The 115343-nt window shown below is 37.5% G+C and carries 92 protein-coding genes, 1 tRNA gene and 1 pseudogene (1 of these 94 running past the window's edge); 40 read left to right on the forward strand and 54 right to left on the reverse strand.

Going from position 1 to position 115343, the window contains the following annotated elements:
- Positions 1–230: 230 nt before the first annotated feature.
- Both bshB1 and BFL47_RS02475 read right to left on the reverse strand, forming a co-directional pair.
- Positions 231–950 (reverse strand): bacillithiol biosynthesis deacetylase BshB1, encoded by a 720-nt coding sequence (gene bshB1 / locus BFL47_RS02470; RefSeq protein WP_069658220.1) that lies wholly within the window; start codon positions 948–950, stop codon positions 231–233.
- 126 nt (positions 951–1076) lie between these two features.
- Positions 1077–1700 carry a DUF4294 domain-containing protein gene (locus BFL47_RS02475; RefSeq protein WP_069658221.1) on the reverse strand — a complete coding sequence of 208 codons (624 nt, stop codon included), beginning with the start codon at positions 1698–1700 and terminating at the stop codon, positions 1077–1079.
- Between the two features lie 119 nt (positions 1701–1819).
- On the opposite strand from BFL47_RS02475, the gene BFL47_RS02480 reads away from it, so the two are divergent.
- Genes BFL47_RS02480 through BFL47_RS02495 form a run of 4 tightly spaced genes read left to right on the forward strand, consistent with a single transcriptional unit; the run spans position 1820 to position 7156 of the window.
- Positions 1820–4051, forward strand: coding sequence for a RelA/SpoT family protein (locus BFL47_RS02480; protein ID WP_069658222.1), 2232 nt, complete (start codon positions 1820–1822; stop codon positions 4049–4051).
- A gap of 59 nt (positions 4052–4110) precedes the next feature.
- A complete protein-coding gene (locus BFL47_RS02485) occupies positions 4111–4584 on the forward strand; it encodes a Fur family transcriptional regulator (protein WP_069658223.1) in 474 nt (157 codons plus the stop codon).
- A gap of 17 nt (positions 4585–4601) precedes the next feature.
- Complete coding sequence (locus BFL47_RS02490; protein WP_069658224.1) at positions 4602–5876, forward strand: adenylosuccinate synthase; 1275 nt, start codon at positions 4602–4604, stop codon at positions 5874–5876.
- Positions 5877–5890: 14 nt separating this feature from the next.
- A complete protein-coding gene (locus BFL47_RS02495; protein WP_069658225.1) occupies positions 5891–7156 on the forward strand; it encodes an anthranilate synthase component I family protein in 1266 nt (421 codons plus the stop codon).
- A gap of 6 nt (positions 7157–7162) precedes the next feature.
- Here BFL47_RS02495 and BFL47_RS02500 read toward each other — a convergent pair whose 3' ends face one another.
- Genes BFL47_RS02500 through nadC form a run of 3 tightly spaced genes read right to left on the reverse strand, consistent with a single transcriptional unit; the run spans position 7163 to position 9541 of the window.
- Complete coding sequence (locus BFL47_RS02500) at positions 7163–7948, reverse strand: M48 family metallopeptidase (protein WP_069658226.1); 786 nt, start codon at positions 7946–7948, stop codon at positions 7163–7165.
- A 33-nt stretch (positions 7949–7981) separates the two neighbouring features.
- The gene (gene plsY, locus BFL47_RS02505; RefSeq protein ID WP_069658227.1) at positions 7982–8632 is read right to left on the reverse strand and encodes a glycerol-3-phosphate 1-O-acyltransferase PlsY; all 651 of its coding nucleotides are present in this window, start codon (positions 8630–8632) and stop codon (positions 7982–7984) included.
- Positions 8633–8677: 45 nt separating this feature from the next.
- Positions 8678–9541 carry a carboxylating nicotinate-nucleotide diphosphorylase gene (nadC, locus tag BFL47_RS02510; RefSeq protein ID WP_069658343.1) on the reverse strand — a complete coding sequence of 288 codons (864 nt, stop codon included), beginning with the start codon at positions 9539–9541 and terminating at the stop codon, positions 8678–8680.
- Between the two features lie 112 nt (positions 9542–9653).
- Here nadC and gpmI point away from each other — a divergent pair, with 112 nt between their 5' ends.
- Both gpmI and BFL47_RS02520 read left to right on the forward strand, forming a co-directional pair.
- A complete protein-coding gene (gene gpmI, locus BFL47_RS02515; protein WP_069658228.1) occupies positions 9654–11174 on the forward strand; it encodes a 2,3-bisphosphoglycerate-independent phosphoglycerate mutase in 1521 nt (506 codons plus the stop codon).
- Between the two features lie 145 nt (positions 11175–11319).
- Complete coding sequence (locus BFL47_RS02520) at positions 11320–11703, forward strand: hypothetical protein (protein WP_170827250.1); 384 nt, start codon at positions 11320–11322, stop codon at positions 11701–11703.
- Positions 11704–11724: 21 nt separating this feature from the next.
- Here the strand turns inward: BFL47_RS02520 and BFL47_RS02525 are convergent, their stop codons facing one another.
- Positions 11725–12366: a tetratricopeptide repeat protein gene (locus tag BFL47_RS02525; protein ID WP_069658230.1), complete on the reverse strand. Its 642-nt coding sequence runs from the start codon at positions 12364–12366 to the stop codon at positions 11725–11727.
- 380 nt (positions 12367–12746) lie between these two features.
- On the opposite strand from BFL47_RS02525, the gene lon reads away from it, so the two are divergent.
- The 3 genes from lon to cmk all read left to right on the forward strand — a co-directional run bounded on the left by lon (position 12747) and on the right by cmk (position 17117).
- Positions 12747–15212, forward strand: coding sequence for an endopeptidase La (gene lon / locus BFL47_RS02530; protein WP_069658231.1), 2466 nt, complete (start codon positions 12747–12749; stop codon positions 15210–15212).
- Between the two features lie 119 nt (positions 15213–15331).
- On the forward strand, positions 15332–16288 hold the full coding sequence (locus tag BFL47_RS02535) for a lipid A deacylase LpxR family protein (protein ID WP_069658232.1): 957 nt from the start codon (positions 15332–15334) through the stop codon (positions 16286–16288).
- Between the two features lie 151 nt (positions 16289–16439).
- Positions 16440–17117: a (d)CMP kinase gene (gene cmk / locus BFL47_RS02540; protein WP_069658233.1), complete on the forward strand. Its 678-nt coding sequence runs from the start codon at positions 16440–16442 to the stop codon at positions 17115–17117.
- On the opposite strand, the gene BFL47_RS02545 is transcribed toward cmk, so the two are convergent.
- Complete coding sequence (locus BFL47_RS02545) at positions 17114–17320, reverse strand: hypothetical protein (protein WP_069658234.1); 207 nt, start codon at positions 17318–17320, stop codon at positions 17114–17116. The genes cmk and BFL47_RS02545 overlap by 4 nt on opposite strands.
- A 169-nt stretch (positions 17321–17489) precedes the next feature.
- Here BFL47_RS02545 and rpsA point away from each other — a divergent pair, with 169 nt between their 5' ends.
- The 10 genes from rpsA to BFL47_RS02595 all read left to right on the forward strand — a co-directional run bounded on the left by rpsA (position 17490) and on the right by BFL47_RS02595 (position 30489).
- On the forward strand, positions 17490–19604 hold the full coding sequence (rpsA, locus tag BFL47_RS02550; RefSeq protein ID WP_069658235.1) for a 30S ribosomal protein S1: 2115 nt from the start codon (positions 17490–17492) through the stop codon (positions 19602–19604).
- 100 nt (positions 19605–19704) lie between these two features.
- Entirely contained in the window at positions 19705–20250 is a 546-nt protein-coding gene (gene pyrR, locus BFL47_RS02555; protein WP_069658236.1) for a bifunctional pyr operon transcriptional regulator/uracil phosphoribosyltransferase PyrR, read from the forward strand.
- 47 nt (positions 20251–20297) lie between these two features.
- Positions 20298–21236: an aspartate carbamoyltransferase catalytic subunit gene (locus BFL47_RS02560; RefSeq protein ID WP_069658237.1), complete on the forward strand. Its 939-nt coding sequence runs from the start codon at positions 20298–20300 to the stop codon at positions 21234–21236.
- 164 nt (positions 21237–21400) lie between these two features.
- Positions 21401–24424 carry a tetratricopeptide repeat protein gene (locus BFL47_RS02565; RefSeq protein ID WP_069658238.1) on the forward strand — a complete coding sequence of 1008 codons (3024 nt, stop codon included), beginning with the start codon at positions 21401–21403 and terminating at the stop codon, positions 24422–24424.
- A 6-nt stretch (positions 24425–24430) separates the two neighbouring features.
- A complete protein-coding gene (locus BFL47_RS02570) occupies positions 24431–26092 on the forward strand; it encodes a TonB-dependent receptor (RefSeq protein WP_069658239.1) in 1662 nt (553 codons plus the stop codon).
- A 41-nt stretch (positions 26093–26133) separates the two neighbouring features.
- The gene (locus BFL47_RS02575; RefSeq protein WP_069658240.1) at positions 26134–27177 is read left to right on the forward strand and encodes an SPOR domain-containing protein; all 1044 of its coding nucleotides are present in this window, start codon (positions 26134–26136) and stop codon (positions 27175–27177) included.
- Between the two features lie 5 nt (positions 27178–27182).
- A complete protein-coding gene (locus BFL47_RS02580; RefSeq protein WP_069658241.1) occupies positions 27183–27887 on the forward strand; it encodes a MotA/TolQ/ExbB proton channel family protein in 705 nt (234 codons plus the stop codon).
- A gap of 6 nt (positions 27888–27893) precedes the next feature.
- Complete coding sequence (locus tag BFL47_RS02585; protein ID WP_016193472.1) at positions 27894–28289, forward strand: ExbD/TolR family protein; 396 nt, start codon at positions 27894–27896, stop codon at positions 28287–28289.
- Between the two features lie 4 nt (positions 28290–28293).
- Complete coding sequence (locus BFL47_RS02590; RefSeq protein ID WP_069658242.1) at positions 28294–29115, forward strand: energy transducer TonB; 822 nt, start codon at positions 28294–28296, stop codon at positions 29113–29115.
- 27 nt (positions 29116–29142) lie between these two features.
- Positions 29143–30489 (forward strand): bifunctional folylpolyglutamate synthase/dihydrofolate synthase, encoded by a 1347-nt coding sequence (locus tag BFL47_RS02595; protein ID WP_069658243.1) that lies wholly within the window; start codon positions 29143–29145, stop codon positions 30487–30489.
- A gap of 7 nt (positions 30490–30496) precedes the next feature.
- On the opposite strand, the gene BFL47_RS02600 is transcribed toward BFL47_RS02595, so the two are convergent.
- From BFL47_RS02600 to serC, 4 genes are all read right to left on the reverse strand, one after another.
- Positions 30497–31156 (reverse strand): hypothetical protein, encoded by a 660-nt coding sequence (locus BFL47_RS02600; RefSeq protein WP_069658244.1) that lies wholly within the window; start codon positions 31154–31156, stop codon positions 30497–30499.
- 132 nt (positions 31157–31288) lie between these two features.
- Entirely contained in the window at positions 31289–32215 is a 927-nt protein-coding gene (locus tag BFL47_RS02605; protein ID WP_069658245.1) for an L-lactate dehydrogenase, read from the reverse strand.
- A gap of 144 nt (positions 32216–32359) precedes the next feature.
- A complete protein-coding gene (locus tag BFL47_RS02610) occupies positions 32360–33310 on the reverse strand; it encodes a D-2-hydroxyacid dehydrogenase (protein WP_170827251.1) in 951 nt (316 codons plus the stop codon).
- 19 nt (positions 33311–33329) lie between these two features.
- Entirely contained in the window at positions 33330–34397 is a 1068-nt protein-coding gene (gene serC, locus BFL47_RS02615) for a 3-phosphoserine/phosphohydroxythreonine transaminase (RefSeq protein ID WP_069658246.1), read from the reverse strand.
- Between the two features lie 168 nt (positions 34398–34565).
- Between serC and BFL47_RS02625 the strand changes: the two genes are divergently transcribed.
- Entirely contained in the window at positions 34566–35030 is a 465-nt protein-coding gene (locus BFL47_RS02625; protein WP_139125741.1) for a hypothetical protein, read from the forward strand.
- Between the two features lie 28 nt (positions 35031–35058).
- Positions 35059–35754 carry a class I SAM-dependent methyltransferase gene (locus tag BFL47_RS02630; protein ID WP_069658249.1) on the forward strand — a complete coding sequence of 232 codons (696 nt, stop codon included), beginning with the start codon at positions 35059–35061 and terminating at the stop codon, positions 35752–35754.
- Between the two features lie 5 nt (positions 35755–35759).
- Here the strand turns inward: BFL47_RS02630 and BFL47_RS02635 are convergent, their stop codons facing one another.
- Entirely contained in the window at positions 35760–36362 is a 603-nt protein-coding gene (locus BFL47_RS02635; RefSeq protein WP_069658250.1) for a hypothetical protein, read from the reverse strand.
- A 206-nt stretch (positions 36363–36568) separates the two neighbouring features.
- Between BFL47_RS02635 and BFL47_RS02640 the strand changes: the two genes are divergently transcribed.
- Entirely contained in the window at positions 36569–37207 is a 639-nt protein-coding gene (locus BFL47_RS02640) for a fasciclin domain-containing protein (RefSeq protein ID WP_083256958.1), read from the forward strand.
- Between the two features lie 52 nt (positions 37208–37259).
- On the opposite strand, the gene BFL47_RS02645 is transcribed toward BFL47_RS02640, so the two are convergent.
- Positions 37260–39935, reverse strand: a complete 2676-nt coding sequence (locus tag BFL47_RS02645) for a TonB-dependent receptor (RefSeq protein ID WP_069658251.1) — start codon at positions 39933–39935, stop codon at positions 37260–37262.
- Between the two features lie 321 nt (positions 39936–40256).
- Positions 40257–40586 carry an RNA recognition motif domain-containing protein gene (locus BFL47_RS02650; protein ID WP_069658252.1) on the reverse strand — a complete coding sequence of 110 codons (330 nt, stop codon included), beginning with the start codon at positions 40584–40586 and terminating at the stop codon, positions 40257–40259.
- Between the two features lie 435 nt (positions 40587–41021).
- On the opposite strand from BFL47_RS02650, the gene BFL47_RS02655 reads away from it, so the two are divergent.
- A tRNA-Ser gene (locus BFL47_RS02655) sits at positions 41022–41108 on the forward strand.
- A gap of 163 nt (positions 41109–41271) precedes the next feature.
- On the opposite strand, the gene BFL47_RS02660 is transcribed toward BFL47_RS02655, so the two are convergent.
- Positions 41272–42021 (reverse strand): DeoR/GlpR family DNA-binding transcription regulator, encoded by a 750-nt coding sequence (locus tag BFL47_RS02660; protein WP_069658253.1) that lies wholly within the window; start codon positions 42019–42021, stop codon positions 41272–41274.
- Positions 42015–43211: an MFS transporter gene (locus BFL47_RS02665; protein WP_069658254.1), complete on the reverse strand. Its 1197-nt coding sequence runs from the start codon at positions 43209–43211 to the stop codon at positions 42015–42017. The genes BFL47_RS02660 and BFL47_RS02665 overlap by 7 nt, the downstream gene beginning before the upstream one ends.
- 341 nt (positions 43212–43552) lie before the next feature.
- Between BFL47_RS02665 and BFL47_RS02670 the strand changes: the two genes are divergently transcribed.
- Positions 43553–44599 carry an NAD(P)-dependent alcohol dehydrogenase gene (locus tag BFL47_RS02670; protein WP_069658255.1) on the forward strand — a complete coding sequence of 349 codons (1047 nt, stop codon included), beginning with the start codon at positions 43553–43555 and terminating at the stop codon, positions 44597–44599.
- 77 nt (positions 44600–44676) lie between these two features.
- On the opposite strand, the gene BFL47_RS02675 is transcribed toward BFL47_RS02670, so the two are convergent.
- A complete protein-coding gene (locus BFL47_RS02675; RefSeq protein WP_069658256.1) occupies positions 44677–45834 on the reverse strand; it encodes an MFS transporter in 1158 nt (385 codons plus the stop codon).
- Positions 45835–46204: 370 nt separating this feature from the next.
- On the opposite strand from BFL47_RS02675, the gene BFL47_RS02680 reads away from it, so the two are divergent.
- On the forward strand, positions 46205–47071 hold the full coding sequence (locus BFL47_RS02680; protein ID WP_069658257.1) for a PfkB family carbohydrate kinase: 867 nt from the start codon (positions 46205–46207) through the stop codon (positions 47069–47071).
- 14 nt (positions 47072–47085) lie between these two features.
- Here BFL47_RS02680 and BFL47_RS02685 read toward each other — a convergent pair whose 3' ends face one another.
- Both BFL47_RS02685 and BFL47_RS02690 read right to left on the reverse strand, forming a co-directional pair.
- Positions 47086–47469 carry a DUF3037 domain-containing protein gene (locus BFL47_RS02685; protein WP_069658258.1) on the reverse strand — a complete coding sequence of 128 codons (384 nt, stop codon included), beginning with the start codon at positions 47467–47469 and terminating at the stop codon, positions 47086–47088.
- Positions 47447–48241, reverse strand: a complete 795-nt coding sequence (locus BFL47_RS02690; RefSeq protein WP_069658259.1) for a HipA family kinase — start codon at positions 48239–48241, stop codon at positions 47447–47449. Before BFL47_RS02690 ends, BFL47_RS02685 begins: the two co-directional genes overlap by 23 nt.
- A gap of 106 nt (positions 48242–48347) precedes the next feature.
- Between BFL47_RS02690 and BFL47_RS02695 the strand changes: the two genes are divergently transcribed.
- Positions 48348–48725, forward strand: a complete 378-nt coding sequence (locus BFL47_RS02695; RefSeq protein ID WP_069658260.1) for a response regulator transcription factor — start codon at positions 48348–48350, stop codon at positions 48723–48725.
- Positions 48726–48733: 8 nt separating this feature from the next.
- On the opposite strand, the gene BFL47_RS19690 is transcribed toward BFL47_RS02695, so the two are convergent.
- Together BFL47_RS19690 and BFL47_RS02700 are read right to left on the reverse strand one after the other, a co-directional pair.
- A complete protein-coding gene (locus BFL47_RS19690; RefSeq protein ID WP_170827252.1) occupies positions 48734–48904 on the reverse strand; it encodes a hypothetical protein in 171 nt (56 codons plus the stop codon).
- Positions 48905–48971: 67 nt separating this feature from the next.
- Positions 48972–49433, reverse strand: coding sequence for a MaoC family dehydratase (locus BFL47_RS02700; RefSeq protein ID WP_069658261.1), 462 nt, complete (start codon positions 49431–49433; stop codon positions 48972–48974).
- A 177-nt stretch (positions 49434–49610) separates the two neighbouring features.
- Here BFL47_RS02700 and BFL47_RS02705 point away from each other — a divergent pair, with 177 nt between their 5' ends.
- Positions 49611–49814, forward strand: a complete 204-nt coding sequence (locus BFL47_RS02705; protein ID WP_069658262.1) for a YtxH domain-containing protein — start codon at positions 49611–49613, stop codon at positions 49812–49814.
- A 105-nt stretch (positions 49815–49919) separates the two neighbouring features.
- Here BFL47_RS02705 and BFL47_RS02710 read toward each other — a convergent pair whose 3' ends face one another.
- Positions 49920–50369, reverse strand: coding sequence for a hypothetical protein (locus BFL47_RS02710; protein ID WP_069658263.1), 450 nt, complete (start codon positions 50367–50369; stop codon positions 49920–49922).
- 59 nt (positions 50370–50428) lie between these two features.
- Positions 50429–50701 carry a hypothetical protein gene (locus tag BFL47_RS02715; protein ID WP_069658264.1) on the reverse strand — a complete coding sequence of 91 codons (273 nt, stop codon included), beginning with the start codon at positions 50699–50701 and terminating at the stop codon, positions 50429–50431.
- A 64-nt stretch (positions 50702–50765) separates the two neighbouring features.
- Here BFL47_RS02715 and BFL47_RS19695 point away from each other — a divergent pair, with 64 nt between their 5' ends.
- Together BFL47_RS19695 and BFL47_RS02720 are read left to right on the forward strand one after the other, a co-directional pair.
- Positions 50766–50909 (forward strand): hypothetical protein, encoded by a 144-nt coding sequence (locus BFL47_RS19695; protein ID WP_170827253.1) that lies wholly within the window; start codon positions 50766–50768, stop codon positions 50907–50909.
- A 66-nt stretch (positions 50910–50975) separates the two neighbouring features.
- Positions 50976–51317 (forward strand): hypothetical protein, encoded by a 342-nt coding sequence (locus tag BFL47_RS02720; protein ID WP_069658265.1) that lies wholly within the window; start codon positions 50976–50978, stop codon positions 51315–51317.
- 313 nt (positions 51318–51630) lie between these two features.
- On the opposite strand, the gene BFL47_RS02725 is transcribed toward BFL47_RS02720, so the two are convergent.
- Positions 51631–52461, reverse strand: coding sequence for a DUF4249 domain-containing protein (locus BFL47_RS02725; protein ID WP_069658266.1), 831 nt, complete (start codon positions 52459–52461; stop codon positions 51631–51633).
- A gap of 1 nt (position 52462) precedes the next feature.
- Entirely contained in the window at positions 52463–54820 is a 2358-nt protein-coding gene (locus BFL47_RS02730) for a TonB-dependent receptor (protein ID WP_083256959.1), read from the reverse strand.
- Between the two features lie 160 nt (positions 54821–54980).
- On the opposite strand from BFL47_RS02730, the gene BFL47_RS02735 reads away from it, so the two are divergent.
- Positions 54981–55397 carry a GreA/GreB family elongation factor gene (locus BFL47_RS02735; RefSeq protein ID WP_245681283.1) on the forward strand — a complete coding sequence of 139 codons (417 nt, stop codon included), beginning with the start codon at positions 54981–54983 and terminating at the stop codon, positions 55395–55397.
- Positions 55398–55407: 10 nt separating this feature from the next.
- On the opposite strand, the gene BFL47_RS02740 is transcribed toward BFL47_RS02735, so the two are convergent.
- The 3 genes from BFL47_RS02740 to BFL47_RS02750 form a co-directional block, all read right to left on the reverse strand.
- A complete protein-coding gene (locus BFL47_RS02740) occupies positions 55408–55992 on the reverse strand; it encodes a DUF4202 domain-containing protein (RefSeq protein WP_069658268.1) in 585 nt (194 codons plus the stop codon).
- A gap of 4 nt (positions 55993–55996) precedes the next feature.
- A complete protein-coding gene (locus BFL47_RS02745) occupies positions 55997–56845 on the reverse strand; it encodes an alpha/beta hydrolase (protein ID WP_069658269.1) in 849 nt (282 codons plus the stop codon).
- Between the two features lie 82 nt (positions 56846–56927).
- Positions 56928–58133 carry a hypothetical protein gene (locus BFL47_RS02750; protein ID WP_317042923.1) on the reverse strand — a complete coding sequence of 402 codons (1206 nt, stop codon included), beginning with the start codon at positions 58131–58133 and terminating at the stop codon, positions 56928–56930.
- 377 nt (positions 58134–58510) lie between these two features.
- Between BFL47_RS02750 and BFL47_RS02755 the strand changes: the two genes are divergently transcribed.
- The 3 genes from BFL47_RS02755 to istB are packed head-to-tail and all read left to right on the forward strand — an operon-like array spanning position 58511 to position 60852.
- Positions 58511–59068: a hypothetical protein gene (locus BFL47_RS02755; RefSeq protein ID WP_139125742.1), complete on the forward strand. Its 558-nt coding sequence runs from the start codon at positions 58511–58513 to the stop codon at positions 59066–59068.
- A complete protein-coding gene (locus BFL47_RS02760; protein WP_083256960.1) occupies positions 58959–60101 on the forward strand; it encodes a DDE-type integrase/transposase/recombinase in 1143 nt (380 codons plus the stop codon). The genes BFL47_RS02755 and BFL47_RS02760 overlap by 110 nt, the downstream gene beginning before the upstream one ends.
- A 1-nt stretch (position 60102) precedes the next feature.
- Complete coding sequence (gene istB / locus BFL47_RS02765; protein ID WP_069658272.1) at positions 60103–60852, forward strand: IS21-like element helper ATPase IstB; 750 nt, start codon at positions 60103–60105, stop codon at positions 60850–60852.
- A gap of 280 nt (positions 60853–61132) precedes the next feature.
- On the opposite strand, the pseudogene BFL47_RS20150 reads toward istB, so the two are convergent.
- Together BFL47_RS20150 and BFL47_RS02775 are read right to left on the reverse strand one after the other, a co-directional pair.
- A pseudogene (locus tag BFL47_RS20150) lies at positions 61133–61276 on the reverse strand (SDR family NAD(P)-dependent oxidoreductase); the annotation flags it as partial.
- Between the two features lie 255 nt (positions 61277–61531).
- Entirely contained in the window at positions 61532–62194 is a 663-nt protein-coding gene (locus BFL47_RS02775; protein WP_069658274.1) for a PAS domain-containing protein, read from the reverse strand.
- 635 nt (positions 62195–62829) lie between these two features.
- On the opposite strand from BFL47_RS02775, the gene BFL47_RS02780 reads away from it, so the two are divergent.
- Both BFL47_RS02780 and BFL47_RS02785 read left to right on the forward strand, forming a co-directional pair.
- Complete coding sequence (locus tag BFL47_RS02780; RefSeq protein ID WP_069658275.1) at positions 62830–64017, forward strand: glycoside hydrolase family 1 protein; 1188 nt, start codon at positions 62830–62832, stop codon at positions 64015–64017.
- Between the two features lies 1 nt (position 64018).
- Positions 64019–65293 carry a glycosyltransferase family 4 protein gene (locus tag BFL47_RS02785; protein ID WP_069658276.1) on the forward strand — a complete coding sequence of 425 codons (1275 nt, stop codon included), beginning with the start codon at positions 64019–64021 and terminating at the stop codon, positions 65291–65293.
- A gap of 417 nt (positions 65294–65710) precedes the next feature.
- Here BFL47_RS02785 and BFL47_RS02790 read toward each other — a convergent pair whose 3' ends face one another.
- The 18 genes from BFL47_RS02790 to BFL47_RS02870 form a co-directional block, all read right to left on the reverse strand.
- Positions 65711–66367: a response regulator gene (locus tag BFL47_RS02790; RefSeq protein WP_069658277.1), complete on the reverse strand. Its 657-nt coding sequence runs from the start codon at positions 66365–66367 to the stop codon at positions 65711–65713.
- A 37-nt stretch (positions 66368–66404) separates the two neighbouring features.
- Positions 66405–67421, reverse strand: a complete 1017-nt coding sequence (locus BFL47_RS02795; RefSeq protein WP_069658278.1) for a chemotaxis protein CheB — start codon at positions 67419–67421, stop codon at positions 66405–66407.
- Positions 67422–67433: 12 nt separating this feature from the next.
- Positions 67434–69041, reverse strand: coding sequence for a sensor histidine kinase (locus tag BFL47_RS02800; protein WP_069658279.1), 1608 nt, complete (start codon positions 69039–69041; stop codon positions 67434–67436).
- Complete coding sequence (locus tag BFL47_RS02805; RefSeq protein WP_069658280.1) at positions 69007–72006, reverse strand: CheR family methyltransferase; 3000 nt, start codon at positions 72004–72006, stop codon at positions 69007–69009. The genes BFL47_RS02800 and BFL47_RS02805 overlap by 35 nt, the downstream gene beginning before the upstream one ends.
- A 113-nt stretch (positions 72007–72119) precedes the next feature.
- Positions 72120–72611 (reverse strand): glycosyltransferase, encoded by a 492-nt coding sequence (locus tag BFL47_RS19985; protein WP_211480916.1) that lies wholly within the window; start codon positions 72609–72611, stop codon positions 72120–72122.
- Positions 72550–73269, reverse strand: a complete 720-nt coding sequence (locus BFL47_RS19990) for a glycosyltransferase family protein (RefSeq protein ID WP_211480917.1) — start codon at positions 73267–73269, stop codon at positions 72550–72552. Before BFL47_RS19990 ends, BFL47_RS19985 begins: the two co-directional genes overlap by 62 nt.
- 163 nt (positions 73270–73432) lie before the next feature.
- The gene (locus BFL47_RS02815) at positions 73433–73636 is read right to left on the reverse strand and encodes a hypothetical protein (RefSeq protein WP_069658348.1); all 204 of its coding nucleotides are present in this window, start codon (positions 73634–73636) and stop codon (positions 73433–73435) included.
- 251 nt (positions 73637–73887) lie between these two features.
- Positions 73888–77082 (reverse strand): glycosyltransferase family 117 protein, encoded by a 3195-nt coding sequence (locus BFL47_RS02820; protein ID WP_083256961.1) that lies wholly within the window; start codon positions 77080–77082, stop codon positions 73888–73890.
- On the reverse strand, positions 77079–77420 hold the full coding sequence (locus BFL47_RS02825; RefSeq protein WP_069658281.1) for a PadR family transcriptional regulator: 342 nt from the start codon (positions 77418–77420) through the stop codon (positions 77079–77081). The genes BFL47_RS02820 and BFL47_RS02825 overlap by 4 nt, the downstream gene beginning before the upstream one ends.
- A gap of 74 nt (positions 77421–77494) precedes the next feature.
- Positions 77495–79882: a glycoside hydrolase family 31 protein gene (locus tag BFL47_RS02830; protein WP_069658282.1), complete on the reverse strand. Its 2388-nt coding sequence runs from the start codon at positions 79880–79882 to the stop codon at positions 77495–77497.
- A gap of 84 nt (positions 79883–79966) precedes the next feature.
- Positions 79967–81604, reverse strand: coding sequence for a RagB/SusD family nutrient uptake outer membrane protein (locus tag BFL47_RS02835; protein WP_069658350.1), 1638 nt, complete (start codon positions 81602–81604; stop codon positions 79967–79969).
- A gap of 17 nt (positions 81605–81621) precedes the next feature.
- A complete protein-coding gene (locus tag BFL47_RS02840; protein WP_069658283.1) occupies positions 81622–84951 on the reverse strand; it encodes a SusC/RagA family TonB-linked outer membrane protein in 3330 nt (1109 codons plus the stop codon).
- 155 nt (positions 84952–85106) lie between these two features.
- Positions 85107–86075: a FecR family protein gene (locus BFL47_RS02845; RefSeq protein WP_069658284.1), complete on the reverse strand. Its 969-nt coding sequence runs from the start codon at positions 86073–86075 to the stop codon at positions 85107–85109.
- Between the two features lie 109 nt (positions 86076–86184).
- The gene (locus BFL47_RS02850) at positions 86185–86793 is read right to left on the reverse strand and encodes an RNA polymerase sigma factor (protein WP_069658285.1); all 609 of its coding nucleotides are present in this window, start codon (positions 86791–86793) and stop codon (positions 86185–86187) included.
- A 214-nt stretch (positions 86794–87007) separates the two neighbouring features.
- Positions 87008–88123: a Gfo/Idh/MocA family protein gene (locus BFL47_RS02855; protein ID WP_069658286.1), complete on the reverse strand. Its 1116-nt coding sequence runs from the start codon at positions 88121–88123 to the stop codon at positions 87008–87010.
- Between the two features lie 147 nt (positions 88124–88270).
- Positions 88271–89182: a PorP/SprF family type IX secretion system membrane protein gene (locus tag BFL47_RS02860; protein ID WP_069658287.1), complete on the reverse strand. Its 912-nt coding sequence runs from the start codon at positions 89180–89182 to the stop codon at positions 88271–88273.
- A 34-nt stretch (positions 89183–89216) separates the two neighbouring features.
- Entirely contained in the window at positions 89217–101075 is an 11859-nt protein-coding gene (locus BFL47_RS19500) for a Calx-beta domain-containing protein (RefSeq protein ID WP_069658288.1), read from the reverse strand.
- Positions 101076–101306: 231 nt separating this feature from the next.
- Entirely contained in the window at positions 101307–102299 is a 993-nt protein-coding gene (locus BFL47_RS02870; protein ID WP_069658289.1) for a hypothetical protein, read from the reverse strand.
- Between the two features lie 633 nt (positions 102300–102932).
- Here BFL47_RS02870 and BFL47_RS02875 point away from each other — a divergent pair.
- Positions 102933–104570, forward strand: coding sequence for a carboxylesterase/lipase family protein (locus tag BFL47_RS02875; RefSeq protein WP_069658290.1), 1638 nt, complete (start codon positions 102933–102935; stop codon positions 104568–104570).
- Between the two features lie 9 nt (positions 104571–104579).
- Here the strand turns inward: BFL47_RS02875 and BFL47_RS02880 are convergent, their stop codons facing one another.
- Positions 104580–105809: an MFS transporter gene (locus tag BFL47_RS02880; RefSeq protein WP_139125743.1), complete on the reverse strand. Its 1230-nt coding sequence runs from the start codon at positions 105807–105809 to the stop codon at positions 104580–104582.
- Positions 105810–105889: 80 nt separating this feature from the next.
- Here BFL47_RS02880 and BFL47_RS02885 point away from each other — a divergent pair, with 80 nt between their 5' ends.
- The 4 genes from BFL47_RS02885 to BFL47_RS02900 all read left to right on the forward strand — a co-directional run bounded on the left by BFL47_RS02885 (position 105890) and on the right by BFL47_RS02900 (position 109264).
- Positions 105890–106312 (forward strand): secondary thiamine-phosphate synthase enzyme YjbQ, encoded by a 423-nt coding sequence (locus BFL47_RS02885; RefSeq protein WP_069658351.1) that lies wholly within the window; start codon positions 105890–105892, stop codon positions 106310–106312.
- 45 nt (positions 106313–106357) lie between these two features.
- Complete coding sequence (gene rluF / locus BFL47_RS02890) at positions 106358–107431, forward strand: 23S rRNA pseudouridine(2604) synthase RluF (RefSeq protein WP_069658292.1); 1074 nt, start codon at positions 106358–106360, stop codon at positions 107429–107431.
- A gap of 330 nt (positions 107432–107761) precedes the next feature.
- Positions 107762–108499: an SDR family oxidoreductase gene (locus tag BFL47_RS02895; RefSeq protein ID WP_069658293.1), complete on the forward strand. Its 738-nt coding sequence runs from the start codon at positions 107762–107764 to the stop codon at positions 108497–108499.
- Between the two features lie 156 nt (positions 108500–108655).
- A complete protein-coding gene (locus BFL47_RS02900; RefSeq protein ID WP_069658294.1) occupies positions 108656–109264 on the forward strand; it encodes a DJ-1/PfpI family protein in 609 nt (202 codons plus the stop codon).
- 191 nt (positions 109265–109455) lie between these two features.
- Here the strand turns inward: BFL47_RS02900 and BFL47_RS20155 are convergent, their stop codons facing one another.
- From BFL47_RS20155 to BFL47_RS02920, 5 genes are all read right to left on the reverse strand, one after another.
- Positions 109456–109785 (reverse strand): OST-HTH/LOTUS domain-containing protein, encoded by a 330-nt coding sequence (locus BFL47_RS20155; protein ID WP_245681285.1) that lies wholly within the window; start codon positions 109783–109785, stop codon positions 109456–109458.
- Positions 109782–110219, reverse strand: coding sequence for an NYN domain-containing protein (locus BFL47_RS20160; protein WP_245681286.1), 438 nt, complete (start codon positions 110217–110219; stop codon positions 109782–109784). Before BFL47_RS20160 ends, BFL47_RS20155 begins: the two co-directional genes overlap by 4 nt.
- 36 nt (positions 110220–110255) lie before the next feature.
- A complete protein-coding gene (gene rhuM / locus BFL47_RS02910; RefSeq protein ID WP_069658295.1) occupies positions 110256–111272 on the reverse strand; it encodes a RhuM family protein in 1017 nt (338 codons plus the stop codon).
- Between the two features lie 79 nt (positions 111273–111351).
- Positions 111352–112209 (reverse strand): DUF7281 domain-containing protein, encoded by an 858-nt coding sequence (locus BFL47_RS02915; protein ID WP_069658296.1) that lies wholly within the window; start codon positions 112207–112209, stop codon positions 111352–111354.
- A protein-coding gene (locus tag BFL47_RS02920; protein WP_069658297.1) for an ATP-binding protein crosses the window boundary here: on the reverse strand, positions 112196–115343 show its 3' portion. 530 nt of this gene lie beyond the right edge of the window; 3148 of the gene's 3678 nt are visible here — the last part of the coding sequence; the start codon falls outside the window, past its right edge; its stop codon occupies positions 112196–112198. Before BFL47_RS02920 ends, BFL47_RS02915 begins: the two co-directional genes overlap by 14 nt.

Here is a 115343-nt window from a genome sequence, read left to right on the forward strand (position 1 = left end):
GTGTATAGCTATATTAGGACGAGACATCATGTTTAAAACAAGTAGGACTAAGCTTCGTTGCTTCTCCCTTGCTTGTTCGCTGCTTGCGGCTTGCAGCTTCGCTAAAACAGGTGATTAGACGGAGCACAAAGCTACATAGTAGGTGCATGATAGGGATCATGTACGTCCTTACCTCCATCTGGGGATCTACTTGACTCCTACCTGTTATGAATCTGTTGGCAATTAAATCCCTATATTAGGTTAAACAAACTATCCACGCCTACTAATTTTGCTGAAGTAAATCCTTCAGCAAATGTGGCACCAATGCTTTTACCAAATTCCCGGGCCCTGCCTTCTATAGTCTTAGTGAATTCAGGGTTGGAAATATACGTTTGGTTTTCCTCATCATAATCCGGGGTATAAAATTGAGTTTTATATGCCAGCATAGATGCTATTTTCCTATCCCAGAAAGGGGTAACATCCAAAATAATATCGGGTTTCACATAAGTATCCTGAATAAAATTTAAATGAAGGCGAGGACGCCATGGTGATTGTGGTACACCGTTAAGCTCAGTTTTGATTTTTATTAATCCCGAAAGAAACACCGCATCATTAATTAATCCGGATGCCCTTTTATGATCGGGATGACGGTCCAGAATGGCATTGCCAATAAGGATTTCTGGTTCGTACTGTCTGATTTTTTGAATAATTTGCAAGAGGTGTTCTTCATCATTTTTAAAAAATGCATCCCGCATTCCCAGGTTCTCTCTTACATCAAGGCCTAAAATTTTTGCAGAATCTTTAGCTTCCTCATTGCGTGTTTCAGCAGTCCCCCTGCTTCCCAACTCCCCACGGGTAAGGTCAATGATCCCTACCTTTTTCCCTTCAGCTTTATATTTTAAAATGGTTCCGGCACAACTTAATTCTGCATCATCAGGATGCACGGCAATAACAAGAATATCTAATTTCATGAATATTTAATCTCTAGTCAGGCGAAAACACCGACGTATTTGGACAAAAGTAAACTTTGGAAAAGAAATACAGGATTTTTACTGGTCAAATAAAATAAACCTGACGAAGGTATGATAGGAATAAAATTAATTAAATAGGTAATTGCCGTAATAGCCATAGCGGACAATCACGTTTTCGATATCCCGATCCTCCTGAGGATCGTATTTTTGTTTTAGGTTATGACCAAAAACACGAGCTACCGATTGGTAACAAAAAGCGGTAAAGCCACCTTTTAATTCCTTTACCAGCTCATAACTACTATTTCCTGTTTCTCTATCGATCAATTTAATTAAAATTTCCCCTTGGGTAATAGTCATGTTCTTAATCTCTTTATTGAACATATCCTTAATTTCTTTTTCACAGACTTTAACGAGTTTTCTTTGCTCTCTTTTGTTGGTCGTTTGGGCTAATTGTTCATTCAGGCGACTGTAGCGGTTCCTTGCAAATTTGGCATAAGGGAGCACCTTCAAAACATTATAACGTAAACGGTTGAACATTGACCTGGCTTGGGGAGTAAGGAAGATCCTGGTATTATTTACATAGGCATCCATTAGTGGAATCCAAGGGATCATATTGCCATAATCATCACGGGTTACAGCAACTCTTATTGTATCATTAATCCCTTTCTCCTGAATAGTATCTTTTACCTGACTGTATGAAAAGCTGATCACTATCAAACTTAATACTATCAAAATAGATATTTTTTTCATATCTTAGTTAACACAAACATACACCTAATTTCGTATATACCTTTAATTACAACTAAACGGTAAAAGTAACCCTAAAGTTGCAATTAAATTTACTATTTCGAAATCCTGAGCAATTGAAGATGAATGAATTGGTGATTGATATAGATGCGGAGAAAACCGAAATTCTAAAGCGCTACCGAGCCCTATTAAGAGCTTGTAAGCCTACTATGCAAAAGGGCGACAAGAAATTAATACGGCAGGCATTCGATATGGCACTTGATAGCCATAAAGATATGAGGCGAAAATCTGGTGAACCTTATATATACCACCCTATTGCAGTAGCACAGATTGCTGCACAGGAAATTGGTCTTGGAACAACCTCTATTGTATGCGCACTTTTACACGATGTAGTGGAGGATACTGCTATTACCCTGGACGATATAGAACGCGAATTCGGGAAAAAAGTAGCAAAGATCATTGATGGCTTAACAAAGATATCAGGCGTATTCGACTATAATAGTTCGCTGCAGGCGGAAAATTTCCGCAAGATGCTGCTTACGCTGGCTGACGATGTGCGGGTTATTCTGATTAAACTGGCTGACCGCTTGCACAACATGCGCACGATGGATCATATGCCGCGTGACAAGCAGTTGAAAATATCCTCCGAAACGATTTACCTCTATGCGCCTCTGGCTCACAGACTAGGCCTTTACGCTATCAAATCGGAGTTGGAAGATCTTTCTATGAAATACACAGAAAGTGAAACCTATAAGTTCGTAGCAAGGAAGCTGAATGAGAAAAAAGCCGAACGGGAAGAGTATGTTAATGCTTTTGTAGGTCCGATAAAAGATATCCTGGCCGCACAGGGTTTACACGCCGAAGTATACGGAAGACCTAAGTCGATTCATTCGATATGGAATAAAATGCGAAAAAAGGGAATTCCTTTTGAGGAGGTATATGACCTATTCGCCATCCGGATCGTGCTGGAAAGTGAACCTGAAACAGAAAAAGCAGATGCATGGAAAGCGTATTCCATTGTTACGGATCTGTATATACCCAATCCGGACAGGCTCCGTGACTGGGTATCTTCTCCGAAAGCAAATGGGTATGAATCCTTGCATACTACCGTTATGGGCCCCAAGGGACAGTGGGTAGAAGTTCAGATCCGGTCACAGCGCATGAATGAGATAGCTGAAAAGGGATTTGCTGCACATTGGAAGTATAAGGAGTCTTCTTCAGATAGTGGACTGGACTTGTGGATTCAAAAAGTAAGGGAGTTATTGAAGAATCCAGATTCTAATGCGTTGGATTTTCTGGATGATTTCAAGATGAACCTCTTTTCAGATGAGATCTTTATTTTTACGCCAAAAGGTGCGCTCATGCAGTTACCACTGGATGCAACCGCATTGGATTTTGCATTTGAAATCCATTCAGATCTGGGTATTCGATGTATTGGCGCCAAGGTGAACCATAAACTGGTACCGTTGGCGCACAAGTTACAAAATGGCGACCAGGTGGAAATTATCACCTCAAGCAAACAGGTACCGAAGGAAGATTGGCTGAATATTGTTGTTACAGCAAAGGCTAAGGCTAAAATTAAATCAGCATTAAAAGAAGAGAAAAGACGGGTTGCCGAAGAAGGTAAAGAACTTTTGGAAAGAAAGTTAAAATCTTTAAAAATCACGTACAACACTGAAAATATACATAAGATCGCTTTTTATTTTAAGTTTAACAATACGCTTGACCTGTTTTATACCATTGCTAAAGGTGGGATAGACCTTAAAAACCTGAAAGAATTCCAGGCATCGGAAAAGGTTGTAGAAAACCGGACACCGGAGCGTATTGCGGCCTCTCAACTGGAAGGCATTATGAACAAGGTGAAGGCAAAAGATAGTGACACACTTCTAATCGGTGAAGATTTACAAAAATTCGATTACAAGCTTTCCACCTGTTGTAACCCTATCCCAGGAGATGATGTTTTCGGGTTCATTACCGTTAATGATGGGATTAAGATTCATCGCACGAACTGTCCAAATGCCACTAAACTGATGGCCAATTATGGTTACCGGGTAGTAAAAGCAAAATGGACTTCTCAAAAAGAATTAGCCTTTTTAACAGGCTTACGCATTACAGGTATTGATGAAGTAGGCTTAATCAATAAATTGACAACGGTTATTTCAAATGACTTTAAAGTCAACATGAGATCCATTACTGTGGACAGTAACGAAGGCATTTTTGAAGGATCCATCATGGTTTATGTAAACGACACCATTCATTTAGAGAATTTAATCCGCAAGTTAAAACAGGTGAAAGGAGTTACAGCAGTCACACGTTTTGATTCAGAACCACGTAACATTAACAAAGCTTCATAAAGAAATTTAAGATTTGTTATTTTTTTAGATAAATTTGAACGTTGAGTCTAACAAAAAATATGCCCTTACAAGAAACGATAGCAATGGTTAAAAAAATTTTCGAGGCTTACCTTGAAAATAAAAGTTTAAGGAAAACGCCTGAGCGTTTCGCCATTCTTGAAGAAATTTATTCCCGTAGTGACCACTTCGATGTGGAGTCCCTTTACATCCATATGAAGAACAAGAAATACAGGGTAAGCCGTGCAACGGTTTATAATACGCTGGAATTGCTTGTTTCATGTGATCTTGTAACCAAACATCAGTTTGGAAAGAACATGGCTCAGTTCGAAAAGTCGTATGGCTACAAGCAACACGACCATATCATCTGTATTGATTGTGGAAAAGTTGTGGAGTTCTGTGACCCACGCATTGGACAGATCCAAAGCATGATGGGCGATTTGCTGAAGTTCGAAATAAAACACCATTCACTTAACCTTTACGGCAATTGTGAAAAGCTGAAAGAAGGTTTCTGTGACTCATATACTAAAAATTAACAATACTACAATCATTCATGGCAGTTGATGTACTTTTAGGCCTCCAATGGGGCGATGAAGGCAAGGGAAAAATCGTTGATGTCCTTAGTCAAAATTATGATCTGATCGCAAGATTTCAAGGCGGACCAAATGCAGGCCATACCCTGGAGTTTGATAATCAGAAATATGTTTTAAATACTATTCCATCAGGAATCTTCAATGCTAAAACCATGAACCTCATTGGTAATGGAGTAGTTATTGATCCCATTATTTTGAAACGTGAGCTTGATAATTTAAAAACAAGCGGATTTGATCCTGTTGCAGCGAAAAAATTGGTCATTGCCCGTAAGGCACATCTAATTCTTCCTACCCATCAGCTTTTGGATGCTGCATCCGAAAGTAAGATGGGTGACGAAAAGATCGGATCAACGCTGAAAGGTATCGGTCCAACGTATATGGATAAAACGGGACGTAATGGTCTTCGTGTGGGTGATATTGAGTTAGCCGATTTCAAAGAGAAGTATGATAAACTGGTTAACAAGCATAAGTCTATCCTCTCCCATTACGGTGAAATTCCTGATTTTTCGGAAAAAGAAAAGACTTTCTTTGCAGCGATAGAATTCCTTAAAACCATTGAACTGGTAGATAGTGAACATTTTGTAAACCAATATTTGCGCGAAGGAAAGACTATTCTTGCTGAAGGTGCTCAGGGAGCTATGCTGGATGTGGACTTCGGTTCTTATCCATTTGTTACTTCATCAAACACGACAACTGCAGGAGCTTGTACCGGTCTGGGTATTGCACCTCAAAAGATCGGTTCTGTAATTGGTATTTTCAAAGCCTATTGCACACGTGTGGGTAGCGGCCCCTTCCCTACTGAATTATTTGATGAGACAGGCGAGAAACTTCGTCAGATCGGACATGAATTTGGTGCTACTACCGGAAGGCCAAGAAGATGCGGATGGATTGATCTTCCTGCATTGAAATATGCGGTGATGCTGAATGGAGTTACTGAATTGGTGATGACGAAAGCAGATGTATTAAGCGGTTTCGACAAAATATACGCCTGTACACATTACAATCATGGTGGCGAAAAGATTGATTACATGCCTTATGATATCTGCAGTGTGAAAGCTATTCCTGTTCTGGAAGAAATTGAAGGATGGAATGAAGATCTGACCGGTATTAAAACTGTGGAGGAAATTCCTGAGAAATTATACGCTTATGTACGGTATATTGAAGAACATATCGGCGTACCAGTAAGATATCTTTCTGTAGGCCCCGATCGGGTTCAAACATTGATCTTAAACTAAAGACGATTCCGGCTATGCAACCGTATGATTGTATTATAGCTGATATTTCAAAATTTAAGCGTCAAGCTTTACAATGGGCCGCATCATTCGATGTGGCCTGTTTTTTAGATTCCAACCAGTATTCAAATCCCTATTCAAGTTATACCACTGTGATTGCAGCTGGCGTTTCGAAAGAAATATGCTCAAATTCAGGTAATGCTTTAGGAGAACTTTCTAATTTTCTGAATAACAATAAGTTATTTATACCAGGTTTTTTTTCTTATGACCTAAAGAACGAGATAGAACAGCTGCATTCGAATAATCAGGATGGTTTGGAATTTCTGGATCTTTATTTTTTTGTTCCAAGACATTTATTGCTTATCAAAGGCAACGAGGTCAGGATCATTACAGACAAGCCTAATTTACTCGAAGAAATCAATGCTCAGGTTCTACCAGATCAAGAAGTTCATTTCGATGGCACTATTCATTCGACCTTAACGAAAGAAGCCTATATTGACAAAGTCAATCAAATTAAAGAACACATAAAAAAGGGAGATATTTATGAAATGACCTTTTGCCAGCAGTTCTTTTCTGTATGTAAATCCTTTAATCCTCTGGCAGCTTACCTACAGCTTAATTCCATATCCCCAGCACCATTTTCAACTTTCTTTAAAATCAGGGATAAATATATCATCTCCTCTTCACCCGAACGCTTTTTAAAAAAAGAAGGATTGATGGTTATATCCCAACCTATAAAAGGTACGGCAGCACGAAGTGCTGATCTTATTGAAGATAATCGGCTTAAAGAGGATTTAAGAAGCAATTTAAAGGAACAGGCCGAGAATATTATGATCGTTGACCTGGTCAGGAATGACCTGACAAGGACAGCTGTTCCGGGTTCTGTTGAAGTAAAGGAATTGTGTGGAATCTATTCATTTGAACAGGTCCATCAAATGATATCTACGATTACTGCCCGGGTTTCGGCTACGACAAAGAATATAGATATTATTAAGAATGCCTTTCCAATGGGATCGATGACCGGTGCTCCTAAAATAAAAGCAATGGAGCTTATCGAATTGTATGAAGAAACAAAGAGGGGAATTTATTCAGGGTCGGTAGGCTATTTTGATTCAAACGGAAACTTCGATTTCAATGTAATTATCAGAAGTCTTATTTATAATAAAAGTAAAAAATATTTGTCCTTTCAAGTAGGAAGTGCAATAACCTTTGCTTCAGATCCAGAACTGGAATATCAGGAATGTATGCTGAAAGCAAAGGCTATGTTAAAAGTTTTAAGCTAATAAGATCTATTTATTATAATATTTCATTGCTTCAGGTAAGCGCTTTTGAATAGCAGCTATACGCGTTGCATCGCTAGGGTGAGTGCTTAAAAATTCGGGTGACGCACCGTTACTCTGCTTTGCAGTTGCCATTCTTTGCCAGAAAAATACTGCTTCACTTGGGTTATATCCGGCCATAGCCATAAATGTTAGTCCCAAGCGGTCGGCTTCAGACTCCTGACTTCTTCCATACTTCAACAAAGCCAGCTGTCCGCCTAATCCATATAGTTGCGCAATACTTTGAGATCCAGTTGCAGATCCGATTACCCCACCGATAGCCTGAGCACCAAGAGTCTGAGAGTACCTTTCTTCAGCATGTTTGGCTATAGCATGAGCAATTTCATGCCCCATAACAGTAGCTAAACCGGCCTCTGTACGGGTTACAGGCAGTATTCCAGTATAAACGGCTACCTTACCACCAGGCATACACCAGGCATTGATATCCGCACTTTTTACCAGATTAAATTCCCAGGTAAAATTATATTGGTTGGCATAGCCATTTGTTTTTAAATAACGATCTATAGCACTTGCAATGCGGAGACCAACTTTTTTAACCAGTTGCGCATCGGCACCGGAGCTGACAACGACATTTTTAGGATCCTTTAGAAAAACCCGGTAAGCTTGAACTGATTGTGTTTGTATTTCCTGAGAATTGGCTAAATTTAATTGTCTTCTTCCTGTTAGAGGAACAGTTGAACATGCCGCCAAAAAGGCTATTAATAAACAGGTACATGTAGTCTTTAAGTATGTCATTTCTTTTTTGTGTATATTGAAGCAACAAAAAAACTATACAGCTGTTTTCTTCTTGAACATATTTATCTTGGATTCCTTGCCTTTAAGCAGCCTTTCGATATTTTTTTGATGCGTAATCAGGATGAGCACACAAATACACATCCCATACAAAACCACCGCTCTTAAGGGAGAATGAAACACAAATATAATGCTCAGCGGAAAGGCAAAACCCGCCAGTATAGAGCTTAAGGATACATACTTGGAGACCATGAGTACCAGAATAAATACTCCTACGCAGAATAAAGCTGCATCAAAATGAACGGCTAGCACCATTCCAAATAAGGTTGCAATACCTTTGCCTCCACGAAAGCCTGCAAAGACGGGAAATAAATGTCCCATAACAGCAGTAATGCCTAAGGCAAGCTGATAATTCACAAATTGAATGGAATCCTGGGGACCTGTAATGGACAATCCTATGAAGTATGCGAGATTAGTAGCGGTATATCCTTTGAGGATATCTAAAGTCATAACGGTAATACCAGCTTTTGTACCTAAAACGCGTAACGTATTTGTCGCACCGGCATTCCCGCTTCCGTATTCGCGAACATCAATTCCATAGAAAGCCTGTCCTATCCAGACGGCACTAGGAATCGATCCAAAAAGGTAAGCAACCAACACAGCTGTAATAGAAAATATGGATATCATTAAGTATGCAATTATACTAAAAAAGCATTGTTTATGTACTTTATGTTAATTTATGTCCTGATTTATAGCTTTAAGACTCATATCCAGACTCTTTACGGAATGAGTAAGTGCACCCATTGAGATATAATCTACTCCACATTGCGCATACTCCAACACATTTTCTTCCGATATTCCGCCGGATGCTTCAGTAGGGAACCTCCCACTGATTAAATTCACTGCAGATTTTAAATTTACAAAACTAAAGTTATCAAGAAGAATGCGATCTGCACCCCCAGCTTCAATAACTTCTTCCAGTTCAGAAATCGTACGAACTTCAATTTCTATCTCAAGTGTCAATTTCTTATCCGTTATATATGCTTTTGCTGCCAGTAAGGCGTTTTTAATCCCCCCCGCATAATCCACGTGATTGTCTTTAATCAGGATCATATCATATAGACCAATGCGGTGATTTACCCCACCACCAATAACTACAGCTTGCTTTTCAAGAAATCTTAAGTTTGGAGTAGTCTTCCTGGTATCCAGGACACGGCTATTAGTATCCTTAAGTTTAGCAACTATACGGGCGGTAGTCGATGCTATTCCACTCATTCTTTGCATGGTATTCAGAACCAATCTTTCAGCGATGAGGATAGAGGAGATGTTTCCTTCCACGGTAAGGGCAATATCGCCATACTCCACTTTTGCCCCATCATGAAGAAGCACATGAACGAGAAGATCAGCATCCACTTGTTTAAAAATAGCAAGAGCTACATCCACTCCCGCAAGTACACCTTTATCCTTAATGATCAATTTAGCTGCCCCTTTCTTATTAGCCGGAATCGTGGATAAAGAAGTATGATCGCCGGAACCAAGGTCTTCGGCAAGTGCATTTGCAATAAATTGAGTAAGTAACTCTTTGTAGTCTTTCATATACATTGCTAAAATAACAATAACATTAAATTAAACAATTAGTAACATCGAAAATTTATAAAAATGACCTTTGTCACTTTGGATACTAATAATACAAGTCTATATTTGTTGTGTGGAAAATAAAAAAGTAGCACTTATAATTCTTGATGGCTGGGGCTACGGCAAAGCCGACGCATCCAACGCTATACTGGCAGCAAACACTCCTTTCTTTGATCACCTCATAGCAACATATCCTAACTCCAAGCTTGAAGCTTCCGGAGTTGCAGTAGGTCTTCCTGCAGGGCAAATGGGAAATTCTGAAGTAGGACACATGAATCTGGGAGCAGGCCGTGTGGTATACCAGGAATTGGGAAGAATACACAAAGCAGTGGATGATGGTGAATTACTGGAACATCCTATTCTTCAGTATGCCTTTAAATATGCTATCGCTGAAAACAAAAATGTACATTTTATCGGTCTGGTATCCGATGGAGGTGTTCATTCTCATATTAAACATATTAAAGGTCTGTTTGATGCAGCAAAAGCGGCAGCAGTACCGAATGTATTTCTTCATGCATTTATGGATGGCCGCGATACGGATCCGAATGCAGGAAAAGCTTACATCAAGGATTTACTTGATTATAGTAAAGACTCCACTATTCAAATAGCTTCTTTAATAGGACGTTATTATGCAATGGACCGCGATAATCGTTGGGAAAGAGTTAAACAGGCATATGACTTATTAGTAAACGCTATCGGAACACCTTCCAATGACCTGGTTGCATCACTTGAAAACTCGTATAGTGAAGGTATTACAGATGAGTTTATTAAACCGGTAGTTAAGGTTGACGATAACGGAAATCCCATTACCCATATTCAAACTGGTGATGTGGTAATCTGCTTTAACTTTAGAACAGACCGCGGACGCGAAATTACTACTGCCTTAACTCAAAAAGCATTTCCTGATTATCAGATGGCGCCGCTTGATTTAAGATATATCACCATGACTACCTATGATGAAACATTCAAAGGTGTGGAAGTACTTTTCAAAAAGGATGACCTGATTGATACGCTTGGTGAAGTACTGGAACGTTTTAATAAAACTCAGGTTCGGATAGCGGAAACTGAAAAATACCCTCATGTAACATTTTTCTTCTCCGGTGGAAAAGAAAAACCATTTGACGGAGAAAAAAGACTGTTAGTGCCATCACCTAAAGTGGCTACATATGACTTGCAACCAGAAATGAGCGCCAGAGGAATCAGAGATGCAATCTGCGAAGAGATTCCAGAAAACAAACCTGACTTCATCTGTTTAAATTTTGCAAATGCGGATATGGTAGGACATACAGGTGTATTTTCAGCAGTTGTTAAAGCTGTTGAAACAGCAGACGAATGTCTGAAAGATGTAGTGGCTTGTGGTCTGGAAAATGGCTATTCATTTATTATCATTGCTGATCACGGAAATGCAGATTACATGATCAATGCTGATGGATCAGTAAATACTGCTCATACAACTAATCTTGTTCCCTGTATCTTAATAGATAAGGATTACAATCATGTTAAGGATGGAAAACTTGGAGATATTGCTCCTACAGTTCTAACTATACTAAATGTACCTATTCCTGAGAAAATGACTGGTAATGTGCTTGTATAAAACACACACTTTACGTTTTTTAATTCTTCTGTGTGCGATTAGTTCGTGTACAGAAGATAAAAAAACCCCTGATACCAAAAATAAGTATTTTGATATCAGGGGTTTTTTCAATAAAGAGATTTTGCGATTAAGTGCAGCCAACCCCATGGTACAGAAAACGGTTATTCACAATGGGGTAAGAGAAGAAAAACAAGTAAAAATTTCAAATTGGAAAAATGAACTGGATGTATTTTCAAAATCTGACCTCAATAAACCTTCCTGGAGGGATAGCTATAACATCAAAATAAATGATGATGGACTTGTTTATACTGCCTTGGATAGTTCTTTGAAAATTAAAACGATCCGGATTAATAAGTCTGGAGATCAGATAACTTCGATCGATATAGAGAGCCAGGTTAGTAACGAAATATATAATTCAACTGAACTATTAAATTATTATCCGGATTCCTTGTATAAGATCAAAAGAACGCAGCAAGTAAAATTGATAGGAACAAACATCTATCAGATAAATGGAAAAATTAAACCCTGATGTGCACCAGGGTTTAATATATTATCTACTTAAGTTTGCCATGTAAACTTTGGCTTTCTTCATTTCCTCTGTAATGTCCTTCCTACCAGGAGTGGCATCAAGCACTTTCTGCAAATCTTCGATACAAGATTTGAAAGAGTTTTCAGCTACTTCCTTGTTATAAAATTTACGAATTTTCTGTCCCTTAAGGATTCCATAATCACGGTAAGCCATTGCACGGTTCTGGTACAAGACCTGATCTGCTGAATTTAATTCGATGGCCTTAGTGTAATCATTTATGGAAGCTAAAAGGAGCTTTTCTCGCTCTGTAACAGACAAAGGAGAATTCATTTGAGTTCCAAGTACATTTCGGGCTTTACCACGGTAGTAATAAGCGGAAACATTACTAGGTTTTAGTGCGATTACCTGTCCAAAGGTGCTAATTGATTTCTGATAGCTTCCTGAATGATAATAAGAATATCCTAACATGTACAACACATCAGGGTTTGATCCTTCAGTTGGTATTGCTTTTTCCAGATGAGTAACCGCCTCTTTAAAGTCGCCATCCATGAGGGCCTTCTGCCCTAACTTTACATTGCTATTTTTAATTTCCTGATTCTGCTGTGCATAAGTGATTCCACTAGATAAAAACACAAAAGATAATATTGATGCAATTAATTTCATTTTTAAATACTTAAGTTCTACTCGTCTTATAACGATTGAGGTGTAATATTATTTCTAATTTTTGAATTTACAAAATGAGAAGCTTTTCGAATATACACATCATATATTACACTCATTAATAACTTTAAGCTAAATTTGTTTTTAAGAAGATAAATTTGAAGTGAAAAGCTTTAATTGGTATGAGGCAAAATTGCTGTGAAAGCCTGACTTTATTGCAGTATCAAAATTAATATGTGAATAAGTTCTTCATTAATCCTCTCATATTTGCTTTTCCTATCGATTTATTGCTTTTGGCATACGCCTTGCAGCAGTATAATTATTATTAATAAAAAATATTTCACTCTAATTCACTGTCAGAATGACGTTAAGAAAGGATTTAAATGAATAACCTCCTTGATTTTAATCACTCGTTACCCCTTATAAATGAAGATACAGAATTCTTTCCTTTAATGTCTCAAGAAGACGAAGAAGAAATGAATAATGAACAAACGCCTGATATACTGCCTATTCTACCTTTAAGGAATACTGTTTTATTTCCAGGTGTTGTTATTCCTATAACGGTAGGACGAGATAAATCTATTAAACTTATAAAGGATGCCTATAAAGGAAACCGTACTATTGGGGTAGTTTCTCAAAAGGATGTAGCAGTAGAAGATCCAACATTTGAACAACTAAATGAGGTTGGTACAGTGGCACTTATCATAAAGATGCTTCAAATGCCTGATGGCAGTACCACTGTAATCATACAGGGAAAACAACGATTCCGCCTAAATGAAGAGGTTCAGAAAGATCCGTATATTAAGGCTACCGTTAAAAAATTTGAAGAAATCCGTCCCAAGACTGACAAACAGTTCAAGGCTATGGTCGGATCAATCAAAGATATGGCTATGCAAATTATACATCTTTCGCCCAATTTACCCAGTGAGGCAGGCATTGCTATAAAAAATATCGAAAGCCCTTCTTTTCTGATCAACTTCATCTCTTCTAATATGAATGCAGATGTTGCTGTAAAACAAAGTATGCTTGAGGTAGCGAATCTGCATGAAAGAGCCATTTTAGTGCTTGAACAGCTTACTATTGATCTGCAAATGCTTGAACTGAAAAATCAAATTCAGTCTAAAGTTCGTGTAGACCTGGATAAGCAACAGCGCGATTACTTTCTGAACCAACAGTTAAAAACCATACAAGAGGAACTTGGTGGTAATACACCTGACCTGGAACTGGAAAACCTACGTTTGAGAGCCTCAAAGAAGAAATGGTCGAAGGAAATTAACGGATTCTTTTCGAAAGAGCTGGATAAGCTTGGAAGGATGAATCCTGCTGCGGCTGATTATTCAGTACAGGTTAATTATCTTGAGCTTGTGCTTGATCTTCCATGGAATGATTTCACTAAAGATAATTTCGATCTTAAAAGAGCGGAACGCATTCTGGATAAAGACCACTATGGTCTGGAAAAAGTAAAGCGTAGAATTATTGAGTATCTGGCTGTTTTAAAATTGAAACAGAATATGAAAGCTCCTATTCTATGCCTTGCAGGCCCTCCAGGGGTAGGAAAAACCTCACTTGGGAAATCTATTGCCCGCGCATTGGGGAGAAAATACGTGAGAATAGCTTTAGGTGGCATACGTGATGAAGCAGAAATAAGGGGACACCGAAAAACTTACATCGGTGCAATGCCAGGACGAATTATTCAGTCACTTAAGAAAGCAGGAACATCAAATCCAGTATTTGTATTAGATGAAATCGATAAAGTTGCAAATGATTCTCATGGAGACCCTTCTTCTGCTTTGCTAGAAGTATTGGATCCGGAACAGAACAGCGCTTTTTATGATCACTATGTGGAGCTGGATTATGATTTATCAAATGTTATGTTCATTGCTACGGCCAACTCTTTAAGCTCCATACAGCCTGCTTTGCTTGACAGGATGGAAGTAATTGAAGTAAATGGATACACTATTGAAGAGAAAATTGAAATTGCTAAGCAGCATTTACTCGCTAAGCAACTTGAACAGCATGGTTTGTCTAAGAAACATATTATACTAAAACCTGCAATAATTGAAAAAATAATTGAAGAGTATACACGGGAATCCGGAGTACGTGGTTTAGAGAAAAAGATAGGATCTGTTGTGAGGGGTATTGCCACAAAAATTGCCATGGAGGAAGAATATACTCCTGCAGTTAATAAAACAGATATTGAAACGATTCTTGGGCCTCCTATTTTTGACAAGGACATGTATGAAGGCAATGATGTAGCGGGAGTGGTAACAGGTTTAGCCTGGACCCAGGTTGGCGGTGACATCCTTTTTATAGAGGCTAGCCTCAGTCCAGGTAAAGGCAAGTTATCAATGACTGGTAATTTAGGTGATGTAATGAAAGAGTCGGCTACATTGGCTATGGCCTATCTACGTGCACATGCTAAGAAGTTCAATATAAATCATCAGTTATTTGACCTATGGGACGTTCATGTTCATGTTCCTGCCGGAGCCACACCAAAGGACGGTCCATCAGCAGGTATTACCATGTTAACAGCACTTACTTCTGCATTTACACAACGTAAAGTAAAATCTGATCTGGCTATGACAGGCGAAATTACACTTAGAGGAAAGGTATTACCCGTTGGCGGAATAAAGGAAAAGATTCTTGCTGCTAAACGGGCAAACATCAAACAAATCATTCTTTCCAAGTCTAATGAAAAGGATATTCTGGAAATAAAAGAAAGTTATATCAAGGATCTTAAGTTCCATTATGTTACTGAAATGAAACAGGTAATAGATCTTGCTCTTTCAGAGGACAAGGTGAAGGATCCAATAGATCTGACAATTAAAGCGAAGGAAACTTTTCTTTAGTTGAGGGGCAGATTAAGTAAAAAAGAGGGAATTTCGATTGAAATCCCTCTTTTTTTGTGCTCATATTTTAATTTGTACAGCATAAATTTATTCACATATTTGTTTTTTCAGGACAGCAAATGATTAAGATCAACTTCATTCTTTTACTACTTTTTTTTTGTTCTATTTCTCTATTCGCTCAAACCAGCAATTATAAAAACATGATTGGGTTTAAAAGCGAGAACGACGCTTATTTAGGTTCGGGTTCTGACCGCTATTATACAAACGGGCTTTTTTTAAACTTTCGTCATGCTTTAAATCAAAAAAACACAACGGGTAGAGTCGAAAAAATAATAGGAGAAGCTGAAATTGGGCAATACATTTACAATGCGCAATCCGGTTCTGTACCAGATATTAAATATGTGGACCGGCCTTTTGCAGGTTATCTTTATGGTGCAGCAAAAGTAAGCTGGTACTTAAAAGATGAGCAAATAATAAGTGCCGGTTTGAATATTGGAACCATAGGACCTAATTCATTAGCCAAAGATGCACAGGAATTGCTTCATCGCGTGGTGGGATTTTATGAAATCAATGGCTGGCAATATCAGGTAAAGAATGAGATAGGCGTTAATGCATTATTTGAATATAAAAGGATGTTGATTCGCCCTTCAGAAAATGCAGATTTTAGTTTGGCCACACAAGCTATTGCAGGTAATACCAATACGAGGGCCAGTGTAGGTGTACTATTCAGGGCTGGAAGTATAAATAAACTAACTCAATCGGCAAGCACAAATAGCCGTATTTCGAACACTGATGGGGCAGCACTTCCAAAGAAGGAGTTTTTCTTTTACACCCAACCTGCTCTAAATATAATTGTTTATGATGCAACGATTCAGGGTGGCTTGTTTAGAGATGATAAAGGAGCTGTAACCTATAGTCCAAATCGTTTGGTTTATGCACAAGAAGTTGGCGTGATGTATGCACAAAACAGGTGGACAGCGAGCTTTTCTGCTATATTTAAAACGAAAGAGCTGAAGTCGCAAGTTCGCTCTCAACAATATGGATCAGCTAGTTTGTCTTATAGCTTTGGCCATTAAAACATTCATCAGACAAACTCTGGAATTTCAGATACAGAGATTAACAAATTGGCTATTAGTTACTAAAGGTTTCTCTTAGCAATTTCATTTATCAGACCTCTATTAATGAATATTTATTTAATGATATATCATTAAATAATAACTTTGCGGTATGACTGAGAATATTGTAATTGCTATTGATGGATATTCGTCTTGTGGAAAAAGTACTCTGGCAAAAGCCCTGGCAAAAAAGCTTCACTACATATATATTGATACAGGCGCCATGTACAGGGCGGTAACGTTATACTTAAAACGGAATAATATTGATTTAGCTGACGAAAGTCAAATCAAGGAATCACTTAAAAATATTCATTTAAATTTTCATTCACGCGATTATCAAACACATATCATCTTAAATGATGAGGAAGTGTCAGATGAAATACGAAAAATGGAAGTTTCACAGCTGGTAAGTGAAGTGAGTACGATAAAAGCTGTTAGAAAAGAGCTTGTGAAGCAACAACAAAGGATGGGCAAATCGAAAAATATCGTGATGGATGGACGGGATATTGGTACCATCGTCTTTCCGCATGCCCCGATCAAGATTTTCATGACAGCCGATCCGAAAATAAGGGCTGAGCGTCGTTATAAAGAATTGATGGAAAAAGGGGAAGATATAACGCTGGAAGAGGTATTTGAAAACATTGCTCACCGTGACTTCATTGACACAACAAGGCTTGAGAGTCCGCTTACCCGCGCTCACGATGCTATAATATTAGACAATACGGACCTAAATGAGGAAGAGCAACTTCAGTTTGTACTAAATAGAGTTGAGCAACACATTACTAATTAGTCAGGCACCTTATCATCAGGAGTTTCCTTGTCTTCCTCGTTAGTTTGTTGCTCATCTGCAGGCTGTTCCCAACTTAAACGATGCTCTTTATTTGAAGACTTAAAAGAATCATCATTATGTTTCTCAGTTGATTTGGCTTCAGAGTTATCGACTGAAGGTTTATTTTCTTTTATTTTATTTTCGGGCTTATCATTGATTTCCATTGTGTCAGATATTTGATGTAAAAATTCAACAGTAAGCTGCTTGCATTGTTTGCTATTTAATTACGAGAATGAAGTATCTAAAAATCAGTAAAATAAAATTTATTATTAAATATCAATTTTATACCTTTGCGATTCCGATTAAATCGGGAAAAAGGAGATAAATTAATTAATGGCCAAAAAACAAGAAGCAGAAAAGGAGCTAGAAGCTACAACAGCAGAACTCCATGATGAAGAAACCAACACGGTTAAAGAAAGCATTGAATCAGAGGCTGATTCTTTGTCAATTGAAGACATTAAGTCTAAAACACTAATTACGCCAACCGGCGATTTCGACTGGGATGCAGATGAAAAAGGTTTTGGTAACTACAGCGACGAAGAACGCACCAGACTGGAAGACATGTATGCCGGAACATTTAATTCGATCAGCAAGGGTGAGATCATCGCAGGTATTGTTGTATCAATTAACAACAAAGACGTTGTATTAAACATTGGATTTAAATCTGATGGAATGGTATCCTTATCAGAATTCCGCGATACACCGGATTTGAAGGTAGGTGATTCAGTTGACGTATTTGTAGAATCACAGGAAGATGCTAATGGTCAATTGGTTCTTTCACGTAAACGTGCTAAGACTCAGAGATCATGGGAGCTTATCAATGAAGCTTTGGAAAATGACACAATCATTAACGGTTACGTTAAGAGTCGTACTAAAGGTGGTCTTATTGTGGATATCATGGGAGTTGAAGCATTCCTTCCAGGATCACAGATTGATATTAAACCAATCCGTGATTACGATATTTACGTGGGCAAAACAATGGAATTCAAGGTGGTTAAAATCAATCATGAGTTTAAAAACGTGGTTGTTTCACATAAGGTTCTTATTGAGGATGATCTTGAGAATCAAAAAACAGAGATTGTTGCTAAACTAGAAAAAGGACAGGTTCTTGAAGGAACTGTTAAAAACATCACTGATTTCGGTGTGTTTATTGATCTAGGTGGAGTTGACGGTTTATTGCACATTACAGATATTTCCTGGGGTCGTATCGAGCATCCAAAAGAAGTATTAGCGCTTGATCAGAAGATCAATGTGGTTGTACTTGATTTTGATGATGAGAAGAAACGTATCGCATTAGGTTTAAAACAACTTACTCCTCATCCTTGGGCATCTTTGGATACTACCATTGAAATTGGTTCAAGAGTTAAGGGTAAAATTGTTACTGTTGCTGATTACGGTGCTTTCCTTGAAATCACTCCAGGTGTAGAAGGATTAATCCACGTATCAGAAATGTCATGGTCTCAAAACCTACGTAATCCTCAGGAATTCCTGAAGGTAGGTGATGAAGTTGAAGCGCAGGTATTAACATTGGATCGCGATGAGCGTAAAATGAGCCTGGGTATCAAACAATTGACACCAGACCCTTGGCAGAATATCGCTGCCAGATATCCTATCGGAAGCAAACATACTGCTATAGTTAAGAACATGACTAACTTCGGTGTATTTGTTGAAATTGAAGAAGGTATCGACGGTTTAATTCACATCTCTGACCTTTCATGGTCTAAAAAGATCAACCATCCAAATGAGTTTACTAAGGTAAGCGAAGTTTTAAATGTTGTTGTTTTGGAATTAGATGAGGATAACCGTAAATTAAGCCTTGGTCATAAGCAATTAGAAGAAAATCCTTGGGATACTTTTGAAACTATTTTTACTGTGGATTCTATACATGAAGGTACTGTTTTAAAGGTAACTGAAAAGGGAGCTATCGTTGCTTTACCTTATGGTGTTGAAGGATTCTCTCCAAGCAAACATTCGATCAAAGAAGATGGAAAAGCGCTTAAGGCTGAGGAAACTGCTGAATTCAAAATTATTGAATTCAGTAAGGATTCTAAACGTATCGTAGTTTCTCATTCACGTATTTGGGAAGATGCACGTTCTGATGCAAGATCTGCTGAGGTTACTCAAAAGAAAAATGATCAGAAAGCAACTGTCAATGCAGTGAAGAAGGTGAAAGATTCAGTTGAAAAATCTACATTAGGTGATCTTAGTGTATTAGCTCAATTGAAACAACAGATGGAAGGTGCTGAAAGTCAGGCCCGCAAATCAAAGACTGCTGCTGAACCAGCTGCGGTTGCTGAGCCTGTTGTTGCTCCAGCTGAGGTTGCTGCTGTTGAACCAGCTGCAGATGAAACTGAAGCTCTTACTGAAGCAGAAGTTCCTGCTCCTGTTGAGCCTGCTGCAACTGTTGAACCTGCTGCAGATGATGAAACCAAGGAAGAAGCTAAATAAATTCTTTCTTTATTAAGAAAAAGCCCTGTCGTAATTTAATACGGCAGGGCTTTTTTTATTAAAATGATTTATTTTTTTATAATTTTGCCCAAACCATAAAATGCAAAACTTAACTCTGCTTGACGGTCAAAAATTTCAGATTACTATAATGAGGCTGTGTCATCAGCTGATTGAGAATCATGATGATTTTTCTAATTCAGTGATTCTGGGCATCCAACCCAGAGGAATATATCTGGCCAACAGAATAGCTTACGAACTACAGCAAATTTTACCTGATGCTAAAATCTTGAATGGAAACCTGGATATTACCTTTTTCAGGGATGATTTTAGACGAAGGGAAAGTCAATTGCTTCCGAATACCACGAAGATTGACTTTATTATTGAGGGGAAAAAAGTAATTTTGGTAGATGATGTATTATGGACAGGCCGTACTATTCGATCTGCAATGGATGCAATGCTTGCTTTTGGTCGTCCACAGAAAGTGGAGTTATTAGTTTTAGTAGACAGGCGATTTTCCAGACACCTTCCTATTGAACCTGACTATATTGGGATCCAGGTAGATTCGATCAACTCACAAAAAGTACTTGTATCCTGGAAAGAAACAGATCAGGAAGATAAGGTGATTCTATTGTCAGAAAAAGATTAAATAATTTATTTTATACATTAATTTCAGTTTACAAACGCTACATATTCATGGCAGACTACAGCAAGGGCCTAAGTACAAAACATCTTTTAGGAATTAAAGATCTGAATGAAAGAGATATTCAATTGATTTTTGAAACTGCCGATACTTTTAAAGATGTTTTAAACCGGCCTATTAAAAAAGTTCCATCCCTCCGCGATGTAACTATAGCCAATGTTTTCTTTGAAAATTCAACGAGAACCAGATTGTCTTTTGAACTGGCACAGAAAAGGCTATCGGCAGATACCATCAATTTCACTGCCTCCTCTTCTTCTGTGAGTAAGGGTGAAACCTTAATTGATACGGTCAATAATATTTTGGCTATGAAAGTGGATATGATTGTCATTCGTCATCCCTATCCTGGAGCTGGGATCTTTTTAAGTAAAAAGGTAAACGCCCAGATTATTAATGCTGGAGACGGGGCACATGAACATCCTACTCAAGCATTATTGGATGCTTTTTCAATCAGGGAGAAATTCGGTGATGTCGCAGGAAAAAAAATCGCTATAGTCGGCGACATTTTACATTCCAGGGTTGCTTTATCTAATATATTGTGCTTACAGAAATTAGGTGCGGAAGTGATGGTATGCGGACCAACTACCCTGATTCCTAAATATATTGGCAGTTTGGGTGTTAAAGTAGAGTTCGATTTATTGAAAGCTTTGAACTGGTGTGATGTAGCAAACATGCTTCGCATTCAATTGGAAAGACAAGATATTAAGTATTTCCCTTCGCTTAGGGAATATACGATGATGTATGGTTTGAACAAGCAAATTCTTGATTCTTTAGATAAAGAGATTCTTATTATGCATCCTGGTCCAATTAACCGTGGTGTGGAAATAACGAGTGACGTAGCGGATAGTAAACAATCTATTATTCTGGATCAGGTAGAAAATGGGGTTGCAATAAGGATGGCAGTGTTATATTTATTGGCGGGTCAAAAACCTTAGAATGAATTAGTTAATTAAATTTTAATAATTTTGAGAAAATACTTTTCTCAAATACATACTAGTTTTTAATGCTGAAACGTTAATTTTGGCAGGTTTCCACATTTGTTAGCATCCATTGTGTGCATTGTGTTCTATTAATGTTATTTAGCGATTTATAATCAGACATGCTTAAAAAATATATACTTGCTACATCATTTGTATGCTTATTTCAATTGGTTCAGGCCCAGCAAACAGAATGGTTCAGCATCAACCAAGCCTATAAAAGTGGTATAGAACTATTTGAAAAGAGAAAATACGTTGCTGCAAGTGAGCAATTTAGCCGGGTAGAACAATCAAGAATTGCACCTTCATCTCAGGCACTGACTGAAAACAAGCAGATTTCACTGTTAAAGGAAAACGCTCAATTTTATCAGGCAGTTTGTGCATTAGAACTTGGCAATGATAATGCAGAGAGTCTTTTTCTTTCTTTTATAAAAGAAAATCCTTCTAGCGCAAATACTAAATCAGCCTACTTTCAAATTGGTAAATCATATTTTGATAAAAAAAATTATGACAAGGCCATTGAGTGGTTTAAGAAAACAGAAGCAGGAAATCTGACTGGTAAAGAAAGTGATGAATATCGTTTCAAACTGGGTTATTCTTACTTTGTTGCTAAAAATTTTAATGAAGCGGAACCTTTATTTGCAAAGTTAAAAGATGGTAAAAGTGAATATGCCGAATCTTCTATTTACTACTATGCCTATTTAAACTATTTAAGTGCTGACTACACGACTGCTTTAAGGGAGTTTGAACGATTGAAGAACTCGACAAGATATAAAGCAAGTTATCCATATTATATTTCGGCGCTTTATTTCCTTGATAAACGGTATGATGATGTATTAGCATATACCATACCTGCGATAGCAGATATAGATGCGCAGTATAAACCTGAGATGTATCGAATTGTTGCGGCTACGTATTTTGCCCGTTCTGACTATAAAACAGCAATCAATTACTACCTGAAGTTTCAGGATCTGGATAAAGGGAAGACACAGAATAATCAGGATAACTATCAAATAGGATATAGTTATGTTAAATTGGATCAACCTCAAAAGGCCATAAAGGAGTTGGAGAAGATGGGTTCTCCTGATGTTCATTACCAGAATGGGATGATAGTTCTGGGAAATGCATTGATTAAAACGGGGAACAAGCAAAGTGCAAGAAATGCATTCTTTAGAGCCTCACGCCTGGATTTTGATCCTAAGCTAAAAGAAGAAGGGTTGTTGAATTATGCTAAACTATCTCAGGAGCTTGAATTTCACACCGTTGCACTGGATGCCGTTCACGAATTCATTAAAACATATCCCAAAAGTACCCGCATTAATGAAGCAAAGACTTTATTAGGAGATGTATTACTATCCACCAAAAACTTTAAGGAAGCGGTTAATATATTAGAGACTATTCAGAATAAGAATGAAGAGACTCAGATCGTTTACCAGAGAGTCACTTACTTCAGAGGACTTGAGTTTTATAATGAACGTGCTTTTGAAAACAGTATTTCGATGTTTATGCGTTCTCAAAGTAATGGGTTAAATGAAGAAATTGCTGCCCTTGCTACTTATTGGCTGGCTGAAGCCATGTTTGAAGTAAGGAAATATGGTGAATCTGTTAATCAGTTTGAAAAGTTTCTTGCTATGCCTGCTGCTAAAAAGACTGATGTTTATAATTATTCAAATTATGCATTAGGTTACTCTGCCTTTCAATTTGAAGGTTATAGTAAAGCGGCAACTTACTTTGAACGTTTTTTAAAGGGGGACGATAAAGATAAAAATACCATTGTCGATGCCACATTAAGATTGGCAGATTCCTATTTTGTACTGAAAAGTTACGAAGCTGCCATGCAGCAATATAATAAGATCATTGCATGGAACAGTCCCGGTGAAGATTACGCATTGTTTCAAAGAGGTATGATTCAAGGTCTGCAAAATTTAAATGATGCTAAAATTGCTACTCATGAATTATTGCTTCAACAGTTTCCTAGTTCCAACTATGCAGATGATGCAGGATTTGAAATTGCCTATACTTATTTTATAAAGGGTGACAATGAAAAATCAAAAACAGACTTGCTTGCACTGATTGAGAAGTATCCAAGAAGCAGTTACGTACCACGTGCTTTAGTTACTGTGGGTCTTGTAGATTACAATCAGGATAAGAATGACGAAGCTCTAGCTACTTTCCAACGCGTAGTGAAAGACTACTCTACTACTGACGAAGCAAAGATTGCACTGGAATCTATCAAAAATATTTATCTGGATAAAGCCGATGCAGAGGGTTTCTTAACTTATGCCAATACGACCAGCATTGGTAACTTTAGTACTTCGGAACAGGATAACATTACCTTCCAGGCGACTAATAACCTATTCTTAAGAGGTAATTACCAGGGTGCTTTCGACGCGGTGAATGCTTACTTCGACAAATTCCCGAAAGCTATATATGAGAAGCATGCTAAATTCATACGTGCAGAAAGTCTGGTTAAGCTAAACCGAGCGGAAGAAGCAATTCCTGATTACACCTTTATTTTAAATGATTGGACCAGTGAATATACGGAACGCGCCTTAATCAGTATTTCAAAGCTTTTCCTGCAACAGAAAAAGTATAATGAGGCTGTTGTTTATTTGAAGAAATTGGAGACCACCTCTGAGTATAAAGCAAATTATAGCTTTGCCGTTAACAACCTGATGGAAGCCTACAGCAATATGGATATGCCGGATGATGTGTTAAAATATGTAAACCTGGTTAAATTATTTGATCGATCTTCAAATGACGATAAATCCAAAGCTGGTTTATATGCAGGTAAGGCCTATTTATTGAAGGGTGATACCACAACAGCTAGTAAAGAATTAACAGAAGTTGCAAAGACAAATACAACAGTTACCGGTGCTCAAGCTCTTTACACTTTAGCTCATGTTGAATATTTGAAGAAAGATTACAAGGCATCTCAAAAAAGTATCCTTGACCTTGTTAAAAGAATGGAGTCGCAGGACTACTGGGTTGCTAAAGCTTACATCTTGTTAGCTGACAATTATATAGCGGTTAAAGACACTTTTCAGGCGAAAGCTACATTACAAAGTATTATAGATAATTATGAAGGTAATGATGATGTACTTCCTACTGCAAAGTCAAAGCTTGAACAAATTAATAAGAAATAGGCTAGAATGAAACTGAACAATATTAAATATACACTCGCAATTTGTGCTCTACTACTAACCTCGGTTTCTTATGCGCAAGATCCTACTGATCCCAAAAAGGTAACACCACCTTCTGGTACGTTAACAGAAGAAATTGTCGTAGAAAGACCTTACAAACCAGTTTTGGCTGATGCAGCTAAAATTAGAAGAAGTCCGGATTTGAACAGTAACAGCGTTTTTAAAAGAGCGCTGACTTATTCGATGTTTGACAAGAAATTAGAATTAAACAGTGATATCCGTCAGCTACAGGCTCAAGAAGTAATAAATAGTGAACGCCCCCCCCTCTTAAATAATTATGCCAAGTTTGGAATGGGGAACTTCAGCACTGGTCTTGCTGAACTATATGTAAATACAGGTTCGGATGAAGCATTACAGGCTGGTTTCTTTATAAAACACTTGAATCAAAAAGGTGATATCACTGGTCAAAAACTATCTCGTCAGAATGCAGGTATTTTTGGTAAAAGTATTCTGCATAAAGTAACTTTAAATGGAGAATTAGGCTTTGACAGATTCTCTACCTTTTTGTATGGAGTTGATCCATCTACTAATTTAACTTTTAACAGTGATCCTCAAAAGCAACGGTACAGCACAATAAGCCTTAAAGGCGAGATGTTAAAAAATTATATAGCTGAAGATGAACTTGATTATGCTGTAAAAGCAGATGCTTACTTTTTATCAGATAAGTTTGATGCCAAGGAAAACGCTGTTGCATTAAGTGGTTTTGTAAACAAGGTATGGAAGGATTTCAATATCGGTGTTAACAGTTCACTTGATTTTACACAAACAAAAGATTCATTAAATATCGGTAATCATATTTTCAGAGCCAATCCATACATTAAACTACAGGGAAAATCATATAAATTATCCCTTGGTGTTAATTTGGTTCAAGAATTTGGCACGAATTCAGGCTTTAACCTCTTCCCTACAGTAACAGCAGAGATGCCTATTATTCCCGAATTTGCCACCTTATTTGCTGGTTATACAGGTGATGTAACCAAATCTACATTAAGGGATTTCTCTAATGAGAATCCTTATTTAAATCAAAATCTACAGATTTTAAACACACAAGAAACTGCTAATTTATACGGCGGGATTAAAGGGAATGCAGGGGCAGGATTTGGATATAAAGCCACACTGTTTTATAAGAAATTAGATAATATGCCTTTGTTTGTCAATAATGCATTGAATCCTGAGCGCTTTGATGTCATATATGACAATGCAAAAGTCACCGGATTAGAAGGTGAGATTAATGTTAAGGTATCTGATGCATTCAGCTGGTTAGGAAAGGTGACGGTTAATAATTACAGCATGGATGTGCAGGAAAAAGCTTGGTTAAAACCTGAATTTAAGATATCATCCAGCGCCCGGTTATCTGTTACTAAAGAAATAACAATTGATGGTGAGCTTGTTTTGAATGATGCATCATCCGCATTGGTCTACTTACCTACTCCAAGCGTTGTTAAAGTAAAGGGTTATGCCGATGTTAGTGCCGGTGCTGAGTATGTTCATAAGCAAAAAGTAGGCATATTTCTGAGAGTAAATAACATGCTGAATAACGATTATCAACGTCTTTTATATTATCCTCAACTGGGCTTGAATGTAATAGGTGGTGTTAATTATTCATTTTAATCACCTTTGTTAAATTAACATTTTAGATTAATTTTACAGGAATGAACATTTCGCTCTATATTTCGGAATTACTTAAGGATTATGATGAAATAAGTCTTTCAGATGTAGGGACATTTTACAAAGAAAGAACATCTGCCTTTTTCAATGAAAGTACGGGTCTGTTCCATGCCCCATCAGAAAGGATTTGCTTTAAGACTACCTTCAATGGTCAGGATGATACTTTGGTGCATTATATTAGCCAGGTAAAGAAAATTTCTGAAGCTTCTTCCCGTTATTTTATAAACAAGTTCATTACACAGATTCAACAATCTTTATCTTCTTTTAACGAGGTTGAAATACAACCAATTGGTTTACTTAAAAACAGTCCATCGGGACTAGTGCTTGCGCAGACAACTGATTCTATAACTAATTATGGATTAACGGAATTAAAAGAATTCCCCTTCAAAGTTTTTATACCGCTTGATAAGGAGGTATTCGAAGCACAACCCAGCGATCAGGATAGTGATCATACAATTTCAAAAACATGGAAAGTCGTATTTATTATTTTAGTCCTGTTGATCATTTCTGGTAGCTATTTTTATATCATCAATCCGTCCATATTTAACCTGACATCTGATAAACCGATACCTGAACAGAACGCGCAGTCCCAAATTAAAAAGCAAGAGACTCCAGCAGTAATACAAAATGCTGATTCATCGATGAAAGATGCTGATTCGCTTAAACAAAACACTACCGATGTTCAAGATTCTTCGTCAGCAGCTTTAAAGACACAGCTTAAGCCAGAGAATGGAAAAAACAACATTTCAGTAAGTACCATTAATAAAGTCCCTACTTTAAAATCGAAAGAATTCTATGTAATCGGAGCTTCTTTTGGACTACCCTTAGAAGCTAAAAACTACATAAAAACATTGCAAAAGAGAGGAATAAAGGCGACAATTGTAGAAGATACCCGCAGACCTAAGTATAAAATAAGCCTTGGCTCATTCCATACTTACGAAGAAGCAAACATTGAAAAAAGACAAGTACAAAGTAATTTTAATAAAGAAGCCTGGATTTTAAATTTAAACGATAAAGCTAAAAAATAACACACATGTTTTTATTACAGATTGATTCATTTAATACCGTTACCCCTGATACTGTGGCTACTGCTGCAGTCGAAGCCGCTCAGAAAGCACAGGAACTGCGCTTTTTTGACCTACTGCTAAAGGGTGGATGGGTAATGTTGCCTTTAGCCATCCTTTTCTTTTTAGGATTAGTTATTTTTATTGAAAGATATATTACAATCCGGAAAGCATCAAGTAAAGGTTCTGACTTGATGTCTCAGGTTAAGCAAAGCATATTAACAGGTCATCTTGATTCCGCAATCGCAGTTTGCAGAAACAGCAATTCACCATTAGGAAGAATGTTACAAAAAGGATTGCTTAGAATTGGCCGTCCGATCAAAGAAATTGAAGGAGCCATAGAAAATCTTGGAAAACTGGAAGTATCCAAGTTGGAAAAGAACATCAGTATCCTTGGTATTGTAGCTGGTATAGCTCCGATGCTTGGTTTCGTGGGTACTATTCTAGGAGTTATTAAGATATTTTATAACATCTCTCTTGCCGATAATATCAGTATAGGTATCATTGCCGGTGGTCTTTATGAAAAAATGATTACTTCTGCAACAGGTTTAGGGATTGGTATTTTAGCTTATATAGGATATCATATTTTAAACATCATGGTGGATAGAGTGATATTAAGAATGGAAACAGACGCGATAGAATTCATTGATCTATTAGACGAACCTGGTAGATAAAACAGCATGAATTTAAGAAAGAAAAATAAACCAACAGTTGAAGTGAATGCTTCGGCTATGAGTGACATTATGTTCTTCCTGATGCTGTTCTTTTTAATTGCATCGACTGTAACAAATCCAAACATCATCAAGTTGATGCTTCCGAAATCAGATACAGGACAATCTGTTTCCAAGAAAACCGTTACCATATCAGTGACGAAGGATTTGGAGTATTTCATGGACAAACAACAAGTTCAATTAGATGAAATACAAGGAAGACTGCTAGCCATGTCCACAAAGGCTGATGCGTTAACCATCATATTATACGTTGATCGCACGGTAGCCATTCAGGACGTTGTTCAAATTATGGATATTGCGAACAGATTGTCTATTAAACTTGTATTAGCTACAGAACCAAAATAAACGCATGCAGTACCAGGAAGATAATAATTATCCAAAGGCATTTATGATCGCAGGGGCATTTATGATTGCAATGCTAGTGCTTTGCTACATCATACGCTTTGGAATGAATCCGCCTCAAGAAATTGGAACAGGTGGGATTGTTGTAAACTATGGAACCGCTGAAGTAGGAATGGGAGACGATTTCATGAGCATTGAGGAACCTTCCGTTGATCCAAATGCAAATAACACTCCTCCGGATAAAGTGATAGAAAATTCGGAACCTCAGCCAACAGCGCCATCTTCAGAAAATAGTGATAAAGCAGTAGTCACTCAGGAATCGGAAGACGCTCCTGTAGTGAAAACTTCAACCAAGAAAAGCACTTCAACAACTCCATCAACCACTACTCAAGCAAAAGAAAGCAAACCTGTAGTCAATCAAAATGCCCTATATAAAGGTAAGAAAAGCACAGGCTCAGGAGGCGGAGACGGAACAGGAACTACTCCAGGAAATCAAGGTGACGTGGATGGAGACCCTCTTGCTGCTAACTATGGTAGTGGTGGATCAGGTTTCGGCAATGTTAAGCTTACTTTAGCGAATCGTAGGTTTGTAAATCTACCTAAGATCAACGATCAAGGACAGCTATCCGGTCGTATTTACGTAGAGATTAGGGTAGGTAAATCAGGAGAAGTTATTTTTGCCAGAGCTGGAGTTAAGGGTACAACCCTATCTGATCAGGGTTTATGGAGAAAATGTGAACAAGCGGTATTGGGTGCTAATTTAAATCGCTTAGAATCTGCTCCTGATGTTCAGATTGGAGTAGTCGTTTTTAACTTTAAGGTGAATTAGCTTAATTACAATCAGACATTTCACCAAATGAACTACAAAGAGACAGTTGATTATCTATATTCCAGGTTACCTATGTTTTCCAAGCAAGGCTCCTCAGCAATAAAGAAGGATCTTGCTAACACTATTATATTGTGTAATAGCTTAAATAATCCTCAGGAACGCTTTAAGAGCATCCACATTGCAGGAACCAATGGAAAAGGATCCGTGTCTCATATGCTGGCCTCTGTGCTCCAGGTAGCCGGATACAAGACAGGCCTATATACCTCTCCCCATCTGCGTGATTTCAGAGAAAGGATACGCATAAATGGTCAGATGATTGCTGAAGCAGATATTATTGACTTTGTTCATAAACAAAGGGATCTGATCGAAACCATTAGTCCCTCTTTTTTCGAGGTTACAGTGGCAATGGCTTTTGATTATTTTGCAGCTCAGGAGGTAGATCTCGCAGTTATTGAAGTGGGATTAGGGGGGCGTCTTGATTCAACCAATATTATTAATCCCATCCTCTCTGTCATCACCAATATCAGTTTCGACCATGTATCCATCCTAGGGAATTCCCTGAAAGAAATTGCAACAGAGAAAGCTGGAATAATAAAAGAGGGTATACCTGTAGTTATAGGAGAAGCATCTGATGAAGTGGTAAAAAAGGTGTTTGATGATAAAGCACAGCAGCAGCATTCCCCTTTAACCCTTGCATCTGAACGTTGGTTGATAGAAAATAATAAAGCCTCCAAAGAGGCTGAGCTGAATCTTAAAGTTAGTAAACCCTCGAATACAAATCTTCAGGAAGAGGCAGTAATTCAAGTAACACCTCCTCTATTCGGTGGTGTCGAATTTCTAAACATATCTCTGGATTTAACTGGTACTTACCAGCTTAAGAATCTTAAAACAGTGCTAAGCGCGATTGAACAATTACGGTTATCCGGATTTTCTATCAGCAATCAACAAATACAATCCGGATTAAGTCAGGTGACTAAGCTGACTGGCCTAATGGGAAGATGGCAAATTCTGAACCATAATCCATTGACTATATGCGATACAGGACATAATGAAGATGGAATTCAGGAAGTAATTAAAAATATTGCCCGTGTTTCTTACCATACTCTGCACATGGTTATTGGAATGGTGAAAGATAAAGATATTACTAAAGTACTATCCTTATTACCCAAAGAAGCCAGGTATTACTTTTGTAATCCCGCCATAGAACGTGCTAAGCCAGCCGTAGATTTAGCCAAAGAAGCTCAAGCTGCTGGACTTTCAGGAGAGCCTTACTCTTCGGTACACGAAGCCTTATTAGCAGCCAAAGCCAACGCAGACATTAATGACTTCATCTTCATAGGCGGTAGTACCTATGTTGTAGCCGAAATTATTTAATGCGCTTTTACAAATAAGTTAACCCGCCTATGGTATAACTAATTCCAATACTAATAGTTTGATAAAGATCGTTATGTGATCCAGGACTAATGCTGCCGTCTATTTTATCGCCAAGCAAAAAATTCATTTGATAGTTCAGATTCAATAATAACCTTGACTCAGCTCCCATATACATATCTATTCCGCCTAAAGCAGGTATAAACAATTCTTTATTATTGTAGGATTCAGATGAATTTGTGCCATTCATGATAGTAAAGATTCCACCTCCTGAACCCAAATAAATTCCCTTTAATAACTTATCACCTACTGATTCCCGAGAGACAACATACCTTTGAGGCTTCTTGATAAATTCACCAGCGTGCACTTTTCCCTTAATAGTTAAGGATTTAAAATCTCCCTGAAAGTTTGATATAATCTGATCACCATGACCAGCTATAGAACCGCCCTGTACTTCAATCCCAATATTTAGATAAGGACTAAAATAATAATCAACTTCAGCATACCCGAATAACCTACGCTCAGAATGTAAGAAATCGGTAAAAGTAGATGCCTGACCAGCACCAATGCCAATAGAAAAATGCCTGAATGTGTTCTGTGCTAAGCTGCTACTCAGCGAGACGAATGAAAAAAACAATATCCCCAGTATGCTTTTAAAATAAGATACCATTATATGATGTATTTAAAAATTTTCTAAGTTTAATCCACACAATCCTAAACCCTTGTTGAGCTATATTTAGTATCATAAAAAAGAATAACCACACTTACTTTAATATCCTATTTCTTGGAAATTTAAAAGAGTTTACATAGCCACGGAACTAATAATATCTTTAAGTTTTTGAGCAGATTGATTTAATTGCTTCTTTTCCAATTCATTAATATCTAAAGGCAGCACTTCTCTAACCCCATTGCGATCAACCACACAAGGAACCCCTAAAAACACATCAGACACGCCATGATAATCATTCAGCAAGGTCGACACATTCAACACAGCCGCTTCATTATGTAAAATCGCTGTACAGATCCGGTCAAGGGCTAGTGCGATTCCATAAAACGTTGCACCTTTAGATTTTATAATCTGATAAGCAGCATTTTTAGTATCTGAAAACAGGCTTTCTTTTTCATCATCAGTGAAATTAATACCAGAACCAGCCACGTTAGTCAGGCTCCATAAAGGCAATTCAGAATCGCCATGTTCACCAATAATATGTGCATGGACACTTCTTGAATCAATATTAAGCTTCTCTCCTATCAAGTATCTAAATCGAGCACTATCCAACAATGTACCTGATCCAATTATTCGGTTCACTGGCCATCCTGATTTCTTCCATGTAAAATAGCTCATAATATCTACTGGATTTGATGCAATAATCAAGATACCATCCGTATTATACTTCAGCACCTCTGTCGTAATGCTTTCAAAAACGGCTACATTACGTTTTAACAAATCAATACGAGACTCACCTTCACGCTGTGAAGCCCCTGCAGTGATAATAATAATGTCAGCATCCTTACAATCTTCGTAAGTACCGGCCCAAACTTTAGACTGACCCAAAAAAGGCAAGCCGTGGTTCATATCTAACGCATCTCCTATAGCCTTACCTTGATTGGCATCTATGAGTACCAATTCATCCATACGCTCTCTTAAAAGAAGGGTATATGCTGTTGTAGAACCTACAGCTCCAACACCAATGACTACGATCCGGCTTTTTTTATTTGTTAATGGCATATTAGTAAATTAAGATTTATGTTGCAATATAGTTAAGACCAAGAAATCAAAAGCATTTTATATCAAACGGTTCAAAAAATTACATTAAACAGTAAAAAAAAAGCCGCACTATACAGTGCAGCTTTTTTTAAAAATATCATTTGATTATTTTTTAAAGAAATCAATGATCAAGTTTGCTAACTCTACACCAATACGCTCTTGAGCTTCATTCGTTGCTGCACCAATATGTGGAGTCAAAGAAATCTTAGGATGAGTCAGAATCTCCTGACGAGGGCTTGGTTCATTATCGTAAACATCCAATCCTGCGAATCCGACAGTACCATTATTTAAGGCCTCGATAAGAGCTTCCTCATCAACAGTTCCACCTCTTGAACAATTTACAATACCAACACCATTCTTCATTTTATCAAATTCAGATTTACCTAAAATAGGTTTATCTAAAAAAGGAATATGAAGACTGATGAAATCACTTTCAGTGATCAGCTCATCGAATGATGCCTTTTTCAAAGGAACATTAACATTCACACCGCCAGCCAGATTCAATTCTAAAGTTGCAGGTACATCGTATAAATCATATGCCAGAACTTCCATTCCTAAACCTAGAGCAATTTTAGCTGTTTCGCGACCAATACGTCCAAAGCCAATAATACCAATTTTCTTTCCTTTTAATTCAACACCTTTTGCATATGCCTTTTTAAGGTTATTGAATTGTGTACCACCCTCAACCGGCATCTTACGATTAGAGTCATATAAAAACCGGATTCCGGTGAATAGATGAGCAAAAACCAGTTCAGCAACCGATGGAGAAGAAGCTGCAGGTGTATTGACAACTGTCAATCCCTTTTCACGAGCATATTCAACATCGATATTATCCATACCAACACCACCACGACCTATTAACCGAAGGTTTGGACAAGCATCAATAAGATCTTTTCTAACCTTAGTAGCACTACGAACAGTAATAGCATCAAAGTTTTTTAAAGCTTCAGGAAGTTCTCCCTGAGGTATATTTTCAGTCTGAACGGTAAAGCCAGCTTGTTCAAGTAATTGCTTACCAACAGCGTCAATACCATCATTTGCAAGAATTCTTATCATTATATCGTATTTATATTATCTAAGCATTATTATCTGCGAATTCCTGCATCACTTCAATAAGTGCATGAACGGCAGTAATAGGAAGCGCGTTATAAATAGATGCTCTAAAACCACCTACACTACGATGTCCTTTAATTCCGACCATTCCACGTTCCTGAGCAAGTTTCAAGAAAGGTTTTTCGAATTCCGGATTGTCCATCACAAAACAAACGTTCATGCGTGAACGATCTTCCACATTACAAGGACCTTTAAATAAAGGATTACGATCTATTTCAGCATATAATGCTTCAGATTTAGCAATATTTTCCTTTTCTATCTGAGCAACACCACCTTTTGCTTTCAGCCATCTTAAATTTAATAGAGAAGCATAAATAGAGAAAACTGCAGGAGTATTATATAGCGATTTGTTGTCCGCATGAATTTTATAATCCAGCATAGATGGCAATTTACGACCAGATTTACCTATTAGATCATCTTTCACGATAACCAGGGTAAGACCTGCAGGACCCATATTCTTTTGAGCACCAGCATAAATTAAACCGAAATCAGCAATATTTAATACCCTGCTGAAAATGTCAGATGACATATCAGAAACTATAGGAACACCTGTTTTAGGAAAATCAAATAATTCCGTTCCAAATATGGTATTATTGGATGTGACATGAAAATAAGCAGAATCTGCAGGTACTTCATAACCTTTGGGTACATAAGTATAGTTAGCCTCTTTTGACGAAGCAACAACATTTACATTTCCAAATAGCTTAGCTTCTTTAATAGCCTTACTTGACCATACACCTGAATCAAGATAAGATGCAGTTTGTCCTTCAGCAAGAAGATTCATAGGAACCATACTAAATTGAAGACTTGCTCCACCTTGAAGCAATAAAATTGAATAGCCTTCAGGAATGTTTAAAAGATCTTTTACTAATTGTAAAATTTCGTCAACCACAGCCTCAAATTCAGGTGCTCTGTGAGAAATTTCAAGTATGGAAAGCCCTGTATTATTAAAATTTAATACTGCTTCTGCTGCTTGTTTAAATACTTCCTGTGGCAAAATACTGGGTCCAGCGCCAAAATTATATTTCATGGTTTAGCTCGTGTTAATTAAGCGGCAAATTTATGAGTTTTATTAACTAATCATACGATTAAATGAAAATAACAGTAGATTTACTTTCATAATAAGGGCATTATGCCTAAATAAACGCTCAGGAGAACATAAACCCCAATCACTTGTTTAAACAGTAAAATCAAAAAAATGAAATACTTAACCCTTTTTACTGGTATCCTGTTCTTATTTTCAGCTTGCAATAATGTAAATACCTCCAATACTTCAAGCAATTCTGAAATAATTCCTAAAGATTCATCATCGTCAAATACCTTAAACATGTGTTTTCAGCACGTTGAAGGAAATCGAAATCAAGACACATCATATATCCATCTCATCCTGAACAATTCAATAGTAACAGGTCAGTACGATCATATCCCCTATGAAAAAGATAGCAGAAAAGGCATCATAAAAGCAGTTAAAACAGGTAATGAAATTAAAGGGGTTTGGATTTACAGTCAGGAAGGCATGCAGGATTCTCTTGATATCGCATTTAAATTACAAGATTCCCGCTTATTGCAAAAACCGTTTAGTGTTGACCTTTCCACAGGCAGACAAGTTTTAAGAGACACCTCAGACTATTCCATCCAATACATCAAACGATCATGTAAATAAACAATCAATTTTCTTTACTTTGCAGTTAATGGATGTATACGAAAAAGCACTATGCGATTTTTACACTAAATCAGAAAAAGAGGAAGAACCTTTGTGGATTTATAATACGTATGGTGAACCTGAAGAAATGCCAGTTGAAGTTTTCTTTAGGGACGAAGAGGACATGACCCCCATTGAGTTATCGGCCTTAAAAAGTTGCAAAGGAACAATTTTAGATATTGGCGCTGGAGTAGGATCACATGCATTATTACTTCAAGACTTTTTTGCAGATGTTACAGCCTTGGAAATCTCAAAAGAAGCATGTTCAATTATGAAAGACAGAGGTGTCGACAAAATTATTAATCAAGACTTTTACGCTTATGAAGAACAAAAATTCGACACGCTACTTTTATTAATGAACGGAATCGGATTATGTTCCAATTTAGCCGGTCTAAGTACATTTCTTGACCATGCACAGCATTTACTCTCAATAGATGGCTACCTGATCTTCGACTCATCCGATATTACCTACTTGTACGAAGACGGAGATTTCCCTGCAAATCAATATTACGGAGAAATATCTTACCAGTACAAATACAAGGGACAATATGGCAACTGGTTTCAATGGTTATATATTGACCAGCATACACTTAAAGAAATTGCAGAGCCAAAAGGTTGGAAAGTAAATATTATCTTAGAAGAATACGATCAGTACCTTGCCATTTTAAGCCATAGTCCAATTTAATCTTTCTATAACAAAATACTCCTTGTAATTTCTTTATTGATCGTGATATAACCCGGATATTTTATCTCTTTATTACCAACGCCTAAAGTTGGCCTAATTTTTATAGTCAGGATGCTTTTCTTTTCTGAAGAAGACCCATCATTACTCAAGAAATTTAAAATCGCATCCTGAGTCTCCCTATTCGAAATAAAGTTATAGATATTGGCATTTATTTTAATTGGCACAACCGTTTCACCACCACCTGGTTCAACCTGAATCGTTTGATTTATGAATCCATTCGCCAATTCCTGATCTTTTATAAGTAGTTTGTATTCAAACTGACGGATAGCAGCAACTGCTGAAGAAGGATTTTTAATCTGAAGATTTACTTTACCCTCAAAAGGAACATTTTTTCTTAATAATGCCAATAAAATCCGTGGAGATTTTATCACATCAAAATTCTTTGATTTTAAAGCCTGTGAAACATCCACATTAGCCACATATAGACTATCTGCCGATATAATTGAATATTTACATTTTTCAAAGGCTTTTGCCTGATCAATCTGTTTGTTTATGCTGCAACTGGAAATGATAATAGAAATTATCACTAAATAGATACTTTTTTTCATGTCACAATGGTAACGCTTTAAATGATATAAAGGTATTTCTTTGCCAAATTTGATGATTTACACCACGTATTGTAAAACAATTAGACGATCCAAAAAAAATATAATTATTTCAAAAACCTGATATCTTCCTAAAAACTAAACAATTATGTTAAGAAAACAAATCTGGCAAAGTATTTATTATACTTTACACATTTAACATCCAAAATATGAAAAACTTAATTATAACAGCTGCGGTTGTAGCAATAACAGGATTTACTGCTATAAACGCACAAACAACTTCTCCTGCTGAAACTCAGGATACTACATCAACAAGTACAGGTCAAGCCACTACCCCTACTCAAGGGCAAGACTCTACTGCGACAGGACAAAACACAGGAACTACATCCACCGGGACAGCTTCACCAGCAGGTGATGTTGTTCAAGCCATCTCTACTTCCGGATATAACGCAAGTTTAACCACTGCAATTAAAACCGCTGGTCTTGATCAAACACTAAAAGGAGCAGGTCCATTTACTATTTTCGCCCCTTCCGACCAGGCTTTTATAGCTGTTCCAGCCGGAGATAGCTTGCTTACTCAACAGGCTAAATTAGCTAAGGTCCTTAAACACCACGTTGTAGTTGGTCAATATACCAAAGACGACATTATTAAAGCACTGACAGTAGGAAAAGGATCAACAACATTAAAAACTATCGATGGAGACGTTCTTACTTTGAAAGTAAATGAAAGTAAGAATCTTGAACTTTCAGACGCTTTCGGAAATAAAGCACTTGTTACCGTTTTCGATATCAAAGGAACTAACGGTACAGCACACGTAATTAATAGTGTACTAGTACCGAAACAATAATTTTTAAATTTCCTAATTGAGAGACTCTGCTAATCCATCAGCAGGGTCTTTTTTATGTTTCAAACTTATTCACATTTAGCGTAAACAACACCATAAAGTAACGACCTAACCGATTACTTCGGTTGTCCATAATCGAGTTATTCAAAATCAAACGTTGAACATTCGTGTTTTGGTCAAACAAATCAAACCCTGTAAAACGAAGAGCACCCTTTTTCCCTTTTAAAAATTGATACTCCAGGTAAGTATTTAAAATCAAAGGATTAGTTTTTACAGATCCTGCAAAACCATTATAAAAATTCTTATCTACAGCAGATCCAAAAATAAAAGAAGGACTTACATTCCATCTTCCTGATGCACTTAAAAACCAGGTTGACAACTTATTTTTCTCATATTCATCCAAAGAATATGATGTTTTATTCAACGTATAAGTAACCGAAGGATTCAGTTCAAGCTTCCCTCCAGGATTAATCTGCATCCTGAAGTTTTGAGAAGTAATCAGGTTTTTACCTGTTATTTTAATATAATTACTAAGTGAAACATTATTATTATAGCTGATATTACCGTTGATATCCAGGATAATACGCCGACCTACCAAAGGAAGTGAAGCATTGTATAATCCACCAAGTTGAAAACCACCATTAATATTATCAAATAAAGTTTCCTGAGTAACCACATTATCCGGATGATACATCAATACCGTATTAGCAACCACCTGATCCTGAACGACCGAAGCACTCAAACTTGTAAATAACGTATTACCTGTATCAAAATTAAAACTGTTATAGGAAAAATCAACAGTGTGCCAAAGCTCCGATTTTAAGGTCGGATTTCCAGTTATTGGATACTGCGGATTCGTTACATCTGTTACCGGTTGCAACTGCAAATACGAAGGAGGATTACTGCTGGCAGCGTAATTAAATCCAAACGATTTCTCTGATGATGGCGTGTAACTGTAATTTAATTCAGGAACAATATTTAATCCTATTCTATTGATCCTGATATTGTTACTGATAGACTCCCCCGATAGTAATGTGGGTTGAACACTAACACCAATAGAATAGGAATGTTTGGAACCGCTATGCCGAAGAGCCAGACTTGCCAGGTTCGTTCTGAAAGAATACGTATACCTGTTACTCAAAGAATCAATTCGCTTAATCATGTCTGCCCGATTAGCCTCCCGGTCATTCAAAAACTCCGAATAGCTATATACATAACCAAATTCAAGACGCGTATTCGTAGTTATAGGCTCCAGGTATGAAACCTTAGCGCTGATATTTAAATTCTCATTTTCATTTTTAAGAAAAGTTCTTAAAAGCGAATCCAGACTAAGATTACCGTTTCTATCATAAAAATTCAATCTTGCATCCACGCGCTGTTCTGTCGTATTTACTCCATTTTTTATATTTACTTCCGTATATACATTTCTACCCAATTTTTTAAAGCGATGATTAGCCACCACCCTTAAGCCGATGAGTGGATTTAAATTAGATGTCGACTCATTCGTCTGCTGCCTCAAACTATCAATCAAATAAGAATTCGTTAACTTATTCTGTATCAAATTAGAATTCGTTATTGAATTTCTCTTTGAAAAAGATATCGATGGTGAAATCTGAATGTAATCTTCTTTATTGCGATCATACTCGATATTCCATTGAAACACATGGTTATAACCATTGCTGGTAACCCTACTGGTATCATTATTAATAATTAGTGTACTGTTGGGATAGATATTCTGGCGAAAGGTTTCCGAAAAAAGCTCATTGCGCGTATCCGAATAATTATAGCTCCCAAACGAACTGAGGTATTTATTATATTTCTCCCGATGATTAAACCCAAACGAATTTAAATTGGTCAAGCCATTGTCGCCTCCATTTTTTAAAGCATAACCGGAGCCCGATAAACTGGAATTATTATTATTCAAATTTCCGTAAACACCAGTTTCCCTGTTATTATTGAAGTAATTAGCCAATGCAGACACCTGATACCTCCCTTCATTACCCATTCCCGCATTTACATTACCAAAATAGCCTTTTCTCAAGTTGGCCCAAGTCTTAATGTTTATAATCTTTTGGGAACGTCCAGTAGCACTTCCAGTAAATTGCCCTTGATCACCATAATCATTAATAACTTGGATCTTTTCAATCAAGTTAGCCGGAATATTCTTCATCACAGTTTCTACATCTCCGCCAAAAAAATCCCTGCCATTAACAGTAATTTTTGATATCTGCTTCCCTTGAGCAATTACGTCACCATCATCATTCAGTATAATACCCGGCAATTGTCTTAATAAATCTTCTGTGTATGCATTTTCTCTTAACTTATAGTTCCTTGATTGATATTCTATAGTATCCTTTTTAATAACCAGCAGTTGCTTCCCTGTGATCAGAATTTGATTTAGTTCATAAGATTGTGCCTGTAACTGTAATGGTTCAATTTCAACATAAAACATTCCCTCCTCCCCAATGTGGTCCTTTACTAAGGACTGATAGCCTAGATTAGAAATAGTCAGTTTGAAAACCGGAGAAGTAATATCCTTTAGAGAGTAAAAACCTTTGTCATTTGTTTTAACCAGTACAGAGTCAAAATCAGAGGTAAGTAATACTGTTGCACCAGATATGCCCGTACCTGAAGTATCCTGTAAAGTACCTCTTACAAAATATCTGATCGTTTGGGCATTTAAACATCGGGAAGTTAACAGAAGTGCAATTAAAATTACAAATACCTTCATCTATAATGCAATTATAAAGAATCTGCCATGCATAGCCTTAATTAAATTTTAATAAGACTTCATCATATTAAAACAGTATTAACGACATTAATAATATTCTAATATGAAAGTTTACAATTTAATTGAAGCTCGACAAAAAATATTCGGTACATAGCTTATAAACGCTTAGGATTATTCAGGATATAGGGGGCGATAAAGAAGAGAAAATCGCTGTCCAGTTTACACAATAAATTCAGGACTATTAGTGTAGTACGAATAGACTAATTATAATCAGGTTAGGATTATAAAAAAAAGGGCCATTGGAACAGCCCTTTTGATATGTTATCTGTTAAAGCCGCCTCTTCCGCCGCCTCCACCACCGCCACCGCGGTTGAATCCACCGCCACCACCACGACTTTGACCATCAGTGGGTTTATCTTCAGCCACTTTGACTGTGATTTTACTCCCATTGTAATCTCCACCGTTCATGTTTTTGATAGCTTCTTTAGCTTCTTCATCGTTAGGCATTTCAACAAAGCCAAAACCTCTGCTTTTACCTGTTTCACGGTCTTTTATAATTCTAAGTGACTTAACTACTCCAAAATCTCCAAAAACCGCTCTTAATTCTGCCTCCTCTACTTCGAAAGGAAGGCCTGCAATAAATATCTTCATTAAAACTTTAAAATTTGAGCAAATGTAAGGATTTTAAATCAAATTACAGCTAATCACTTGAAAACAAGACTTATTTTATATGTTAAAATTTATTTCATGAAAGCAATATGACATCATAAACAGGCATTAATCTTTGTATTCATTTAAGCCTGATCATAAATGATTTATTTAGTCAGAGCGGATCCTTTTGATCCAAATAAAATTCACTCACAATCCAATCGCAACTGTACTTATTGAGAAATTAGCACATAGTAAACGCTCTTATTAAACTTTTACATCCAGCCTAGCTCAATATTATTCTGATTTAATGATCAAAGAACCTGAATTTAAACCACAAAAAAACCATAACCAGCTCATAACTAACTCAATAAATGAAAACAAATAAAAATACATAATCTAGTTTGGAAATGAGGGTAAGATTTGTACTTTTGTCGCGGAGAGTTGGCAGAGTGGTCGATTGCGGCAGTCTTGAAAACTGTTGACTTGTTAAAGGGTCCGCGGGTTCGAATCCCCCACTCTCCGCATAGGTATCAAAGCCTACAAAAAAGCCTGCAAATTGACGTTTGCGGGCTTTTTTGTTTAATACCGCTAGTCAATGAGTATTTACAAGGTTCTCCTAACACTCATACTATCTTTTACTATCTTTTACTATCTTGGTTACCGCTGTTAAAGCCCAGGATCATCATTAAATAATTCCTAATTCAGCGTTGCGGTAAGCATTCAATTTTTTATCATTACCAGGCAGTTCTGTTATTAAAGTATCTATCGAAGAAAGTTCGCATACCTGAAAGAATTCGGTACAATTCAGTTTTTCGCTATTGCATAATACAATACTTTTTATTGAAGCATTAAGCATAGACCTTTTCACCTCCCCATCTTGCTGAAACGCAGCTGTTATACCAAATTTTTTATCTATAGCGCAGGTCCCCATGAAGTACAAATCGGCAATATATTGCTTGGTTTCTTCACAAGCCTGCCACCCTGTTGTCGTTTGGGTTTCATGATTGTAATACCCACCTAAAACAATTAGTTCAACGTTCTTATATTTGGATATAATAGGAATTGCAGCTTGGTTATTGGTGATTATTCGTAAAGTTATATCTATAGGTAGCAGAGAAGCTAAGACACACATAGAGGTCCCTCCATCCATAAAAATAGTTTGTCCACTTTTTATAAGCTGCAAGGCTTTCATGCCAATCACTTCTTTTCCTTCAGACAAGTAATTGACGCGATCCTGAAAGTTTAAAGGATTTTTTGATACAGATATAGCACCACCTCTTACTTTTATTAAAAGTCCGCTTTTATGCAGATGCTCAATATCTCTCCTAATAGTATCTTCAGAAACATTTAACGCCTTCGTTATCAGATCGTATGTCACTTTTCCTTCTTTATTTAAGGATTTTAATATCCGATTAAATCTTTCTTCCCTTAGCATTTTTCTACCCTACTCTTAAAAGCATAACTGACAGCCATAATTATTAATAATACACCGCAAAAAGCAAATGCAACAGGCAATGTAAAGGCATTTGATATAAAACCCAACATAGCCGGGCCTGTAAGCAAACCCGCATAGCCTATTGTGGTGATAGCAGGAATAGCAATAGTAGCAGGAACATTTTTTAGCCGGCCACCTTCGCTAAAAAATACGGGAACAACATTAGCCATTCCTAATCCCCATAAAACAAATCCCAATAAAGCTGTTGCCACCCAGGGTGTAAAAACAACTACCGCCATGCCTGATGCAGCAACAAGACCACCACTAATTACTACAAGACGGCCATTAAATCTTGAAACAATTCGATCACCAAATAAACGCATTATAGCCATAGCCACTGAAAAAGAAGCATAGCCCATACCTGACATTTCATTGCTGACACCTCTATTGTTCTGTAAAAAAACGGCACTCCAATCCAACACAGCGCCTTCTGATAAAAATGCGATAAAACACAGCATCCCAATAAAAAGCACCCGGCCATTAAACCATAGTTTTACTTTGCTGTTGGTTTCCGATTTAACCGTATTAAATTCATCAATTATGGTTTGCTCCGTAGCCTTATTAAATAAAAATTTATAGTTGATGCCTATTATCAAAAGAAGTAAAGTCGAAACACCTATAGCTGCCCACATTGGTGTAAGTCCCCATTTCATTAAGAAACCAATACCCAATGCGCCAAACAACCCTCCTACACTATACAAGCCATGAAGAGATGACATGATGGGCTTTCCATACGCATTTTGCACCTGTACACCATGTGCGTTCATGGCAGCATCAATCACTCCCATGCCAGAGCCAAAGAAAAATAATACAACAGCCATCGTGGAAACGGATGTAGTAAGCATCAAAGGTGGTAGCATAGCTGCAACTAATAAAGCACCAACAAGTATTACCTTACGACTGCCAAATTTAGCAGATAAGATGCCACTTACAGGCATCATGATAATTGCACCTAAACCCAAGAGTAGTAAAAGTAAGCCTAAATCAGCATCATTGAGTGCAAGTCTTTCTTTTGCAAATGGGACCATTGGTGCCCAGCAAGATATTCCCAAACCACAAACCAAAAAAGCTGATTTTGTCGCCCAAATAGCTTGTTTTATCTCGTTTCGTTTAATTCGCTGCATTTCCATTATGCAATATTATGCAAATTTGCATATTATTGCATAATATACTTGCTTTTAATTGAAGTAGTTAATCTATTAAAATTTCCAAATGATTATATATCCATGTACAAAACCATGATATTAAAGCTCTTATACTAATTTAATTGATGTCATATTTTATCGAATTGAAGTACATTTTCTTCTAACTGATGAATATATTTTCTAAAGGCTACATTATTCTTTTTTGCATCAGCTATAACCCCCAATAAGCACTATTACAAATATCCATTTAGTATCAATCATATTTTTACATTCAAACAGAGAACAAGGCCTCTTCCTTTTTGTTAAATTTGAAACAAACATAATATATGAAAGCAGTTAAATCTTATGTGGCTTATAGTGCCGATAAACCACTTGAACCTTACCAGTTAGATCGTAGAGAACCCGAAGCTAATGATGTGGAAATCAAAATTTTATATTGCGGAGTATGCCATTCTGATATTCATACCGTACGAAATGAATGGGGTGGAACGATGTATCCTGTAGTGCCTGGACATGAAATAGTCGGAAAAGTAACCCGTGTGGGTAATGAAGTAAGTCGCTTTAAAATAGGTGATACAGTGGGCGTTGGCTGTTTTGTAGATTCTTGTGGCCATTGCAAAAACTGCAAAGAAGACAATGAACAATATTGCGAAAACGGACATTCTCAGACCTATAACTCGTACTTACAGGATCGTAAGACAATTACTTATGGCGGTTATTCCACCCATATCGTGGTAACCGAAAAATTCGTTTTAAACGTATCCGATAAACTTCCTCTTGAAAAAGTGGCTCCATTACTTTGTGCAGGCATCACCACCTACTCTCCTTTAAAACACTGGAATGTAAAAGCTGGTGATAAACTTGGGGTTGTTGGTTTAGGCGGACTTGGACATATGGCTGTTAAAATCGGTGCTTCTATGGGTGCCGAGGTAACTGTATTAAGCCGTTCTAAAAGCAAAGAAAAAGATGCCCAGCAACTAGGTGCGCATCATTTTGAGATCACTACGGATAAAAGCACCATGGAAAGACTAGCGAACAGTTTTGATTTTATCATTGATACTGTGTCTGCGCAACATGACTACAATGATTATCTGGCCTTGTTGAATACCAATGGAGTAATGATCATATTGGGTGTACCTCCCACACCTTCTGATGTTCAGGCATTTCAATTAATTGGGGGTCGCCGCAGTCTGGTTGGTTCTTTAGTAGGTGGTATAAAAGAGACACAGGAAATGCTGGACTATTGTGCTGAACACAATATTACTTCAGACGTTGAAATGATCAATATCGATCAAATTAACGAAGCGTTTGAACGTACCCTTGCCGGCGATGTTCATTATCGTTTTGTGATCGATATGGCATCACTTAAGTAATAGTTCAATACTTAAAACAGCATCTGTTTAGAATACATAAAATAGCAAATGGATAAAAGCACAATCAAAACATGCCCTTATTCATTTGCTATTTTGTTTTTATACTTGAACAATAAGTGAGAAACCGGAATAATCATTAACCCACAGATAGCAAAGGTTATAAATGATGCGCGGAGGTCAAATGTTTGGGCCAGATAACCAATCAATGGTGGACCTATCAGCATTCCAGTAATAGAATAAGTGGTAATGACCGAAATTGCCAGTCCCGCTGAATATTTTTTCGAAGCACCCGCCATACTGAATGACATAGGTATTATGGCTGCTGTACCAAACCCTACAATAGAAAAGCCTATTAGTGCAGTCCAGAAATAAGGTGCCAATACCGCTAATAATATTCCGATAACAATAAGTGTTGCACTTAAAATATACGTCTTGGGCATTCCGATCCTTTGAATGATGAAGTCGGAAAGAAACCGGGACAAAGCCATAAAGGTCATAAAAATCAAATAGCCATAGGTAAAGATCTTTACGTTCAACACTTTTTGAAAATAGATTCCGCTCCAGTCAAACATCCCTCCTTCGCATATGGATGATAAAAAAGCTAAAACTCCTAACATCACTATTATTGGGTCAGGTTTTCCTAATTTCAGCTTATTTCCCCTGGCTGTTTTGTCGTCTGTAAGTAAAAACTGATACGAGTATACGGCAACGATGAAGGTCAAAATGGCTACTACCGCAAAATGAGTATGAACTTCCACATTCATCGCTAAAAGTGCGGTGGAAAAGAGAATCCCTGCAATACCTCCTGTACTCCAGAAGCCATGAAATGATCCTACTATTTTATCAGTAAAATGGGTCTGTAGATTTATTGCCTGGGTGTTGATTGCAATATTAAAGATGCGCAATGTAAAAGCAAAAACCACCACAGCAACTACCAATGCGAATATACTGGTAGTAAACCCAATACATAAAAGCATAAGTGAATTGAGGGCATAGGCAACAACTAAAGGTCCCCTACTATTGAATCGCGAAACTAACCAGCCTGAAATTGGCAAGCCTATTAAAGAACCTATGGGTAAGGCAAATAAGAGCGAACCCAATTCGGCTTCATTAAGATCGAATGTATATTTGATTGTTGGTATGCGTGATGCCCAGGATGAAAAGGTAAATCCGGACATGAAAAAGAAGATGCTTAAAAATACCCTCTGTTTGCTTTTAGAGACATTTAATATCATAGATATGCAAATATATAGTTTATCTGATGGTTAGGAACACGCTAATTAAAAATCCGGATAATCTGATGTCGTAAAATACCCCTTTTATTTTTCCATTCAATGCCCCTGAATTTGAACTTATAAAAATATATTTGAGTCTATAAAAAGTCTATGTTGAGTCCATGATAAGTCCGTGTTCTACTGTAAAAACATGGACTTATCGTAGATTCAACATAGTTTGATTATCGGCTTATTAAGTTCATTATTACCTTTTGTATACATCGGAATCCTATAAATAATCATTCAAACTAAATACTCAATAAAACGGAAGCAATAACCCCATATTTAAACTTATAGTTACATTTGCGGCCTGCTAAAAAACAGATCTATTATGGTTGAAATTTGCTGCGTGGGACATATCACATTAGACAAGATAGTTACGTCCAAGTCTGAGGTACATATGCCCGGAGGGACTTCTTTTTACTTTTCCAACGCAATAGCGAATATGGATATTTCCTATTGCCTGGTCACAGCTTTAGGCCCCGAAGAAAATGCTATAGTCGAAAATTTAAGAGCTAAAGGAATAACAGTTCAAGTTCTGCCAAGTGCCCACACGGTTTATTTTGAGAATATTTATGATGAAAATCAGGATAAACGGACACAAAAGGTGCTGCAAAAGGCCGATGCTTTCAGCATAAAAGAGATGTTGGATGTTGATGCGAAAATCTTTCACCTTGGTCCGCTTCTTGCCGATGACATTCCGGTAGAGTTAATCAAGTATCTTTCTGAAAAAGGAACCGTTTCTTTAGATGCTCAAGGCTATCTCCGGGAAGTTAGAGATACTGAAGTGTTTGCTACGGATTGGGCCCACAAAAAAGAAGCGTTACAGTATATTGATATTTTAAAAGTCAACGATGCGGAGTTGTTTGCAATAACGGGGTGTAAAGATCTTCGGGATGGCGCCAGAGCGCTTGTGGCTATGGGCGTTAAAGAAGTGATCGTGACACTGGGCAGTAAAGGTTCTTTTATTTATGCAGAGGAGGAATTTTATGAGGTTCCGGCTTATAAACCAAATGCTACCATAGATGCAACCGGATGCGGAGATACCTATATGGCTGGATATTTATATAAAAAGGCTAAGAACGCAGGTTATATAGAAGCTGGTAAGTTTGGAGCCGCTATGGCTACACTCAAAATTGAATCGTCAGGGCCATTTACAGGAACATACGCTGAGGTGATTAAGATTACAGGAGAATAGCCGTTAATGTTAGTTTATATGACTAATTGGTTGTAAAGGCGCTCTAAGGTTTCAGCAGCGTCTCTACAAAAGCCTGGATGGACTTTAGAACTTTGTAGCACAGTACTTCTGGTGGCTGTAAGCCATCGAAAACGTTCAGCAATGATTAGTTGTCCTATTGCGCCACCATCCTTGCTGCCCGCACAAATACATTTGTATGCCTGCAGATTATTATAAATTTCTATCAGATCTGTATCAGAAGAAAAAGAGCGGATGCGCTCTTCATTCAGCATGAAGTTCATATCCAGAAATTTTTGTGCTGAGCAAAAAAGAATAACTCCAATATTTAGAAATTCTTCCCTTTCAACACGCGGTACCAAGCGAATAACGGCGTACTCAAATAAGTATTTCCCTTGCATGTTGTGCTTCTTTTACAAAAATTTCAGAGTTTGATAACCGGGATAGTAAAAACTGATCATAAACCTGACGGTTCTGACTAGCTATTTCGGAAGATTCGTCAGACAACCACTCATCGGGTATTAAGGCTGTGATCGATTTTATGCAATCCTCAGTGAGAATGGATTTAAACTCCTGATCTACTAGTTCGAGTTCTGCTGCGCTTTGTAACAGTACATGATCTTTAATTTTCAGGAATGGTTTGATGGCTTGTTCCTTCCAGTTGGCCCAGGAATGATGGAAATATAGCGCTGCCCCGTGATCGATGAGCCACAATTCTTTATGCCACATCAGCATATTGGTATTTCGTGCTGTGCGGTCTACGTTAGTAAGCAGACAATCAAGCCAGACAATCTGCGAGGCAAGTTTTGCATCTACAGTGGTAACTAAAGGATCAAAAGTAATTGCTCCAGCAAGATAATGAAGGGCAAGATTGAGTCCTCTGCTAAACTTCAGCAGGTCCTGAATTTCTTCGTCCGGCTCAGTTCGACCAAAGGCTTCATCAAGTTTGGCAAAAACGACTTCGGGTACTTTAAGACCCAGTACACGGGCTATTTCGCAACCTATAAGTTCAGCGATAAGTGCTTTGACACCCTGCCCTGCCCCTCTAAACTTAAGAACATACATAAAGTCATCATCAGCCTCTACAATGGCGGGCAGCGAACCGCCTTCGCGTAACGGAGTAATATAGCGTGTTACATTTACTGTTCGGAGCTCAAGCGGCATATCATTCATAATGCGTGAGCTCAAATTTAAGCTTTAATACGGACAAGCTGTTTATCTTTGTAAATACAAACTAATAAAATTATATTATTTTTGTATTTAAATTCCAGGTTAATAAATGAAGAAAAAAATATTAGTTGTAGAAAATGATAAGGATATCAGAGACATCCTAACTGTAATTCTTACAGAAGAGGGGTATGAAATCTTAACGTATAAATCAACAGAAATAATTTCAGAGCACATTATTTCATACAAACCTGACGCTATCTTATTAGATATCATCAGACCAACAGATGAAGGTACTGAACTGTGCAAACAAATTAAGGCTGCGGAAACCACTAAACATATTCCTGTAATTGTGATGTCAACTTATTCAAAGGCAGAAGTTTTAGAGGAAATCTGTGCTGACAAAGTAATTGCAAAACCGTTTGATATCGATGTTCTGGTAAACGTGATCCAAAATAAATTAAATGCCACAATCATTCCGAAAGCTTGAGAATAGTGTTATATATGATCCGCTATCTTTTCGAGGTTTTCTTCCTTATAAATGTTCGCATATTCAGCACCTTCCAATATCACTTTTACATCATTGGAGTTTAACTCCTGGTCTTCCTGTACAATGCCTTCCTGACCATCATTTGTTTTTACTTTTTCACCAAATTTGAATCCTTTCATATCTGTTAAACAATCTTTTTTATTGCTGGTTTTGATAAATAAAAGAATCTGTTTTGGGAATGCACAATTAGTCTATGAAGTGATATAAAAATAAAGCTTCACCTATAAATGCTGACTTTTTCTGTCCTTTAATTTCCAATTCCACCCTCATAGTCACTTTCGTTACCCCTCTTAAGTTGATGATGTCTACAAGTTTAACTTGAAGCCTGACTTCACTTCCAACCATAACGGCCTGAGCAAACCTCAATTTGTCCATACCGTAATTGATTTCCATCTTTAGGTTTTGAATATCAACTATTTGTTTCCATAGGTAAGGAATTAATGACAAGGTAAGGTAGCCGTGGGCTATTGTTGTTTTAAATGGACTTTCTATTTCTGCCCGCTTAGGATCCGTATGAATCCATTGATGATCCAATGTGGCATCAGAAAACTTATTAATTTGTTCCTGCGTAATGGTATGATAAGATGATGTTCCTATTTCTTTACCCAGATATTTTTCAAATTCCTTATAGCTTCTGATTGTTAACATGCTGTTATTCTTTTATTGTACATCTTTTATATTTTGACTGATCACCTGCCTTAGGCGATACTAATAATACTATTTATACAAGGATACTAAAGTAAGGGTTTAATCAATATCCTTTTTATTTTTTACTAAAATTGGAATAGATATTGATGCATTTAATGAAACTTATAGAAAAATAATATGGGATTATTAAGATTTATTGTCATCGGCGCTGCAGTAGCTGCTGGTGTCAAATATGCAACCAAGAAAAGACCTGATGGAAAATCTTTTGTTGACGATTTAAGTGAAAAAGCACCTGAATGGATCGACAAGGCTAAGAAATACGGTGAACAATTTAAAGATCAGTACGCTCCTGGAAAACAGACAAGTACAGATTTTGAATAAGCTTGAGGTCTTTTAAATCAAGATCGAGTTGAATAAAAAGAAAGAGGCTGTATCTATCATAGATACTGCCTCTTTCTTTTTTAGCGTCTAACTTTAAAGGGAGCGCTATCCCTTATCTCCTTTATTCATAGCAGCAAATGCCGCCGCTGCTACAATTCCTCCAATGGTATAATAGGCTACAGTAAGGGTTTCTGAACGTAAATTTTTTGTTACTGGGGTATCATTTAAGCCCATCTGCTTTGGTAAAGAAAGTGCTCCTACACCTGCAGACAGTCCAAGCATGATTCCCTTTATCCAATTTTTATTTCCTTTACCAGAACCTATTAAACTATAATATAGCGTATTACTGAAAATATCACCAACAAGTGCAGCCTCTGTTAAGGAAGCTCCGCTTGGTGGAGTCAAACCAACACCTTTCAGAGTTTTTGATAATGCTTCTTTTCCGATAAGATCTACACGCGGAGCTTTAGAATCAAGCCGTTTTACTGCTTCATGAAGTACATTAAGTGCTATTGCGCCTGCAAATCCTGCTATTATCGCTTTAAGCTTTCTCATAAATATAAAGATTAGGAAAAATTAATATTATTTTAAAATTGGATACATGAATCATTTTTTTAATATCGCTGAACTACTAAAGTGCTATCAAATTTTTGTGAAATAAACCAGTAAATCCCTGCGATCAGATAATTTAGTTTTTGATGACCATAATTGATGGTTTGAAAATAAATGGTCATCTCATTTGTAGAGACATAATATTGAACCTCCTGATCATCTGCTTGAAATGAATCAGAACCAAAATATACGGCAATAACGATTCCTGTTACTTTCCCTTTGATAAGCCAATCATATGCCAGTGATGTAGATTGTTCCAAGCTGAATTCTCGCATAATTGATTAGAAAACAGGATATGCAGATTAAGGTTTTAATTCTTATTGAAAAACAATCTTCCTTATGCTTCCGTTCGATATGTTTGGTACCAGTACACATGGCAGATGGAGGCTTCGGGGTAAGCCTATGGCTTATCATAAGTATATTATCGCTGGTTTGCTTACAGAAGTGCGCTCTATCGCTTACACTATTGGGAAAAAGAGATAAGTTTTTAAGTTTTAGAATTGTTAAACATTTTAATTTCTGAATGGTTATATGTTATAAATTAAAATTATGACAGTTTCAGATCAGTCCTTCAGGGATGAGTTTAAACCTTTATATATTCCCTCCTCTTTTCATCCTGAAGATACTGGGGAAAACAAAATTGTCTTTGCTCTTGCCCAAATAGGTGATGGTGATATTGACGAAATTTCAAGTAAGCTTGAAGAGTTGGAACCCGGAAGCATTACTCCCGAAATGACTACTTTTATGGAAGTCGTTTTGAGTGGTTTATACAATAAAGGTCTGCTCAAAGGTATAGAGCAAAATGGGAAAACAAGATATAATTTAAGTAAAATAACAGAAGCTAATGATGAAGAAATAAATCCTGATTTACTTGCACCGGGTTTAGATTAACCTTTAACTACTCTTTAGAAACATTTTATCCTTTAAGTAAACGCCTTATAACTAAACATTTATAAAAAATAAGATCACAAAACATCACACAATTTCTCAAACTCATTGTTAGTATTATTTTAGTATATTTGTAATACTAGTCTATGTTATACCAAAATTATAAATGTGCTGTGTGTAGCACACCTTTTCATTTTCAGAGTCACCGACCATGGTTTCTTAAAAATGTATTGTATTTTATTCCCTTAAGGGCCTTCTTCTGTCCAAAATGTCTGACCAACAGATATGTGTGGATTAAGTAGAACAGTACTATTTCTTAAGGGATCAATTTTTGAACAGACTTTACCATAGAGGTACCAAAGAAACCGGTTACATCTCTAGAGTCCTGAGTAATCTTGATTATATTGGAACGTGCGCTAGGCAACGGAATAGCAAATATTCCAGAATTATTTAATTGGGTTTGGATATCATCCCAAAAGATATAATTATCTTCTGTTAAAGACCATGCTTCCACGCGAATGAGGTCTCCTGATACAAATCCACTGTCTATATCAAGCTCGTAGTTGCTGATATATTTTCCATCCACATATTCATCTTTAAATAGATTGATTTCATTTGCTTTATTTAAAAACTTATTATTTTTAAATATTTTAAACTGAGAGAAATCTCCAACTCCCTCTAGTTCTTTTCCATTGATTATAGGATAATACCCTTCATCAGGGTAAATTATAGATTTCGTTTCGTACTTGAACTGAATGGTATCTGGAGTCATGGTCAACCTGGGCATCGTTGAAATAGCCTCATAAATACCATCTGTGGTCTTAATATCCAATGTATAGGTTCGCCCTTCCCGTCCCTTCATTGTGCTTATCTGATAACAACCCGGCGTCGATTCTTTAAGAATCTCCACATTGTTATGATTATCTTTCAAAGTAATTAAGGCCTTGGTAACTACTTCATAACCGCCATCGGCCAGTACAGGAATGGTATAGTATAATTTGACATATTGATTCTCGCGCAGATTGGTAAGTGATCCTTCTACTACCAAAACATGATTCGCGTTGGCAATATTTACATCAACTACGTCTTCGCAAGAATATAGACTCACCGTAATTAACAGTATACCGATTGCTTTAAACAGTTTCATTTCAAAATTTAAAGTTATAAGTGACAGAAGGTATGATCATCCCGATCATGGAAAAGCGAACTGCTTCGAGATTTAGCGGACTATTTTCATTTTGGCGGAGGTACATGGAAAAGGCATTGCGCCTATTTAAGGCATTAAATGCGGACACGACCCATTCGCCTGATGTTCTCTTACCAAGTCGGGGTTTATTTTTAAATGTCGCGGAAAGATCTAAACGATGATAGGCAGGAATGCGGTAATTATTGCGGTAATTTCCGGTATTGTATTGTACTGAATATCCACCAAATTCATATTTTGATGATGGAAGTGTAGCAGGTGTTCCTGTGGAAAAACTATATGTTGCAGAAATGGAAATCCGTGGTTTAAGCCGATATATGGCTACTAGTGCTAATGAATGCGTTTTATCGTACTTGGAAGGATAGTAAGCATTATTATTAATACCGTTAATTTTTCGCTCCGTCTTGCTTATCGTATAACTGATCCAACCATTAAAGCGCCCCTCCTTCTTTTTAAAATAAAATTCAGCCCCATAAGCTCTACCATTGCCAATGAGGATATCACCCGCCAGATCTTCATTGAGCAGGGTTTCTGCTCCGTCTACAAAGTCGAGCTGATTGTATAATTTTCTATAATAAATCTCTGCTGAGGCTTCATATTTACTATCAAATAAATTGCTAAAATATCCAGCAGAAAGCTGATCTGCTTTCTCGGGTTCGATGTTGTACGAACTGGGTGCCCACATATCTAAAGGACTGGTGGATATAGTGTTGCTCATCAGGTGAAGATATTGCACGGTTCGCGTATAGGAAGCTTTGACTGCTGAACTCGTGTTTATTTGCAGCTTAAGGGTGAGTCTGGGTTGTAAATTAGCATACCATTTCATACTTTCCCAATCTGTGAATTGTTGGGTATTATAAGCCGTCTTTCGTTCAGAGGTGGCACCCTCATAATCACTAACAGTTGTAGAATCTTTAGCTATACTGTGAAACGCTGAAAACCTGAGGCCGTATTCCATAGAAAGAAGATCGGATACTTTAATTTCATGGTCCCAAAACAGGTTATACTCGGCGGCCCGCTGACCATCAATATTTATGGCACTGAAGATGGATGCTTCTCCAGTTGGACGAGCATTTCCGGGACTGAACTCATGAAGTGCCGCTTCTGCGCCAAAATAAAGCGTATTGTTAACGTTTGGATACCAGTTATACGTATTTTTTAAGGTGTAATCAATTATGCCTGCTTTCCATTCGAAACTTGAAGTAGGCTCACTCATAGAACCCAAACTATATTGATAATTGGAGTATATGGCGCTCACATTTGAAAATAATTTGTTCGTGTAAACATGATTCCATCTGACAGTGCCCGTTCCATTTCCCCATTGCAGCATAAATACTTCTGCGGACTGAATCTTATCTTTGCCTAAGTAACCGGAAATAAACAAACGATCACGATTAGAAAGAGAGAAATTCATTTTAGTACTCAAATCATAAAAGTAAATGGAGTTATCGCTTATGTCAGTATTGGAGGACTGGCGGGTAATCACATCCGTATAAGATCTTCTTCCACTAATGAGTACGGAACTTTTATCTTTTTTGATTGGGCCTTCAATTGTAAGTCTGCTGGCAATAAGACCAAGTCCCCCTGCTACATTCCATTTTTGATTATTTCCTTCTTTAAGCCGGGTATCGAGAACAGAAGACAGACGACCACCGAAACGGGCTGGCATTTCCGTTTTATATAATACGGCGTCCATTACAGCATCCGGATTAGCTACCGAAAAAAGATTAAATAAATGGGAAGTAAAATATAAAGGAGCCTCATCCAAAAGGACAAGATTCTGATCCACTCCACCACCTCTTACGTTAAAACCGGAAGCACCATCGCCTATGGTACTTACCCCCGGTAATAATTGAAATGATCGGATCAAATCAGCTTCGCCTAGCAATGGGGGTAATAATTTAACGGACGACATAGATAATGGGGTAACATTAACAGACCGGTTGGAATTATTCCAGCCCGAAACGTTAATTACCACTTCATCGATCCTATTTTCCAATGCGTTTAGCTTTGCATTTATTATGGTATCTTTTGTAAAGGCAGCGTTTAATTCGAAGGTTTGGTACCCGATGTAAGCATATCGGATGTGATGTTTACCAGCAGGAATAGAAATAGAATAAAAGCCATAGGAATTACCTGAATTTTTATGGGTGGAATCAACGGAAATCAGGGTACCGGATAGACTTTCTCCATTGAATGCATCCTGGACAAAACCACTAATAGTTATTGGTTTTTGGGCATGAACAGGAGTAAATAGAAACGTAGTTAAGACCAACATGATCCCTAACCTATATAATACCATATATAACTAGCCAACACATAATTTGCTATAAATATAGTACTTCTAATAAACTGATTATTGTTATGTAAATATTTAACTTTAACATTCTTGTATTTTACGATATAAATGGTTACATTATAAAATTATGATTGAACTTAAAAAATTACTATATACAAAGTGCATGGAATACGTCGACGAGCGTATTGCCAGCATAGAGAGTGCTTTATCGGCTTCGCATGATGCTTCGGTTGATGATACAAAAAGCAGTGCAGGTGACAAGTATGAAACTACCCGGGAGATGATGCAGCAGGAAATTTCCAGAAATTCGCTGCAACTTATGGAAGCTAAAAAGCTCAGGATCAGCATGAATAAGTTAAGTCCTGATTCTACATCACCCATAGTTAAACCAGGAAGTTATGTTCGTACGTCTAACGGCGATTTTTACATCAGTATTAGTGCCGGTCTGATACAAATTGGCGAAAAGTTTACGTATGCAGTTTCTCACTTTTCGCCAATAGGAAAGCTATTGCTGGGCCTTCAAAGTGGTGAGACAATTACAGTAAATAATCAAACCTATACTATTCTGAGTGTGATATAAACGGGGCTCTTTAGTTATCCTGCAAGGCTTTTGTGATCAACGCATGGCCTTCCGGACTAAAGTTCAAGGTCATTGCGGCATCATGCCCCTCCTTGCTCATCTTTTTCCAGGTCTTTCTTAATACCGTAATCATCTTTTCCTCTGGCAGTTTTTCAACAAGATCATCAAATTGAAATTCAAGAAATACCAGGCATAGGGCATTTTCTATAATCTGTACCTCGGGATCTAACTTGAGTTGGAGCTTTTGGATGATAACCTGAACGCGCGCAATGATTTCATCGGAATAACCTACGGTTTGAAGAATAGAGGCTGCTTTTTGAGCATGAATCTTTTTTAAATCACTCCTCCATGTGAGATAGCCAATGCGGCCATCGGGATATATATTGCGGGGAACTTCCCATCTGCCAATATGCTGACTCCGGGAAGCAAGGAGTAAACCTTCCGAAGCTTCTGGGGACAGTTTTTTAACCCAGTTATATAATTCTACGGAATAGAAATATTCTGAAGGATAGGTAATACCTTTCCAGGTAAGCTGATCAGGACTTTGCTTATTATAATCATCAAACAGTTTAAATGCCTGCTCTAACTTTTCCATATTGTTATTTTGAGTAAATAGTGATCCAAGATAACACTTCTTTTAGGATCATAGTAGCTGCTGCAGGATTTGCAAGTCCAAGATCATGTCCGGCACCTTCTATGCGGACGAGTTTATTGGGAATACTCCTACTTTCTAAAGCTTTGGATAGGAAATTGGAAGATTCGAAAGGTACAATTATGTCACTCGTTCCATGTATGAGTAACGTTGGGATGCTCGTAATACGCAAAGCAGGACTAGCATTTGTAAAAGGTTGAGTTAGGGGGGAAGTTATAGGTGCACCAACCATGGCCTCAATTGGGGTTTTGAGTATTACTGCACTTGGGCTACTTAAGAAGCCTTCAGTGAAAATTGTTGGACCGCATAGGGATATGACCGCACTTACCTCGTTGCTCTGTTTATAGGCATAAGCGTATAATAATGCGATATGGGCACCTGCGCTTACTCCTAAAACAACATTGTTTGAGGATCGAACGGTCCAGTCATCTGCATTTTGCTTCACATAGGCGAAAGCTTTACCAACATCTTCCATCATTCCTTCAAAATGATTTGTTGCGGATGCAAATCGGTAGTTCATATTTACACTGGCAATACCGTGTTTTAGTAAAGAATCTTGAATGAATTTTATTTCTGCTTTATCGCCATCAATCCATGCTCCTCCATGTAGCATGAGCACCAAAGGGGTAGTCGCTGTTCGGTTGGCAGGCAGATACACATCCATCTTTTGGCTGTTATCTGTTCCATAACTAACATTTAGATTGATTTCTTCCTTTGTTCCCTGATCGGAATCGTTGTCTTTTTTACAGGAAGAAAAAGAAAGGGCTATAAATAAAAAAAGGATAGTTTTTTTCATAATGATTGTTCAGAGGTCTAGCTAATATAAGATTAATTTAAAACTATACTGATTACAATCGTTAAAATTTAAACGAAATCAATTAAAGATGAGTGGGTTGATAACTATAAACGACCTTATAGGGAATGTTTTTTAGTTTGGAAGAGATTTGTCCAATTTGCAGATTTTCGCCTTGAGGTGTTGCCTCACAAACAGAATATATTTTACCCTTATACATTACGGGTTTACCAATAGGTTTACTGAATTGTACACCCATTGTAATGTGGGTGGGATAGAGCATGGCAATCATGGGCAACTTATATATCTCTTTAACAAGATAGAAAAACAAGGCAGCCCGGTCGTCACAATCACTGTATTTTGCGAACAGTGTTTCCTCGGCTGACATTCTCTTTTCCTTACCAAAGTTATCTTCGTCATCTTCATATAAAAATGCGTAACGTGTAAACCTCATAAGATAATCAACACCCTTCTTTTCACTCATACCCTTTATGTTTTGTTTTAGCAAGGGAATGAGCGATTGATAAGTCTCATTGCTTAAAGGAATATTAAAATAGGATTCGAAGTCTACTCCTGGGTAGTTTTTAAATATCGCTTCTACATCAGAGTTCAGCTTTATATTGAAATGATAAATTTTTTGCTTGTAACTAAACTGCAAATTCTTTTCTCGGTAGTTTTCGGGTTTAAAATCAGGGAGCTTTGTTATTTTGTAGGAGAATGCTTTTTTGGCTTCCGCTACTAGAATAGGAATTGGATATGGGGGATCCTGACGCAGATCGGCCTTAGGGTAGTCATGATAATTGAGACACATGTATTTCTTTTTATTAATCATGAAGAAAGGAATATCTGATATATCTTCATCATTATATACATAAAATATAATCTTATCATGGGAGAGAGCAAGTCGGGCATCATAGCCTGATTTACTTAGAAAAAACCATTTATAAAGGGTGTACCGTGTGTAATTATCAGCCTTAGGACTGAATTGCTGAACTGATTTTCTGATCAACTGGTAGTACAACCAGTCATTTAATTGATATTTTTCTTTGTAGGCAAGCAGAGAGTCGATAACTGGTTTATAAATACTTGAATTAAGCTTGTTGTAAAAGGATGTTACAGTTTGGGAACTTAATGTTTGGGGAGCTTTAATTAAAAGGGATTGGTCAACTTCAAGGTTATAGGTTCCTTCGTAAAACTCAAAACAAAATTGTTTACTCTTACTCTGTGCATAACTATCAGTGAGGGTAAGTACCATAAAAATCAAACAGAAAACCTGTAAAGACTTGAACATGGCTTGTTATTTTGTTTACATTAAAGATACATAATATTAACATGAAAAACATTTGCAATAACAAAATAATAGATGATCGTTGACATATAATTTGGGGTACATAATCATATTTAGTGCTAACGCTCAGAAAGATGACAAAGGCTGTCTTAACTACTCATGATCAACTGGCATATTGGATGTTCTGGATTTTTTTCTAATGACTTATTTTAATAATAAATAGGAGGTGCTACCATATTGTAATCAGTAAATACAACTGCACAGAAATTGGCAATTAAGAGTGCACAGAAAATAGCAGTAAGAATGCAAAAAAAACGGTGGAATAATTACACCCCACCGTTAAAACACGAACTTCATCGGTCTACTAAAACTGATGGAATATGAACGCATTCTTAAGCAAATTTATGATGTATTATGAGATTAAACGAATGAACAGCGAAGGCCGTTCAATTTCTAAGATCAGTAAAGCCCTTAGCTGTAACCGTAGAACAGTAAAAAAGTATCTGGGCCTTTCGGATCAGGAGTTTGAAGCTTTCTTAAAAAGCCAAAGTACACGCACAAAGTTATTGTTACCCTACGAATCCTTTATAAAGGAGCGGTTAACACGGTACCGGGACACCCCAGCGGCACAGATGCACGATTGGTTGAAAGAGCACCATGATAATTTTCCGGAAGTTAACCAAAAGACGATCTTTAACTTTGTGAAATGGGTGCGTGCCCAGCACGATCTGCCTTATGAACCAGCTGTCCGGGGTTATATGATAGTGGAAGAAACCGCTTATGGCCTGCAGGGACAAGTAGACTTTGGCGAGTACAATATGCGCTCGGATGAAGGAAAACGTGTCAAAGTTTACTTCTTCTGGAAAACGCGTAAAAGTTTACTTCTTTACCCTGGTTTTGTCCCGTTCCAGGTTCAAATACGTTTGTTTTGGCAGTAGCCCATTCACGAGCCATAGTGCCATTGAGGCTCATGAGCGCGCTTTTTCTTACATCAAAGGCATTCCTGATGAAGTGGTATACGATCAGGACAAAGTCTTTATCAGTAATGAAAACAGTGGAGACCTGGTACTTACCTCTCAATTCAAAACCTATGTAAGAGACCGTGGCTTTAAAATACGCATGTGCAGAAAGGCAGATCCGGAAAGTAAGGGAAAGATTGAGAACGTGGTCAAATACATTAAGCAAAATTTTCTTTATAACCGTACTTTTTACGATATGGAAACCTTAAATCAGGATGGGTTAAGATGGTTGGAACGTACCGCCAATAAGCTGGATCATGCACTAACCAAAAAAGCCCCCCACCAGGAGTGGCTTATCGAACAGGCTTTTTTGCAACCTTTCGAACCTTTGACTATACCACTGCCAACACCTTCATTCTATGCAGTAAGAAAGGACAACACGATATCCTGGAAAAGCAACCTATATTCCTTGCCTCTTGGCACTTACGCAGGAAGAGGTACACAGGTTTGCGTGCACAGAGAAGAAAGCTGCCTGATTATTTGCCATGTCAACAAAACGGAATTATGCAGGCATATGATTGCCACTGGCAGGGGCATGAAGATTGTAAATACAGACCACAAGCGTGATAAAAGTGCTGCCCTGGAAGAAATGGCTATGGAGCTTTCCCGGTTAACCGAATCAGGAGAAGTCATGCTGCGTTTCATTGCAGCTATCCGTATAGATAAACCCCGGTACCTGCGTGACCAACTTTTAATCCTGCATCGGGTATTGAACAACACTCAGGAACACCTGATTGAAAAAGCATTAAGCTTCTGCATCCAGCAAGGGATCAATAGTGCCAATGACTTTGAGACCCTGGTTACTAAATTCAAACAAGAGTCAAAGCCTGATGCTATTGCTTTATCCGGGCTTAACCCTTTGAACGGCACCTATCCCATCCTGGCCTTGTTTCAACCACAGTTGAGCAGAATTGAAGACTATCACCAAATATTAACCCCTTTAAACAACTAATATGAGCCAAAAAGAACACATTGACCAGTATTGCCGCCGTTATAAAATAATGGGCATGGCAACAAAAATAGAAGAGATGGTAAATAAAGCAGAAAATGATCATCTCAGCTATCTAAGCTTTCTTGTAGCGCTTTTTGAACAAGAGTCCCTGCATAGAGAACTCCAGGCCAGAGAAAGATTGCTTAAGACAGCTCAATTGCCCACCAGATCCAATCTTGACGAGTATGAACAGAGGCCTGATAATGGCTTTAGCAAGCAAAAGATAAATACACTACGGGAAATGGCCTGGCTGGATCAGCTCTATAACATCATGATTATGGGACCTTCAGGTGTGGGCAAAACAATGCTGGCAGCAGGGTTGTGCGCTGATGCAATTGAGAAAGGGTACAAAGCGTACTTCAGGACAATGGAGGAGATTATCAATATGCTAAAAATGAAAGACTTTGCCCGCTCAGCAATGGCCGATTACAAGCGGCTAATCAAAGCCAGCCTAATCGTCATTGATGATGTGATGTTGTTTCCTGTAGAAAAAAGCCAGGCTGTGAACTTATTCAACTTTATTAATCAGTTGTATGAGAATACCTCATTCATTATTACGACCAATAAAATGCCCGCAGATTGGGCTAAAATGCTGGATGATGAAGTGCTGGCTACCGCTTTGCTTGACCGGCTCCTGTTCAGGTGTGAGGTCATTAGCCTTTCGGGTAAAAGTTACAGAATGGAGAACAGGAGAACTATATTTGGAACTTAGATCAGGATATTTACTTTTGTAAAACTGCGCATTCTTAAGGCCTAAAGTTGTGCACTCTTATTTGCCAATTTCTGTGCATTGTTAATTACCGACTACACATATAGAATGTAATGTCCTGGTCGTCCCATAGGGGTTTCATATCCAAAATTTTCTGACTCAGGTTTGCTGTGAAATTATAAATGGCACCTTTAGTAGCTGCACATGGCAGTAAGACGAAACTCGGAGAATAAGCGTTTACCGCCGTGGTATTAAATATACTGCTGCCCGGTTTCATAAATGGCTACTCAGCTTTACTCAAATAAAACATGGCCGTTATATTAGTAACAAATGTACGCTCCCATTCATCTGGAGGTACTTCCTTCAAATCCTTACTCACCATTTGAAATGCTGCATTATTGACAAGAATATCAATTTGACCAAATACTGTTACTGCCGTATTTTAATTTTACTTGAAAATTAGCTTTTTGTTCTAATTAGAATAAGTCAAATTAAACTATATACATTAACAATAGTTAAAGATTGAATGGGTAAATAAAAAATTCAATTTCATTATACTATATTACCAAAAAATAATACCCTCAAAATAAAGACATTACTGACTAAAATTTTGAGGATTATTATTTAAAAACGGTTTAGTTAATATTATTCCATACATGCTTTGTTTTAAACAACTAGCATATTAATCATCATAAGTCTTTTTTAACATACTTGTTATCATTAAATCAAGATCATCTGCACTGCTTTTTACTAATGTAATAAGTTCTTTAACTAGATTTGTATCAGCAGTACTTTCAAGTAAGGAAACAAGACCAATTATATTTGCCAGAGGACGACGAATCTGAGAAGATTGTACAAAAGCCAATTGTTTTAATGTTGTTGTATAATTATCATTCAATTTATTTACAAGCAGTAGATCTTTGTCAACAAAAGGCATAAATTCTACATGTTTTTTCTTGTCACAATCCAAGTGAATACATGATCCATACCATGAATTAAGTTCCCCACCACTGAAATAGGGTAAAATACGAACGAAGAATGTATGAAATATCCCTTCCTTGTTCTTTAATTTCATCTCCAATTCAAATGTCTCTGCTTTATCAGCTGTAATAAACCATTTTTTATAAATCGATGAAATCTCAGACTGGTCTAAAAAATTATAAGACATATCAGTATGCACTTTTTCACTGTAAAGACCAAAGTAATCTTTAAATTGATTATTAGCCAACTTGATGTCACCATTTGGGTTAGCTATCCAGATTAAATTAGGTACGCTATTGTATAATGCCATGAATTTTTTTTCATGTTTTGATACATGTTGATTGTCATCTATTAGACTGCTCATATTCTAATATTTTAATTAAAACAATATTATTTTAGGTGTAAACGACTCTACTGTAGATATATAAAAATCAACTACTTTAAAGTTTAATAAACTTAGGTAAAAGAATATGGGTAATAGCACATATATAAGTTTATAGTATGAGAAGGATAACAATCACGTAGTTACATTGAAATTAGCAAGTATTTATTCGTGCATTAATGCATTCATTACATCATATACTTTCTTTGGGATATTGTTTTATATCATTTTAAGGTTTTATAATTGCAGAATCATCTCAATTTAAGAGTAGAGTGAAACAGCAAATTCCTATTAGAATAATCAATGCTCATAAAAAAAACGCATTCAAAAAAGTTAAATACGTGATTATTATGCTTTTTTCAATACACTCCTTTTCAATCAATATTAAGTAATTTATTGATTTCTTTGGTTTAGAAATCCATTAAAATAACTTATTTAGCTTAAACATACAGGAAAAGTAATTACTTACCTATATTAATGTGGGTAACGTATTTATACCTGGATTCATATTGTCCCTATAATAAGCTTAAACAATAAAAGCGTTCGGTTGTCAACTTCTTGATCTACCTCTTACATATGAAAAAATTACAACATTGGTTTAATTTAAAAATCACCTAATGGAATTAAATCGTAAAGGCATAAATCCATTCAAATCTTTTTGGATGGGCGGATTTGAATGCGCTGACCATCTTAATTCAAGCGGTAACAGAGTTGATTTCTTAAATTTAACTGCCCATTTGGATTTAATCAAAGAAGATTACAGCAAATTAAAAGATTTTAATATTACTACTGTTCGGGAGGGAATCAGATGGAGTAAGGTAGAAATTATACCTTACCAGTATGACTTTAGCACCGTCAAGTTAATGCTAGATATTGCAAAAGAGTATAAAATTCAACAAGTTTGGGACATATGTCATTTTGGATTCCCTAATGATCTCAGTCCTCTTCACCCCCATTTCACAGAACGTTTTGTTAGCATATGCAAGGCATTTGCCAACTATTGGCTTTCTGAAATGAGCTATGATGATCAATTAATTATCACGCCTATTAACGAAGTAAGCTTTTTATCCTGGTTAGGTGGTGAAGTTGGGAGAACCTCCCCTTATTGCGTCAGAAATGGTTGGGAGTTGAAGTATGCATTAATGCGTGCCTATATACAAGGTGTGAAGGCTTTAAAAGAATTAGATCCACGTATTCGTATATTAACTACTGAGCCGCTTGTAAACATAGTACTTCCTTCTTTTGCTACAGAGGATACCATTCTAGAAGCAGCTAAGAGTCATGAGTTACAGTATCAATCTGTAGATATGTTATGTGGACGAATTTGTCCGGAATTAGGTAGCAAACTTGAATACCTTGATATTTTAGGTTTTAATTATTATTATAATAACCAATGGGTGTTAGGGTTTAATGAGTTTATACCTTGGGCAAATGAGATTCCTGATCCAAGATGGCGTTCGCTCTCCAGTCTCTTAATTGAAGCTTACAAACGCTACCATAAACCCATAGTTTTAACTGAAACAAGTCATCCTGGGGAAGATAGACCATTTTGGATTAACTTCATAACGCATGAAGTTTCTAAATTAATCATCTCCATTCCGTTTTGGGGTATTTGCTTGTATCCGATCATAGATCGTCCTGATTGGGATAATTTAGATTGCTGGCACCATTCAGGACTCTGGGATAACAGTTCAAAAGAAATCCCCACCGAACGAATCTTAAATAAACCATATGCTGATGCACTACTCTTAAATCAAAAAATTTTAGAACATTTAACTAACGACGCTTTTTTCAAATCTATCTAATATGAAAACAAGAATAGCTTTTATAAGTGAGCACGCATCCCCCTTGGCTACGCTTGGTGGAGTGGATAGTGGGGGACAGAATGTTTATGTTGCTGAACTATCAAAACATTTAGTAGAATTAGGTTATGAAATTGACATTTTCACTCGTTGTGATCAAGAAAATTTGCAACATGTCGTGTATTGGAAAAAAAGCCTACGTGTGGTACATGTGCAAGCTGGCCCGGCGGTATCATTGCCTAAAGAAGAGCTGTGGCAATACATGCCTCAATTTACCGATAGCATAATTTCCTTTATGCAACGCGAAGATTTGACTTATAAAATCATTCATGCCAATTTCTGGATGTCTGGTTGGGTAGCCTCTGAGCTTAAAGAAACCCTTGGTATTCCTTTCATTATCACTTTTCATGCCTTGGGTTATATTAGAAAATTATATCATCAAGAGGGGGACAAATTTCCTTCGATCCGAATTGAAGTAGAAAAAGGTATTGTACAGACTGCTGATAAAATAATCGCCGAATGTCCCCAGGACAAAGATGACCTCATGCACTTTTACCAGGCATCTCCTGACAAAACCACAATTATTCCTTGCGGATTTAGTAAAAAAGAATTTTACCCAGTAAGTAAAAAATATGCAAGGGAAAAGTTGAATCTTGATAAGTCAGAAAAAATCGTGTTACAGTTGGGAAGAATGGTTCCCCGAAAAGGCATCGACAACGTGATCAGAGCAGTAGCAAAACTCAAACAAACAGGTTATGCCGTTAGATTGCTTATTGTAGGAGGCGATACGGAAATACCTGATCCAGCGTTAAGCCCCGAGCTATCACGTCTTCAAAATATAGTCAGACTTGAAAATATCAATGACTCTGTAGATTTTCTAGGCAGAAAAGACCGCCAGGTGCTTAAATATTATTATTCAGCAGCAGATGTATTTGTTACCACCCCTTGGTATGAGCCCTTTGGTATTACACCATTGGAAGCAATGGCCTGCGGAACCCCGGTTATTGGTTCTGATGTAGGTGGAATAAAATATAGCGTTGAAGATGGCAAAACCGGTTTCCTGGTACCTCCGGATAGACCTGAAGATTTAGCCTCAAAAATTAAATATTTATTATCAGATAGTCATTTATTCGACACAATGAAATTAAATGCTATTGAAAGAGTAAATGCCATGTTTACCTGGAAAAATGTTTCTAAGCTGGTAGCAGAACAATATCGTTTACTTGCGAAATCTGTAGAAACACCTACTATTATAAACACTAAAATTAAAGCAGCTTAATTTTAGTGCACTAATAGACGTATACCCATGAATTTTGTCTATTAGTGCATTAATCAAACGGCTTTGCGATAAATTCGTCACAACTGTATGTGCCAAGTGATTCGACTACTTTTAGGTATCCTGACATTAAAATCACAGGAATAAAATAAGCCATTTTTAATTAATGACATACCTCATCCCCATTTTATACCTTTTATAAGAAAATCAATGAGAAACAGATCAGGTTTATTTATATCAAGCTCTGTTTAAAAACTGCTAATATCCAAGACCGTTTTAACATCAAAATCAGCAATAACTTAGAGCTTCATATAAGACTTCAAGGATGTATTTATGATCATCCCATATTAAAATTCTGTTTTCAACACACACAAAACACATGCAAAATTCTGATTATCAATACGTAATACACTTAACAGTTTAGTTTATCATATTATTCCTTATTGCAAACCCGATTAAAGTAGCCGTATTTTTTGTACCTGTTTTTTCAAGCAAATTTTGACGGTGACCTTCTACCGTTCTTCGGCTTGTAAAAAGTTTATCTGCAATATCCTGATTCGTAAATCCCTCGGCTATTAACAATAGGACTTCTTCTTCTCTTTGTGAAAGGTCAACAGAGGTTTGAACATTAGAAAAAGTATCATTTGCGCTACTAAATTGCCTTTTAAGCATTTCGAATACAATTTCAGAACATATATACTTTCCTCCCCCCGCTATATGGCGAATGGCAAACAACATTTGATCTATATCAACATTTTTAAGCAAATAACCACTAGCCCCCGCAGAAATAGTCTGTTTTATGTAGTTCTCATGGTCTAGCATGGTTAGCATAATGATCTTTATATGGGAAAAATCAGCTTTCATCATATGAATCAGATCAAGGCCAGTGAACTCTGGCATATTAATATCCGATAAAACAATATCTACCTGAATCCCAGTTTTAAGCTTCTCCAAAGCTGCTAATACTGAAGCTGCTTCATCCACTATTTCAATATCTGGTTGCATGTTTAAAAGCGTCCTGATACCGTTTCTTACAATATTGTGGTCCTCTACTAAAAATATCTTAATTGGAATCATTTATATTCAATATTATAAACCTCTTTCATTTACTTATTTAAGCAACATCATCTTGAGCAATTGTACCATCATTATGTAATTCCTCCAACGCTAATTTAAGACGTATAATATGCGTCTCGATCATCTCTGCTCTTGCAGCATTGATCGCCTTGAGCTCCATATTACCCGATTCACAATCATGCTTAGCTATCGTTTTTAATAACTTTTCACGTTCCTCTAGCAACCGTATAGAAACCCAAATAGATTCTTCTACAGATTCAGCCTGACTTTCGAGCAACAATTTTTCATAGAACGTATGGCCTGTATGACAACGATACCGGTGTGTATGGTCATTATTAATCTTCCATAAACCACCGCCGCATTGTGGACAAGCATAAGTGGACTGTTGGGCTATTTTTTCTAAAGCGTCAATACTATTTACCGTTCGTTCGGTAATTTCAGCTTCAATCATTACATCTTCAGGAATTTGTTTAATTTGTATTGATTTAGAAAATATATCTTCCAAAATATAACCAATATCTCCAATATGTACACGATAATCAACAAGAACATTATTAATTACACTAGTAGGCATGTCAGGAAATTCTGCCTCAAAAGGTTCTTGTACAATAGTTATTCCGCCACTTCGTTTGATTGCAGACATGCCTGATGTGCCATCATATAACATACCGGTTAATACTATTCCCACAACACGGGAGTTATAAGAGGCAGCCGCAGAACGAAACAGCACATCAATTGAAGGTCTCCATCTATTCTCGTGAGGACCTTTCGTAATCCTGATCAATCCCTTTTTAAGAAGCATATGGCGGTCAGTAGGAGCGATATATACATACCCCCTTTTAATCACTTCCATATCCTGAGGTATACGGCATATAAGTGATGTATATTTTCCCATATGATGTTGAAGTACCTCTACCATCGAATCTTTTGATAAATGTAATACAACAAATACTGCAGTAGGCAAATTGGATGGAATTTTGGAAACCAAATCAATTATAGCCTTAAACCCACCAGCTGAGGCACCAATTACAATAATGTATTTTATACTATCCATGAAATTACTCTTTCAATCGGTAAGCTTATTAAGCAAAATCTTCACACATGTACCTTTTCCGAGTGATGAATTAATCGCTATCAATCCATCATAAATAGCAACTTTTGTTTTCAAATTACTAAGTCCCATACCTTTTATAGCAATTCTTTTTGATGTTTGGTCAAATCCGATCCCATCATCTACTACCACTATTTCCAACCCTTTCATTTTTCTAACCTCAACCTTAATTAAAGTAGCCTCAGAATGTTTAATGGCATTATTAATCAGTTCCTGAACCATGCGAAAAACACTAATTTCTACAGATAGATCTAAACGTTTATTCAATCCTTTTACAGACGTTTGAATAGCAAGTTTATCTGTGGATAACCTCCTTCCTAATTCCTCGATTGTGATAGTTAATCCAAAATCATTTAAAATTGATGGAGCAAGTTCAAAAGAAATATTTCTAGTCTCTTTGATGGAAAGTTCTAGTAGTGATTTTATATTGTTCAATGGCCCCTCCTTAAAATCAGCGCCATTTAACTGTTGCAAGTTCAATTTAATACCATAGAGCAACTGACATACACCATCGTGAAGCGAATCACTAATTCGCTTACGTTCAGTTTCTTCTGTGTTAATAATAGCAGTAGTAATATTTCTTTGCTCCTCAATCTTAAACTTATCAGCTTCATTTTCCAGCCTTCGCTTTTCAGAAATATTCATAATTGTTCCAACTAAACGCTGGTTTTCATCGGATCCTTTAATGTGATGTCCCCTCATAGATACCACACAGGGCTTACCCGATTTATTAATACTAAACTCGATATTTATTTCCTTTTCCTGATTAATACAAGTGCGAAAGTAATTATCAACAGCAAAACGATCAGCAGAATGTACTGCATTCAAAAAATGATGGTACTCCCCTTTATATTTATACTTATCAATACCGCAAATGTGGTAATTTGATTCATCTAAAAGAATCTTGCCAGTTTTATAATCATATTCCCAGGTTCCCGCTTCAGAGGCTTCAAGCGCAAGCTCCAACCTTTCTTTTGTAACCTCTAGTCGCTGAACAGCCTCCTTCCTTTCTGTAATATCGATAAGAGCAATGTAACAGTCCACTCTGTTCGTATGCATGCCATGTATTGCTATTCCTTCTACTTGTGCAAACAAAGTTTTTTTATGTTGTGTAATCAACTCCAGCTGGCAGCTTTTTCTTTCATTTTGGCTTTTTATCTCTTTAAAAAAACGGCAGAAAGTACCTGTATAATCTTTAGCTATAAAGCTTTGAAAACTTCTTTTTACAATAATACTTTTATCGAACTCCAAAAGAACCGATCCTGCCGTATTTACTTCTTCAATAATACCCGATTGATTCAAAATAAAATAGCCTACCGGTGCAAGTTCATAGATTCCGGTAAATTTGATACGTTGAATCTCTAACTCTTCATTAGCATGACGCAACTCATCATTCTGCATCTCCAACTCAATTTGATGAATCTGCAATTCTTGCAATAATTTGTTTCTCTCTAGTTTATTGTTGTCCTCTGATTCTTGCTCAGCTCTTGACAATTGGGTTTTGAAAGAATTTTGCAAATTATTAAAATCAATTTCCGGATTTGAAGTCTTTCTTTTCTTCAACTTTATCTATTTCTACCTCATTAATAATGATTAACACCATTAATGTTTCACTTGTTTCTGCATCTATAAATGGCTGTGCATTGATTTCTAAAGTTTCAATTATGCCTTCATCGTTTTCAAGTTCAATCGCTATTGTACCTTTTTCTTTCCTCTTACATAATTTAAGAACAGCATCTAATTTATCTATATTCCAATTATTTTGCAAAAACTCTATAAAATAATGACCCACTATTTCTTGATCTTCCACATGGAAGCGCTTAAGAAAAGCATTATTCACAGTAATTACATGGTGATTTTTATCCAACTGAACTGCCGGTTCTATTAAAACATTTACAATTCCTGCTGAATATCTTTTCAAAGCATTTAACTTAAACTCCATATATTTATATTGTGTAATCCTGCTAAAAGTTAATACAGCGCCACTAATAAAGTTTTCAAGAGTTCGATAAGGCATAATGCGGACATTATACCATTCATTGTTTTTTGTTTTAACCTCAATCTCTTTTGTAAGCAGATTTTCTATTACCTCTCTAATTTCTTCCTCTAATGGAGTTTCAAAATTGGATACAATATGTGTGATTGATCTTCCTACATCTGATGGGATCAGGTTAAATAATTTACGCACCTGAGGAGTAAAACGCAGCACGTCTAAATTATTATCCAAAAATATAGTCCCGATTTCTGTGGAATCGAGAAGATTTTTCATGTCATTATTCAACTGAGTAAGTTCTTCCGCTTTAGATTGATACTGCACATTAATCGTCATAAGCTCTTCATTCAACGATTGCATTTCTTCCTTAGTCGTCAACGATTCCTCATTCGTACTTTGTAACTCTTCATTCGTACTTTGAAGTTCCTCATTCGTTGATTTAAGCTCCTCCAACGAAGTCTCCATCTGCTCTATCGTACTACGCAACTGCTGTTTAGTAATTAAAAGCTCTTTTTCAATATCAATTATATGCTTATTATTATTTTGACCTTTAGAGTTTACTGATTCTTTTTTCTTTTTTAGCAGACCTGTATCCTCAAGCATAACTAATATTAACCCTTGTAAAGGCCGCTCTTCCAACATAACAGCTTTCAACGAAACTAATCTAAAATGATCACCTTCTTTTACATTAATATCAGCTACAGAAACCATTGTTTTTTGCAGTGCTGCCTGATGAATAAGATTTCCCAAAACATATTTCAGTTCATCCTTAATCATTTTATTCACATTTAAGACCGCTTCACCCTGAGGAAATTCCATAAACCGGCTGATCTTGCCATTAATGAATAATATATCTCCCTTTTCATTTACTAAAATCGATGCAGGAGTATAACTTTCAAGTAATATTTTATTAAAAGTCTCGGCTATGGAAGTGGACTTAATTCCTTTTCTGGAGTTATCCTGAGTTGACAAATTAATTGATTGTTTATTTACGTGAAATGGAAAATCGATAATCTTACCCACACTAAGACTTCCTTCTTTACGAGCAAAAAGTTTCCATTTCACATCAACAGGAACGAACATCTCACTAAAACCACCTATACTCTCAGCTGGCCCTAGTAATAACAATCCGGTTGATTTAAGCGAATAGTGGAATATTGGAATAATTTTTTTCTGTAATTCTGAAGTAAGATAAATCAATACATTTCTGCAGCTTAGCAGATCCAGCCTGGTAAAAGGTGCATCCTTAATCATATTGTGCTGAGCAAAAACAATCATTTCCCTAAGCTCTTTTTTTACACAGTAAATATCCTCCCTTTTTGTAAAATATTTATCCAGTCGTTCAACGGAAACATCAGCTGAAATACTATCACGGTAACAACCCGTCCGGGCACGCTCAATTGCATCATTATCCAGATCAGTAGCAAAAATCTGAATTCTAGATACATGTTTCCCTTTAAGTTCACCTACACATTCCAACAATAATATCGCCATCGAGTAAGCTTCTTCACCTGTTGAGCAACCTGCAACCCAAACTCGTACAGGTTCTTCATCTATTTTATTTTTTAAAATAATTGTTAATTTGTTTTTTAGTGTATTATACGCGTTAACATCTCTGAAAAATTTAGTTACTCCAATCAAAAGCTCATTGAATAAAACATCAATCTCTTGTGGATTTTCCCGTAAATGATTGACATAATATCCGTAATCAGGCAGTTGATGAAAAGCAATTCTTCGATCAATTCTCCTAATCACCGTACTTTTTTTATACATCGAAAAGTCATGGCCAGTATGCAAACGCAATAACATTAAAATTTTCTGTATAGCGTTTGAATTTAAGATTTCCCTTAGCTCGTCATTATTAGACTCCTCTACCAGAATCGGATGATTTACATACTGAATCAATTTAATTGGCATTTCCTCAGGAGATAATATGTAATCTACCATATTGGTATTAATTGATGCTAGGGGCATGCTGTCAAAGGTAGCAGTTGCTGGATCCTGAACCATAGCCATTCCCAACTTCTCCTTAATCATTCTTACTCCAGTTTCCCCATCAGATCCCATTCCTGAAAAAATAATGGCCACAGCTTTACTCAGCTGATCATCCGCTAAACTTTGCAAAAAGTAATCTATAGGCAAACTGTAGCCTCTTGTTTTTGATTGCTTGAGTAAAAATAATTTGCGCTCATGCATTCCCATATCCTTGTTAGGAGGAATAACATAAACATGATCTTTTTCAACGAGCATTCCATCTTCTGCAACTACTACAGACATAGAAGTGTACGTCTGTATCAATTCAGCAAGATTACCCTGATGTTTAGGATCAAGATGCATAATAAGAACGAAGGCCATCCCACTATCTGAAGGCATATGCGTAAAAAAGGTCTCATAAGCTTTAAAAGCTCCTGCTGATCCACCCAGACCAGCTATATAAAAATCAGTTTTTAGTTGCTGATCATTATCAGGTCGTTTGGAAGATGAAGATAGTAGAATTTTGCTTTTTCGTTTAAGAGCTTCCTTTTTAATTTCCATACCTGATTAACTACACACAAATATAAGTAATGTATAGTTAATAAGTCCGTTTTAGAGACACCCAATAAAGCATCAAAATACAGACATTAAAATTGCTTAATTATCATTCCAATTTAACTTGCAATTGATATTTTATTCTTATTTAGTAATGCATTTTGAATAAGAATATGCATAGAAGAATAGGTATTGTCCCAAGAGTTTCCAGCTAGGAAATGATCGACTAAAACTAACCATGGTGACTTCTTTCTACTTTGAAGTTCCAGCTCAATTACATGAATAAAATCTGATGCATTTGAGCCTATATGTACCAATTTATTTATTCTATATGGATGCACAACATCTCTGATCGCTGTTGACACGACAGGTATACCGGCAGCAAGATATTCAGGAGTTTTGGTAGGACTTATAAAACGCGTTGAATCATTCAATAAAAATGGAATCATGGAAACATCCCAGCCTGAAAGATAAGCAGGAAGTTCATGATAAGTTTTAGACCCCAGGTAATGTATATTCGCATGTCTGGGAAGAACTTCAGGATCTATCTTAACAACCGGCCCAATCAGAATGATCTGCCACTCTGGGCCTGGCTTTAGCAATCTGATCAATCAAATTGATATCAAACCGCTCATCAATTACACCATAAAAACCAATTTTGGGTCCCTTTATGTTAATCTGATCTTCAGGCTCTGCTTTTTGTGTTCTTGCTGATGCAAAATGTTCTTTTTCAATACTGCTGGGAAAGGGATATATATTGGCATGCTGAGTCTTCTTTGCTTCGTACAAAGACTGGCCTCCTGTAAATACCAGGTCAGCATTTGCCATCAGTTTCTTTTCCAGATTTTTCAATTCTTTAGGTGCGAATTTAAAGGCAGATAATTCGTCCATACAATCATAAATCGTTAGGGCCGGAGAATACTTGCTTGTAAATTCCAATGCCATGGGCGTATAATACCAAAAAGCAAAAGTCTCTATCTTTTCATTTGATAATATAGAATCTACAAGTTCGGTTAGAGTAGAACTAATAGATGACTTACTTAAGCCCTTTGGCAAATGAGGAACAATCACCCAAACATCTCCTTGTCGCTGCGAAAAAGATATAAAAGCTTTTCCCACATTCGCTTCAAATACAGGTTCTTCAAAAAAAAGAACTTTACAATCCTTAGAAAATCGTGTAAGTAGATATTGTGGTCGCTGGTAAACAAAATCCAAGCGAAGGTGTGAAAAGCAAAGAATATTTGAAGGAAAGGCGAAAATGTTTTCCATGGAGTAAATTAGTAAGTGATAGATAGATCAATTACTAATAAAACACCTTCTTCGTTTGAGTGATGATACATAATCACTTATTTATTCACGTGATTCCGTATTTATCCGATATGCTCCGATTCAGATACTAAATATTCTTTAAGGAAATATACTATTCCTTAATTTAATTGTTTTTTTCAGGAGGAGTTGGAATAGGCGGCTCAGATACAATCTCGCCAAACTCATTCACATATGCCATCATACTTTCAAGACTACCACCTGTAGAATTTTGTTGGCGTTCCTGTTTACGTTGTTCTTTCTCTTCCTTCTTTTTAAGTCTGGTTTTTTCCAGTTGTTTCTTCATGAAGGTTGCTTGTGACTTAGCCATAATATTTAAATTTAAGTAAGAAGCATTAAAATGTTCCCTTCGGCAATCAATTTTATGAAAAATGGAATCGCTTATATTTAATCTCCCCTGTTCTAACGGTATAACAGGCATTTAGGAAATAAAGATGATCTATTGATCAGCTAATCGGGTAACAATGATAATACTAGAAATCTACCGTTAAGGACAAAGGTACAGTTTCAGACTGAAAAAACAAAGTTTTGATCAGTTATTAACTTACAGATTTAATCCCGTTAGATTTGAACATGTTGCTCCAGCCAGGCAGTATTTCCTTTTATTAATTTATTCAATGCCTCGTCCTTATACTCAGTCGTTATTTTATCCAGGGCATCCAACACATAAAATCCAATTCTGATATCCTGCAAACTCGCTTGCTGAAATTTAGGATTCAACGAAGTAATATAGGTCAGCTCCGCATCAAGAAAGTTAAATGTTTGATTTGCAAGCACATTTGCCTGTCCGACATCCCTACACCTGTATAGATTCCGAATCGTACTAATCTTATTCAACGTATCCACTATAGTGGAATTATCGGAAGGCAATTCCCGAATGCATTTCTGCATCACATCATGCGCTTTTGCAATTTCTTTTTTATCCATCAGATTTTCAGCCAATGTATTCGCTAATTTCCATGTACCATTCATTACCCTCCTGCTTTCCGGATCTAAATAGGCTGCCTTTTTAAAAGAAGAGAAGTCGAACTTATTCATCATATTAGCATACATCACCCCAGTATGCGTACGCTCCGCCTTTTCCAGTTTAGAATGATCCACTTTCAAAGGCAGTAGACGATACGCATATCCTTCCAGATACAAATATTGATCTAACCCCAGATATGTATCCTGAGACACAGAAGTAGCAAAATAAACAGGCCTTTTCCAATCATTGTGTGCCAGGATATCAAACATTACTAAATTGGCTTTACTCACAAAAGGCTGATTAAACTTCCATTCGATAAAATCCGAAACCTCAGCAATTTCATCTGCCGATAAGGTATTTGTTTTCAAAACCTGTTTCTTATTCACAGTAAGCTTAAGTTTCCGTGTCGGAAGGAAATTCATAAAAGAACCATCCTCCATCTGAACCTGATCTTCTTGTTTATCCGAAGTCATCACAGCCAGCAGGTCCTTCAACTCCGCACTGTCAATCAGACCATAATCCACGAAAGGAATATAATCTCTTACCCCTTCTACATATTTTTCATCAGGCATACTTATTGGAAGGGGGGTAGATAAATTAGAAGCCTTTTTCATTTGATTGACATAGGCATCGTCCCCCAGAAACTGAATACAGATCACGCGGATATCAGTTCGAATCCCTTCTACTTCCTGCGCATACCAAAGTGGAAAAGTGTCATTGTCCGCATTAGTAAAGAGTATCGCGTTTGGAGCACAGGAATTCAGGTAATTTTTTGCCCAATTCAGAGCAGTAGTTTTGTTCGAACGATTATGGTCATCCCAATTGTTCATCCCCATCAGCATTGGTACAGCTATAAAACAAATCACAGCAGCAAGAACAGGATTATATTTCGAGGCATACAACTTGCTTAATAACTCTTTGACAGCCAGCACCCCCAACCCAATACAAATAGCAAAAGCATAAAAAGAACCCACATAAGCATAGTCTCTTTCCCTGACCTGTAAGGGATCCTGATTGAGGTACAATATAATCGCAATTCCGGTAAAGAAAAATAAGGATATCAACACAACCGCATCTCTTTTATTCTTTCGATACAGATAAAAAAATCCTGCAAAACCTAATAAAAGCGGCAGACTATAATACACATTATGTCCAGCGTTGGAAGTAATACTAGGAGGTAAATTAGATTGATTTCCTAAACGCAGAGCATCTAAGGGTTTAATACCTGATAGCCAATTACCGTTATTAATCTCCCCTTGTCCCTGAATATCATTTTGACGACCAGCGAAATTCCACAGAAAATACCGCCAATACATAAATCCCAATTGCCAGGATGTAAAAAACTGAATATTCTTGGCAAACGATGGAGTCTCCCCTACTGCTAAATTCAGCCATTGCTGGTAAAAATCAGGATGATAGGGTTTTGTACTGTATGTTCTTGGAAATAATACGTTTTTATCATATCCTCTTTTATAATCGTAACCCGAAATCTCATAATTTTCATTGCCTTTCCGATAAGCAGGACCTTTTTGCTCCTGACTGATCAACTTAGCATCAAAAGTATTTCCATATATTAATGGTGTTTCTCCATAGTTGGAACGCCCCAGGTAATTGTATAACGAAAAAGCATTATCCGGATTACTTAAATTAATATTAGGTTTCGCATTTGCCCGCACATAAATCATCAGGTAAGAACTGAAACCGAATAAAATAAATACCAGACAAAGTAAACTCAGGTTAAGTTTATATTTATTTTTAAGAATAGAATAGTAAAGCCCAACCGCAAGCAGGCAACCCAATAAAACCACAAAAAAGAGAGCCCCCGAACCAAATCCCAAGCCCAATGTGTTTACAAAAAACAGATCAAAGTGAGCGGCAAAAAGCACAAAATATTGAATGATAACAAACTGCACTAAGCCTACTAAAAAACACCCTGCTAAAAAAGCCTTTCCTATACCTAGTACACCCGGACGCTGGTTCTTCTTAAAATAATAAACCAAGGTCACCGCCGGAATCGCTAACAAACTCAACAAATGCACACCTATGGATAAGCCTACCATAAAAGCAATAAAGATGAGCCAACGATCATTATCTTCCGTTTCCCATTTTAATATAGCCCAAAACACAATTGCGGTAAACAAAGTAGACAATGAATACACTTCCGACTCCACAGCAGAAAACCAAAAGGTATCAGAAAAAGCATAAGCCATTGCACCTACAATACCTGCAGATAGCACAGCAAAAAGCTGTATTTTCTTACTATTGCGCTTATATACCTTAACCGACAAAGCCGTAATAGTCCAAAACAAAAACATAATGGTTGCCCCGCTTGCCAAAACAGAACTAAAATTAATCCAATAAGCAACTTTACCAGTATCTCCCATGGACAACATAGAAAACAGTTTACCGATGAGCAGAAATAGCGGGGCACCCGGCTGATGTCCCACTTGAAGTTTATAAGAAGCAGCAATAAATTCACCACAGTCCCAAAAGCTAGCCGTAGGCTCCATGGTTAGCCAATAAATCAGAGTCGCAATGCCAAACAAAACAAAACCACAAATAAGATTAACTTTTTTATAGCGCTCCCATTCCTTTTCAGTATGAACCAAATCTGCAAAATCAGCTCCCAAAATATCCTGAACCATTTTTAAGGAGAAATCCGTATGTACCGGTTTCTGCTCTATCGATGTCAATACATGATCGTACATTTCATCAAACCGCTCAGGAAGGACGTTGATTTCTAAAATCTGACTGCGTACAGCAGCTTGTTGTTGTTTGTTCAGTATCATGAGACAGCAGGTTTCATGTTTAATAAAAGTTGAAGATTGCCAATAAAACTTTCCGCTTCTTTTAATTTATTCCTTACTTCTACCTTGCCTTCTTCTGTAAGCAAATAATATTTGCGCACCCGGTTTTCCACCATTTCTGTATGGGTAATCAATAACCCTTCAGCCTCCATCTTATGTAAAGAAGGATAAATAGCCCCCTCGGTAAGTTTTATATCACCCTTTGTAATCTCTTTTACCTTTTGAGTGATTTCATAACCATACATCCGTCCATTTTCCTGCAGTAGCTTTAACATAATTGTTTGCAAACTGCCCTTTAACATACCATTTGATGAACCCATGTACAAATATATAATTTTCCTACATACATAAGAAAATTATATATACTCATTTTTAAAGGTTTGGAACTTTATTATCATTCAAACTTCAGAATTTTCTTTTTACCCGAGTAACTTAAAACTTGTGTTGGCTTCATAGGCTCAGCCATTCCTACACCCTGTTTTCCATTAACCAAGGTGACATTAAACAGTCGATTTTGTATCATACCCGAAAATGTACCTATCCGATCCTCAACAGTCAAATTTCTGGTTTTATCATTCCATTTGAAGGTTATAGTACTAAACATCCCTTTCTCATAATTATAGTTGTCATTTTCATCTTCATAAAGAGTAAAAGATCCATCAGCTCCTGGATAAAGCCTTATCTCTAGATTTTTAAGGTCTTTCTCATTAGAATACTGTTGAAAAGGCCCCATCGGAATAATTGATCCTGCTTTAACATACAATGGAATTAAGTCGATTGGAACCGCCCTTTCAATTTCCTGTCCGCCCGATATTTTATTTCCGGTCCAGAAGTCATACCAATCATGACCTGCAGGAAGATATACTTTATGCAATTTAATCGTCTTAATATCCGTTTCCGTTACACCTCCTACCCTTTTAGTGTACATCGAATCAGTTACAGGAGCTACTAAAAGAGATTTTCCAAACATATACTGATTATCTATATTCACTACTTTCTTATCCTCAGGAAAATCCATGAATAAAGCACGCATCATGGATGAAGAGCCAGACGTAACAGCCCATGCATTAGAATATATATATGGGAGGAATCGGTATCTTAAATTAATAATCTTCTCCTGAGCATCAAAAGCCCAATCGCCTTTTTTCCCAAATTGATAGATCTCACGGGGAGTAAATTCACCATGAGAGCGGAACATCGATGTAAATGCTGCAAATTCCATCCATCTCACATAAAGCTCATGAAAAGCAGGGTCTTTCACTCCTTTGGGGTACTTTCCTCTGGGAAAGAACCCGCCGATATCACTATTCCAATAAGGGATCCCACTTAAAGATAAGTTTAAACCAGCAGAAATTTGATTGCGCAGCACATCCCATGTGGATTGCACATCACCCGACCACGTCATTGTAGCATTACGCTGCTGTCCAACAAATGCCGAACGCGTTAAAATGAACACACGCTTATCCGAAGTAACGCTTCTTTGATTTTGATAAACACCACCAGTAGATTGCAAAGGAAAAGCATTACGCACCTTTCTAAAACTTCCTAGCCAAGTCTTATTCTCGTCATCCGTAGACTTAGGTTTAAGTTGATCAGGTTCGGTCGCATCAAGCCACCAACCATCCATGCCAATAGACTGAATATTTTTATTCAAATACTTCCAGTAAATCTTACGTGCTTTTGGATTAAAAGCATCATAAACTTGTACGTTTGGATTAATGGGCCAGGTGACGAAGTCAAACAACATATTGCCCTCTTTCATTTCATGGAAAATTTTTGTTTTATTTCCAAAAGATGGCCAGACAGAGATGATAATATGTGCATTCATTCCATGGATACTATCTACCATTGCCTTAGGATCAGGAAATGCAGGATTACCAAATTCGGTGGAATTCCATAAACTTTCATCTATGCCCCAATATTGCCAGTCCTGCACCACCCCATCAAGAGGGATACCGAGTTCCCTATACTTTTTTACCACCTCTACCGTCTGATACTGGCTCTTATAGCGCTCTCTACTCTGCCAAAAACCAAATGCCCACCTTGGAAACATAGGCGCTTTGCCTGTCAAATGATGCAGTCCGGCAATTACCTGATCTGCATTTGCGCCAGCTATAAAGTAATAATCTGCACAATCACCAATTTCCGATTCAAAAGAAGCACCCTCTTTATTATCATCAAAATTCGTTGTAGAGTAATTATCCCAAAACAATCCATACCCCTTTATAGAGTGAAGAAAAGGAATAGCAATTTCCATATTACTCTGCTTCAGTTTAACCGACTTGTTCCGATAATTCATCACCCCCTTCTGATGCTGTCCCATGCCATAAATAGCTTCATCCTGATCGAGTTCAAAAGATTGACGTACCTTATAAGTTTGAACTTCTGAATCACGTACTGGCGTAAATTGTGTTCCTGATTCCTTTTCCCTCACCAGCTCCTTCCCGTTCTTACTAAAAAACACGACCTGTCCTGTTTTCAAATTAAGTTCTGACCTGACGGACGAGCTAGTTAAAGATAAAATAGAACCACTTTGATGTACTTTTAATAGAACGTTTTGGGGTGTTTCAATTACTGAAAGACTCTTTTTCGTATAAGTACTCCCTGTTGGATACTTTAACACGCGTATGATAGCAGGACTAAAAAACTGCAATTCAACCTTAAATGAATCAATGTTTGCTATTATTCCTGCTGCTGTTCTTTTGTAATCTTGACCAATAGCGCCCTTAAACAATAATGCAAATGATGCTATTAGCACCACACTTCTTCTCTTAATTTTCATTTAATAATTACGTTAGCAATAATATTAAAACATCAGGACCGAAGCATTAAATCAATCCTGATGTTTATAAATCATCTGACAATATTAATAACCGGGATTCTGCACCAGATTATTGTTTTTTTCTATTTCTGTTCTTGGTATCGGGAATAATATTTTATTTACATTGTTAGTAGCCGTATGGGAAAGCCACGATTTCTTTGTAAAAGCACCAAAACGAATCATATCAGTACGCCTATGTCCCTCTTGATCGAATTCCCATCCCAATTCATCCAGAAATCTGCCATATTGAATATCTGCTCCACCCTCGGTTGTAAACTGATTATTCACTTGATCCTGAAGCCCATACAGATAAGAGCTACCTTGTTGCAATTGCGTTCCAGTAACAACTGCCTTTGCAGGGTTAGAATTAAAGTCCCGTTGTCTCACCTGAGTAACGATAGTTGCAGCTGCATCCGGCTGACCATCCCGAAGAAGACATTCAGCCTTCATCATCAGTACACCAGCGTACCGATAGATAGGATAGTCATTACTCAACCTATTCGTTGCTCCCATTGCTATTTCAAACTTATTTAAGCGCAAGCCATGTACAGACTCTCCTTTCTCTAGTCCGGGTAATTCATTAACAAAGATCAATGGCTTACCTGTAAAGTCGCCCTGAGCTACATATAGCTTCGTACCTGTTGATGTATACTGCTGCCCTTTAATCCAGTTATTCTGGTACCTCGCATCGGTTTGATCGAATGTGTTGATAAATTGAGGTATTGCGCACATACCACCCCATGGTGTATTCAGAAGATTATAAGTAGCCTGATTCTCTTGCTGTAAGGTTTGCATGTGGAGGTCAAATGCATTCCAGTTATCGGTATAATCCTCATCCATTGGTAAAGCAAAGATGATTTCCTTTGAGTTCTGGTTTTCAGTAATAAATACACTCTTCTGATTTGTTTCCAGAATATATCCTGCACCTGAATTAATTACAGCATTACAAGCATCTATACATTCGGTCCATTTAGGAGTTCCGGTATACACACCTGCGTTAAGGTACATTTTTGCCAGCAGCGTATACGCTGCCCACTTATTAAATTTTCCATAAGTAGCCAGGTTATTTTCAGAACTTAACAGCGGAATATTATCTATAATTTCCTTAACAATAAAATTATATACTTCCAGACGGGAATTCTGTTCAGGCAAGAAGCCCTGTGGCAGGTCAAACTGCGTAACAATCGGAACATTGCCGAAAAAGTCACATAAAACAGCATAGTAGGATGCACGAAGTACCTTTAACTCAGCAAGGGTAGCTTCCTTTCCCTCTGTAACCGGAATAAGATTTGACTCTATCTGATAAATAATCCGATTGCAATTTGTGATACCTGCATAGGTCCTGCTCCAGGTATTTCTAACGATTTCATCATCTGTTGTCCAGGTATGCTTGTGAAGCCTTTGATATACGCCGTCATCAAACCAGCCCCATGGCCTTTTAGGTATAACAAGCTGATCTCCTGTTATTTCCTGAGCCCGCCATAACCCGTTCCAGTCCAGCAAGATAAAACGCCACTGTGAATATCCTGCACCTACTAATGCCGACAGATCATCAGAAGTAGGATTGAACTTAGTGGATATAATAGTTGTATATGGATCATCTTTTAATTTCGTACAGGAGGCTATGGTTAGTATCGAAACAAAAATTGAGATAACCAGATATTTGTTTTTTAAGTTTTTCATAATCATGCTTTCAATTATTAAAAATTCAGATTAACGCCCAACGTAAAGGTGCGGGTAGTAGGGTATTTATCCCGATCATCTAATCCTGGATTCAGTCCTATTCTGTTTACTTCAGGATCCAAACCGCTATACTTCGTGATGGTAAGTGTATTTAAAGAAGACACATAGATCCGGGCTCCTTTTATATAATTGGATTTGATGTTATTAAAGTTGTATCCCAAAGTAATGTTATCCACCTTCCAAAAATCTCCATTCTCAACATAGTAACTGTTGAATTCAAGTGCCGGAACATCCAGGACTGTTTTTCCGAATACAGGTTCATAAGCTGATTTAAGTATATTATAGTTCTCTACAGCTGGATTTTCCATGTACATTCTTTGTGAATTGATAATCTGATAATCGAACGCTCCTCTCATCGTTATGCTCAAATCAAATGCCTTGTATGAAAAGTTATTATTCCAACCGGCATAATACTTTGGAAGTCCATTGCCAATTACCTTCTTATCTTCAAAGCTGTGAGCAAGCTGATCATAGGCAACAGGTTCCCCATCTCTACCTTCATAGATCCATTTTCCATTGTCATCAATATCGATCACTTTATAGCCATAAAAATCACCAATACTCTTACCAATAAACACTATATTGGTAAAGGTTTGTATGGGTATCCCCGCAAACCCTGTTGTGAAATAGTTAGTTGTAGTTTGATAAAGATCATTTGACAGACTAACTAGTTTGTTCGTATTTGTGGAAAAATTAAAACTTGTATTCCAGATAAAATCCTTCTTTTTTACCGGAACAAAGTTGAGCATAACTTCCAGGCCTTTATTCTCCATCTTGCCTACGTTAGCCTGAGTTTCGTTATATAAGTTGGGTGGACTTGGAACCTGATAATTGTAAAGCAAGTCTTTGATCTGCCGATTGTATACATCTATATTACCGCTGATTCTTCCCCTTAGTATACTAAAATCAAGTCCAATATTTGCCTCATGTTTTTCCTCCCACCTGATAAAAGGATTCGCATTTGTGGCCGGCCCTAATATTCTTATCCACTTGCCATTTGAATACACGTAGTTGCCGTAACCTAATAGTGGCTGACTAAGAAAACCTGCCAATGGAGGATTACCTGTTATTCCATAACCAGCACGAAGTTTTATATCATCAAATAAGGTCTGATTTTTCATAAAGTTTTCATTGGTTACTCTCCAGCCACCAGAAACGGCCCAAAAACTACCCCAAGGACTATTTGAACCATATAGTTGACTGGCGCCCTCATGTCTTAAACTCGCCAGCAACAAGTATTTATCTTTATAACTATAGTTCACTCTACCAAAAAAGCTAATCAGGTTAGTTTCCGATTTATTACTACTTATTACAGCTTTACTATCCTTGATCCCCTCACCCAAGCCTATATTGTTATATCCGAATAGATCAGATGGAAAATCCTGATTTTGGGAATACATACTGGTTGAAAGATTTTCCTGATAACCGTAACCGCCTAAAAGCACAAAACGATGATCTTTAATAGATTTGGAATACTCAGCCGTTAGTTCCGCTAAACGATCAATACTTAAGTCTGAGCCTACTGAAGCGAAGCCATTCAAACTACTTTTAATGGTAGAGATATGCTTTTTAGTTTCGGAGTACCCATTGTTTGAATTGTATCTCGAATAGGAAAAAAGGGCTGACACCTTTAAATCACTAATAGGCCTGTAGGTAATTGTTCCATTCATCCTGGAGTTTACGTTTTTTGATTCCCCATCACTTTCATATAGAAGAGCCATTGGGTTTTCATAATCAAAATTCCCTACATTTTCATAGAAGTCACCGTCCTCCTTGTACACGGCCTCTGTAGGATTCCTGATGACTGTCTGCCTGTAGATCCAGCCATTGAAACTGTCGCCCCTAAAGCTGTTTCCATTATAGTTCCGTAGATAATTGTTTGTTTGATTCAGAATTCCAATGTTAAATTTTAACTTATCATTCCAAATACTATGGTTTACATCAATCCTTCCGGTGAAGGTAGTATTATCACTTTTCCTGAAAATACCCTGCAATGCACGATAGTTTCCGGAAGCTAAATAATTTGTGGTACTATTCCCTCCCCTGATGGTTAAATTATGAACCTGTGAAAGCGGCTGACGAGTCACCTCCTTTAACCAATCGGTATTATTACCTGAATCCCATTCAGCTCCTCTTGTACCCGCAGCAATCTGGTCGCGATAATCTTGTGCAGTAAGTAAATCCAGTTTATTAGCTATGACCTGTGTGCTGGTATAACCACTATAATCTACATTATTCGTAAAGATTCCTTTAGCTCTTTTCGTTGTAATAATGATCACACCATTGGATCCCCTTACTCCATAAATGGCGGCAGCAGAACCATCCTTCAGTACATCTATTGATTCAATGTCTTCAGGAGCAACCGTTTTCAGATCTCCAGGGATACCGTCAATCAGAACCAAAGGATTTGAGTTTGCACCAAACAAAGTCGTGTTTCCTCGTAGTAAGATCTGTGTACTCCCTGTTGGGTTACCACTTGGAGAGCCAACAGACAAGCCTGCTACCTTACCTTGTAACAGTTGACCGGCATCCTGTACCGGACCTTTTACAAAATTCTCGGCTTTAACTGTAGTAACGGCACTGGTTACATCGGCTCGTCTTTGTGTTCCATACCCAATAACAACAACCTCTTCCAAATTCTTAATATTTTCAATCATCGTGACATCAACAGTTGTTCTATTCCGCACAAGCACTTCCTGCGTTTCAAAGCCCAGATAAGAAAACAGTAGCGTCTGTGATCCATCATTCAAGGATATCGAATACTGTCCCTGCGAATTAGTAGATCCCCCCGTTGAACCATTCTTTACCTTTATACTTACGCCTGCCAATGGTTCACCTGCTCTGGAGACAACTTTCCCCCGTACTACCATATCCTGTATTACATTGCCAATAGATGTCTCCTTTAAAATTTCAGTTTGTTCATCTTTTTCGAACACAATTATTTTATTGTTTTGCTCCAGATAGCTAAGCTTAGTATTGCTGAAAATTTCATTCAATACTGTCACCAATGGTTTATCGGATGCCGTAAAAGAAATATTTGTGTATGAAGCTATTGACTGTGTATTATACACAAACCGATAACCACTTTTCTTTTCCAAATAACTTAATACGTCTTTAAGAGATTTATTCTTGACTTTTAGATCAATCCGTACTTCATTTAGAGTTTGACCAGATGAATTGTCTGCCATCAGCACCTGGGTACTGATGAGGAGTAAAAATATAAATTGAAAGCTTATTCTCAATACTTTAAGAATGATAGGAAAATAGTATCGGGTATATTTTTTCATACCTTTGAATGTTTTTTGGTTAATAATTTAGTTAGTTAGTCCAGAAAATAGGGTCAGCAATAAATCACTGATTTTTAACATTTTCACCGGCATGATTTGCAGATCCTGCCGGTTTTTTTTGTTCATACATATGTTTGGGTTTTAGTTTATACCAGTTATTTCCTGTTTCTGAAACAGATCTCCTTTCCTTTCATTGAGTAAGTTAGTTTGTTAACTTTTGCGATTGCAAACAGAATTTCCTTTAAAGAATCATTAGCAGTAAAACTTGCTTTAAGGCGAAGTTTTTTTATTCCTATATCGGCGAATAAGATATGTACATCATACTTGTTCTGTAACATAAAAGCCACATCATCAAGGCAGTCATCATCAAAATAAAGTTTCCCTTCCATCCATGAAACTCCATCCAACGTGTTCAATGACAGTTTTTTAATTTCTCCGCTTTTCCGATTGTAAACAGCTTGTTGTCCCGGAGTAAGCATAGCTAATTCATTTGTAACTTTCGATCCCTTCACAGAAACCTTTCCCCTTTGCACGGTCACTTCAATAGACGCAAGTTTTTTATAAGATTTAACATTGAACATCGTTCCCAAAACTTGTGTGCATGTTTCTCCCGCATGGACAAGAAATGGTTTGTCCTTATTATGAGCCACATCAAAAAGTGCTTCACCTTCCATTAGAATGACCTCTCTTTTATTTCTGTTGAAAACTGTAGGGTATTTGAACCGGGTACCTGAATTAAGAAAAACCTTTGTTCCGTCACTTAAAATTACTTTCGCTTTTCTTCCCAGGGGAACATTAACCTCAGCATACCGTACAGGATCTAATAAATCTATAATATTGTCCCTCTTGAAATAGATTAAAAAAGAAGCACTTAAAGCAATAATAAAAATTGCAGCTATCTTAAGAAATCGCCAAGCCTGTAGATTACTTTCCGCTTTGTTAATTCCATTATTTATTCCAACACTTAATTTATTTTCTAACCGACGAATTTCATGATCAGAACCTTTCCAGTCACCATTCTCTGACAGACTTTTAAACCATATCTCCAAAGACTTCTTTTCCTCCGGAGTACATTGATTTTTTTCATGTTTATTCAAAAGAAGAGACAGTTCTTTTTCGTTCATCTTAATCTATATCCAGGCTTAGATGGACTGGTAGTATCCGAAAAAGTAAAAAATTTTTAACTACTTGATTATCAAATAAATAATTTTACATCCAAATCAAAAGAAAAGATCAATCTAAAAACCCGCTCCCGCAGAACAATAGGAATAGTAGCAGAAAATGAGTAAATATATGTTCTTCTTTAATTCTAAGGCGCAACTGTTTTAAAGCTTTATAAATCTGTTTTTTAACTGTTTTATCAGATATATGCAGCCGCTCGGAGATTTCTTTATGAGAAAGGTTCTCATCCCGGCTTAAAACAAATACTTGCTTCATCTTTTTGGGCAAATCATTAATTTCTTTTTGAAGGAAACAATTAAGCTCTTTTGCGTCGTGGTCTTCTTCAACTGTTGCATAGCCGACCTGAGCAAACTTCACAAAGTCACATTGAAACCTGTTCTTTTTTGTTCGGTTATTTATATAGGTATAGCCCTTAAAATGAACCGCAGCAAATAAATAGGGAGCCAATGATTCCATTTCAGGTATTTGCCTCCTGCGAATCCAGATAGATATAAAAATATCCTGTAAGATATCCAATGCATCATCCTCATTCTGTATGGCTTTAACAAGATATATAAAAAGCCGCTCCCAATACCTTTTAAACAACAGATCAAAAGCTGATCTTTCATCCTGTTTAATATATAGTAACAATTCAGCATCAGAGGAGAATTCAGTATACATTTTACGGCCTATTAGGTTAGATTAGACAAACTTTAAAAAAATTCAGGTGTAATTGGTTATTACAAAAGCAAACATAAATGCTCTCTTAAATGTCTAATTTACAATTAATTTTTATAATATCTAATTTTAGGCAATAATAAAAAGCATCTGTGGTTAGACAAATGCTTTTTATTGAATTTCCATTAAAGTTTTCAGAATGAGTTCTAAAAAGATCTCACACAATCTTTTCCCTATTCCCGGAAGCGATACTCCTATAAATTGCATCTATAATTTGCATATCCCTTAACCCCTCTTCTCCCGGCACCCTGGTCTTCTTTTTATTACTCACACACAGTGCAAAATCGTCCATTTGAAAAGCCTGCTGATTGATTTGCGGAAAATCCATAGCCCCTTCAGGCGTCTCTCCCTGAATCCCTCCATAACCAAATGCCGGCTCCAATCCGTAATCCCCCTTTTCTGCATGAATTTTCAAAAAACCAACATTTTCATTATAGCTCGACTTACCATTCGCGACAATACCGCCAGGATATTCCAATTTATAATTTATTGTTTCATCCACTTCCTTAAAAAGCTCAGGATTTGTCTTCTCTTCAGTTGCCGTTACAAACAATGGCTCCAAACCCGTTGCATACCTGGATCCCTGAATCGAATAAATACCCATATCCATTAATGCCCCACCACCGGAAAGTGCCTTTTTTAAACGCCAAGAATTTGGATCTCCCCGATAAGTAAATCCGTTTGCGGTATCAATAGAAGTGATCTTTCCATAAGGCTTCTCCTTCCCAAGACGCATAACTTCTAAAGTATGCGGTTCAAAGTGCAGCCGATATCCAATAGAAAGCATTCGGTTCGCCTGATTACACGCCGCAATCATTTCCTTGCATTCGCCCGCATTCAAAGCCATTGGCTTTTCACATATCACATGTTTCCCTGCCTTAGCCGCCCTGATCGTAAATTCCTTATGCATAGAAACCGGAAGCACCACATATACAATGTCAATATCTGGATTTTGGGCAATTGTATCAAAGTTCGAATAGTTGTAAATGTTCTTCTCTGGAATATTATACTTCTTCGACCAGCTTTCCGCCTTCGAAGGGGTGCCTGTTACAATCCCTGCCAGGTAACAGTTTTTTGTTTCCAGAAGTGCCGGAGCCAATTGTCCCGAGCTATATCCACCCAAACCTACCAATGCAACCCCTAATTTTTTGTTTGGCGTACGGGGAAAACAGGAAGCGAGCGAAGCCAGTTGAGGAGATAAAGCCAAAACTCCAGTTCCATAAGTTAAGGTTCTTATAAACCTCCGTCTTGAATACTTGTTATTTATTTCCATGACATTAGATAATTGATTAAACGAATATAAGGATACAATTTCAGTAATTATCTGTTTGCCGAATCATGAAGAATCAGCAATAAAATCAGACAGTTAGCCGCGTACTTAATGGATAAACCCTCGCCATTGAAATAACTCCACAAAAACTCAAAAATAACAAGCATAATGATCTCTTCCCTTAACAACGAACTTAAATTTGAGCATAATCTCATGAGATCCTGAATGAGCCTTTGCCATTTCAGTATTCGCAAAATCGTAGGAGTACCCTAGTTGAATATCCGGTGTAATGAATACAGAAACAATGCCGTTAAATGAATCGGCTGAACGATAAGAAGCCCCTAGCCATAATGTTTCTTTTATTAATAAATTGGCATTCAAATCAATCTGAATGGGAGAACCATTCACATATTTAATTAAAACATTTGGTTTTAGCTTGAAATCATATCCCAAAGGAAGTAGTACGCCAGCCTGCGCTAAATAATGCGATTTACTAGTTGTTTCTTTATTGTAAGATGTGAAATCCCGTTGGTAAAATTGTGGGGAAGATAACCCCACATAATAGGTCTTAGAAAAAAGCATCACCCCTATCCCGAAATTACCTCTTATGCTATTGGCATCGGCAAAAACCGGATCATTTACAGACTCCGGACTATAGGGATAAACCTCGGAATATCCGGATCTGAAGCTGCTTGCTCCTCCACTAAAACCCACTGAAAGGTATGATGTTTCTCCAACAGCCACTCTTTGTGCTATTGTCAAATAGCCACCAGTCTCTTTTAAAACTTCTCCTATTTGATCATTAATCAGAAGAGCACCTACAAATGTATTTGACTCCTTAATTGGTGTATGAATAGATATAGTTTGCGTTTTTGGAGCCCCTTTGAAACCAACCCATTGATGGCGTGAAAGTGCAGTAATGGTTAATGATTCATCAACACACGGATAAGCCGGATTTATTGCCAACGTATTAAACATATACTGCGAAAACAATGCCTTTTGCTGGCTATATCCAGAAAATGAGCACCATAAACAAACAGAAAATAAGACAATCCTCCTCATACCTAATTATTTACAATTCCGAAAACCACCATTTTTAACGCTTAATAATGACATAGCCTTTGTTCACTTTTAAAATCCCCATACTATCTTTTGTATGAATAATGTAGAAGTAGACCCCATCCACAAGATTCGTATTACTGTTCACTAAAAGCCCTGTATTTGCCACACCAGCAAAAGCTCTATCCCTGTTGTTATATCCTTTCATACGATAAACTGCATTTCCCCATCGATTGAAGATTATCACTTCATTTTCCGGGTACCGATCTATATTATGTATAACAAAATTCTCATTTCCTATTCCATCTCCATTAGGTGATGCCAATGGATCTGGATTGATATCGCCATTAGCATTACTATTAATTTCCTGATCTTCAGGATAAAAGTCCTTAATAAGTATATCAGAACCTGTACCTATCATGACAAATTGAGAGGGATTAGCATCCTGTGCTCGTACTTGTACAACTTCATCACCTTCCTTTAGAAAATCCTTCGCGCTTTTGATAACAAGTTGTTTTGTCGTGCTGGTCTTACCTGCCGGAATAACCATCCTTAAAAAGTCTCCTTCCAGTACATAATCCTGATCTTGTTCAGCAGACCCGCTATAAGAAAGGATAATTTCAATGTCCTGAAATAAAGGCTCTGTAATTTCAGCAGTAACACGAGTAATCTCACCTTCATTTATCGTATCCGCACTGGGTGTCAGGTTAACAGTAACTTTCGGCTGAACATAAATCGTAACTTCAGCAGTAGCACATAAACCAGGTGCATCACAAGCCTTATAACTGAAATGATCTATACCTGCAAAGTCATTATCTGGTATATAAGTAAATGAACCATCCACAAGATTAAAAGAAGAAAGTTTTCCCTTTTCCGGAGACGTCATTACATTGAAATTCAACTGATCTCCATCAGGATCAGAATCATTACGTTTTACAGTTGCCTTAAGACTGCCATTTTTCAATACATAAAAAAGATCATCCTGCGCTACAGGAGCATCGTTAACCGATGTAATTATAAGGATTACTTTTGCCTCATTGGACTCCATACCGTTATTATCCCTTATCTTATAAGTAAAGCTGTCCTTTCCATTATAATCGGCTTTAGGTGTATAAGTAAATGTCCCATCCGGGTTTAAAAGCAGTGTTCCTTGAACAGGGCCGGTAATGACAACTAAACTTTGCGGATCTAATGTTCCATCCACATCAGCATCATTGGATGTCACACTAAAAGTTATGGGCACATCCTCTTCTGTAGTTTTTAAATCATCCACAGCTACTGGCGGAATATCATCATTTAAGATCAATCCTACACCAGGCCATTCACTAATCTTTAATGCAGCTCCGGGTATTTCAGACAAACCACTCAATACTAAGCGGAAGGTTTCATTATCCTCTAAAGAGAGATCCCCACTAACCCATACCGAAATAGTCTTAGTTTCGCCCGCAGTTCCATTGAAAACTAAAGTTCCGTTAACAAAGTTATAATCTCTATTATCCAGAGTAGCGGTCCCATCTTCCGTTGTATAATCTACTGTAAAACCGGTTCCTGTAGCGGTACTTAATTTTACCTCAAATATCATTAAGGTACCACCATTATCTCCCTCTTTTACTGCAGGACTGCTAACCGTCAGTACCCCATAGTCGTTGTCAAAAATGTGCATTACAGGCTCGGGTGTTTGAACTGTAATGCCCGTATATCGTTCATTATTTACTACTCCTGATATTATCTGCAGTGTTTCTGTACCTTCGATTATGGCATCATCCATAACAGGTATTTGCACAGAAGTGCTGGTTATTCCCGCAGGTATAATTGCGGGACTCAAATACAGCACAATATAATCCTGATTTCCAAGTGCTGTACCTCCTGATATAAATTGTATTGTAGTAGGCGAATCAGTAGTTACGCCTGAAGGAAAACTCAAAGTAATACTGCCATCATAAGCCCCTTCCGCCCCATCTGTCGTTGTGAACGTGATTATTTTGTTCGCGGGAATATCATCGTCATCCAGGATCGTCCCTATAGCAGGCGATTCACTGACTGTTAAACGACCGTCAAAAGTATCCGATAATTCTAAGAGCATGTTAAATGTTTCATTCCGCTCAATCATTTGGTCTCCTTTTACGAAAACATTAATGGACTGCGTTTCCCCCGCCATTCCCTTAAAATTCAATGTTCCGCTGACAGGGCTATAATCATTACCCGCAACAGTAGCTGTTCCATCTGTCGTATTATACTTAACCTGAAAACCGCCCGGAGTATCTGTGCTTAAGATTACATTAAATGCGACAATAGTTGTTCCGCTGTTTCCTTCCTTTATTGTAGGGTTACTAACTGTTAATACCACCCGGTCATTATCACTAATTGTCGCAGTTACCGGTAAAGCCTGAACAGGCAAGGTAAAATTGACACTGCTTGCACCCGTTAAAGTTAAGGTTACAGTTTCTATTGGCTCCACCAGCATATCATCAGTCACCTCTACGTCAATAAAAGCCTCACTTGCTCCTGCAGGAATAATTGCATTTCCGCTTAATGCAGTATAATCAACACCATTGCCTGCAGTTCCTTTAATAGTATATAAAACATCTATGGGTTCAGTACTGGTAACACCGGAATTAATGTAGCTTACTTTAAAACGGGCATTTGTTAGCGGTTCATCACCATCCAAAACCTTACTTAACATAATAGTAGTATTGTCGTTGTCTATGATCGTGCCTACTGCTGCGGAAGATGAAATACGTAACAAGCCATTGAAGTTTTCAGAAAGTGTTCCGGGAGTCACCGTAAAAGTCTCATCCTTTTCTATTTTCTGATCCCCTTTCACCTGGATGCTGATCGTTTGGGTTTCATTAGCTGTACCTTTAAAACTCAACGTATCTGTTCTTCCCACATAATCATCATCTTCAATCGCAGTTCCCTCAAATGTCGCATAGCTTAATGTAAACGGCTTTGCGGTTGCCTTGTCTAGCTTTACTGTAAAGATCATAGTTTGCATTCCGCTATCTCCCTCTATTACTTGTCCATTGCTTACGGTCAACATTGCTTCATCGTTATCTGCAATATTGGCAGTTTTCGCTGAGGGGTCTACTGTAATTCCATACGGAAGTCCGGCAGGATTCATGGCCAGAATAACTGTTTCTGTACCTTCTAAAACCTGGTCGTCAAGAACAGCCAGATCTAGCTTTACACTTTTAGTATTGGCTGGAAGTGTAATGATGCCAGCAGCAGGACTGGCTGTATAATCATAATCAGATCCGGTACTTAATGCTGTGCCAATAAGTCCGTAACTAATTGTAACCGGTACATCAGCGGTTTTTTCAGGATCGCTGAATCCAAATGTGAAACTTGCATCAGATCCTCCTTCAGATCCATCTTTAGAAATCACTACAATTGTTCCTGAATCATCGTTATCAATTTTAACCGTTCTTCCTGTTTCCGAAATGGTTAAGCGGTTATTGAAATTCGCACTCAATCCGCTAAGTAATACATTGAATGCCTCGTCCCTTTCAATCTTTTTATCCCCATTGATTAATAGATGGATCGGCCAACTTTCCCCTGCTTTACCGGTAAAGGGAAGGATTCCCGAATTGGAAACATAATCATTATCACCCGCCTGTGCGGTACCATCCGCAGTAGCATATTGAATATTAAAACTACTTTTCGTGCCTTTATCCAGCACGACTTCAAAATCAGCACTCACAGTTCCATTGTCACCCTCCCTTAATGTAACAGGACCACTTAGGGTCAAATTTGCTTCATCATTATCGGCAATCGTTATCACAGGTATTGAAGGATTCAGGGTAATAAAACTGCTTCCTGTTACTATGTTAGTGATTGTTATCGTTTCGTTATCTTCTACTAACTCATCATCATACACATCCAGGACCAGCGCAGCACTTTCTGTATTGGCAGGAATAGTAATCAAGCCTCCGGAAAAAGAGGGTACATAGTCATGATCCGGACCTGTTTCTGTTGCCGTGCCACCTAATGTATAAGTAATATTAGTCGTTTTGTCCGATGTTACTCCTGATGGAAAACTAAATACAAAACTTCCATCAGGACCACCTTCCACACCATTGGTTTTAATGATCGTAATTTCGCCTGAATCGTCATCCGTAATATTAGAACTTATTGCCGCTAATCCTACCGCCATTAGCGGAGATATGCCGTTTGCTGCTTCAGTTAAAGTAAGTTTCACCGTTTCCATACTTTCAATGATCCGGTCATCAAGCACCACTACAGGAATCTCAGCTGATCCGCTGTTGGCAGGAATAATCGCCTCTCCGCTTAAAGTAGTATAATCTACTCCTTGTAATGCCGTTCCCCCGCTAACCTTATAGCGTACCGTAGTAGCTACTGCACTGGTATAATCTTCCGGAAAACTGACCTTATATACAACCGGAGTATCAGGTTCTGAGCCATCAGCTACTTTGCTTAATGTAATAACTGTATTGGCGGCAAGGTTATCGTCATCACTGATTTCTGCACTAACAGCTTCAGGCTGTGTGATTAAATCGGGAGCTATGCTATTATTCGCATCGAATAAAACTATTTCTATCGTTTCTGTCGGTTCAATGATCCTATCATTAAGTAACGAAATATCAATCAGAGCCGAGTTTGCGTTAGCCTCAATCAGCACTACACCTGTCGGTACTGTGTAATCAATTTCAGGAGTAGCACTAACCGCAGTGCTCAGCACTTTATATTTTACAGTAGTAGGTTTAGAACTGCTGTAGCCAGGCGGAAAGCTCAGTTCAAACTGTGGATTTATTCCTCCTTCTACACCGTTTTTTATACATTTTAAAAAGATGTATTTGTTAGCAGTGACATTATCATCGTCAATAATATCCGCAATTACAGCAGCTGTTTTAGGCTCTATTGCAAATGTGGAAATAGAATTGCTTGCACTTGTTAACCTAAGCTCCACGGTTTCAGTAGGCTCAATGATCTGATCATTTACCACTTTTACATTAATAATAGCCCCATTACTATTAGCAGGAATACTAATTAAACCGTTTAAAGCCGTATAATCAATTCCTGCTACAGCTGTTCCACCAATCACATAGTTTACTGTGGTTGCTACAGAACTGGTATAACCATCCGGAAAACTGATCTGAAACTGTGCATCCACGCCCGTCTCGGATCCATTAGCTATTTTCCTTAAGGTAATCGTATTATTGATTAAGTTATTATCATCATCTGCAATGTCCGCGCTCAACCCTGCGGAGGGTGACCATGTTAGTACAGAAACACCATTGTTAGCTGCGGTTAAAGTCAACTTAACGTTTTCTGTAGGCTCAATAATCCGGTCATCAATTACCCCTATCTCAATATCGGCCGAAGTGGTATTTGCCGGAATGATCACCGTGCCGCTTAATGCAGTGTAGTCTGTTCCTGCTAATGCTGTTCCTCTTGTTGTATAATTTATTGTCGTCTCTTTTGAACTGCTGAAACCAATTGGGTACTTTACTGTAAAACGGGCATTTGTTCCCGGTTCCCCACCATCTGTTTTACTTAGCGTGATGCTGTTATTTGCCGGAATATCGTCATCTTCATCTTCAATATAAGCACTTACAGCTGTAACAGGAAACATGGAAAGTTTCGATATAATACTATTATCGGCCGTCTTTAATGTTAAAGCTATAGTCTCTCTACCTTCAATAATTCGGTCATCAAGCACATTTACATCAATCGGTACGAAATTGGTGTATGCTGGAATGATGACAATACCGCTCAAAGCAGTATAGTCCAGAAATGGAGTAGCAGTCCCACCTATTGTATAATTTATCGTAGTAGCTTTTGAACAAGTATATCCATCAGGAAACCCAACCGTAAACCCAGCTGGAGTACCTGGTTCTGAGCCGTCTTTCGTCCACTTAAGTATAATCCTGTTATTGGCTTCGGCATTATCATCATCACTGAGGTTAACCCGCTGCATCGTAGGATCCACTACAGGGTTAAAACTCATATTGTCTGCGGCTGTTAAAGCCAGATTAACCGTTTCAGTAGCTTCAATGATCTTATCATCAATTACAGCAATATCAACTAATCTGGAGTTCGTGTTTGCAGAAATCGTTGCTATACCTGTTAATGCCTCGTAATCAGATCCAGCAGCCGCAGTACCTCCAATGGTATACGTTACCTTAGTGTCTTCCGAACTACTGATACCGACAGGGTAACTCAAAAGAAGCTGTCCATTTTCACCTGGTTCCTTTCCATCGGCAATCCAGCTTACAGTGATTTTATTGTTGCCTGCTGTATTGTCATCATCCGTAATAGTAGCGCTCACCTCAATACTGGGCGACACTGTCAATATAGGAGCGGAAACAGTATTGGTTGCTGAACTGAGTTTCAGTTTTACACTTTCAAGATTTTCAATGATCTTGTCGTCAATGACCTGAATGTCGATATACGCATAATTTGCTCCCGCTGGAATGGTCAACTCTCCACTTAATGTTTTATAGTCCGCCCCCTCTAATGCCGTTCCCCCTGTGTTATTATACAACACCTTTGTATCTACTGATGTGGTAACTCCAGAAGGAAAGCTTACTTTAAACTGAGCATTGCTTCCAGGTTCTGATCCGTCATTTTCATTAACTAGTGTGACGATCGTGTTAATGGCGATATTGTCATCATCATCAATAGTGGCACTTACCAGTCCGGGGCCTACTGTCAGCGTAGATATTGTATTTGTCGCGCTAGTTAATGTCATACCCGCAACCTCTTGAGGTTCAATCACCTTATCATTAATTACATTTAAAGTAATAAATGCGGAATTCTGATTCTCAGGGATGACCACTGTACCTGTTAAAGGAATGTAATCCAGTCCGTTTGCCGCAGTACCACTCATCGTATAATGAATTTCGGTAGGTACTGAAGCAGTTTTTGAAGAGGGAAAGCTGACTTTAAACTGTGGGTCATTCCCACCCTCTCCACCATCTCTTACATTGCTTAATGTAATCAGGTTATTGGCCGCGGTATTATCATTATCCAAAATAGCAAGAGAATGCGGAGAATTACCTGCTGCCATGGCTGCATAACTTAAGCTTTTCACCGAAGTGATGGTCATGGTCACCGTTTCGGGACCTTCTATAATGAAGTCATCTACAATATTTAGCTTAACCTGAACATAATTGGAATCGGCAGGAATAATGATCGTTCCTTGTTGCGGATCTGTATAATCCCTTCCCCCTCCAATGGCGGTTCCAGTAAATGTATATGATATAGTCGTGGGCTGATCTGAAGTCACTTCCGGAGGGAAACTTAAAGTGAAAATCCCTGGTGTTCCGTCTTCACTACCATCAGTTTTCGAGATGCTGATCAATTTTTTATCCGGAACATTGTCATCATCTATAATGGTCATTGTAACCGGCGGACTAACATGCAGATTACCTCCGAAGTCATTGTCAAGTTCATATAAGGTTGCAATAAATGTTTCATTAGCTTCAATCTTCAAGTCGCCAATAATGGGTATAGAAATGTACTTTACCTCTCCTTTATTTCCTGAAAAACTCAGAGTATCTATTTTTGCTTCGTAATCTTCATCTTTTGTTGCTGTACCATCATTTGTCTTAAACTTTATTGAAAAAAGCCCGCTGGTTTGTATGTCCAGCGTTACACTAAACGTGACATAAGTGATTCCGCTGTCACCCTCAGTAATTGTCGGCGGACTACTAAGTAATATGGTATTGTCGTTATCTATAATATTAAGTGTGTATTCTGAAGTACTACTTTGCGTAAAGTTAGTGTAAACCGGATTTGTACTCGTTATAGTATTAACGGTTATAACCACTGTTTCATTCCCCTCCAGGATGAAATCATCAACTAAAGGGAGTTCAAGAGTAGCATTATTATCTCCTGCCCGTATAACAATCGTCCCAGAAATTGGTCCTGTGTAATCAACACCCTCCCCTGTAGCTGTGCCTGCCAGTGTATAAGAGATCTCAGTATCCGAATCAGCAGTTATCCCCGTAGGAAAACTGAATATAAAGGTGGCATTAGGACCTTCCTTTTCATAGCCATTGGTCTTACTGATCGTAATTGTTTTATTAGCCGCTGTATTATCGTCATCTTCAATAATTCCTGTTGCAGGAGAATTATTTACTGTTAAGTGCCCGTCGAATGTTTTAGAAGGAGTCATCATGTTTAAAGTCAAGGTTTCATTGGCTTCAATTTTTTGATCTCCTTTTACTTTTATTCTAACCTGCTGAGTTTCTGCCACACCTCTAAAAGTCAGGGTATTGCTTTGTGCGATATAATCTTCACCTGCCAGGGCAGTACTATCTGCTGTGTTAAATCCTATGGTAAAACTACTGCCAGTAGGTTTGTCAAGCTTTACATCAAAGATAAGATCCACCGTCCCGTTATTACCTTCAACGGCTCTGGCATTACTCATGATGATGTTGGCAAAATCATTGTCTATGATATTCAGTGCCTGTGGCGAATTAGCTACCTGGATCGTTTGAAAACCGCTGTTAGTCACCGATCCTGCATTTACGATCACCAATTCAGCCTCTTCTAAAATTGTATCATCCAACACATCAAGGCTTACCGTTCCGCTATTCTCGCCTGCCATTATAGTAACAGATGTACGAGTTGCCCCGGTATAGTCAGCTGCACTGGCATCTCCGCCCAACCCAAAGTTAATCGTAGTTGGCTGGTCGGCACTTACCCCTACAGGGAAACTAAAAGTAAAAACACCTGGTACCTGGCCCTGTTCCGCACCATCGGTTGTTGTGATGGTTATCTTTTTGTTGTTTGGTGTATTATCGTTATCCTGAATGGTTCCTGTTCCGCTGGGAGAATATGTTAAATGCCCGTCAAAAGTATCGGTCAAACCACTTAATAAAACAGAAAACGCTTCATTTTTTTCTATTTTCTGATCACCGTTCACCAGAATTACAATCTTCTGAACCTCCCCAGCTGTACCCGCAAAGGGGATCGCACCTGATTGTGCAACATAATCCTCTCCTGCTAAAGCTGTTGTACCATCGCTGGTAATAAAATTCAGATTAAAACCACTGCCTGTAGGTTTATCAAGGCTAACATTAAAGGTAAGCTCTTGAGTTCCGCTATCTCCTTCTAAAATTATTGGACTGCTGATTGTTAGAGTAGATTTATCATCATCTGTAATAGTTACTTCAGGTATGGGGGTATCCGGTACAATTATTCCATAGCCATAGTTATTCACTATCTGACCAATAGTAATTGTTACAGTTTCAGTTCCTTCAGTCAGGCCATCATTAATTATGGCAAGATCTAGCGTAATACTATTCTGTCCCGCCAGAATGGTAATGCTGCTGTTTTGCGATGGTGTATAATCAATTCCATTGCCAATGGCAGTACCGCTCCCGGTTCCAAGCGTAAACGGAATAACCAGATCTTCGTCAAAAGTCATTCCTTCAGGCAAGCTAAATGTAAAACTTCCATCCCGAACTCCTTCCGATCCATCTATCCCCGAGATCGCAATTGTGGTAATGAAATCATCGTTCCGAATAGTTCCTGTAGCTGTAGCTTTATCAACAGGTATTTGCCCGCCAATTGGTTTTGAAAGTACAACATTGAATACTTCATTGCCCTCAACCATTTTATCCTGTATAACCGGGACCGTAATAGTTCTACTTATCTCTCCTGGCGCAAATATTAATGTACCGGTTTTAACAAGTGTTGATGCAAAGTCTTTGTCTAAAACAGGATCATTTACAATCGTATAATCAACTGAAACAGAACAATTTGAATTAGCTTCTGACAAGGATACTTTAAAGATCATGTCCTGATTACTTCCAACAGCACTTCCTTCATCTACAGAAGCATTAGCAATAGAAATATTGCTGGAAACTATAGTGGCAGAATGCGGTTTAATGTTATTACATACGGAAGTACCTGAATTACATTCTTCTTCCGGATTGGTAGGCGGCAACTTATCACTATTAGTAGCATCCGGATCATTGACATCTGCAGGACGTAATATACTTGCGATTACATTTAAATTGCCTACAGCTGGCTTTTTATTCACAACAGCCGTTATTTTAACAGTAAGGATCGACTGATTGACCATATTGACCAGAGCTGTAGCACTAGAGGCAGTTTGGGACTCTGCCGACACAGAAACTCCGGGAGAGGGTGGATAATTTACTGATTGTACAGTTAATTCAGGCGGGAAGTTGAACGCTACTTTAGCCCCGGTTACATCTGCCGGTCCGCCATTTTTATATTCAATGGTGTAAGTAATGGTTTCCCCTAAGCAATAGGTAGGCGTTAGTTTATCTGATTTCAAACTAAGCACCTGCAGATCTGCTTCCTGAAGCTTTATAGAATTACCAGAAGATATCGTATTACTTAAAAGGTATGCCCATGTGTCAAGTCCTGCATTATTTCCGAAATTATTATAATTATAGCTAGTTGAACCCCATTTGTGTCCATTATTTAAACTGTACCGCCCTTCTAGCTGAACGATGGGAGACGATTCATTACCATTTCTACTAATGTTTGTATCGTTCCAATAAACTATAGAACTGGTATCTTGAGTTCGCGTAATAGAAATGCCACCTGGATTATTCTCCACGTCTATAAGAGGAAAGTGCACTTCCCCTGCTTTTAAAGATACTTTTATTGACGATGCATTAATTGTTCCATTGGGCACTTTATTACCGGAACCATCCTTCCCATTCCAGAAAACCAAATTAGTGTCCCCTTTTGCATATCCCGTTAAAGTAACATCTCCTGCATCTGTCCCGTTATTATCAATATCAATATTAACAGTATAAGTTCCTCCCTGGTTCGACTTAAAACCTATAAACCCACCTAAAGGAAGTGTTCCAGCTACATTGGCTGTTCCTTCTAGACCTATGAATTTAAAATCCCTTATTTCGGGTAACATAGGTACCGTCTTTAGCCAGGTTGTACCGCTTGTTCCCGGATCTGTGGGATTCCCATTATTGGACCTTATCGGAGCATCAGAAGGAAGATCTGATGCAGGAATATTAAAGAATAGCTTATGGGTAATATCTACTGTAGAAAAATCATCCATCATGCGCGGGTCATGTAGATTTCCAATTTCGGTAGAATTTTCACTTTGATAACGGGCAGTACCATCCGTATTTCTATATCCTTTATTGTTTGAAAAAAAAGTGAAACCATGTCCCGCCATGCCATTTGCTTGCACTTTATAAGTATACCCATCATTGGTTAATACCTGAAATATTCCATTGAATGTACCATAGAATTCCCAAAGTTTTCCTGAAAACACATTCATATAGGCTCTTCCTTTAATAAAATTGCTGCTTACTGAAGCATTGGCTAGAGCAGAGACAGAAACATCAAAAGCGGCAACACCCCCGGAATTATCGCCTTGATTGCCTGCACCAGGATTCTTAGTAACCGGCCAGTTGCTACTTGAAGCAACCGGAATATTAGGGTTAGCTATACTACTTGTTGAACCAATAAAAAAAACCGACCACACTCCTCCTTCTTCAGCTTTATGTGTAAATGGGATATAGCCACCTGAACCAGGTAGAGGACCATTTATTTCCTGATTGCGATTTGCTATAAAACCAGTATTATCAGGGGAATCTGTTGTAATAGAATAAACACCACTGGGGGAAATAAGAACAATCTTTCCCCCATATACACCCTTAGCACTTGACCCAAGATATATAGTTTCATCTTTATTTACATATACCCGTACTAAACCCTGAGTCCAAAAGAAAGAACCATTCAAATCTGATAGATAAGCCCTGTCTCCTCCATTTGCATTCAATTCCTTACTCCCTTCCGCGAAAACAGCATTTGAAGACAGGATAAAAATAAAAAAAAACAAGATATAGCTATATAAAAGCCTGGAAGCGAATGATCTTTTAAAGAATATAATGTCAGATTTAAAAGGAGTCGTGGACATTTAATACAACTGGGTCTATATACTTTTCATGTTGTTTTTTATTACGTAAACCAGTCTTTTTAGTTACACTTATCCTGATTGATATTGATGATAGGAACCTTAATCCCGTTCTACACCAAAATAGGATTCCCTTGAAACGTATTCCTTTGTATCATCTACCAGCAAGCCCAATTTCTACACGGATCCATTAAATGAGGAAAATTTTCGCTTATTTACTTTTCCAAATTAGATTCAAAACATGACTCTTTTCCCTGCTACAATTCCAACGTCATCCTTTTCGTTGCGAATTAATGCATGGGTTATAGACTTATCCGATGTTTGCTTAAATAGGACTTGTCTGGGGTATGTTGCGCTTCTTGCCTGTTGAACAATCTTGTTAGGAAGATCGGCTAGAAGCCGGTTGCCGGTATAATTCATGCTAGTTCGAAGTGCTGTGTCTGCTGGTCCCTCAGACGTCTCTTGTCCCAATGGAATGACTCTTGTATCCTTCCAACTGCCAATTATGGCGCAGGGGCTGCATTCCACACTATTTAACAGCACCAGCTCCTGATCCATATCACTGAAACTGTAAAAACTTAGGGACATACTCAGAACTAATATACAGCCCGAAGGAACTGTTCCTCTCATTTCAATAGTCTGTGCTTCGGTCTTTTCATCTCTTTGATAAGAAATCTCTTGGTTATCAATATACTCATAATAATTCTCCCTGAAATTGAAACCTGTCAGCAGGAAGCGTACTTTGACGCGGTAGGTTTTACCTTTGATGGATTGAGGGATTTTCAGGTCTTTTGACAAGTTCATTGCTGGCATCAGAACGCGCACCACACCTTCTATATCCCGCTCTACCTGCGGTTTAACCAGCAGTACAGCAGATAAGGGATTGTTTAAGTTAAACTCCAGTCCGTTCAGGTGGCTCAGTTCTCCGTCATGCAAATCGCGTTCCCCTGCTACTGTTCCGGCAGCTCCACGGACACATTTTGATACTGCAGAAGTCACACGACCTACAGCCGGCCCATCGTAATAGCGGTATGCTGGAAGAAAAGCCTTGCGGATAGCAGAAGCAGCCGAACTGATCAGTCCAAACTCAGAAGAACTGGTAATACTAGCGGCAGTTAATGGATATGCTTTGGGCTTTCCCTGCACGATTTGTTTTTTGCGGTAGCCTCGAAAAATGACGGAGCCTGCAATGCCCCTAATTTTGCCTTTGTGGTCTATAATAGCCATAATGATTAAAGATTTAAATGTTAGAACTTCAATTAGTTACAGTTAAATCTAGGGATATCTATTATAAAAAATGTTTATTTTGAATAATTTCTAGATAAGCGGTAATAGAGGGAGAAATACAACATATTTGAGAAGTTTAAACACATTTAAAACTACTCGTGGCTATATCAATTCGTGAGTAAGAATAAGGATATAGCAAACAATCCCCTATTTTTAACAAAGCTCTCAAAAGTGTAAAGGCTATAACCTTGTTATTAATACCCCTTAGTTCATTTAATGATAATGCTGTATAAAGTCCATGTATTTATACCCATACATGGACTTACCATAGACTGAACATAGTACAATTATAGCTTAATCCTTAATTTTATATCTAGCGATATAATTAAACCCCCAAATTAAAGATCAATTAATTGAGGTAAACATCAAAGTAAATCCAATTGGTAAGCCCATCTAATAAGCAGCCTTATCAAATAAAACTGCAACAAAAAGCAGCAAATGATGTTAAATCAAAAGCCTAAACGTGTTATTACTGCATTTAATCATCAAAGACAGATTATTTGACTAATTAGTACTATTTAATATTTTTTTACCATCCATTAAATGACCACTTTTAACGAAAATTACTAGAAAATGAAATTCATTAGTTTATTTATATCCACTGTGTTGCTTATTCCGGTTGTCGGTTTCGCACAAGCAAACCTACCAAATGAAAAAGCTGTTCAGGTAAAGATATTAAATGGAATTTTAGAAGGCACTAGAGAGAGTTCGACAATAAATAGTTTCAAAGGTATTCCATTTGCAAAATCGCCTATTGGAGATTTGAGGTGGAAAGAGCCCCAAGATCCAGAAAACTGGACTGGCATTCGGAAAGCGGATAAATTTGGTGCAAATGCCATGCAGAAAAAGATTTATGGTGACATGATTTTTCGGTCAAATGGAATGAGCGAAGACTGCCTGTATCTGAATGTCTGGACACCATCGGTCAATCCGAAAAAGGCATTACCTGTATTGGTATATTTCTATGGAGGCGGATTTATTGCTGGCGACGGCTCGGAATCACGTTATGACGGAGAGAGTATGGCCAAGAAAGGCATTGTCGTTCTTACCATAAACTATCGTTTAGGCGTATTTGGCTTTTTAGCTCATCCTGAACTAACAAAAGAGTCAGCTCATCATGCCTCCGGTAATTATGGATTGTTAGATCAAAATGCTGCATTACGCTGGGTACAGCAAAATATAACGGCTTTTGGCGGTGATCCTAAACGAGTAACCATTGCGGGTGAATCTGCAGGTTCAATATCTGTATTCGCCCAAATGGCCTCTCCTTTATCGAAAAAACTGATTGCCGGAGCTATTGGGGAAAGCGGCGCAATGATTAATCCGACTTTTGCAGCTGTTTCTCTTGAGCAGGCCGAAAAGAACGGTGTGGCTTTTGCAGAAAAGGCGAGTGCAACCTCCCTGGCTGCTTTACGTGCTATCCCTGCAGGAGAATTGCTTGATGCTGCTTCTGTTCCTGATGCGTTTAAGACTGTAGCTGCGATTGATGGTTATTTTTTACCTAAGGAGCCTGCTGCCATTTTTGCGGCAGGAGAACAGGCATTAGTTCCATTACTTGCTGGATGGAATTCTACGGAAATCCCCTACCAGGCATTTATGGGTGATAAGGCAGCAACAGCGGGAAACTATGCCGACAAAATTAAGCAGCTTTATCCCGACCATGCGGATGAGGTACTGAAACTATATCCGGGAAATAATCAAAAGGAAGTGATCCGATCTGCTACTGCTTTAGCAAGCGACCGTTTTATTGTTTACAGCACCTGGAAATGGATTGATCTGCAAAGCAAAACGAGTGGTAAACCTGTTTATAGGTACTTATTTTCGAAGGTTAAACCAGAAATGACCGCTGAGTTTACAAATGCAGTTGCCGGACTAGCCGGAGGAATTACAAAAAACGCAAATGCTCCTTTACATAAAGCGCCTACTTTAGCTGGTGCTCCCCATGCTTTTGAAATTGAATATGCAATGGGTAATCTAACTACAAACCGCGTGTATGACTGGAAACCGGAAGATCATAAAATTTCTTCACTGATGTTAAACTATTTTGCGAATTTCATTAAAACAAGTGATCCTAATGGTCCTGGCTTACCAAAATGGGCACCTTTGAGCATTGGCGAGTTTCCTTATATGAATATTGATGTAAGGACGAAACAGGAGAAAGAACAGGATAGGAAACGGTATTTATTTCTGGATCAGCAGTATCAGAAATAAGGTTTTAATCTACTCCTCCAGATAATCAAGATCTTTATTAAAACTTTCTTTCAGCTGGGTAAGAGCAAATATAGCAATGGCAGTCAAGAGGAAGATCATGATGTAACCGGCTGTGATAATATTGTATCGGTGTACGAAGAATTCGAAGATGAAGGTACTGGGAATCAATGCACCTCTGACAAAGTTAGGCGCTGTAGTGGTTACTGTGGCGCGTAAGTTGGTGCCAAACTGTTCGGAAGAAATGGTAACGAAGGTTGCCCAATAACCAACAGATAGGCCCATAAAAAAGGCAAGCCAGTGAAACTGCTGTTCTGTAATTCCTTTACTGCTTAAATAACAAACTGAACTGGTGACAATTAAGATTTGAAATATAAAGACTGCTAGTTTCCTCGATTTGGTTAACTGTGCGATAAGTCCGGCTAATATATCACCCAGTGAAATGCCGATATAGGTAAACAAAATACCTTTTCCGGCACTCAAAGCATCTGTAGCACCTAGAGCTTTCCCAAATTCAGGAGCTTGTGTGACGAAAATACCTACCACAAACCAGATGGGTAAACCAATAAGCAGGCAATATAAATAACGCATGAAACGCTCGCGGGAGGCAAAAAGCATACTAAAGTTACCCTTTATAATTTGCTGGGTAGCGGTCGTTTTAAACAAACCAGACTCAAAAGTTCCCACCCTTAGGATGAGTAAGAGAAGCCCTATTGCTCCACCCACAAAATAAGCATTGCGCCAGTTAAAATGTTCGGCAACATAAAACGCAGCGATAGCTCCCAAAACCCCTACTCCTGCCACCATCATAGTACCATATCCGCGTTTATCTTTATGCATGCTTTCGCTGACCAGCGTTATGCCTGCTCCTAGCTCGCCAGCCAAACCAATACCTGCAATAAAGCGAATAATAGCATAGCTGTTGATATCTTGCACTAAACCGTTAGCCATATTAGCTAAGGAATACAGAAATATAGAGCCAAAAAGAACTTTAACACGGCCATATTTGTCGCCTATGATTCCCCAGATCAAACCTCCCAGTAACAGTCCTCCCATTTGCATGTTTAACACGTACTCGCCATCCAAACGCATGTCTGCTTCGGGAATTCCAATATCACGAAAACTTTGAACCCGTACAATGGAAAAAATCACCAGGTCGTAGATATCAACAAAGTAACCTAGTGCGGCAACAATTACAAGAAATAAAATGTTATTTTTAGGTATGGTTAGGTTTGGCTTCATTAATTGATTCAATAATACTTAAATCTATAATTTTATGTATTATAATTCTGGGTTAATTGAAAAATAAAATTTAAAACATGATGAAAATATTTCAGCAGTCGCTTATACTCAGACAACGTTCAAGAGGATTTCACTTGATCACATCGGAAATTATTCAGGCTATGCCACAGTTATCTAAGATTGAAACAGGAATTTGTCAGGTTTTTATTCAGCATACTTCTGCTTCATTAACGGTCAATGAAAATGCGGATCCTACTGTACGAAAGGACTTCGAGATGTTTTTTAGTAAAATTGCACCTGAGAATGACCCAAAGTACCTACACGATGAAGAAGGTCCTGATGATATGCCATCGCACTTGAAAGCGGCTATGCTGGGCTGTTCTGTTATGATCCCGGTTAGTGACGGACGTTTGGCATTGGGACTTTGGCAGGGAATTTATCTATGTGAACACCGTAATTATGGCGGGGATCGAAGTGTGATGATTACGGCATGGGGCGAATAATTCTCCAAAAAAAATTAACTTCGTAAAAATACAAGAAACATTACTATGCCTGATTCTAGTACCCGGTTAAATAAATACATTAGTGAGAGCGGATTATGCTCCAGAAGAGCTGCAGATAAGCACATTGAGAATGGAACTGTATTTATCAACGGGAAGAAAGCGAAGGTAGGTGATCAGGTTCGCATTGGCGATCGGGTGAATGTGAATGGCCAGCTTATTGAACCAAGGGAAGAGGAAAGTTCAATTTTATTGGCTTTTAATAAACCGGTGGGTATTACGAGCACCACGGAAACGACTGATAAAACGAATATTGTTGACTATGTAAACCACAGTGACCGGATCTTTCCTATTGGCCGACTGGACAAGGATTCGCAAGGGTTGATCCTGCTGACCAATAACGGGGACTTGGTGAATAAGATTCTACGTGCGGGGAATAATCATGAAAAGGAGTACCTGGTGACGGTAAATAAACCGATTACCGATGCTTTTATCACGGGTATGGCAAGTGGTGTTCCTGTAATGGATGTGATGACCAAAAAGTGCAAGGTTAGTAAAGAGAGTCCTTTCATTTTTAAGATTACGTTGATACAGGGCTTGAATCGGCAGATCAGAAGAATGTGTGAGCATTTTGGTTTTGAGGTGACTAAGCTGGAACGTACACGGATAATGAATATTACGCTGAAGGGATTACCTCGTGGGGATTGGCGGGAGTTGACTGAGCTAGAACAAAAGGAAATTGCGAAGCTGATTGGGAAGTCGAGTTCGGAAAGGGTTGGTAGCGGTGGTTCTTCCGGGTCTTCCAAACGTTCTTCTAAAAATTCGGCTAAAGGGATTGCTGAAAGATTCGCGGAATATGATAATCTGGGAGAGTTAAAAAAGGAAAAAGCAGCTGAAAAAAAAGCTGCAGGATTAAACCGACCTAACTCAAGTGTTCGATCTGGAAAGCCTTCCATATCCGGATCATCAGGTAAGGCAGTAGGTTTTAAGTCTGCGGCTTCGGGTAGAGATGGTTATAAAGGCAAAAATTCTTCAGCAAGTACATCAAAAGGAAAATCTGGAGGTGGAAGGGGTGCAAAGTCTAGTTCTGGAAAGGTAAAAAGCAACAGAAGTTCGAGGTAAAAAACTAATATTTTTTTCCAATGGAAATTAACATCACCCATATAGACACGGCATGCGTTCTTTTAAAGATTGGTGCATTCGCATGCTCAAAGATCCTACATTAGATCATGCAGGCAAACTTTATTACCATGGATTTGGTTATTTTTCGTGTAAAACGGTCGGTCCTGCTTTAACAATATATGTGTTAAATCGAAAAGATATCTCCTGATTTTTTAACTAACCACTTCTTTAAACGTGAATCCAGTGTAAGCCCTATCGAATATCTTACTAACATCCTTGCACAATAAAGCCTCATGCATATTTTAGATTTGTACTATTAAACAATTAAATATGAAAACAGTACTTATAACAGGAGCAAACAAAAGCATTGGCTTTGAAACAGCCAGGCAATTAATACAGCAGGGGTATTATGTATACTTAGGCTGTCGGGATATTCAAAAAGGGGAACAGGCGGTCAGCCAGCTTCACTCAGAAGGCTTAATCCAGGTAGAACCTTTAAAGATTGATGTGGATAACATTGAATCTATAAAGGCCGCACGCGAAGTGCTTGGCCTTAAAACTAAAGTACTGGACGTGCTGATCAATAATGCGGGTATCTCTGGTAGTTTTCCGCAGACGTCACTGGACACGGATATCAGTGTATTTAAGCAGGTATTCGAGACTAACTTTTTTGGCGTAATAGAAGTAACACAGGCGTTTATAGACTTGCTGAAGGAGTCACCGGAACCAAGAATTGTTAACGTTACTTCCGGTCTGGGTTCTCTCACTTTGCATAGTGATCCTTCTTGGAAATATTATGTTGTTAAGCCAGCTTGTTATGTTGCCTCGAAAGCAGCCCTCAATGCTTATACCATTATGCTGGCTTATGATTTACTTGATACCTCATTTAAAGTAAATGCCGTAGATCCAGGCTATACTGACACAGATTTCAATAATCACTCTGGACCTGGAACCGTGCAAGATGCTGCTGCAAGAGTTGTAAAAGCAGCCCTATTAAGTTCAGATGGTCCTACTGGCCAGTTCTTCAGTGATGACAATGTGCCAGAAACTGGTATTAGTCCTTGGTAGAATGTATTTTTTAATGAAGAGTTTTGGGCAGTAAAATAGCATTTTGAGCCCTAGGCTTCCTGGGGACAAATGATTACCTATTTACTTGTATTCTTTAAATTTCTGAAGAACTCTTTTGCCAATTAGCTGTTATTATTAGAATTAAACATTAATAAAATGAGCAAGAAGATTTTAATGTTAGCCGGCGATTTTGTAGAAGATTACGAAGTCATGGTTCCTTATCAGGCACTACTTTCTGTGGGTCTGGAAGTTGATGTCGTTTGTCCGGATAAAAAATCTGGTGATACAATTGCTACTGCTATTCATGACTTTGTTGGTTTCCAAACTTATGCGGAATTACGTGGGCATAATTTTATACTAAACAAGACATTCAATGAAGTGAATGTTGAAGATTATGCTGGTTTATATGTATGTGGTGGACGTGCACCTGAATATATCCGATTGAACGAAAAGGTTTTGCAATATACCAGGCATTTCTTTGATACAAATAAACCGGTTGCTGCAATATGTCATGGTATTCAGATCCTGACTGTTGCCGGGGTATTAGAAGGAAGAACTTTGACGGCTTATCCAGCTGTTGGACCTGATATCGCATTAGCTGGCGGCACGTACAAGGACATTAAGGTTACTGAAGCGATTACTGACGGAAACTTAACTACATCACCTGCATGGCCAGGACATCCTGCAATTTTAAAAGAATTTTATAAGCTGTTGGGATTAAGTATCAATTTTCAAGAGACTAATGTTTTATCAGAGGCACATTAATCTTTTGTTGAAATCACTGAAGTGGATATAACCAAGGTATTTCTGGCATTAAGCCGCCAAATTAATTTTAAAGGCTTTACCATTTAAATAAAAAGGCAATTTTCTAGTTGAAAATTGCCTTTTTATTTATCTTTAAAGAAGTTGTCATAAATCAAATTTTGTTTGTGAATTTTGATTTATGATGAATCCTTTTATCTTTTCTTAATGTAGATATGCTTGATGTTGTTCTTACCTGTGTCGCGCTCATCGATCTCAAACTTGTTCATACTTTTAATCAATGGTAACATCTTTGTATAACCATAATTCCTAGGATCAAAATCAGGCTTTTTCTTTAATAGCAAATTGCCCAGTTCACCGAGGAATGTCCAGCCATTTTCATCTGCAAGGTCTGTAATGCTATCCCCAAATAACTTAATAATCTTAGGATCTATCTTACTTAGTGGATTATTTGAAGAGGCTGTGGTTTTTTTAGAAAGTTTCTTAGTATCATCCTCATCATGACTTGTGCTGTCTGATTTCAATATTTCAATATATATATAAATTTATCACAAGCCGATATAAAAGGGATTAGCGTTTTCTTCTCTCCTATTCCGATGACTTTCATTCCTGCTTCGCGAAGTCGTGTAGCTAATCTGGTAAAATCACTATCACTGGATACGATACAGAATCCGTCGACTTTTCCAGTGTATAATATGTCCATGGCATCTATAATCAGTGCACTATCTGTTGCATTCTTTCCTACGGAATAGCTATACTGCTGAATGGGTGTGATGGCATTTTCCAAAAGGACATTTTTCCAACCGGAAACAGTAGGTTTTGTCCAATCGGCATATATTCTCTTGAAAGTTGGGGTTCCGTATTTAGCAATTTCTTCAAACATCTCCTTCACATTTGCGTAAGGCACATTATCGGCATCAATTAATACAGCAAGCTTGAGGTCTTTCTTCGTTTCCATATTTGTAAATGTCTAATTTATATGCGCATTTGCACCCTAATTTAATGCTTGGATCGCCTTATCAAAATCACTAATAAAAAGCCTGTCCTGTTTAATTCTGAATATTTCATATTCACTTTCAGCTTTGGCTTTAGCTGTGGCTGCTTCTACTGCATCGAAGCTTAATATGTCTGAATTAACTAAAATTTCATAATCATTGATTTGCAAAAACACTTCCAGTTTTTTAACCCAATCTGTCATCTTCATCGGTATTTGCTGTATAGCCTGATTTTCTGCGTAATCCAGATATAAATTTACTGCACTTTCAAAATCTTTCATCTCTTTTTCATCAAGATAATTATCGGCTACGTTAACATCAGATTTTAACACTTTACCTTCAGGAGAGTTTTTCCAGGATTGCAAACCCATATTAGGATCCTCTGCCTTTGCTCTTTCCTTAATTAACTCCGGAGCAGTTTTACCTGTAATTACACTATGTAACGTATTCTGAACGGTATTAAAAAAGTTTTTTGTCACCACAGAACTGGAATCATAATCGATACTGCACTGCTCATAAAGGTCGGTTAGTTTCAAATAAAATCTTCTTTCACTAGCCCTTATTTCCTGAATCCGCTCTTGTAATTCTTTAAAATAATCGTGACCAAAAGGTTCACCTTGTTTTAGACGGTCCGCATTTAGTACAAAGCCTTTTGCTATATATTGTCTAAGAGTTTGTGTCGCCCAGATCCGAAACTGTGTGGCATGATAGCTGGTTACACGATAGCCTACAGCGATTACAGCATCAAGGTTATAGAAACTTGTGTTATATGATTTTCCGTCATTATCGATATGCGATACATTCAAACATGCTGAAGCTAAAATAAGCTCCTTCTCTTTAAAAATGCTTTCGAGGTGTTTGGAAATAACGGACCTGTGTACTCTAAATAAATCGGCCAGTTTCTTCTGACTCATCCAAAAGGATCCATCCTGAAACATGACTTCAACTTTTACATGACCATCACTAGAGGTATAGATTATAATATCGGAATTTTGAGGTGCTGTATTTTCAGTCATATTATTTTGAGGATTTAATTAAGCGCAATAATGAGGACAAATATACGCTTATCTTGATTGTGGATAGGGTATCTGCATTTTACCGCTCTATGAAGGCTTCCTGCTCCAAGCCTTTCTTGTATTGGTGCATCCATTTTAATAGTTTCAGAATACCCTCTTCTTGCACTTCTTTTGCTTCAAAGTTCATCTTTTGATTATCGTATAACCCTCTTTTCCCATACTTAGAAAGCATGGTTTCAATAGTATCAGGGACAAGAAAGCGTGCTTTCGATCCCAGATATCGTTTATATTCATTTAAGTATATTCCTATCCCAGCAAAATCAAAATCACCAAAGTGCAGGTAATTATTAGGAATAGTTTGAAGCCATTTGATTAAATCTTTACTTTGGTTCTGTGGGTAACGGCTAACAAAAAGGGGATGTACGCCTTTAAAAAGATGTCGCTGTCTATCAATCTGACTAAAGCTTTCTGAGTTCTCTATCCCCACAATAGTTACATCAGGATGAGGTATAAACTGTTCAAATTCATGAATAAATTGAAAAGTTCCTGATGGCGGCTGTACAAGGAAGGATATACCATTCAATGTCGTTGATACAGGTTCATAGCTATTTACTAAAAAACCTTTAAACGTTCTGACATTACTAATTTTAGAATTTGATGCGACCTGAACCAAGAGAGAGCGGGAAAGGTTTTCTGTATTTAATGTTTCTACATATCGATTCAGATCGGCAATGGAAAACCGGTTAAGTAAAAACGCCTGCAGAGATTTTGAGCTCTGAAGAGACATTACACTTTTGGTTCTCCCTGATCTGATATCTACAAGAATACCATCCTCCAAAAGCTCAGAAATGAGTGGATATTTCAATTGACTTGCAGGCACCCTTTCGCCACTGCTTAATTGCAATAATTTAATGGCTAAAGACTTACTCAGCTTCATTACCTGGATTATTTTGAATCAGCTTTTTCACAGTGGTTACATTCTTATTATCTTTTAACAGCAGGTAGGTATAACGGTAATCTATTGCATTATAAGAGATTGGCGAGCTATTTATCAGTAAGATATTTCTATCATTCGCAAATTTCAAGATCCCCTTTACGTTAGTAGGATGCAATTTTCCAATTTCATCCATCATACAATGCAGACGAAAATCTTTAAATCGTTTTGAAGCACTTTCTTTAAATACATTCAAAAGCATGATATTGATCATTGCTTTAACCAATATATCGGTGCCTTCAGACCCTACATTAGCCAGCTTTTCAACCCAGCCACTATCATTCTCATTCTCGACTATACGAAACTGCAACTCGAAGGTATCTGAAAGGTTTATTTCATGTTGCTTGGAGCTGGTAATCTCTTCGGCAAAGCTTTCAAGAAGTCCTACTGCTTTTTTATTAGTCACTTCTGAATCATCGGTGCTGAATAAGTCAGCAATACCAAGACTTAAATCATGAACAGCATTGAAGGTGCGTATTTCTTGTAAAAGCATGACCGTTTTATTGGCACTGGGAGAAAGGCGTAGATTGATACTTTTAATAACACCTGCAAAATTACGCTTCTCAAAATCTGTGTTAATATCAGTGATTACTTTTTGTATAATCGCCTCTTTGGATATCAGCTCTGTGGTTTCTTTGCCTACCTGACGAATCAAACTGGCAAAATGTTCATTAGTCCGTTTCTCAAATTCTTTTATTTTATTCTCCTCCAAAAACTCTTTCAGGTTTTCTGCAAAATTCAGATAATCTTCATTTTCTACCAGGTTTGTTTTAAAACCAAAGACGTTTGTAGTGGAAAAATTACTTAAAAACTTACTGACCTCCGAATGAATTTCTGTCATTCGATTAATGAGCGTATAACTTTTGTCTCTAAACTCCTCCATGATTAGGGTGAGTCTTTTTGGCGACTTAATCGTTTCTTTCCCTACTAACTGGTCTGTATGTTGGTTTAAAAACAGGTCTGTTTGGATAAAACGACTAAATTCATTAAGATCCTCTTCCATCTCCCGATGAGTAAGCATCAAATCTTGTATTAAAGAAATCTGCTTATCAACGGTTTCCTGAAGTTTCGTTTTTGTTAGTTCATGTTTTTGCAATTCGGCTACAAATCGTGTTTCATTGAGCTTTTTGTCCGCTTTGAAGGTATCAACCAAATCAAAAAACTCTCTCTTATCTTTATTATAATCGGATACATGGTCTCGGTTATCATCAATGAAGATCAGCTCTGCCTGTATGTTCTGAAGATCTTTTTCAATAGAAGAAAGTCGAATAATATCGGCTCCCTCATCTTTTAACTCTTTATTATTTTGAGTTTTAATATCCTGGATACGTAAATTGATTTCTTCTGTTTTGGCGCTAATATCCTGATCCAGTTTACTAAAACTAATTTGCAGTTTATCTTGCTCCGTAATAACCTTATTTTTCTTTTCTTTCCTTTTGGTATCGATCTGTGTTCTAATGCTTTTCTCCAGATGTTCTAGATTTTCTTTAGCAGATAGTCTTTCCTCTTCCATCTGATCAATATCTTTTTTGATCAGCAATAAAGCTGTATCCTTTGCTTTCTGTCCATTTGTCCGCAAGTCTTCCAATTTTACCGAAGCTTGATCTTTTTCGCCTAGCGCCTTTTCTGCTTCATATTCTTTAACTAAAATGCCTTCTTTATATTCACGTATTAAGGATTGATATTTCTTTCTTGTTTTCTCCAGATCTTGTACATTCTTTGCACTTAACTGTTCGGTTTCATCTTCTGACTTTTTAATTTTATCATGTAGTTGTTCCCTTTCTGCGGTGTAATCAGCTATCGTTTTTACTGTCCTTGATATTTCCCGCAGATCGAGATCAACCCCAAATAACAAGTCATTGCCCTCACCTACAAGTTTAGGAGTTAAACCAGTGTGGAACAACACCTGCTCCTGATCAATAACTTTACCAATATTGCTTTCCCAACCCGGCTTATTCTGATGGAGCCATGAATACAAAGAGTTCGTACTGTTGGCCAATATTTTATCAATATCCTGAATTTTTATTTTCGAAAAATTAATCAGCTCATGAAGCTTTGTAAGTTGATTGTTATGATTGGCCTCCAATTTGGAATTTTCGAGATCCCATTGTTTCTGTACGGTTTCGATATTCTTTTTACTCCCTGCTATTTCAACTCCTGCTTGATGGATGATTCCTTTACTCTCATTTATTTTAGTTTGAGCTTCGGCTATTTCTTCTTCAAAGTAGCGCTTCAATTCTATTTCCTTTTTCCGTACTAACAAGGAATGGATGTACTCTACTTTCTGAGCAATATCTTCCAGTGCACTTTTAGCGACTTCCTTGTTCTCCCGCTCAATATCCCCATTGATCTGTTCATACTGGGCGTTTAGATTTTCATTGAATTTATAAAATGATCCCTGAAGCAGATTGCGCTCTTTATTTTTTGAATTAATAAAGTCATGCAGTTGATTATTGAACTGATTAATTAATGCTTCGTATTTTGTTGTAATCTCTTTAAAACGAGCAGAAAGGAGTTCTTGTTCGTCTTGTAAATTAGTCCTTCTCTGATTCCAATAAGCTTTTTTACTTACTCTTTCTATGATGCCTGCAATATTTAAGCCTTCATAATACTCAGATTTTACTTTGGCATCTTTTAGCCTGGCATCTAACAAGGTGATTGCTGAAGAGATCTTGTCCTTTCTTCCTTGAAATTTCTCATCAGCTTCTGCTACTCTTTTGTTTGCTGCGATTAGTTTATCACGTTCCGTATGGAGATGCCTGACTACTGTAGGGAACATTTTTTTTACTTGCTGATGTGCAGCAACCAATGTCATTGCTAAATGCGCCTTTTCTTTTTCAAGATAACAGATATCGGTGTAAAGTTTAGCGATGTTATCTGCTAACAGACGTACAATTACTACACCTCCGCGATTCCTGGTACTCCATTTACTGATATCAGCAAGCTGTACCTCAAAATCACGAAGATGAAAGGTATACTGATCCAGATTAATCTTCACATCCTCCTCATTGAGGGACATGATGATCGTTTGCTTAATAAATTCAGCTTCCAGTTTAGAATTGAGGAATACGTTTTGA

It is taken from the genome of Arcticibacter eurypsychrophilus (assembly GCF_001730525.1).
GTDB classification, from domain to species: Bacteria; Bacteroidota; Bacteroidia; order Sphingobacteriales; family Sphingobacteriaceae; genus Arcticibacter; species Arcticibacter eurypsychrophilus.

Excerpts from the sequence above, each read along its gene's own strand:
- BFL47_RS02625 (WP_139125741.1), top strand. The coding sequence starts at position 34,566 with ATGAAATACTTAACCCTTTTTACTGGTATCCTGTTCTTATTTTCAGCT.
- BFL47_RS02650 (WP_069658252.1), bottom strand. The coding sequence starts at position 40,586 with ATGAAGATATTTATTGCAGGCCTTCCTTTCGAAGTAGAGGAGGCAGAA.
- BFL47_RS02830 (WP_069658282.1), bottom strand. The coding sequence starts at position 79,882 with ATGAAAATTAAGAGAAGAAGTGTGGTGCTAATAGCATCATTTGCATTA.
- BFL47_RS02595 (WP_069658243.1), top strand. The coding sequence starts at position 29,143 with ATGAACTACAAAGAGACAGTTGATTATCTATATTCCAGGTTACCTATG.
- BFL47_RS02480 (WP_069658222.1), top strand. The coding sequence starts at position 1,820 with ATGAATGAATTGGTGATTGATATAGATGCGGAGAAAACCGAAATTCTA.
- BFL47_RS02855 (WP_069658286.1), bottom strand. The coding sequence starts at position 88,123 with ATGGAAATAAATAACAAGTATTCAAGACGGAGGTTTATAAGAACCTTA.
- BFL47_RS02870 (WP_069658289.1), bottom strand. The coding sequence starts at position 102,299 with ATGGCTATTATAGACCACAAAGGCAAAATTAGGGGCATTGCAGGCTCC.
- BFL47_RS19690 (WP_170827252.1), bottom strand. The coding sequence starts at position 48,904 with ATGAAAGGATTCAAATTTGGTGAAAAAGTAAAAACAAATGATGGTCAG.
- BFL47_RS02835 (WP_069658350.1), bottom strand. The coding sequence starts at position 81,604 with ATGAAAAACTTAAAAAACAAATATCTGGTTATCTCAATTTTTGTTTCG.
- BFL47_RS02725 (WP_069658266.1), bottom strand. The coding sequence starts at position 52,461 with ATGAAACTGTTTAAAGCAATCGGTATACTGTTAATTACGGTGAGTCTA.
- BFL47_RS02695 (WP_069658260.1), top strand. The coding sequence starts at position 48,348 with ATGAAGAAAAAAATATTAGTTGTAGAAAATGATAAGGATATCAGAGAC.
- BFL47_RS19695 (WP_170827253.1), top strand. The coding sequence starts at position 50,766 with ATGCTTCCGTTCGATATGTTTGGTACCAGTACACATGGCAGATGGAGG.
- BFL47_RS02780 (WP_069658275.1), top strand. The coding sequence starts at position 62,830 with ATGGAATTAAATCGTAAAGGCATAAATCCATTCAAATCTTTTTGGATG.
- BFL47_RS02500 (WP_069658226.1), bottom strand. The coding sequence starts at position 7,948 with ATGACATACTTAAAGACTACATGTACCTGTTTATTAATAGCCTTTTTG.
- BFL47_RS02520 (WP_170827250.1), top strand. The coding sequence starts at position 11,320 with ATGGTACAGAAAACGGTTATTCACAATGGGGTAAGAGAAGAAAAACAA.
- rluF (WP_069658292.1), top strand. The coding sequence starts at position 106,358 with ATGCCTGATTCTAGTACCCGGTTAAATAAATACATTAGTGAGAGCGGA.
- BFL47_RS02675 (WP_069658256.1), bottom strand. The coding sequence starts at position 45,834 with ATGATATTAAATGTCTCTAAAAGCAAACAGAGGGTATTTTTAAGCATC.
- lon (WP_069658231.1), top strand. The coding sequence starts at position 12,747 with ATGAATAACCTCCTTGATTTTAATCACTCGTTACCCCTTATAAATGAA.
- BFL47_RS02875 (WP_069658290.1), top strand. The coding sequence starts at position 102,933 with ATGAAATTCATTAGTTTATTTATATCCACTGTGTTGCTTATTCCGGTT.
- BFL47_RS02560 (WP_069658237.1), top strand. The coding sequence starts at position 20,298 with ATGGCAGACTACAGCAAGGGCCTAAGTACAAAACATCTTTTAGGAATT.
- BFL47_RS02880 (WP_139125743.1), bottom strand. The coding sequence starts at position 105,809 with ATGAAGCCAAACCTAACCATACCTAAAAATAACATTTTATTTCTTGTA.
- BFL47_RS02735 (WP_245681283.1), top strand. The coding sequence starts at position 54,981 with ATGGAATACGTCGACGAGCGTATTGCCAGCATAGAGAGTGCTTTATCG.
- BFL47_RS02610 (WP_170827251.1), bottom strand. The coding sequence starts at position 33,310 with ATGATAAGAATTCTTGCAAATGATGGTATTGACGCTGTTGGTAAGCAA.
- BFL47_RS02775 (WP_069658274.1), bottom strand. The coding sequence starts at position 62,194 with ATGAGCAGTCTAATAGATGACAATCAACATGTATCAAAACATGAAAAA.
- BFL47_RS02740 (WP_069658268.1), bottom strand. The coding sequence starts at position 55,992 with ATGGAAAAGTTAGAGCAGGCATTTAAACTGTTTGATGATTATAATAAG.
- BFL47_RS02720 (WP_069658265.1), top strand. The coding sequence starts at position 50,976 with ATGACAGTTTCAGATCAGTCCTTCAGGGATGAGTTTAAACCTTTATAT.
- BFL47_RS19500 (WP_069658288.1), bottom strand. The coding sequence starts at position 101,075 with ATGTCCACGACTCCTTTTAAATCTGACATTATATTCTTTAAAAGATCA.
- BFL47_RS02590 (WP_069658242.1), top strand. The coding sequence starts at position 28,294 with ATGCAGTACCAGGAAGATAATAATTATCCAAAGGCATTTATGATCGCA.
- BFL47_RS02710 (WP_069658263.1), bottom strand. The coding sequence starts at position 50,369 with ATGAGAAAGCTTAAAGCGATAATAGCAGGATTTGCAGGCGCAATAGCA.
- BFL47_RS02790 (WP_069658277.1), bottom strand. The coding sequence starts at position 66,367 with ATGATTCCAATTAAGATATTTTTAGTAGAGGACCACAATATTGTAAGA.
- BFL47_RS02915 (WP_069658296.1), bottom strand. The coding sequence starts at position 112,209 with ATGAAGCTGAGTAAGTCTTTAGCCATTAAATTATTGCAATTAAGCAGT.
- plsY (WP_069658227.1), bottom strand. The coding sequence starts at position 8,632 with ATGATATCCATATTTTCTATTACAGCTGTGTTGGTTGCTTACCTTTTT.
- BFL47_RS02630 (WP_069658249.1), top strand. The coding sequence starts at position 35,059 with ATGGATGTATACGAAAAAGCACTATGCGATTTTTACACTAAATCAGAA.
- pyrR (WP_069658236.1), top strand. The coding sequence starts at position 19,705 with ATGCAAAACTTAACTCTGCTTGACGGTCAAAAATTTCAGATTACTATA.
- BFL47_RS02840 (WP_069658283.1), bottom strand. The coding sequence starts at position 84,951 with ATGAAAAAATATACCCGATACTATTTTCCTATCATTCTTAAAGTATTG.
- BFL47_RS02825 (WP_069658281.1), bottom strand. The coding sequence starts at position 77,420 with ATGGGTTCATCAAATGGTATGTTAAAGGGCAGTTTGCAAACAATTATG.
- BFL47_RS02570 (WP_069658239.1), top strand. The coding sequence starts at position 24,431 with ATGAAACTGAACAATATTAAATATACACTCGCAATTTGTGCTCTACTA.
- BFL47_RS02715 (WP_069658264.1), bottom strand. The coding sequence starts at position 50,701 with ATGCGAGAATTCAGCTTGGAACAATCTACATCACTGGCATATGATTGG.
- BFL47_RS02585 (WP_016193472.1), top strand. The coding sequence starts at position 27,894 with ATGAATTTAAGAAAGAAAAATAAACCAACAGTTGAAGTGAATGCTTCG.
- BFL47_RS02805 (WP_069658280.1), bottom strand. The coding sequence starts at position 72,006 with ATGGAAATTAAAAAGGAAGCTCTTAAACGAAAAAGCAAAATTCTACTA.
- BFL47_RS02730 (WP_083256959.1), bottom strand. The coding sequence starts at position 54,820 with ATGGTATTATATAGGTTAGGGATCATGTTGGTCTTAACTACGTTTCTA.
- BFL47_RS02760 (WP_083256960.1), top strand. The coding sequence starts at position 58,959 with ATGAAGGAAAACGTGTCAAAGTTTACTTCTTCTGGAAAACGCGTAAAA.
- BFL47_RS02795 (WP_069658278.1), bottom strand. The coding sequence starts at position 67,421 with ATGGATAGTATAAAATACATTATTGTAATTGGTGCCTCAGCTGGTGGG.
- BFL47_RS02700 (WP_069658261.1), bottom strand. The coding sequence starts at position 49,433 with ATGTTAACAATCAGAAGCTATAAGGAATTTGAAAAATATCTGGGTAAA.
- BFL47_RS02690 (WP_069658259.1), bottom strand. The coding sequence starts at position 48,241 with ATGAATGATATGCCGCTTGAGCTCCGAACAGTAAATGTAACACGCTAT.
- BFL47_RS02640 (WP_083256958.1), top strand. The coding sequence starts at position 36,569 with ATGAAAAACTTAATTATAACAGCTGCGGTTGTAGCAATAACAGGATTT.
- BFL47_RS02815 (WP_069658348.1), bottom strand. The coding sequence starts at position 73,636 with ATGGCTAAGTCACAAGCAACCTTCATGAAGAAACAACTGGAAAAAACC.
- BFL47_RS02485 (WP_069658223.1), top strand. The coding sequence starts at position 4,111 with ATGCCCTTACAAGAAACGATAGCAATGGTTAAAAAAATTTTCGAGGCT.
- BFL47_RS02580 (WP_069658241.1), top strand. The coding sequence starts at position 27,183 with ATGTTTTTATTACAGATTGATTCATTTAATACCGTTACCCCTGATACT.
- BFL47_RS02895 (WP_069658293.1), top strand. The coding sequence starts at position 107,762 with ATGAAAACAGTACTTATAACAGGAGCAAACAAAAGCATTGGCTTTGAA.
- BFL47_RS02755 (WP_139125742.1), top strand. The coding sequence starts at position 58,511 with ATGAACGCATTCTTAAGCAAATTTATGATGTATTATGAGATTAAACGA.
- BFL47_RS02545 (WP_069658234.1), bottom strand. The coding sequence starts at position 17,320 with ATGGAAATCAATGATAAGCCCGAAAATAAAATAAAAGAAAATAAACCT.
- BFL47_RS02750 (WP_317042923.1), bottom strand. The coding sequence starts at position 58,133 with ATGTTCAAGTCTTTACAGGTTTTCTGTTTGATTTTTATGGTACTTACC.
- BFL47_RS02660 (WP_069658253.1), bottom strand. The coding sequence starts at position 42,021 with ATGCTAAGGGAAGAAAGATTTAATCGGATATTAAAATCCTTAAATAAA.
- BFL47_RS02475 (WP_069658221.1), bottom strand. The coding sequence starts at position 1,700 with ATGAAAAAAATATCTATTTTGATAGTATTAAGTTTGATAGTGATCAGC.
- BFL47_RS02850 (WP_069658285.1), bottom strand. The coding sequence starts at position 86,793 with ATGTATACTGAATTCTCCTCTGATGCTGAATTGTTACTATATATTAAA.
- istB (WP_069658272.1), top strand. The coding sequence starts at position 60,103 with ATGAGCCAAAAAGAACACATTGACCAGTATTGCCGCCGTTATAAAATA.
- BFL47_RS02635 (WP_069658250.1), bottom strand. The coding sequence starts at position 36,362 with ATGAAAAAAAGTATCTATTTAGTGATAATTTCTATTATCATTTCCAGT.
- BFL47_RS02680 (WP_069658257.1), top strand. The coding sequence starts at position 46,205 with ATGGTTGAAATTTGCTGCGTGGGACATATCACATTAGACAAGATAGTT.
- BFL47_RS02820 (WP_083256961.1), bottom strand. The coding sequence starts at position 77,082 with ATGATACTGAACAAACAACAACAAGCTGCTGTACGCAGTCAGATTTTA.
- cmk (WP_069658233.1), top strand. The coding sequence starts at position 16,440 with ATGACTGAGAATATTGTAATTGCTATTGATGGATATTCGTCTTGTGGA.
- bshB1 (WP_069658220.1), bottom strand. The coding sequence starts at position 950 with ATGAAATTAGATATTCTTGTTATTGCCGTGCATCCTGATGATGCAGAA.
- BFL47_RS02665 (WP_069658254.1), bottom strand. The coding sequence starts at position 43,211 with ATGGAAATGCAGCGAATTAAACGAAACGAGATAAAACAAGCTATTTGG.
- rpsA (WP_069658235.1), top strand. The coding sequence starts at position 17,490 with ATGGCCAAAAAACAAGAAGCAGAAAAGGAGCTAGAAGCTACAACAGCA.
- BFL47_RS02605 (WP_069658245.1), bottom strand. The coding sequence starts at position 32,215 with ATGCCATTAACAAATAAAAAAAGCCGGATCGTAGTCATTGGTGTTGGA.
- BFL47_RS02535 (WP_069658232.1), top strand. The coding sequence starts at position 15,332 with ATGATTAAGATCAACTTCATTCTTTTACTACTTTTTTTTTGTTCTATT.
- BFL47_RS02845 (WP_069658284.1), bottom strand. The coding sequence starts at position 86,075 with ATGAACGAAAAAGAACTGTCTCTTCTTTTGAATAAACATGAAAAAAAT.
- BFL47_RS19990 (WP_211480917.1), bottom strand. The coding sequence starts at position 73,269 with ATGGAAAACATTTTCGCCTTTCCTTCAAATATTCTTTGCTTTTCACAC.
- BFL47_RS02745 (WP_069658269.1), bottom strand. The coding sequence starts at position 56,845 with ATGAAAAAAACTATCCTTTTTTTATTTATAGCCCTTTCTTTTTCTTCC.
- BFL47_RS02575 (WP_069658240.1), top strand. The coding sequence starts at position 26,134 with ATGAACATTTCGCTCTATATTTCGGAATTACTTAAGGATTATGATGAA.
- BFL47_RS02495 (WP_069658225.1), top strand. The coding sequence starts at position 5,891 with ATGCAACCGTATGATTGTATTATAGCTGATATTTCAAAATTTAAGCGT.
- BFL47_RS02785 (WP_069658276.1), top strand. The coding sequence starts at position 64,019 with ATGAAAACAAGAATAGCTTTTATAAGTGAGCACGCATCCCCCTTGGCT.
- BFL47_RS02900 (WP_069658294.1), top strand. The coding sequence starts at position 108,656 with ATGAGCAAGAAGATTTTAATGTTAGCCGGCGATTTTGTAGAAGATTAC.
- BFL47_RS20160 (WP_245681286.1), bottom strand. The coding sequence starts at position 110,219 with ATGGAAACGAAGAAAGACCTCAAGCTTGCTGTATTAATTGATGCCGAT.
- BFL47_RS02645 (WP_069658251.1), bottom strand. The coding sequence starts at position 39,935 with ATGAAGGTATTTGTAATTTTAATTGCACTTCTGTTAACTTCCCGATGT.
- BFL47_RS02885 (WP_069658351.1), top strand. The coding sequence starts at position 105,890 with ATGAAAATATTTCAGCAGTCGCTTATACTCAGACAACGTTCAAGAGGA.
- BFL47_RS02525 (WP_069658230.1), bottom strand. The coding sequence starts at position 12,366 with ATGAAATTAATTGCATCAATATTATCTTTTGTGTTTTTATCTAGTGGA.
- BFL47_RS02670 (WP_069658255.1), top strand. The coding sequence starts at position 43,553 with ATGAAAGCAGTTAAATCTTATGTGGCTTATAGTGCCGATAAACCACTT.
- BFL47_RS02600 (WP_069658244.1), bottom strand. The coding sequence starts at position 31,156 with ATGGTATCTTATTTTAAAAGCATACTGGGGATATTGTTTTTTTCATTC.
- BFL47_RS02685 (WP_069658258.1), bottom strand. The coding sequence starts at position 47,469 with ATGCAAGGGAAATACTTATTTGAGTACGCCGTTATTCGCTTGGTACCG.
- BFL47_RS02490 (WP_069658224.1), top strand. The coding sequence starts at position 4,602 with ATGGCAGTTGATGTACTTTTAGGCCTCCAATGGGGCGATGAAGGCAAG.
- rhuM (WP_069658295.1), bottom strand. The coding sequence starts at position 111,272 with ATGACTGAAAATACAGCACCTCAAAATTCCGATATTATAATCTATACC.
- nadC (WP_069658343.1), bottom strand. The coding sequence starts at position 9,541 with ATGAAAGACTACAAAGAGTTACTTACTCAATTTATTGCAAATGCACTT.
- BFL47_RS02705 (WP_069658262.1), top strand. The coding sequence starts at position 49,611 with ATGGGATTATTAAGATTTATTGTCATCGGCGCTGCAGTAGCTGCTGGT.
- BFL47_RS02565 (WP_069658238.1), top strand. The coding sequence starts at position 21,401 with ATGCTTAAAAAATATATACTTGCTACATCATTTGTATGCTTATTTCAA.
- serC (WP_069658246.1), bottom strand. The coding sequence starts at position 34,397 with ATGAAATATAATTTTGGCGCTGGACCCAGTATTTTGCCACAGGAAGTA.
- BFL47_RS02860 (WP_069658287.1), bottom strand. The coding sequence starts at position 89,182 with ATGAGGAGGATTGTCTTATTTTCTGTTTGTTTATGGTGCTCATTTTCT.